This window comes from Nocardioides coralli (assembly GCF_019880385.1).
Classification (GTDB): domain Bacteria; phylum Actinomycetota; class Actinomycetes; order Propionibacteriales; family Nocardioidaceae; genus Nocardioides; species Nocardioides coralli.
Genome location: NZ_CP082273.1, coordinates 1178742 through 1290706, shown reverse-complemented (window position 1 = coordinate 1290706; position 111965 = coordinate 1178742). Strand labels below are relative to the sequence as shown.

111 protein-coding genes and 1 tRNA gene (2 of these 112 cut by a window edge) are annotated in these 111965 nt (G+C 71.8%); 39 read left to right on the top strand and 73 right to left on the bottom strand.

Going from position 1 to position 111965, the window contains the following annotated elements:
• Positions 1-118, bottom strand: partial view of a hypothetical protein gene (locus K6T13_RS06330; RefSeq protein WP_222897667.1) — the start only. It extends 392 nt beyond the left edge of the window; the window shows 118 of its 510 coding nt (coding positions 1-118); its start codon is at positions 116-118; its stop codon lies beyond the left edge, outside the window.
• An 84-nt stretch (positions 119-202) separates the two neighbouring features.
• Here K6T13_RS06330 and K6T13_RS06325 point away from each other — a divergent pair, with 84 nt between their 5' ends.
• The 5 genes from K6T13_RS06325 to K6T13_RS06305 are packed head-to-tail and all read left to right on the top strand — an operon-like array spanning position 203 to position 4192.
• Entirely contained in the window at positions 203-793 is a 591-nt protein-coding gene (locus tag K6T13_RS06325) for a TetR/AcrR family transcriptional regulator (protein WP_222897666.1), read from the top strand.
• Positions 793-2025 carry a glycosyltransferase gene (locus tag K6T13_RS06320; RefSeq protein WP_222897665.1) on the top strand — a complete coding sequence of 411 codons (1233 nt, stop codon included), beginning with the start codon at positions 793-795 and terminating at the stop codon, positions 2023-2025. Before K6T13_RS06325 ends, K6T13_RS06320 begins: the two co-directional genes overlap by 1 nt.
• 29 nt (positions 2026-2054) lie before the next feature.
• Positions 2055-2540 carry a flavodoxin family protein gene (locus tag K6T13_RS06315; RefSeq protein WP_222897664.1) on the top strand — a complete coding sequence of 162 codons (486 nt, stop codon included), beginning with the start codon at positions 2055-2057 and terminating at the stop codon, positions 2538-2540.
• Positions 2541-2555: 15 nt separating this feature from the next.
• Positions 2556-3359 (top strand): septum formation family protein, encoded by an 804-nt coding sequence (locus K6T13_RS06310; RefSeq protein WP_222897663.1) that lies wholly within the window; start codon positions 2556-2558, stop codon positions 3357-3359.
• Positions 3356-4192, top strand: coding sequence for a septum formation family protein (locus tag K6T13_RS06305; protein WP_222897662.1), 837 nt, complete (start codon positions 3356-3358; stop codon positions 4190-4192). The genes K6T13_RS06310 and K6T13_RS06305 overlap by 4 nt, the downstream gene beginning before the upstream one ends.
• 19 nt (positions 4193-4211) lie before the next feature.
• On the opposite strand, the gene era is transcribed toward K6T13_RS06305, so the two are convergent.
• Genes era through K6T13_RS06285 form a run of 4 tightly spaced genes read right to left on the bottom strand, consistent with a single transcriptional unit; the run spans position 4212 to position 8565 of the window.
• Positions 4212-5168 (bottom strand): GTPase Era, encoded by a 957-nt coding sequence (gene era, locus K6T13_RS06300; RefSeq protein WP_249423963.1) that lies wholly within the window; start codon positions 5166-5168, stop codon positions 4212-4214.
• Positions 5158-5928, bottom strand: coding sequence for a siderophore-interacting protein (locus K6T13_RS06295; RefSeq protein WP_222897661.1), 771 nt, complete (start codon positions 5926-5928; stop codon positions 5158-5160). Before K6T13_RS06295 ends, era begins: the two co-directional genes overlap by 11 nt.
• A 13-nt stretch (positions 5929-5941) precedes the next feature.
• Positions 5942-7216: a class I SAM-dependent methyltransferase gene (locus tag K6T13_RS06290; protein WP_222897660.1), complete on the bottom strand. Its 1275-nt coding sequence runs from the start codon at positions 7214-7216 to the stop codon at positions 5942-5944.
• Complete coding sequence (locus tag K6T13_RS06285) at positions 7213-8565, bottom strand: FAD-binding oxidoreductase (RefSeq protein ID WP_249423962.1); 1353 nt, start codon at positions 8563-8565, stop codon at positions 7213-7215. Before K6T13_RS06285 ends, K6T13_RS06290 begins: the two co-directional genes overlap by 4 nt.
• A gap of 400 nt (positions 8566-8965) precedes the next feature.
• Here K6T13_RS06285 and K6T13_RS17580 point away from each other — a divergent pair, with 400 nt between their 5' ends.
• The 3 genes from K6T13_RS17580 (at position 8966) to K6T13_RS17570 (ending at position 9738) form a co-directional block, all read left to right on the top strand.
• Positions 8966-9100, top strand: coding sequence for a hypothetical protein (locus tag K6T13_RS17580; RefSeq protein WP_283247949.1), 135 nt, complete (start codon positions 8966-8968; stop codon positions 9098-9100).
• Between the two features lie 78 nt (positions 9101-9178).
• Entirely contained in the window at positions 9179-9313 is a 135-nt protein-coding gene (locus K6T13_RS17575; RefSeq protein ID WP_283247949.1) for a hypothetical protein, read from the top strand.
• A 290-nt stretch (positions 9314-9603) separates the two neighbouring features.
• A complete protein-coding gene (locus K6T13_RS17570; protein ID WP_283247948.1) occupies positions 9604-9738 on the top strand; it encodes a hypothetical protein in 135 nt (44 codons plus the stop codon).
• A gap of 103 nt (positions 9739-9841) precedes the next feature.
• On the opposite strand, the gene K6T13_RS06280 is transcribed toward K6T13_RS17570, so the two are convergent.
• The 8 genes from K6T13_RS06280 to K6T13_RS06245 all read right to left on the bottom strand — a co-directional run bounded on the left by K6T13_RS06280 (position 9842) and on the right by K6T13_RS06245 (position 18103).
• Positions 9842-11209 (bottom strand): helix-turn-helix domain-containing protein, encoded by a 1368-nt coding sequence (locus K6T13_RS06280; protein WP_222897659.1) that lies wholly within the window; start codon positions 11207-11209, stop codon positions 9842-9844.
• Positions 11210-11282: 73 nt separating this feature from the next.
• The gene (locus K6T13_RS06275; protein WP_222897658.1) at positions 11283-11624 is read right to left on the bottom strand and encodes a cytidine/deoxycytidylate deaminase family protein; all 342 of its coding nucleotides are present in this window, start codon (positions 11622-11624) and stop codon (positions 11283-11285) included.
• On the bottom strand, positions 11617-12927 hold the full coding sequence (locus K6T13_RS06270; RefSeq protein WP_222897657.1) for a hemolysin family protein: 1311 nt from the start codon (positions 12925-12927) through the stop codon (positions 11617-11619). The genes K6T13_RS06275 and K6T13_RS06270 overlap by 8 nt, the downstream gene beginning before the upstream one ends.
• Positions 12924-13388 (bottom strand): rRNA maturation RNase YbeY, encoded by a 465-nt coding sequence (ybeY, locus tag K6T13_RS06265; RefSeq protein WP_222897656.1) that lies wholly within the window; start codon positions 13386-13388, stop codon positions 12924-12926. Before ybeY ends, K6T13_RS06270 begins: the two co-directional genes overlap by 4 nt.
• Positions 13385-14419 carry a PhoH family protein gene (locus tag K6T13_RS06260; RefSeq protein WP_222897655.1) on the bottom strand — a complete coding sequence of 345 codons (1035 nt, stop codon included), beginning with the start codon at positions 14417-14419 and terminating at the stop codon, positions 13385-13387. Before K6T13_RS06260 ends, ybeY begins: the two co-directional genes overlap by 4 nt.
• A 43-nt stretch (positions 14420-14462) precedes the next feature.
• Positions 14463-15653 carry a hypothetical protein gene (locus K6T13_RS06255; protein ID WP_222897654.1) on the bottom strand — a complete coding sequence of 397 codons (1191 nt, stop codon included), beginning with the start codon at positions 15651-15653 and terminating at the stop codon, positions 14463-14465.
• Between the two features lie 5 nt (positions 15654-15658).
• Positions 15659-16006, bottom strand: a complete 348-nt coding sequence (locus K6T13_RS06250; RefSeq protein ID WP_222897653.1) for a histidine triad nucleotide-binding protein — start codon at positions 16004-16006, stop codon at positions 15659-15661.
• Between the two features lie 9 nt (positions 16007-16015).
• Positions 16016-18103: an ATP-binding protein gene (locus K6T13_RS06245; protein ID WP_222897652.1), complete on the bottom strand. Its 2088-nt coding sequence runs from the start codon at positions 18101-18103 to the stop codon at positions 16016-16018.
• A 174-nt stretch (positions 18104-18277) separates the two neighbouring features.
• Between K6T13_RS06245 and K6T13_RS06240 the strand changes: the two genes are divergently transcribed.
• The 3 genes from K6T13_RS06240 to K6T13_RS06230 are packed head-to-tail and all read left to right on the top strand — an operon-like array spanning position 18278 to position 20765.
• Positions 18278-18808 carry a SigE family RNA polymerase sigma factor gene (locus K6T13_RS06240; protein ID WP_222897651.1) on the top strand — a complete coding sequence of 177 codons (531 nt, stop codon included), beginning with the start codon at positions 18278-18280 and terminating at the stop codon, positions 18806-18808.
• Positions 18805-19854, top strand: a complete 1050-nt coding sequence (locus tag K6T13_RS06235; RefSeq protein ID WP_222897650.1) for a Gmad2 immunoglobulin-like domain-containing protein — start codon at positions 18805-18807, stop codon at positions 19852-19854. Before K6T13_RS06240 ends, K6T13_RS06235 begins: the two co-directional genes overlap by 4 nt.
• Before the next feature lie 20 nt (positions 19855-19874).
• A complete protein-coding gene (locus K6T13_RS06230; protein WP_222897649.1) occupies positions 19875-20765 on the top strand; it encodes a Gmad2 immunoglobulin-like domain-containing protein in 891 nt (296 codons plus the stop codon).
• A 9-nt stretch (positions 20766-20774) separates the two neighbouring features.
• On the opposite strand, the gene K6T13_RS06225 is transcribed toward K6T13_RS06230, so the two are convergent.
• Genes K6T13_RS06225 through hrcA form a run of 3 tightly spaced genes read right to left on the bottom strand, consistent with a single transcriptional unit; the run spans position 20775 to position 23725 of the window.
• The gene (locus K6T13_RS06225; RefSeq protein ID WP_222897648.1) at positions 20775-21515 is read right to left on the bottom strand and encodes a 16S rRNA (uracil(1498)-N(3))-methyltransferase; all 741 of its coding nucleotides are present in this window, start codon (positions 21513-21515) and stop codon (positions 20775-20777) included.
• Positions 21516-21517: 2 nt separating this feature from the next.
• On the bottom strand, positions 21518-22687 hold the full coding sequence (gene dnaJ / locus K6T13_RS06220; RefSeq protein WP_222897647.1) for a molecular chaperone DnaJ: 1170 nt from the start codon (positions 22685-22687) through the stop codon (positions 21518-21520).
• Between the two features lie 33 nt (positions 22688-22720).
• Entirely contained in the window at positions 22721-23725 is a 1005-nt protein-coding gene (hrcA, locus tag K6T13_RS06215) for a heat-inducible transcriptional repressor HrcA (RefSeq protein WP_222897646.1), read from the bottom strand.
• Positions 23726-23811: 86 nt separating this feature from the next.
• Between hrcA and K6T13_RS06210 the strand changes: the two genes are divergently transcribed.
• The 4 genes from K6T13_RS06210 to K6T13_RS06195 are packed head-to-tail and all read left to right on the top strand — an operon-like array spanning position 23812 to position 26233.
• Entirely contained in the window at positions 23812-24660 is an 849-nt protein-coding gene (locus K6T13_RS06210) for an MBL fold metallo-hydrolase (RefSeq protein WP_222897645.1), read from the top strand.
• A 33-nt stretch (positions 24661-24693) separates the two neighbouring features.
• Positions 24694-24942: a hypothetical protein gene (locus tag K6T13_RS06205; RefSeq protein ID WP_222897644.1), complete on the top strand. Its 249-nt coding sequence runs from the start codon at positions 24694-24696 to the stop codon at positions 24940-24942.
• Positions 24943-24956: 14 nt separating this feature from the next.
• Positions 24957-25814, top strand: a complete 858-nt coding sequence (locus K6T13_RS06200) for a DUF3097 domain-containing protein (RefSeq protein WP_222897643.1) — start codon at positions 24957-24959, stop codon at positions 25812-25814.
• Positions 25811-26233, top strand: a complete 423-nt coding sequence (locus K6T13_RS06195; RefSeq protein ID WP_222897642.1) for a DUF4870 domain-containing protein — start codon at positions 25811-25813, stop codon at positions 26231-26233. Before K6T13_RS06200 ends, K6T13_RS06195 begins: the two co-directional genes overlap by 4 nt.
• Positions 26234-26238: 5 nt before the next feature.
• Here K6T13_RS06195 and hemW read toward each other — a convergent pair whose 3' ends face one another.
• The 3 genes from hemW to K6T13_RS06180 all read right to left on the bottom strand — a co-directional run bounded on the left by hemW (position 26239) and on the right by K6T13_RS06180 (position 30079).
• Positions 26239-27450 carry a radical SAM family heme chaperone HemW gene (hemW, locus tag K6T13_RS06190; RefSeq protein ID WP_222897641.1) on the bottom strand — a complete coding sequence of 404 codons (1212 nt, stop codon included), beginning with the start codon at positions 27448-27450 and terminating at the stop codon, positions 26239-26241.
• A gap of 60 nt (positions 27451-27510) precedes the next feature.
• Positions 27511-29328, bottom strand: coding sequence for an AMP-dependent synthetase/ligase (locus tag K6T13_RS06185; RefSeq protein WP_346729102.1), 1818 nt, complete (start codon positions 29326-29328; stop codon positions 27511-27513).
• A gap of 106 nt (positions 29329-29434) precedes the next feature.
• Entirely contained in the window at positions 29435-30079 is a 645-nt protein-coding gene (locus tag K6T13_RS06180; protein ID WP_222897640.1) for an MOSC domain-containing protein, read from the bottom strand.
• A gap of 267 nt (positions 30080-30346) precedes the next feature.
• Between K6T13_RS06180 and K6T13_RS06175 the strand changes: the two genes are divergently transcribed.
• Complete coding sequence (locus K6T13_RS06175) at positions 30347-31765, top strand: 13E12 repeat family protein (RefSeq protein ID WP_222897639.1); 1419 nt, start codon at positions 30347-30349, stop codon at positions 31763-31765.
• A 351-nt stretch (positions 31766-32116) separates the two neighbouring features.
• On the opposite strand, the gene K6T13_RS06170 is transcribed toward K6T13_RS06175, so the two are convergent.
• Positions 32117-33034 (bottom strand): aminoglycoside phosphotransferase family protein, encoded by a 918-nt coding sequence (locus K6T13_RS06170; protein ID WP_249423961.1) that lies wholly within the window; start codon positions 33032-33034, stop codon positions 32117-32119.
• 3 nt (positions 33035-33037) lie between these two features.
• The gene (lepA, locus tag K6T13_RS06165) at positions 33038-34912 is read right to left on the bottom strand and encodes a translation elongation factor 4 (protein ID WP_222897638.1); all 1875 of its coding nucleotides are present in this window, start codon (positions 34910-34912) and stop codon (positions 33038-33040) included.
• Positions 34913-35234: 322 nt separating this feature from the next.
• Here lepA and K6T13_RS06160 point away from each other — a divergent pair, with 322 nt between their 5' ends.
• On the top strand, positions 35235-36173 hold the full coding sequence (locus K6T13_RS06160; protein ID WP_222897637.1) for a hypothetical protein: 939 nt from the start codon (positions 35235-35237) through the stop codon (positions 36171-36173).
• A gap of 132 nt (positions 36174-36305) precedes the next feature.
• Positions 36306-36566 carry a 30S ribosomal protein S20 gene (rpsT, locus tag K6T13_RS06155; protein WP_222897636.1) on the top strand — a complete coding sequence of 87 codons (261 nt, stop codon included), beginning with the start codon at positions 36306-36308 and terminating at the stop codon, positions 36564-36566.
• Between the two features lie 55 nt (positions 36567-36621).
• Here rpsT and holA read toward each other — a convergent pair whose 3' ends face one another.
• The 6 genes from holA to leuS all read right to left on the bottom strand — a co-directional run bounded on the left by holA (position 36622) and on the right by leuS (position 44895).
• Complete coding sequence (gene holA / locus K6T13_RS06150; RefSeq protein ID WP_222897635.1) at positions 36622-37605, bottom strand: DNA polymerase III subunit delta; 984 nt, start codon at positions 37603-37605, stop codon at positions 36622-36624.
• Positions 37606-37615: 10 nt separating this feature from the next.
• The gene (locus tag K6T13_RS06145; RefSeq protein ID WP_283247947.1) at positions 37616-39802 is read right to left on the bottom strand and encodes a ComEC/Rec2 family competence protein; all 2187 of its coding nucleotides are present in this window, start codon (positions 39800-39802) and stop codon (positions 37616-37618) included.
• Between the two features lie 4 nt (positions 39803-39806).
• Positions 39807-40688: a ComEA family DNA-binding protein gene (locus K6T13_RS06140; protein ID WP_222897634.1), complete on the bottom strand. Its 882-nt coding sequence runs from the start codon at positions 40686-40688 to the stop codon at positions 39807-39809.
• Between the two features lie 110 nt (positions 40689-40798).
• The gene (locus K6T13_RS06135; RefSeq protein WP_222897633.1) at positions 40799-41656 is read right to left on the bottom strand and encodes a DegV family protein; all 858 of its coding nucleotides are present in this window, start codon (positions 41654-41656) and stop codon (positions 40799-40801) included.
• A gap of 9 nt (positions 41657-41665) precedes the next feature.
• Positions 41666-42406 carry an SDR family NAD(P)-dependent oxidoreductase gene (locus K6T13_RS06130; protein ID WP_222897632.1) on the bottom strand — a complete coding sequence of 247 codons (741 nt, stop codon included), beginning with the start codon at positions 42404-42406 and terminating at the stop codon, positions 41666-41668.
• Complete coding sequence (gene leuS, locus K6T13_RS06125; RefSeq protein WP_222897631.1) at positions 42403-44895, bottom strand: leucine--tRNA ligase; 2493 nt, start codon at positions 44893-44895, stop codon at positions 42403-42405. The genes K6T13_RS06130 and leuS overlap by 4 nt, the downstream gene beginning before the upstream one ends.
• 187 nt (positions 44896-45082) lie before the next feature.
• Here leuS and K6T13_RS06120 point away from each other — a divergent pair, with 187 nt between their 5' ends.
• Both K6T13_RS06120 and K6T13_RS06115 read left to right on the top strand, forming a co-directional pair.
• Positions 45083-45847, top strand: coding sequence for an SDR family NAD(P)-dependent oxidoreductase (locus K6T13_RS06120; RefSeq protein WP_222897630.1), 765 nt, complete (start codon positions 45083-45085; stop codon positions 45845-45847).
• A 78-nt stretch (positions 45848-45925) separates the two neighbouring features.
• The gene (locus K6T13_RS06115) at positions 45926-46771 is read left to right on the top strand and encodes a sensor histidine kinase (protein WP_222897629.1); all 846 of its coding nucleotides are present in this window, start codon (positions 45926-45928) and stop codon (positions 46769-46771) included.
• Here K6T13_RS06115 and K6T13_RS06110 read toward each other — a convergent pair.
• From K6T13_RS06110 to K6T13_RS06075, 8 genes are all read right to left on the bottom strand, one after another.
• The gene (locus tag K6T13_RS06110; RefSeq protein WP_222897628.1) at positions 46696-47085 is read right to left on the bottom strand and encodes a hypothetical protein; all 390 of its coding nucleotides are present in this window, start codon (positions 47083-47085) and stop codon (positions 46696-46698) included. The genes K6T13_RS06115 and K6T13_RS06110 overlap by 76 nt on opposite strands.
• Positions 47082-47453 (bottom strand): hypothetical protein, encoded by a 372-nt coding sequence (locus K6T13_RS06105; protein WP_222897627.1) that lies wholly within the window; start codon positions 47451-47453, stop codon positions 47082-47084. The genes K6T13_RS06110 and K6T13_RS06105 overlap by 4 nt, the downstream gene beginning before the upstream one ends.
• A 299-nt stretch (positions 47454-47752) precedes the next feature.
• Positions 47753-47828 (bottom strand) — tRNA-Ala (locus tag K6T13_RS06100).
• A gap of 97 nt (positions 47829-47925) precedes the next feature.
• A complete protein-coding gene (locus tag K6T13_RS06095; RefSeq protein WP_222897626.1) occupies positions 47926-48549 on the bottom strand; it encodes a histidine phosphatase family protein in 624 nt (207 codons plus the stop codon).
• Positions 48539-48916, bottom strand: coding sequence for a ribosome silencing factor (rsfS, locus tag K6T13_RS06090; RefSeq protein WP_222897625.1), 378 nt, complete (start codon positions 48914-48916; stop codon positions 48539-48541). Before rsfS ends, K6T13_RS06095 begins: the two co-directional genes overlap by 11 nt.
• Positions 48913-49545 carry a nicotinate-nucleotide adenylyltransferase gene (gene nadD, locus K6T13_RS06085; protein ID WP_283247955.1) on the bottom strand — a complete coding sequence of 211 codons (633 nt, stop codon included), beginning with the start codon at positions 49543-49545 and terminating at the stop codon, positions 48913-48915. The genes rsfS and nadD overlap by 4 nt, the downstream gene beginning before the upstream one ends.
• Positions 49542-49688, bottom strand: a complete 147-nt coding sequence (locus K6T13_RS06080; RefSeq protein WP_222898366.1) for a hypothetical protein — start codon at positions 49686-49688, stop codon at positions 49542-49544. The genes nadD and K6T13_RS06080 overlap by 4 nt, the downstream gene beginning before the upstream one ends.
• Before the next feature lie 20 nt (positions 49689-49708).
• A complete protein-coding gene (locus K6T13_RS06075; RefSeq protein WP_222897623.1) occupies positions 49709-50968 on the bottom strand; it encodes a glutamate-5-semialdehyde dehydrogenase in 1260 nt (419 codons plus the stop codon).
• A 125-nt stretch (positions 50969-51093) separates the two neighbouring features.
• Here K6T13_RS06075 and K6T13_RS06070 point away from each other — a divergent pair, with 125 nt between their 5' ends.
• Entirely contained in the window at positions 51094-52566 is a 1473-nt protein-coding gene (locus K6T13_RS06070) for a lysyl oxidase family protein (protein ID WP_222897622.1), read from the top strand.
• 66 nt (positions 52567-52632) lie between these two features.
• Here K6T13_RS06070 and K6T13_RS06065 read toward each other — a convergent pair whose 3' ends face one another.
• The 4 genes from K6T13_RS06065 to K6T13_RS06050 all read right to left on the bottom strand — a co-directional run bounded on the left by K6T13_RS06065 (position 52633) and on the right by K6T13_RS06050 (position 55677).
• On the bottom strand, positions 52633-53586 hold the full coding sequence (locus K6T13_RS06065) for an electron transfer flavoprotein subunit alpha/FixB family protein (RefSeq protein ID WP_222897621.1): 954 nt from the start codon (positions 53584-53586) through the stop codon (positions 52633-52635).
• An 11-nt stretch (positions 53587-53597) separates the two neighbouring features.
• Complete coding sequence (locus K6T13_RS06060) at positions 53598-54374, bottom strand: electron transfer flavoprotein subunit beta/FixA family protein (RefSeq protein WP_430228074.1); 777 nt, start codon at positions 54372-54374, stop codon at positions 53598-53600.
• Between the two features lie 147 nt (positions 54375-54521).
• Positions 54522-54863 carry a hypothetical protein gene (locus K6T13_RS06055; RefSeq protein WP_222897619.1) on the bottom strand — a complete coding sequence of 114 codons (342 nt, stop codon included), beginning with the start codon at positions 54861-54863 and terminating at the stop codon, positions 54522-54524.
• A gap of 34 nt (positions 54864-54897) precedes the next feature.
• Entirely contained in the window at positions 54898-55677 is a 780-nt protein-coding gene (locus K6T13_RS06050; RefSeq protein ID WP_222897618.1) for an enoyl-CoA hydratase/isomerase family protein, read from the bottom strand.
• A gap of 90 nt (positions 55678-55767) precedes the next feature.
• Here K6T13_RS06050 and glgX point away from each other — a divergent pair, with 90 nt between their 5' ends.
• Positions 55768-57909: a glycogen debranching protein GlgX gene (glgX, locus tag K6T13_RS06045; protein WP_249423960.1), complete on the top strand. Its 2142-nt coding sequence runs from the start codon at positions 55768-55770 to the stop codon at positions 57907-57909.
• 41 nt (positions 57910-57950) lie between these two features.
• Here the strand turns inward: glgX and glgP are convergent, their stop codons facing one another.
• Positions 57951-60527 carry an alpha-glucan family phosphorylase gene (gene glgP / locus K6T13_RS06040; protein WP_222897616.1) on the bottom strand — a complete coding sequence of 859 codons (2577 nt, stop codon included), beginning with the start codon at positions 60525-60527 and terminating at the stop codon, positions 57951-57953.
• 98 nt (positions 60528-60625) lie between these two features.
• Between glgP and K6T13_RS06035 the strand changes: the two genes are divergently transcribed.
• The 6 genes from K6T13_RS06035 to ppdK all read left to right on the top strand — a co-directional run bounded on the left by K6T13_RS06035 (position 60626) and on the right by ppdK (position 71712).
• Positions 60626-62599 carry an alpha-1,4-glucan--maltose-1-phosphate maltosyltransferase gene (locus tag K6T13_RS06035; RefSeq protein WP_222897615.1) on the top strand — a complete coding sequence of 658 codons (1974 nt, stop codon included), beginning with the start codon at positions 60626-60628 and terminating at the stop codon, positions 62597-62599.
• Positions 62596-64335 (top strand): maltose alpha-D-glucosyltransferase, encoded by a 1740-nt coding sequence (gene treS / locus K6T13_RS06030; protein WP_222897614.1) that lies wholly within the window; start codon positions 62596-62598, stop codon positions 64333-64335. Before K6T13_RS06035 ends, treS begins: the two co-directional genes overlap by 4 nt.
• The gene (locus tag K6T13_RS06025; RefSeq protein WP_222897613.1) at positions 64332-65714 is read left to right on the top strand and encodes a maltokinase N-terminal cap-like domain-containing protein; all 1383 of its coding nucleotides are present in this window, start codon (positions 64332-64334) and stop codon (positions 65712-65714) included. Before treS ends, K6T13_RS06025 begins: the two co-directional genes overlap by 4 nt.
• On the top strand, positions 65711-67903 hold the full coding sequence (glgB, locus tag K6T13_RS06020) for a 1,4-alpha-glucan branching protein GlgB (RefSeq protein ID WP_222897612.1): 2193 nt from the start codon (positions 65711-65713) through the stop codon (positions 67901-67903). Before K6T13_RS06025 ends, glgB begins: the two co-directional genes overlap by 4 nt.
• A gap of 65 nt (positions 67904-67968) precedes the next feature.
• On the top strand, positions 67969-68994 hold the full coding sequence (locus K6T13_RS06015) for an NUDIX hydrolase (protein WP_222897611.1): 1026 nt from the start codon (positions 67969-67971) through the stop codon (positions 68992-68994).
• 54 nt (positions 68995-69048) lie between these two features.
• Positions 69049-71712, top strand: a complete 2664-nt coding sequence (gene ppdK / locus K6T13_RS06010) for a pyruvate, phosphate dikinase (protein ID WP_222897610.1) — start codon at positions 69049-69051, stop codon at positions 71710-71712.
• A gap of 30 nt (positions 71713-71742) precedes the next feature.
• Here the strand turns inward: ppdK and K6T13_RS06005 are convergent, their stop codons facing one another.
• A complete protein-coding gene (locus tag K6T13_RS06005) occupies positions 71743-72693 on the bottom strand; it encodes a co-chaperone YbbN (protein WP_222897609.1) in 951 nt (316 codons plus the stop codon).
• Between the two features lie 90 nt (positions 72694-72783).
• Here K6T13_RS06005 and K6T13_RS06000 point away from each other — a divergent pair, with 90 nt between their 5' ends.
• Complete coding sequence (locus tag K6T13_RS06000) at positions 72784-73554, top strand: sulfotransferase family protein (RefSeq protein ID WP_222897608.1); 771 nt, start codon at positions 72784-72786, stop codon at positions 73552-73554.
• Positions 73555-73563: 9 nt separating this feature from the next.
• Here the strand turns inward: K6T13_RS06000 and icmA are convergent, their stop codons facing one another.
• The 7 genes from icmA to K6T13_RS05965 all read right to left on the bottom strand — a co-directional run bounded on the left by icmA (position 73564) and on the right by K6T13_RS05965 (position 79981).
• A complete protein-coding gene (icmA, locus tag K6T13_RS05995) occupies positions 73564-75252 on the bottom strand; it encodes a coenzyme B12-dependent isobutyryl-CoA mutase large subunit (protein WP_222897607.1) in 1689 nt (562 codons plus the stop codon).
• 59 nt (positions 75253-75311) lie between these two features.
• Entirely contained in the window at positions 75312-75803 is a 492-nt protein-coding gene (locus tag K6T13_RS05990; RefSeq protein WP_222897606.1) for a MarR family winged helix-turn-helix transcriptional regulator, read from the bottom strand.
• A gap of 10 nt (positions 75804-75813) precedes the next feature.
• On the bottom strand, positions 75814-76338 hold the full coding sequence (locus tag K6T13_RS05985; protein WP_222897603.1) for a PH domain-containing protein: 525 nt from the start codon (positions 76336-76338) through the stop codon (positions 75814-75816).
• Positions 76339-76348: 10 nt separating this feature from the next.
• Entirely contained in the window at positions 76349-76519 is a 171-nt protein-coding gene (locus K6T13_RS05980; protein WP_222897602.1) for a hypothetical protein, read from the bottom strand.
• 101 nt (positions 76520-76620) lie between these two features.
• Positions 76621-77736, bottom strand: a complete 1116-nt coding sequence (locus K6T13_RS05975) for a glycosyltransferase family 4 protein (protein ID WP_222897601.1) — start codon at positions 77734-77736, stop codon at positions 76621-76623.
• A gap of 70 nt (positions 77737-77806) precedes the next feature.
• Positions 77807-78772, bottom strand: a complete 966-nt coding sequence (gene meaB / locus K6T13_RS05970; protein ID WP_222897600.1) for a methylmalonyl Co-A mutase-associated GTPase MeaB — start codon at positions 78770-78772, stop codon at positions 77807-77809.
• Positions 78773-79981, bottom strand: a complete 1209-nt coding sequence (locus K6T13_RS05965) for an acetyl-CoA C-acetyltransferase (RefSeq protein ID WP_222897599.1) — start codon at positions 79979-79981, stop codon at positions 78773-78775. It lies immediately after the preceding gene.
• A gap of 135 nt (positions 79982-80116) precedes the next feature.
• On the opposite strand from K6T13_RS05965, the gene mce reads away from it, so the two are divergent.
• From mce to K6T13_RS05945, 4 genes are all read left to right on the top strand, one after another.
• On the top strand, positions 80117-80566 hold the full coding sequence (mce, locus tag K6T13_RS05960; RefSeq protein WP_222897598.1) for a methylmalonyl-CoA epimerase: 450 nt from the start codon (positions 80117-80119) through the stop codon (positions 80564-80566).
• A gap of 71 nt (positions 80567-80637) precedes the next feature.
• Positions 80638-81978, top strand: a complete 1341-nt coding sequence (gene ccrA, locus K6T13_RS05955) for a crotonyl-CoA carboxylase/reductase (RefSeq protein ID WP_222897597.1) — start codon at positions 80638-80640, stop codon at positions 81976-81978.
• Between the two features lie 113 nt (positions 81979-82091).
• On the top strand, positions 82092-83348 hold the full coding sequence (locus tag K6T13_RS05950; protein ID WP_222897596.1) for a coiled-coil domain-containing protein: 1257 nt from the start codon (positions 82092-82094) through the stop codon (positions 83346-83348).
• A gap of 161 nt (positions 83349-83509) precedes the next feature.
• On the top strand, positions 83510-84538 hold the full coding sequence (locus K6T13_RS05945; protein ID WP_249423959.1) for an AI-2E family transporter: 1029 nt from the start codon (positions 83510-83512) through the stop codon (positions 84536-84538).
• A 15-nt stretch (positions 84539-84553) separates the two neighbouring features.
• On the opposite strand, the gene K6T13_RS05940 is transcribed toward K6T13_RS05945, so the two are convergent.
• Complete coding sequence (locus K6T13_RS05940) at positions 84554-85501, bottom strand: EamA family transporter (protein ID WP_249423958.1); 948 nt, start codon at positions 85499-85501, stop codon at positions 84554-84556.
• 39 nt (positions 85502-85540) lie between these two features.
• Here K6T13_RS05940 and K6T13_RS05935 point away from each other — a divergent pair, with 39 nt between their 5' ends.
• Entirely contained in the window at positions 85541-86074 is a 534-nt protein-coding gene (locus K6T13_RS05935) for a CGNR zinc finger domain-containing protein (protein WP_222897595.1), read from the top strand.
• Position 86075: 1 nt separating this feature from the next.
• On the opposite strand, the gene K6T13_RS05930 is transcribed toward K6T13_RS05935, so the two are convergent.
• Positions 86076-86855, bottom strand: coding sequence for an alpha/beta fold hydrolase (locus tag K6T13_RS05930; RefSeq protein ID WP_222897594.1), 780 nt, complete (start codon positions 86853-86855; stop codon positions 86076-86078).
• Positions 86856-86900: 45 nt separating this feature from the next.
• A complete protein-coding gene (locus K6T13_RS05925; RefSeq protein ID WP_222897593.1) occupies positions 86901-87653 on the bottom strand; it encodes a hypothetical protein in 753 nt (250 codons plus the stop codon).
• Between the two features lie 199 nt (positions 87654-87852).
• Between K6T13_RS05925 and K6T13_RS05920 the strand changes: the two genes are divergently transcribed.
• Positions 87853-90282, top strand: coding sequence for a LuxR C-terminal-related transcriptional regulator (locus K6T13_RS05920; protein WP_222897592.1), 2430 nt, complete (start codon positions 87853-87855; stop codon positions 90280-90282).
• 30 nt (positions 90283-90312) lie between these two features.
• On the opposite strand, the gene K6T13_RS05915 is transcribed toward K6T13_RS05920, so the two are convergent.
• Both K6T13_RS05915 and K6T13_RS05910 read right to left on the bottom strand, forming a co-directional pair.
• Entirely contained in the window at positions 90313-91851 is a 1539-nt protein-coding gene (locus K6T13_RS05915) for a sensor histidine kinase (RefSeq protein WP_222897591.1), read from the bottom strand.
• 115 nt (positions 91852-91966) lie between these two features.
• Positions 91967-93748, bottom strand: a complete 1782-nt coding sequence (locus tag K6T13_RS05910; protein ID WP_222897590.1) for a 3-hydroxyacyl-CoA dehydrogenase family protein — start codon at positions 93746-93748, stop codon at positions 91967-91969.
• A 67-nt stretch (positions 93749-93815) separates the two neighbouring features.
• On the opposite strand from K6T13_RS05910, the gene nucS reads away from it, so the two are divergent.
• Complete coding sequence (gene nucS, locus K6T13_RS05905; protein WP_222897589.1) at positions 93816-94490, top strand: endonuclease NucS; 675 nt, start codon at positions 93816-93818, stop codon at positions 94488-94490.
• A gap of 3 nt (positions 94491-94493) precedes the next feature.
• Here nucS and K6T13_RS05900 read toward each other — a convergent pair whose 3' ends face one another.
• The 5 genes from K6T13_RS05900 to K6T13_RS05880 form a co-directional block, all read right to left on the bottom strand.
• Positions 94494-95546: a PAS domain-containing sensor histidine kinase gene (locus K6T13_RS05900; RefSeq protein WP_222897588.1), complete on the bottom strand. Its 1053-nt coding sequence runs from the start codon at positions 95544-95546 to the stop codon at positions 94494-94496.
• 74 nt (positions 95547-95620) lie between these two features.
• Positions 95621-96547 (bottom strand): FAD-dependent oxidoreductase, encoded by a 927-nt coding sequence (locus K6T13_RS05895; RefSeq protein WP_222897587.1) that lies wholly within the window; start codon positions 96545-96547, stop codon positions 95621-95623.
• 29 nt (positions 96548-96576) lie between these two features.
• Positions 96577-97101 carry a ferritin gene (locus K6T13_RS05890; RefSeq protein WP_222897586.1) on the bottom strand — a complete coding sequence of 175 codons (525 nt, stop codon included), beginning with the start codon at positions 97099-97101 and terminating at the stop codon, positions 96577-96579.
• A gap of 70 nt (positions 97102-97171) precedes the next feature.
• Positions 97172-97432, bottom strand: coding sequence for a hypothetical protein (locus K6T13_RS05885; protein WP_249423957.1), 261 nt, complete (start codon positions 97430-97432; stop codon positions 97172-97174).
• 37 nt (positions 97433-97469) lie between these two features.
• Positions 97470-97745 carry a hypothetical protein gene (locus K6T13_RS05880; protein ID WP_222897585.1) on the bottom strand — a complete coding sequence of 92 codons (276 nt, stop codon included), beginning with the start codon at positions 97743-97745 and terminating at the stop codon, positions 97470-97472.
• A 36-nt stretch (positions 97746-97781) separates the two neighbouring features.
• Between K6T13_RS05880 and K6T13_RS05875 the strand changes: the two genes are divergently transcribed.
• Complete coding sequence (locus K6T13_RS05875; protein WP_222897584.1) at positions 97782-98279, top strand: DUF427 domain-containing protein; 498 nt, start codon at positions 97782-97784, stop codon at positions 98277-98279.
• Positions 98280-98282: 3 nt separating this feature from the next.
• On the opposite strand, the gene K6T13_RS05870 is transcribed toward K6T13_RS05875, so the two are convergent.
• Positions 98283-100289: a protein meaA gene (locus K6T13_RS05870; RefSeq protein ID WP_222897583.1), complete on the bottom strand. Its 2007-nt coding sequence runs from the start codon at positions 100287-100289 to the stop codon at positions 98283-98285.
• An 86-nt stretch (positions 100290-100375) separates the two neighbouring features.
• The gene (locus tag K6T13_RS05865) at positions 100376-100678 is read right to left on the bottom strand and encodes an STAS domain-containing protein (protein ID WP_222897582.1); all 303 of its coding nucleotides are present in this window, start codon (positions 100676-100678) and stop codon (positions 100376-100378) included.
• Positions 100679-100827: 149 nt separating this feature from the next.
• Between K6T13_RS05865 and K6T13_RS05860 the strand changes: the two genes are divergently transcribed.
• On the top strand, positions 100828-101406 hold the full coding sequence (locus K6T13_RS05860) for a cob(I)yrinic acid a,c-diamide adenosyltransferase (protein ID WP_222897581.1): 579 nt from the start codon (positions 100828-100830) through the stop codon (positions 101404-101406).
• Positions 101407-101475: 69 nt separating this feature from the next.
• Positions 101476-101916: an HIT family protein gene (locus K6T13_RS05855; RefSeq protein ID WP_222897580.1), complete on the top strand. Its 441-nt coding sequence runs from the start codon at positions 101476-101478 to the stop codon at positions 101914-101916.
• A gap of 70 nt (positions 101917-101986) precedes the next feature.
• Here K6T13_RS05855 and K6T13_RS05850 read toward each other — a convergent pair whose 3' ends face one another.
• From K6T13_RS05850 to K6T13_RS05790, 13 genes are all read right to left on the bottom strand, one after another.
• Positions 101987-103180, bottom strand: coding sequence for an MFS transporter (locus K6T13_RS05850; RefSeq protein WP_249423956.1), 1194 nt, complete (start codon positions 103178-103180; stop codon positions 101987-101989).
• Positions 103138-103578, bottom strand: coding sequence for a DUF2550 domain-containing protein (locus K6T13_RS05845; RefSeq protein ID WP_222897579.1), 441 nt, complete (start codon positions 103576-103578; stop codon positions 103138-103140). The genes K6T13_RS05850 and K6T13_RS05845 overlap by 43 nt, the downstream gene beginning before the upstream one ends.
• Positions 103579-103651: 73 nt before the next feature.
• Positions 103652-104053, bottom strand: a complete 402-nt coding sequence (locus tag K6T13_RS05840) for a F0F1 ATP synthase subunit epsilon (protein WP_222897578.1) — start codon at positions 104051-104053, stop codon at positions 103652-103654.
• Positions 104053-105513 carry a F0F1 ATP synthase subunit beta gene (gene atpD, locus K6T13_RS05835; RefSeq protein WP_222897577.1) on the bottom strand — a complete coding sequence of 487 codons (1461 nt, stop codon included), beginning with the start codon at positions 105511-105513 and terminating at the stop codon, positions 104053-104055. Before atpD ends, K6T13_RS05840 begins: the two co-directional genes overlap by 1 nt.
• Positions 105514-105545: 32 nt before the next feature.
• Positions 105546-106460 carry a F0F1 ATP synthase subunit gamma gene (locus K6T13_RS05830; protein ID WP_222897576.1) on the bottom strand — a complete coding sequence of 305 codons (915 nt, stop codon included), beginning with the start codon at positions 106458-106460 and terminating at the stop codon, positions 105546-105548.
• A 2-nt stretch (positions 106461-106462) separates the two neighbouring features.
• Complete coding sequence (atpA, locus tag K6T13_RS05825; protein ID WP_222897574.1) at positions 106463-108100, bottom strand: F0F1 ATP synthase subunit alpha; 1638 nt, start codon at positions 108098-108100, stop codon at positions 106463-106465.
• Positions 108101-108159: 59 nt separating this feature from the next.
• Positions 108160-108975: a F0F1 ATP synthase subunit delta gene (locus K6T13_RS05820; RefSeq protein WP_222897573.1), complete on the bottom strand. Its 816-nt coding sequence runs from the start codon at positions 108973-108975 to the stop codon at positions 108160-108162.
• Positions 108975-109532, bottom strand: a complete 558-nt coding sequence (locus K6T13_RS05815; protein ID WP_222897572.1) for a F0F1 ATP synthase subunit B — start codon at positions 109530-109532, stop codon at positions 108975-108977. The genes K6T13_RS05820 and K6T13_RS05815 overlap by 1 nt, the downstream gene beginning before the upstream one ends.
• 25 nt (positions 109533-109557) lie before the next feature.
• Positions 109558-109761: an ATP synthase F0 subunit C gene (atpE, locus tag K6T13_RS05810; protein ID WP_269800883.1), complete on the bottom strand. Its 204-nt coding sequence runs from the start codon at positions 109759-109761 to the stop codon at positions 109558-109560.
• An 83-nt stretch (positions 109762-109844) separates the two neighbouring features.
• Complete coding sequence (gene atpB / locus K6T13_RS05805) at positions 109845-110669, bottom strand: F0F1 ATP synthase subunit A (RefSeq protein WP_430228053.1); 825 nt, start codon at positions 110667-110669, stop codon at positions 109845-109847.
• Between the two features lie 28 nt (positions 110670-110697).
• The gene (locus K6T13_RS05800; RefSeq protein ID WP_222897571.1) at positions 110698-110913 is read right to left on the bottom strand and encodes a hypothetical protein; all 216 of its coding nucleotides are present in this window, start codon (positions 110911-110913) and stop codon (positions 110698-110700) included.
• A gap of 27 nt (positions 110914-110940) precedes the next feature.
• Positions 110941-111447 carry a hypothetical protein gene (locus K6T13_RS05795; RefSeq protein WP_222897570.1) on the bottom strand — a complete coding sequence of 169 codons (507 nt, stop codon included), beginning with the start codon at positions 111445-111447 and terminating at the stop codon, positions 110941-110943.
• 92 nt (positions 111448-111539) lie between these two features.
• A protein-coding gene (locus K6T13_RS05790; protein ID WP_222897569.1) for a glycosyltransferase family 4 protein crosses the window boundary here: on the bottom strand, positions 111540-111965 show its final stretch. The gene runs 714 nt beyond the window's last position; only the last 426 of its 1140 coding nucleotides appear in the window; its start codon lies beyond the right edge, outside the window — the gene reads right to left on this strand; its stop codon occupies positions 111540-111542.

Genomic DNA, 111965 nt, shown 5'->3' with positions numbered 1-111965 from the left:
CGTTGCTCGCGAGCAGCGAGGTGGCGAGCGCTTCCCGGGCCTGGCCCTCCTCGTCACTTCCGCACCCCGACAGGCCCAGCACGAGAACAGCTGTCACGGCAGCGGCGGCGATGCGCATGGAGACCTCCCCGGTCGACGCGGCTCACGGTATCGGTCCGGACCAGCGTGGTCGAGGACCGCTATTGGTGTTAATTTGATTAACATGAAAAAGCCGCGGGGCTACGTGATGACCGCACGTGCCCGTTCCATCGAGGAGACCGGGACCCGGATCCTCGACGCCGCCACCGAGCTCTTCGCCGAGCTCCCCTACTCCCGCCTGACCCTCGCCGGTGTGGCCGAGCGCGCCGGCGTCACCGTGCAGACCGTCATCCGGCGGTACGGCGACAAGGAAGGTCTGATCGCCGCCGCCGCCGACCGCGTGGGTGAGCAGGTCGCGAGGCAGCGGCTGTCCGCACCGGCGGGCGACCTCCCCGGGATCGTCGAGAACCTCCTCGACCACTACGACGAGCACGGCCTCACGGCCCTGCGGCTGCTCGCCGAGGAGGAGACGGTGGCTCCGATCGCCGCCATGACGGCGTCCGGGCGAGCCCTGCACCGGCGGTGGTGCGCCGCGGTGTTCGCCCCCTGGCTCTCGGGCACGACCGGCGTCGAGCGTTCGCGACGCCTGGCCCAGTACGTCGCCGTGTGCGACGTCTACACCTGGAAGCTGCTGCGGCTCGATGCCGGCCTGAGCCGGCGGCAGACCGCGCTCGCGCTCACCGAGCTGCTCGAACCACTCACCCGGAGGTCCTGATGTCGACCGTCCTCGCCTACACCAGCCCCGCCATCGGCCACCTGTTCCCCATGACGCCGCTCCTGCTCGAGCTCCGCTCGCGGGGGCACGAGGTGCACCTGCGCACGCTGTCGTCCCGGGTGGCGACGATGCGCTCGCTGGGCCTGCACGCGGAACCGATCGACCCGGCGATCGAGGCGGTGCCCATGGATGACTGGAGGGCGCGGGGTGCCGTCGGCGCACTGAAGTCCTCCGTCGCGACCTTCGTGGCCCGGGCGGCCCACGACGCACCGGACCTCCTCAGCGCCGTCGACGCCGTCGCGCCCGACCTGCTCCTCGTCGACATCAACGCGTGGGGCGCCTCGGTCGCCGCCGAGGCGTGGGGCGGCCCGTGGGCGCGCTTCAGCCCCTACACCCCGGCACTCTCCTCTCCGGGCACCCCGCCCTACGGACCCGGCCTCCGACCCCTGGGCGGCCTGGCGGGCCGGCTGCGCGACGGGATCGCCCGCCCCGTGTTCCTCGGTGCTGCCGAACGGGCAGTCCGGCCGCGCCTCAACCAGCTGCGCGCCGACCACGACCTCGCCCCCGTGCGTGGGGCCGACGAGTTCTTCCGGAGCGCACCCCTGATGCTGGTCGCGACGGCCGAGCCCCTCGAGTACCCCCACCCGGACTGGGCTCCGGGCGTCCAGATGATCGGGGCCCTCGCCTGGGAACCGGCGGCCGAGGCGCCTGACTGGCTCACGGACGTCGACGGCGACCTGGTGCTGGTCGCGACGTCCTCGGAGTACCAGCGCGACGAGGCCCTCGTGCGCGCGGCCGTCACCGGGCTCGCCGATGGTCCGTGGACCGTCGTCGCGACGATGCCGGCCGGCCTCACCGACCTCGGGCCGCTGCCTGGCAACGTCCGCGTCCACGAGTTCGTGCCGCACGGCATCCTGCTGGAACGGGCGGCTGTGGCGGTGACCCACGGGGGGATGGGCGTGACCCAGAAGGCCCTCGCGCACGGCGTGCCCGTCTGCGTCGTGCCCTTCGGTCGCGACCAGCTCGAGGTCGCCGCGCGGGTCGTGCACGCCGGAGCCGGCGCGCGCGTCAGGTCCGCCCGCCTCACCGGGTCGACCCTGCGTACCGGCGTGGAGCAGGCCCTCGGCTGTCGTGCAGGTGCCGCCCGCGTCGCCGCCGGGTTCGACGCCGCGGGTGGCGCGGCCCGCGGTGCCGAGCTGCTCGAGTCGCTGCTGCCCTCGACGGTGACCTGACCGCCGACGGCCACGCCTACCCTGACGGCATGGCCCGCCTGCTCGTCGTCCACCACTCCCCCACCCGGACGCTGCGGGCGCTCACGGACAACGTCGTGGCCGGCGCCCACGACGACCAGGTGTCGGGGGTCGAGGTGACCGTGCGGGCTGCGCTCGAGGCCTCGGCCGCGGACGCCGAAGCGGCCGATGGCTTCCTGCTCGGCACCAGCGCCAACTTCGGCTACATGAGCGGCGCCCTGAAGCACTTCTTCGACACCACCTTCCTGCGGCTCGGGGGCGCCCTGGGCGACGACGGGTCCGGGACGCCGGTCACCGGAGGCCGCAAGCCGTTCGGGCTCTGGGTGCACGGTCGCTACGACACCACCGGAGCGGTGCGGTCGGTGCTGAGCATCACCGGGGCACTTCCCTGGCGCCAGGCGGCCGAGGTCCTCACCGTCATGGGTGACCCACGGGAGGAGGACCTCGCGGCGGCGTACGAGCTGGGCGGTACCATCGCGGCTCTGTTGAGCGAGTGAGGGAGCACACCGAGCATGACCGCCGTCCGCACGCGGCTGCTGGCCGGCCTCGCGGGGGTCGTGCTGCTGGCGAGCTGCTCCGGTGACGACCAGGGGACCAACGTCGACCCCGCCCAGGTCGACGCCGTGGAGACCCCTGAGCTCGGTGCCTGCCGGGTGCTCACCCCCCAGGACGTGGCCCAGCCGAGCAACGCCACCCGGACGGTGCCGTGCAGCGAGCCGCACACCGCCGAGACCTACGCGGTCGGGCAGCTGCCCGCGGAGCTCGACGACGTCGCCTACGACGACGAGGCGCTCGGCCGGTTCGCCTACAGCACCTGCAGCGAGAAGTTCGAGAAGTTCGTCGGCGGCGACGAGAGCCTGGTGATGCGCAGCGTCGTGAGCTGGGCGTGGTTCCGGCCCTCCGAGACGGCCTGGGACGACGGCGCCCGGTGGTACCGGTGCGACATCGTCGGGGGCGGCGACAACAGCGCCGAGTACGTCGACCTCCCACCCACCAGCAAGGGGTTGCTCCAGGGAAAGGTGGACGACAAGTGGCTGGTGTGCGCCGACGGTGCGACCGTGTCGGCGGCGGCGCGGGTGCCGTGCTCCGAGCCCCACAGCTGGCGCGCCGTGACCACGATCAAGCTGGGCGAGCCGGAGGACGACTACCCCGGCGACCGGGTCGTGGAGGTGCGGACACGTGACTTCTGCGACTCCTCCGTCGGCGCCGTGCTCGGCTATCCCGTGAAGTACGACTTCGCCTACACGTGGTTCCACGAGGCCGAGTGGGAGGTCGGCAACCGTCGCTCGGTCTGCTGGGCGAAGACCGACCGATGATCCGCCGGTTGGCAGCCCTCGCCGCGGTCGTCGCGCTGACGGGCTGCTCCGGCGAGGCGGCCGACCCGGGCAGGCAGCCCGCCGCACCGGCCTCGTCCGCCGTCGTGTCCCCCACCCCGAGCCCTCCCCCCACGGCGTCGCCGGCACCGCGCCCCCGGGTGGGCAGCTGCCGCCGCCTGTCGTACGCCGCCGCCGTCTCTCCCTCGGCCGGCAGGAACGAGGTCCCGTGCCGGCGCGAGCACACGGCCGAGACCTTCCGCGTCGGCGATCTCGACTCCGTGGTCGGGGGTCATCTGCTCGCCGTCGACTCTGCGCGGATCGAGCGGCAGGTGTCGATGGCCTGTCCGCGGCTGCTGGCCCGGTTCGTGGGTGGGACCGAGGAGCAACGGCGCCTCAGCATGCTGCGCGCGGTCTGGTTCACCCCGACGGTGCGCCAGTCGGACGCCGGCGCCGCGTGGTTCCGGTGCGACGCGGTCGTGCTGGCCGGCGCGCGCGACCTGCTGGCCACGACCGGGTCGCTGCGCGGAGCGCTCGACACCGCGACAGGACGTGACCGGTACGGCGTGTGCGGCACGGCGGAGCCCGGAACCCGGGGCTTCCAGCGCGTCGTGTGCGACCGGGACCACACGTGGCGGGCGATCCGCACCGTGGGTCTGGGGTCCGGCGACTACCCGGGCGTCGCTCGGGCGCGATCGGCCGGTGAGGACCCGTGCCGTGCCGCCGGCGAGGCGGCGGCGGACGACCCGCTCGACTTCCAATGGGGCTACGAGTGGCCGACCGCCGACCAGTGGCGGGCCGGCCAGACGTGGGGCCTGTGCTGGATCCCGGACTGACCGGCCCGGTCGGCCGTCCTCAGAACCCCAGCCTGCGGAGCTGCCGGGGGTCGCGCTGCCAGTCCTTGGCGACCTTGACGTGGAGGTCGAGGTAGACCGGGGTGCCGAGCAGGGCCTCGATCTGCCCACGCGCCCGACTGCCGACCTCGCGCAGCCGTGCCCCGCGGTGGCCGATCACGATCCCCTTCTGGGACGAGCGCTCCACGAACAGGTTGGCGTGCACGTCGAGCAACGGCTTGTCGTCGGGGCGGTCCTCGCGCAGGCCCATCTCCTCGACCACGACAGCGATCGAGTGGGGGAGCTCGTCGCGGACCCCTTCCAGGGCCACTTCGCGGATCAGCTCGGCCACCAGCTGCTCCTCCGGCGTGTCGGTGAGGTCCCCGTCCGGGTAGAGCGGCGGCCCTTCCGGCATCCGGCCGACCAGGAGGTCGGCGAGCAGACCGACCTGGTCGCCCGCGACGGCCGAGACCGGGACGATCTCGGCCCACTCGGTGCCGGTCTCCCGCCCGAGCTCGGCGATGTCGAGGAGGTGGTCAGCGATCCGGTCGGGCGCGGCGAGGTCGGTCTTGGTGGCGATCGCGACCTTGGTCGTACGCCGCACCTTGGCGAGCTCCGCGACCAGGAACCGGTCTCCGGGTCCGATCTTCTGGTCGGCCGGGAAGCACACGCCCACCACGTCGACCTCGCTCCAGGTGGTGCGGACGAGGTCGTTGAGCCGCTCACCGAGGAGGGTCCGCGGCCGGTGGAGGCCGGGGGTGTCCACGAGCACGAGCTGTGCGTCGGGCCGCTGGACGATGCCCCGCACCACCGTCCGGGTGGTCTGCGGCTTGTCCGAGGTGATGACGACCTTCTGGCCGACCAGCGCGTTGGTCAACGTCGACTTCCCTGCGTTGGGGCGGCCCACGAAGCAGGCGAAGCCGCTGCGGAACCCGGCGTACTGGCTCATCGGGTCCTCGCCGATCTCGTCACTGCCCATCTCGTGCCCTGTCGTAGTCGGCCCAGATCTCCTCGTCGGTCTTGCCCGCCGCCTTGCCGGCCCGCCAGACGGGTCCCGGGTCGACGGCCCTGGGACGACGCTCCTTCACGCCGCGCCAGTAGCCCATCACGTCGTACGCCGAGGACGGCAGCTGTCGCTCGCGCATGAGGAACCTGCGGATCGCGCGCATCTGGGCGGACTCCCCCGCCATCCAGAAGTACCCCTGACCGGCCGGCCAGTCGATCTCCTCGACCACCTCGGCGAGTCGGCTGCTGCCCGGGGCGGGCGGCTCGAGCCAGGTGACGTCGGGACCCGCGGGCAGGTAGCCGTCGAGGTCGTCGGCGACCTCGGCCCAGACCCGCGTCGGCAGGTCCGGCAGGGCCTCCGTGATGCGCGCCATCGCCGGCAGCGCCGTCAGGTCCCCGACGAGGAGCAGCCACTCGGCGTCCGGCGGGAGGGCGAAGGACCCCTTGGGGTCGCTGACCGTGACCGTGTCGCCGACGCAGTCCCGGGACGCCCACTCCGTCACCAGGCCGACCTCGTGCACGACGACGTCGACGACGAGCTGTCCGTCGCGCCAGTCACGCACGGTGTAGTAGCGCGACTGGAACTGCCCCGGAACGACGAGTCCGACCCACTCGTCGGGCACGCCCGTGCTCACGAAGTCCTGGAGCCCGGACAGCGTGAGGCGCAGCAGGTGGGGGGAGAGCTGCTCCCGGGCCGCGACGGTGGCGTCGTGGAACCGGGCGCGCGTGCTCACGTCGCAAGGCTAGTCACCACCGCGGTCGGAGCGGGAACCCGTCCTCCCCGACATCGCTGGTGCGGGTGGCCAGCACGTGGTGGAGCTGGATCTGGTTGCGCTCGAAGGCCAGCCGCGACCCCGCCATGTAGAGGCCCCAGACCCGGGCGGTGCCCTCGCCCACCTCCGCGACGCACTCGTCCCAGTGGTCGCGCAGGTTCCGGTTCCAGCCCGCCAGGGTGAGCGCGTAGTGGAGGCGGAAGTTCTCCTCGTGCATGACCTCCAGCCCGACGTCCTGCGCCTCGGTGATGATCCGTCCCGAACCGGTCAGCTCACCGTCGGGAAAGACGTAGCGGTCGAGGAAGGAACCGATCATCTGGCGCCGGTTGTGGGGGCGGGTGATGCAGTGGTTGAGCAGCCGGCCCTGCGGTCGGAGCCGGTCACGCAGGTGCGAGAAGTACGCCGGGTAGTTGCGCACGCCGATGTGCTCGGTGAGGCCGATGGAGCTGACGGCGTCGAAGCCGGTCTCGACGACGTCGCGGTAGTCCAGGTGGCGCACCTCGGCGAGGTCGCTCAACCCTTCGCGGTCGATGGCCTCCTTGGCCCAGGATGCCTGCTGGACCGACAAGGTGACCCCGAGCGCCCTGACGCCGTACTCCCGGGCGGCGTGCCGCACCATGCCGCCCCAGCCGCACCCCACGTCGAGGAGCCGCTGGCCGGCCTGCAGGTTCAGCTTGCGGCAGATCAGGTCGTACTTCTCGGTCTGCGCCTCCTCCAGCGTCGCCTCGCGCGTGGGGAACACGGCGCAGGTGTAGGTCATCGAGGGACCCAGCACCATCTCGTAGAACCGGTTGGAGACGTCGTAGTGGTGCGAGATGACCTCGGCGTCACGACCCTTGGAGTGCCGCAGTCCCTCGACCGCGCGCCGCCACCGCGGCAGCGACTCCTGGGGCGGCGGGGATGGCGGGCGGAGGGTGCCCAGGCCGAGCCCCTTGACGATCGTCACGGCCTCCCGGGCGCTGGGCGTGCGGAACCGGAGGTGGTTCATCAGCACGACCAGCGCGGGATAAGGGTCGCCCGGGTGGACGCCGTGGACGACCAGGTCGCCGGAGACGTAGGCCCGGGCCATGCCGAGGTCGCCGGGCGCCGTCAGGAGGTAGGACAGGCCGCGCTCGTTGAGCAGCTCGAGACCGATGCCGGCGTCACGGGGCCCGGCCGTGCTGCCGTCGTAGGCCTCGAACCGGACTGGCATGCCGTCGCGCAGGAGGGAGGTCACCGCCTCGGCGATCGTCATCCGTGCCGTGGTCATCGTCGCAGCACCGCCTTGTCGTAGAGCGTGGGCAGCCGGTCGTCGGGGTCGTGGCGGCGCTTGACGGCGGCGAGGTGGTCGCCGCCGTAGAGCCGGTCGAAGGTCTCCCGGTCGTAGAAGGCGTCAGAGTAGAGGCTCTTGTGGCCGCCGAGCTCGAGGACCTTCGTCTCGACGGCACGGTTGCGGGGCGCCTCCGGGGCGGTCGGTCCGACGTGGACGGTGCCCCAGAACCCGACGTTGACGTAGCAGCGTCCGGGCTCCAGGGGGTAGGTGGGCCAGTCCCGGCTGGTCACGAGCGGGCACAGCCAGACCGGTCGCATGCCGACCTCGGCGTCGAACCAGGTGAGGAACTCCGGGAGCCCCTCGAGCGGCACCTCGACGTCCTGGATGACCCGTTCGCGCTGTGGCCGGCCGGCCCGACGGTCGAGCCGGTCGGCGACCTGGAAGCGCCGGTCGAGGGCCAGCAGCCGCATGTAGACGTCGGAGCGGCGCCACCGGCGCGGCCACAGCCGACGCAGCACCGGGTGCTGGGCGCCGAAGGCGCGCGAGCACCAGAACCAGTCGGTGTCCCAGCGCCACAGGTAGTCGTGCATGGTCAGCAGGTCGCGGTCGCGCTCCGCCACCGACCGGTAGTAGACCTGCTGCCCGGTGTAGTCGCTGGTGGGACCCGCCTCGTCGCTCCAGGTGGCGAGGGTCAGCCGGTGCCGGTCCGGCGCGAACGAGACCCCGTCGAGCCCGTCGACCCGAACGCCGTCGTGCTCGCCCGTCTCGACCACGAGGCCGATGGTCTTCGCCAGCAGACCGGGGTCGTCCACGTCGAGGTGCCGGAGGGAGACCCGGCCCGGGACCCGCTCGAGCAGGAGCCGCAGCCGGGTCGCGTAGCCGAGGGATCCGTAGGAGTTGGGGAAGGTGTCGAAGAGCTCCTCGCCCGGACGGGTGGTCACCACCTCACCAGCCCCGGTGAACACGTCCATCTCGAGCACCGTCTCGTGGGGCAGCCCGCGCCGAAAGCTCGTGGACTCGATCCCGAGCCCGCTGACGGCACCCCCGACCGTGATCGTGCGCAGCTGCGGAACGACGCACGGGACCAGCCCGTGGGGCAGGGTCGCGGCGACCAGGTCCTCGTAGGTGCACATGCCCTGGACGTCGACCGTCGCGGCCTCGATGTCGAGGGAGACGACCCCGCGGAGGCCCGACACGTCTAGACCACCGGCCAGATTTTGCCGTTGCCGGAACAGGTTCGTCGTGCCCTTGGCGAGTCGTACCTGCTCACCCTGCGGCAGCGCGGCGTAGGAGCGCCGCAGCCGCGACACCGCGAGGTCGTGGAGGTGGGGACCGACCAGGGTCACGGGCACCACGCTACTCCGAAGCGGCGGCCGGAACGGGTGGAAGTCCGGGAACGAGAGAGGCTCCCCGTACCGAGTGCGGGGAGCCTCCGTGCCTGTTGGGCGGCACCGTTGCTCGGCGGGGTTCCGGGGGTGGGTGGCACTCCCGCCAATCAGGCCGGCGTGGGCAAAAGGGGGATTTGCCACCTGCCTGTGACCCCAGTTTACACACCGCCCCGGATTCCGCACCCACTTCCCGGAGATGGTCTATGCCGGGCTCGACCCTCGATTCTGAGCGTGAATCACGCCGGTCGGCGCCCCTGTGACAGGGAAAATCCTGCGCGTGCCCTCTTCCCAATTTGCCTCCGAGTCCCCATCCTGAGCACATCAGGCGCATACCCACCACCAGCACCAGGAGATCGACATGACTCGTCAGGCCAAGCTCGTCATCGCCGCCCTCGTCACCACCCTCGCGGCCACCCTCGGCACCGCCGGCATCGCCACCACCGCCGAGGCCGGCAAGTCCTCCATCACCCGTGGCAACAACTGGTGCTGCTGACCTGACACGCAGGTTCGTCCTCTCTCGGGGCCCGGTTCACCACACGCACGACACCCACCACAGCACCAGGAGATCGACATGACCCGTCAGGCCAAGCTCGTCATCGCCGCCCTCGTCACCACCCTCGCGGCCACCCTCGGCACCGCCGGCATCGCCACCACCGCCGAGGCCGGCAAGTCCTCCATCACCCGTGGCAACAACTGGTGCTGCTAGGACCCGGGTGGCAACGGCTCGGCCGGAGCCGCCTCACGGGGAACAGAAATCACCAGTTTTCCCACGAGCACCACGGCAGCGGACCTAGCATGGCTGGGAGGCAGGGCATCTGATGAGCGCCCTCGCCACGCCGCCACTCTCGGGTGCGCCGGCGTCGCCAGGCCGACGCCGGCAGGACACGACCATCCGCGAGAAGGACACCCACCGGTGCTGCTGACCAGCCGCTGAAGACGGAGCTCTGTCTCGGGTGTCCGTCGGCCACAACCCACCCACACCCTCAGGAGACCGTCATGAACCGCAAGGTCAAGCTCGTCATCGCCGCCCTCGTCACCACCCTGGCGGCCACCCTCGGCACCGCCGGCGTGGCCACCACCGCCGAGGCCGGCAAGTCGTCGAACACCAGGACCAACAACTGGTGCTGCTGACCAGCTGCAGGGCTGTCGACCCACGCAGCCCCTGAGCACACAAGCGGGGCCGGAGGAAGACCTCCGGCCCCGCTTCGTGCGTCCGCAAGGAGGACGCGCGCTCTCAGATCTCCTGCCGCGACTCCACGTCGAGGCGCACCACCGGCCGGCTGCGCAGTCCGGCGGAGGCAGCGGCGCTGCGGTAGGCGGAGCGGGCGGACTCCATGTCGCCGACTCCCTCGAGCAGGCCGGCCAGCTCGAACCACAGCTCGGCCGCCTCGCGGTCGGATCCCACGCCGGTCAGCACCAGCACTGCCTGGCGGTAGGCGTTGCCGGCCTCGGCGAAGTTGCCGCCTCCGCCCCAGGCCTGACCCACCACCGCGAGAGCGTCCGCGGCCAGCATGGGCGCACGTGAACCGACGGCCTCGTTGATCTCCGCGGCGAGCTGGCGCGCCTCGTCGTACTTTCCCTCGAGCAGCAGGGCCCGGGCACGCGAGAGGCTGTGACGCGCGAAGTCGATGGCGCCGCCGCTGGAGGTGTGGAGCTCCACCGCCGCCTTGGCCAGCTGCTCGTGGGCCGCCTCCACGTTGGGGGGGTCGAGCCGCAGCTGCATGTCGGCGAGCTCGGTCCGCAGCCGGGCGAGGTTGCGCCCGTCGCGACCCTCCGACAGGAGGGCGAGCGCGCGCTCGGCGAGGGGGACGGCCTCGCGGATCCGGCCCTGCTTGGTCTCCAGGATGCAGGCGTTCCAGTAGGCGGAGGCCCGGGCCTTGGGTGACTGCAGCGTCTCGGCCTTGTCGATGGCCCGGCGGCAGGTGCGCACCGCCTGGCCCACGTCGCCCCGCTCCGAGTAGGCGGCGGCCAGGGTGACGGCGAGCTGCACGGACTCGTCGGCGCTGTCGAGCGGCGTCCCCGACAGCTTCTCGAGCACCCGCTCCCCGGTCTCGATCGCCAGCCCGAGGTCGCCGGACTCGCGGTAGCAGCGGCTCAGCGCGATGGCGGCCTGGATCTTGAGGATGCCGCCCTCGGGGGCGGTGACCAGCGGCTCGAGCTGCAGGATCGCCTCGTCGATGGCGCCCTGCTGCTCCAGCGTCCGGGCGACCAGGAAGCGCCCGCGCTCCACGAGGTCGTGGAGGGACGCCGACGTCGCGCGGTCGATGGCGTGGCGTGCGCGCGACTCGGCCTCGATGGCCTCGCCGTTCTCGAACGCGAACTCCGCCAGGTCGAGCTCCAGCCGGATCTCGTCGTGCTCGCGCGCGCTGGCGCCGCGCAGCAGCTGGTCGACGGGCAGCCCGAGCCGGGCAGCCAGCCCGGAGAGCACCTCGGCGTTGGGCCGGCGCTGGCCGGACTCGAGGCGTGACACGTAGCCGACGGAGACGAGATCGCCCGCCAGGTCGGTCTGGGTCCAGCCCTTGGCAACACGCGCAGCACGGATACGACCGCCCAGCTCAGCGGGGTCGATCTCCCGGAGAATCGCAGCTTCGACAACGTCCATGGACAGATTGTGACCGAGCGCGGTCGATTTCGGTCAAGGTATCCGTCAACCCGTCGAAGTCTTTACCCGAGGCTCAGGTCCGGAAGGACTCCAGCACCGTGCCCCGGGGCTCGCCGCGGTGCACCGTGACCCCGGCGCCACCGAGCTCGGCGAGCACAGCCCGATCGGCCCGTGGCACCTCATCCTGCTCGGTCAGCACCACCACGGCCTCCACGCCGCGGACACCAGCCGCCACCGCCATGGCGACGCAGGCCCCCACCGCCGAGACGTGCAGCGAGGGCAGGTCGACCGTCGCGCCGGCGTAGGTGCGACCGTCGGCGTCCCGGAGCGCGGCGCCCTCCGCGGCCCCGGCCCGGGTCCGGGTGGCGCGGGCCAGCGTCACCAGCTTCGCGTCCTCGGCGGAAAGGTCACTCATCGAGGTCTCCCTCCCCCGCCTCCGGCACCACCGGCGCGAGTCGTCGGATCAGCACGGTGCCGACCTTGTTGCGTCGACCAGCCGTCTCCTCGGCCTCGAACACCAGGCCGTGGGCCTCGACCGAGGAGCCGGGGATGGGCACCCGCCCGAGGTGCTTGGCCATCAGGCCGCCCACGCTGTCGACGTCCTCCTCGTCGACCTGGAAGCCGAAGAGCTCGTCGAGGTCGTCGACCGGGTATCGGGACGAGACACGGGCGGCCACGCCCTCGTCGAGCACCTCGACGTCGATCTCCTCCTCGTCGTACTCGTCGGTGATCTCGCCCACGATCTCCTCGAGCACGTCCTCGATCGTCACCAGGCCTGCGGTTCCGCCGTACTCGTCGACGACGACGGCGATGTGCTGCCGCATCGACTGCATCTCCGACAGCAGCGCGTCCACGGGCTTGGAGTCCGGCACGTAGATCGCCGGCCGCATCACCTCCTCCACGCGCTGGGTGAACTCGACGTCAGGCGCCTCGAAGTCGCGGCGCACGAGATCCTTGAGGTAGGCGAAGCCCAGGATGTCGTCGAGGTTCTCCCCGGTCACGGGGATCCGGGAGAAGCCGCTGCGCAGGAACAGCGACATGGTCTGCCGCAGGTTCTTGTAGCGCTCGATGTAGACGATGTCGTTGCGCGGGACCATCACCTCGCGGGCGATGGTGTCGCCGAGCTCGAAGACCGAGTGGATCATCTTGCGCTCGCCGGACTCGATGACCGCCGAGGCCTCGGCGAGGTCGACGAGCTCGCGGAGCTCGGTCTCGGTCGCGAACGGTCCCTCCCGGAAGCCCTGCCCGGGAGTCAGCGCGTTGCCGACCATGATCAGCACCCGTGACACGGGGCCCAGCACCCGGGTGGCGGTGGCGAGGGGCGCGGCCGACCAGAGGGCGACCCGTTCCGCGTGCTGGCGGCCCAGGGTGCGTGGCCCGACGCCGATCACGACGAACGACACCACCAGCATGAGCGCGATCGACGAGAGGGCCGCCTTCCAGAAGTCGCCGTCCCACAGGTCCCGCACGAGCTGGGTGACCAGGACCGTCGCCGAGATCTCGCAGAGCAGCCGGAGCAGCAGTGCTGTGTTGAGGTGACGCGTGGCGTCGTCGAGCAGCGCCACGAGCCGGCGGGCACCGGCCCGTCCCTCGGCGGCGAGCTCCTCGGCGCGGGCGCGGGAGTACGACGCCAGCGCGGCGTCGGCGGCGGAGAACACGCCCGCGAGGACCACCAGGGCTGCGGCCGCGCCGAGCAGCCACAGGTCGGAGCCGGTCACCGCTGGTCGCTGCCGCGGGTGCGCCAGCCGGCGAGCAGCTGGTCCTGGAGCCCGAACATCTCGCGGTGCTCCTCGGGCTCGGCGTGGTCGTAGCCGAGCAGGTGGAGGATCCCGTGCACGGTCAGCAGCTCGATCTCGGCCTCGGTGCCGTGCCCGGCCTGCTCACCCTGCCGCTCGGCCACGGCCGGGCAGAGCACCAGGTCGCCGAGCACGCCCTCCTCCGGCTCCGCGTCGACCAGCCCGGGCCGCAGCTCGTCGATCGGGAACGCCAGCACGTCGGTGGGACCCTCCTTCTCCATCCACTGCCCGTTGAGCTGGGCGATGGTCGGCTCGTCGACGGCCTTGATGCAGAGCTCCGCCTGCGGGTGGACCCGCATCTGGTCCATCACGAAGCGCGACAGACCGGCGAGGCGGCGTACGTCGAGACCGTGGCCGGACTCGTCGATGATCTCGATGCTCACCGGCCGCGCCCGTCCCGACCCGCATCGCCCCGGGCGCCGTCGCCGCGGGCGTCGAACTCGTCGTAGGCCGCGACGATCCGGCCGACGAGCTTGTGGCGGACGACGTCGTGGCTGGTCAGCCGGTTGAACACCACGTCCTCCACGCCGGTGAGGATGTCCTCGACGACGCGGAGCCCCGAGCGGGTGCCGCCCGGGAGGTCGATCTGGGTCACGTCACCGGTGACCACGATCTTGGAGCCGAAGCCGAGCCGGGTGAGGAACATCTTCATCTGCTCGGGCGTGGTGTTCTGGGCCTCGTCGAGGATCACGAACGCGTCGTTGAGGGTGCGGCCCCTCATGTAGGCCAGCGGCGCCACCTCGATCGTCCCCGCCGCGAGCAGCTTGGGGATCGAGTCGGGGTCGATCATGTCGTGGAGGGCGTCGTAGAGCGGCCGCAGGTAGGGGTCGATCTTCTCGCTGAGCGTGCCCGGCAGGAAGCCCAGCCGCTCCCCCGCCTCGACCGCGGGGCGGGTCAGGATGATCCGGTTGACGTCCTTGCCCTGGAGCGCCTGCACCGCCTTGGCCATCGCCAGGTAGGTCTTGCCGGTGCCGGCCGGGCCGATGCCGAAGGTGATCGTGTGCTTGTCGATGGAGTCGACGTAGCGCTTCTGGTTGAGCGTCTTGGGCCGGATGGAGCGCCCGCGGTTGGACAGGATGTTGAGCGAGAGCACGTCGGCGGGCCGCTCGGTGGTCTCGGCGCGCAGCATCGCGAGCACCCGCTCGACCGTCTCGGTGCTGAGGCCCTGGCCGGTGCGGATGATGGTCACGAGCTCGTCGAGGAGCCGCTCGGCGAGGGCGACCTCACCGGGCTCGCCGTGCAGCGTGATGCGGTTGCCGCGCACGTGGACCTCGGCGTCGAAGGCGCGCTCGAGCAGCGCGAGGTGCTCGTCGCCGGGCCCGAGCAGGCTGACCATGTCGATGCTGTTGGGGACGACCACGGTGTGGTGGGTGCTGGTGGCGCCACGTCCGGGCGTGTTCTGGGTGTCAGTCATGGGGCTTCCATGCTACGCACGCGGGCGGGGTGGATCCCACTCGTCACGGGCGGGTGACCTGCAGGATGCCGAGACACATCTCGTCGGTGGTCCCCTCGCCCCACAGCACGTAGCGCTCGTCCTGCCCCTCGAAGGCCGGCAACCGGTCGCGCAGCCACTGGACGTGACGGCAGGTGACCGTGACCTGGTCGAAGGCGGAGAGCCTCACCGGCTCGGTCGGACGAGCACCCTGGTCGTCGAAGTCCCAGACGGGGATGTCGAGCAGGGTCCGGGCCCGGTCGGTGCCGGCGTTCGTCTCGATGGTGATGCTGCGTCCGAGCAGGTGCATGTGGCCCGCCACCCCGTGGACGGTCATCGGCTCCGACAGCGTGCGGGTGCAGGACTGGGTGTTGCCGGGGCGCGGCTTCGAGCCGCACAGGAGGTGGAGCAGGTTGGCGGTCGCCCCCGCCCGGGGGCCGAAACGCTCCTGGACGTCGGCGAGGGCCGCGTCGCGGTCACAGAGCGGCGAGCCACGGTGGCCCTTCCGGCAGGGCAGCTCGACGGGGCCGGGCAGGAGCATGGTGCCCAGGCCGGTGATGTCCGCGTCGCCCGGTGCCAGCCGGAGCTGGGTCGCCGAGGCGTCGGGTTCGTCGCCGGCCAGCAGGTTGTAGTGCACCTGCATCACGATCTGGCTGCCGGCCTCGAGCGGTACGCCGAGCCCGCGGCGGTGCACCGACTCCTCACCACCCGGTGCCCACGCGCCCAGCCAGCCGGCGTCGTCGACGTCGGTGACGTCGTCGACCCCGGTGCCGCCGAAGCAGGTCCAGCCCGGCCCGTCGTCGAGGTCGTCACGCGTCCGGGCCCGCTCGACCTGCTCGGGCGGGACCCGGAACAGGATCACGTGGTGGACCACCTCGCGGTTGCCCGGGATGACGTGGGTGCCGGTCAGGTAGCTGTCCTGGCGCAGGCGGGGGTCGAGCAGGAAGCAGCGGTAGTCGTCGGACCCCGCCCCGTGGGGGGCGCTCGGGGTGTAGGCGGCAGGCATCCGGAGGGTGAGCCGGCGCTCGCCCTCGCGCAGCGGGCGCGAGTCACCCTCCGGGATGTCGGCGTGGTGGACCTCGGGGGGCTCGGCCTCCGCGGTCGCGGGCGGGGTGGGCTCGTCCTGGGAGGCCCGCGGCGCGGGCCCCTCGGCCGCGCAGCCGGTCAGGAGCAGCGCACCCAGCGCGGTCGCCACCAGCAGCCTGCGGGTCCCCACGATCCTCACCCGGGCGGCCAGCTGAAGGCGCGACCCCCGAGGACGTGCAAGTGGGTGTGGAAGACGCTCTGGCCCGCCTCGGCGCCGGTGTTGAGCACGAGGCGGTAGTCGCTGACCCCCTCCTGACGGGCCACCTCGGCGCCGGCCGAGACCAGTGCGCCCAGAAGGGCCGGGTCGTCAGCCGCGGTGGCGGCGGCATCGGGAGCGTGGGCCCGCGGCACCACCAGGACGTGGGTGGGCGCCACGGGTTGGAGGTCGCGGAAGGCGACGACCTCGTCGGTCGAGAGGACGACGTCACCGGGGATCTCCCCCGACACGATCTTGCAGAAGACGCAGTCCTCGTCGCCGGTCATGCCACCAGCCTAGGAGACGAGCGGAGCACCCTGCTCCCATGCCGGTTCGCGAGCCGCGTCGTCGAGCCGGCACGGCAGCTCGACGGCAAAGGTGGAGCCGCGCCCGACCGCGCTGTCGACGGTGATCGAGCCGCCGTGCACCGCGACGATCGCCTGCACGATCGTGAGGCCGAGTCCAGACCCCTGGATCTGGCGTGTCTCCGCCTCGAAGGTCCGGAAGAAGCGGCTGAACAGGCGCTCCTGGTCGGTCTCGGAGATGCCCAGACCGTTGTCGCTCACCACGAAGCGGCTGGTGGTGCCGTTGGAGCGGAGCGAGATCATGATCCGCCCGCCGTCGGGGGTGAACTTGACCGCGTTGCTCATGAGGTTGGTGATGACCTGCTCGATCATGCGCGGGTCGCACTCGGTGGTCACCGGGGAGGGTGGCACCCGCAGCGAGACGTCGAGGCGACGGTCGCCGAGGCGGGTGCGGAGGTCGTCGTAGGCACCGGTGACCAGGTCGCGGAGGTCGACGACCTCGGGGACCAGCTCGAGGTCGTGCGACTCGACCCGCGACAGGGTCAGCAGGTCCTGGATCAGCACGAGCATCCGGTTGCCGTTGCGGTCGATCCGGTCGAGGAAGTCGAGCAGCGCCCGGGCGTTCGGGTGGTCGGCGAGGGCGTCCTGCAGCATCTCGGTGTAGCCGATGATGCTCGCCATCGGGGTCCGCAGCTCGTGGCTCACGGTCGCGACGAACTGGTCCTTGACCCCGTCGACGGCCTTGAGCCGCTCGACCGCCTCCTGCTCGTGGGCCAGCGCCGTCTGCAGCGCCTGCTCGGCCTGCACGCGCTCGGTGACGTCCCGCGCCGCACACAGGTAGCCGGTGATCGTCCCGTGCTCGGTCTGGATCGGCGAGATCGTCATCGACAGCAGTCGCCGCTCGCCGTCCTTGCGCAGGTAGGTCCAGTCCATCGGCTCGGACTTCCCGGACCAGATCAGGGCCCGGCAGACCTGGCCGAAGTCGGCCTCCGTGCGGAGGGCGAGCGCCCAGTTGGCCAGCTCCTGGGGATCGAGGAAGACCGCCGGCGACTTCCCGACGACCTCGTCCTCGTCGTAGCCGAGGATGGTCTTGGCGCCCGTGTTGAACAGGGTGATCCTGCCCTGCGGGTCGGTGGCGATGATGACGGTCGAGCCGGCCGACTCCAGGACGTCGTTGAGCATGGAGCGCTGGGCGGAGAAGGCCTGCTGCTCGGCGTACTGGTCGGCCATCATCACGCTCAGCGGCAGCGCGCAGAGCGCGCACGCGGTGACGAACCCGAAGCCGACCGTCAGGGCACGCTCGGGGCTGAACCCGGAGTCGGTGACCAGCGCGTGGATCGGGCCGTAGCCGTAGGCCGTCGCGGAGATCGCGACGGTGGCGACCACGGCGTTGTGGACGACCGTCTCCCACATCGCGCTCCGGAAGGCCAGCCAGGCCAGCAGGGTGATCACCCCGAACATCAGCTCCGGGCGGCCACCGGGCAGGAACACCAGCAGCACCGCCGTCGGCAGGCCGATCCAGTAGGCCACGGCCTCGGGGACCGACGCCGCCCGGGGGCGCGTGGCGAGCCTGAGGAAGGGCGGCAGCCCCGCGAGAGCTCCCGCGATCCCGGCGCCGGCGACCACGAACAGCTGTCGCGCGTCCAGGGGCTCACCGAAGAAGGCGACGAAGAGACCGAGGGCGGCGAGCCGCCACACGTTGGCGGCCAGGACGCCGCCCATGACCAGGATCGCCTCCGGGAAGGAGCGCAGGCCCGCCGGCTCGTCGCGCCCGCGCGAGGCGATCCGGGCGAGGAGCCACGCCTCGCCCGTGGCGGCGAGCGCGAGGCCCGTGGCCCAGACCCACCCCTGGTCGGCCCACAGCCCGACCCCGAGGACCAGCGCACCGACGGCGAGGGCGCCCCAGTCGCGGTCACGGGCGACACCGGTGGCCAGCAGGATGCCGGCACCCAGCACGCCCGTCGGGAACACCAGGGCGACGTCGAGGTCGAGGCGCGTCCCCTCGGCGAGCGAGAAGGCGTAGAAGACCCCGAGGAGCGCGAGCGCTGGCAGCAGGAGCAGCCGCCGTCGTTGCCGCATGCGTCTTCTCCTCTCCGGCGGGTGTCTCCGGGAGCCGAGTGGTGGTGGGCCAACGGTAGGCCGCCGAGCCTCCCCGTGTACGGCGAATCGCCCAGCGCGCCGTGTCAACCCCGCCGCCTGCTCGCGCGTGCCACTAGCGTGCTGACGCATGCAGACCCAGCCCCCTGGCGGGCCGTGACCGGCGAGACGGCGTGGGACGCCGACACCGCCCTGGAGCAGCTGTACGCCGCTCACTGGCGGTCGCTGGTCCGGCTCGCGGTGCTGCTGGTGCATGACGTCGGCCTGGCCGAGGAGATCGTGCAGGACGCGTTCGTGGCCGTGCACTCCCGGTGGCGGCGGCTGCGGGACCCCGACCGTGGCCTCGCCTACCTGCGCCAGACGGTCGTCAACCGCTCCCGCTCCGCCCTGCGACACCGGGCCGTCGTCGCCCGCCACGCCGCCGCCCAGCGCGGGGTCACCGACCCCGTGCCGGGCGCCGACGACTCGGCCCTCGTCCGCGATCGTCGCGAGGCCGTGCTGGCGGCCCTGCGCTCGCTCCCCGGTCGGCAGCGCGAGGTGATGGCCCTGCGCTACTACGCCGAGCTGTCCGAGGCCGAGATCGCCGACGCGCTCGGCATCAGCCGCGGCGCGGTCAAGAGCCATGCGTCCCGCGGGGCGGCGGCCCTGCGCGAACGCCTCTCCGACTACCTGGAGGACCGGCCATGAGCCCCCACGACGACCGCTGGTCCGACCCCGGGATCGACCGGGAGCTCTCCCGCCTGATCTCCGAGGCCGTCGACGACGTCGAGCCCACCGACCGGTTCGAGGAGCTGCGGGCCCTCACCGCGCCGACGCCACGGCGTCCGTGGCTGCTGGCCACCGGTGGCGCGATGGTCGCCGCCGCTGCTGTGGTGACGGCGATCGCCCTCGTGAGCGGCGACCGGTTGACGAGCGAGGAGCCCGGGCCGGCCGGATCGCCCTCCGGCGAGGTGTCGGCGACCGAGGACTCCGGCGCTCCCGACCCCACCGACCCCGCAGGCACCGCCGTCGGCGTCTACTACCTCGGCGACACCCCGACCGGGGTCCGCCTCTACCGGGAGTTCCGGCAGGGCCTCGGCGACCCGCTCACGGCAGCCGTGGAGCTGCTGTCGACGGTTCCCCAGGACCCCGACTACCGCACGGCGTGGCGGGCCGACCAGCTGCGCTCGGCGGCCTACGACGGCAGCGGTGCCGACGGCGAGATCACCGTCGAGGTCGACCCCGCGGTGAGTGACCTCCCCGAGGGCCTCGACGAGACCGAGGCCCGGCTCGCCGTGGACCAGGTCGTCCGCACGCTGCAGGGCGCCGTGCAGGCCCGCGCCCCCGTCCGCTTCGTGGCCGACGGCGAGCCGGTCGACCGGGTGCTCGGCGTACCGACGTCGGAGCCGGTGACCGCCGGACCCGCGCTCGAGACGCTGGCCCTGGTCAACCTGACCACGCCCGCCGAGGGCGTCACCGTCAGCGGCGACGTCCTGCCGGTCGAGGGAGTGGCGAACTCGTTCGAGGCGAACGTCCTCTGGGCTGTCGAGTCCGCGGACGGACGGGCCCTCGAGCCCGGCTTCTTCACGGCCGAGGGCTGGATGGGCGACCGGCTCTTCCCGTTCTCCGGGGAGATCGACATCTCCTCACTCACCCCCGGCACCTACACGCTGACCGTCCAGACCGACGACCCGACCGGAGGTGCGGAGGGGCCCGGCGCCTACTCCGACACCCGGACCGTCGTCATCGAGTGAAAGGCACCACCATGACCGCCATGACACTGCGCACCACCGTCGCCGCCGCCCTGCTCGTGCTGCTGGCCGGCTGCGCCGAGGACCCCACGCCCGTCGCCGAGGACCCGGCCGACCGGACCCCGGCCGGGCAGGAGCCCGACGACTCACCCGTCGCCGACCCCTCCGGGTCGGAGGACGCGGCCCCGGAGGAGCGGACCGCCGCGGTCTACTACATCGGCGACACCGAGCGCGCCGGTCCGCGCCTCTACCGCGAGTTCCAGCGGGCGGCCGGCGAGCCGCTCGAGGCCGCCGTCACGCTGCTGCAGAGCACCCCGCTGGACCCCGACTACCGCACCGCGTGGCAGGAGGCAGAGCTCCGGTCCGCCTCCTACGACGGCGAGGTCGTGTCGGTCGTCGTGGACCCGACGGCGCGCAACCGCCCCGAGGGGATGTCGCAGGCCGAGGCCCGCGCCGCCGTCGAGCAGGTCATCTACACCGTGCAGGCGGCCGTGCAGGAGCGGGCCCCGGTGCAGTTCCGCACCACCGACAACCCGATCGACCAGGTGTTCGGCGTACCCACCTCCGAGCCCCTCGCGCAGGGCTCGATGCTCCGGGTGCTCTCCCACGTCAGCATCACCACCCCCGAGCAGGGTGCGGTGGTCGACGGCGGGACGCTCGAGGTGACTGGCGTCGGCAACAGCTTCGAGGCCAACCTCGGGTGGGAGGTGCGCCGCGGTGACGCGGTCGTCAAGGAGGGCTTCGCCACCATGGCGGGCTGGATGGGCGACCGGCTGTTCCCGTTCGAGGTCGAGGTGGACGTCAGCGACCTCGCTCCCGGGGACTACACGATCTGGGTCACCACGGACGACCCCACCGGTGGCACCGAGGGCGTCGGCGCCATGACCGACGACAAGAAGTTCCGCGTCGGCTGAGTCGTGGGCTCAGGCCCAGCGGGCGGTCCGCGAGAGCAACGCCGCCGCCGCGGCCACCCCGGCCGTCGAGGTCCGCAGCACCTCGGTGCCCAACCGCACCGGACGGGCCCCGGCGGCCGCGAGGCTCGCCACCTCCTCGTCGGTCAGCCCGCCCTCCGGGCCGACCACCAGCACGATCCGGCCCCGCTCGGGCACCGCTCGCCCCGCCAGCGGCTCGGTGGCCGCCTCGTGCAGCACGTACGCCGCTGCGGCGCCCTCCACCAGCGAGACCACCTCGGGGGTGCGGGCCAGCGGGTCGACCTCGGCCGACCACACCCGACGGGCCTGCTTGCCGGCCTCCCGCGCGGTCGCCCGCCACCGGCCCAGGGACTTCTCGGCCCGCTCGCCCTTCCAGACCGCCACGCAGCGCGCCGCGGCCCAGGGCACGATCCGGGCGACGCCGACCTCGGTGAGCACCTCGACGGCGAGCTCGCCGCGGTCACCCTTGGGGAGCGCCTGGACCACCACGAGCTCCGGTTCGGGCGCCTGCTCCCGGCGTACGTCGGCCACCCGGACCGAGAACGCCCGCTTGCCGACCTCCTCGACCGCCCCGGTCACCGCGGTGCCACGGCCGTCGGTCAGCACCACCTGCTCCCCCACGCGCAACCGGCGCACGGCGACGGCGTGGTGGGCCTCGTCGCCGGTCACCTCGACCACCGACCCGGCTGCGACCCCGTCGGGCAGGGGCGCGAGGTGCACGGGCAGCGACATCGTCAGTGGGTGTTGAAGGCGTCGCGCAGCCGGCCGAAGACCGACTTCTGCGAGGGCCGCACCTGCCCGCTCGGCTGCTCCTCGCCGCGGATCGCTGCCAGCTCGCGCAGCAGCTCCTCCTGGCGCGGGTCGAGCCGGGTCGGGGTCTCCACGACCAGGTGGACCACCAGGTCGCCCCGCCCCCCGCGCAGCCCGGGGACGCCGCGGCCGCGCAGCACCTGCTCGGAGCCGGACTGGGTGCCGGCCCGCACCTCGAGCTCGAACTCCGTCTCGACCTCGGTGTCGTCGGGGTCGGCGACCAGGTCGGCCTCGAGCGTCGGCAGCGTCAGGGTGGTCCCGAGCGCAGCCGCGGTCATCGGCACCGTGACGGTGCAGTGCAGGTCGTCGCCCTGCCGGGTGAAGGTCTCGTGCGGGGCCACCCCGATTTCGACGTAGAGGTCGCCGGGCGGGCCTCCGCCCGGGCCGACCTCGCCCTGCTCGGTGAGCTGCACCCGGGTGCCGGTGTCCACCCCGGCGGGGATCTTGACGGTGAGGGTGCGACGTGAGCGCACCCGGCCGTCGCCGGAGCACTCCCGGCAGGGGTCGGGGATGACCGTGCCGAAGCCGCGGCAGGCCGCGCAGGGCCGCAGCGTGCGGACCTCACCGAGGAAGGACCGCTGCACGTGGGCGACCTCGCCGGCACCCCGGCACGTCTCACAGGTCACGGGCTTGCTGCCCGGAGCGGCCCCCTCGCCGTGGCAGGTGCCGCAGACGACGGCCGTGTCGACCTTGAGCTCGCGGGTCACGCCGAAGGCCGCCTCCGCGAGGTCGACCTCGATCCGGATCAGCGCGTCCTGCCCACGACGCACCCGCGACCGGGGCCCGCGACCCTGGGTCGGGCCCGCACCGCCGCCGAAGAAGGCGTCCATGATGTCGGTGAAGGAGAAGCCCGCGCCCTGGCCGAAGCCGCCGACCCCGCCGAAGGGGTCGCCGCCCCGGTCGTACGCCGCCCGCTTCTGCGGGTCCGACAACACCTCGTAGGCGCGCGAGATCTCCTTGAAGCGCTCCTGCGACGCCGGGTCGGGATTGACGTCGGGGTGGTACTGGCGCGCGAGCTTGCGGTAGGCCTTCTTGATGGCGTCGCCGTCGGCGTCGCGGTCGACACCCAGGAGGTCGTAGGGGTCCTGGCTCAAGAACTGCTTCCTTCTGGTCGGAGGTGGTGGCCCTCAGGCCTCGTCGAGGATCCGGGACACGTAGCGGGCCACGGCCCGGACCGCGGCCATCGTGCCGGGGTAGTCCATGCGGGTGGGGCCCACGATCCCGAGGGTCGCGAGCGCCTCGTCGCCGGGCCCGTAGCCGGTGGCGACGACCGACGTCGTCGACAGCTCCTGGTAGGGGCCCTCGTGACCGATCCGGACGGTCACGGTGTCGCCGGTGACCTCGCCGAGCAGCTTGAGCAGGACGACGTGCTCCTCGAGCGCCTCGAGGAGCGGGCGGACGTCGGACTCGAAGCTGGTCCCGAAGCGGGCCAGGTTGGCGGCGCCGCCGACGACGATCCGCTCGTCGGAGCGGTGGTCGGTCATGGCCTCGGCGAGCGCCTCGGCCAGGGACGCGGTCGTCGGCTGCTCGACCGCGAGCTGGCCGAGGGAGGTGACGGCCTCGGCGATCACGGCGCCGGCGGCCGCCCGGTTGACGGCGTTGCGCAGGTCGGCGAGCGAGTCGTCGGTGAGCGGGGCGCTCACCTCGACGATGCGCTGCTCGACCCGCCCGGTGCTGAGGATGAGCACGGCCAGGACCCGCGTGGGGGCCAGGGCCACGAGCTCGACGTGGCGGACCGTGCTGCGGCTCAGGGTGGGGTACTGGACGACGGCGACCTGCCGGGTGAGCTGCGCGAGCAGCCGCACCGAGCGGTTGACGACGTCGTCGAGGTCGACCGCGCCGTCGAGGATGGTGGCGATCGCGCGGCGCTCGGCCGGGGTCATCGGCTTGATCGCGGTGAGCCGGTCGACGAAGAGCCGGTAGCCCTTGTCGGTCGGCACCCGGCCGGCGCTGGTGTGGGGCTGCGTGATGTAGCCCTCCTCCTCGAGCGCGGCCATGTCGTTGCGGACCGTCGCCGGGGAGACACCGAGCCGGTGGCGCTCCACCAGTGCCTTCGAGCCGACTGGCTCCTCGGTGGCCACGTAGTCCTCGACGATCGCGCGGAGGACGGCGAGACGACGATCGTCCTGCACGCCGACACCTCCTCACGCTCTCGACCGGCAGCCCACGATTCTGGCACTCGCTCGATCTGAGTGCCAAGCCTACTAGGGTCGGGGGCGTGGCTGACTTCGACGAGGTCGCGGACCGGGTGTGGGTCGCGCGGCACGAGTGGTTCGACCTCAACGTGACCGTCGTGGGGGGTGACCGGGGGCTGCTGGTCGTCGACACCCACGGGTCCGCCGCCGCGGCGGGTGAGGTCGCCGCCGACGTACGCCGCCTGGCCGCCGGGTCCGTGATCGGGATCGTCAACACGCACTGGCACCACGACCACACCTTCGGCAACGGACGGCTGCGCCAGGAGTTCGGCGCGGTGCCGGTCACCGCGCACGAGGAGGCAGCCGCCGAGCTCGCCGCGGGCGCCGAGGGGGTCCGGCGGCGCTATGCCGAGTCCGACGACCCGCACCGCGACGAGGTGCTCGCGACGGAGGTCGTGCTGCCCGACGACACCTTCTCCTCCGTCCGGGTCATCGACCTCGGCGACCGGGTCGTGGAGCTGCTCCATCCCGGACGCGGACACACGGCGGGCGACCTGGTGGTGCAGGTCCCCGACGCCGACGTGCTCCTCGCGGGTGACCTCGTCGAGGAGTCGGCGCCGCCGTCCCTGGGTCCGGACTCCTTCCCGATGGACTGGCCGCTGACCCTCGACCTGGTGATCGGACTCCTGAAGCCCACCAGCGTCGTGGTGCCGGGTCACGGCGCCCTCGTCGACCGCGCCTTCGTCGAGCGCCAGCACGACGAGCTGGGCGTCGTGGCCGAGACCATCCGCGACCTCGCCGGACGCGGCGTCCCGCTCGCCGACGCACTGACCGAGGCCACGTGGCCGTGGGATCCGTCGCTGCTCGAGCACGCCGTGGCGCGCGGCTACGAACAGCTGCCACGCAGCCAGAAACGGCTGCCGCTGGTCTGACGCGGTCCGCTGCCGACCCGCTAGTTTGCGGCCATGAGCGAATCCGAGAGTGAGCCCGGCGGCATCCGTGACGAGGACCTCCCCGAGGACCTCCAGCCCGGGGAGGACAACCCCCTGGCCGAGCCGCTGGCGGACGACGTCGACCCGGACGAGCTCGACCTCGAGGGCGGCAAGACCGCCGAGGAGTCCGAGGACGAGGCGGACGACGCGGGCGACTCGGGCGACACCGGGTCGGACTCCCACGACGACGGCGCGTCCGCAGCGGGCGGGACCGACGACTGACCTACCGTGTCGCGGTGACCTCCCCGCGCGACCGCTACGGCACCGACGTCCTCGCCACCGACTGGCGCGCTCCCGCCCGCGGTCGCGCCGTCGAGGCACCGGCGGAGAAGGGCGAGGTGGTCGAGGAGGTCACCACCGACTTCTGCGGCGAGATCGTCGCCGTTGACCGCGACCTGCACACCGTCACCCTCGAGGACCGGCGCGGCTCGCGGCGTACCTTCCCCCTGGGAGCGGGGTTCCTGCTCGAGGGGCGACCCGTCATCCTCACCGCGCCCGCCCGCAACCCGGCACCGGCACGGCCGACCCGGACCGCCTCCGGCTCGGTCGCCGTCCACGGGGCCCAGGCGCGGGTGGCCAGGCAGAGCCGGATCTACGTCGAGGGCCGCCACGACGCCGAGCTCGTCGAGAAGGTGTGGGGTGACGACCTCCGACTGGAGGGCGTCGTCGTCGAGTACCTCGGGGGCGTCGACGATCTGGCCGCGCACCTGCGCGACTTCCGCCCCGGCCCGGGACGTCGGGTCGGCGTCCTCGTCGACCACCTCGTCACCGGGTCGAAGGAGAAGCGGATCGCCGATGCGATCGCGCGGTCCGACATCGGGCCGCACGTGCTCATCACGGGTCACCCGTTCATCGACATCTGGCAGGCGGTGAAGCCGGAGCGGCTGGGCATCGGCGCCTGGCCGGCGGTGCCGAAACGCGAGGACTGGAAGCGCGGTACCTGCCAGCGGCTGGGGTGGCCCCACCGGGACCAGGCCGACATCGCCCGGGCCTGGCGCCACGTCCTGGGCGGGGTGCGCGGCTTCCAGGACCTCGAGCCGGCGCTCCTCGGACGCGTCGAGGAGCTCATCGACTTCGTTACGCTGGAACCATGAGCGATCCCCACGGGCAGCCGCCGTACGGCGACCCGGCCCACGGCCCCGGCGACGCCGTCACCCAGGAGGCGAAGAACTGGGCCCTGGTGTCCCACATCGGCACCCTCGTCTCGGCCTACATCGCCTTGGGCTTCCTCGCCCCGCTGCTGGTGATGCTCATCAAGGGCGAGTCCCCCTTCGTGCGCCGGCACGCGGTCGAGTCGCTCAACTTCCAGATCTCCGTGCTCATCTACGCCATCGCCGGGACGATCGTCTCCGTGCTCCTCGTGGTGCTCACCTTCGGGATCCTGGCGTTCGTGATCGTGCCGATCGCCGTGGTCCTGGCGCTGGTCGTCCTCGGGCTCATCATCCTGGCGACGGTCCGGGCCGCCAACGGCGAGGACTACCGCTACCCGCTGACGCTGCGCCTGGTGAAGTAGCCGGCTCAGGGCAGCAGGTCGCGCACCACCGCGTCGGCCAGCAGCCGGCCGGTCGTCGTCAGCACCAGCCGGTCGGCGTCGGCGACCACCAGCCCCCGTGAGGTCAGCCCGGGGACCGCAGCACGCCCGCCGTCGTCGAGCAAGGCGACGTCCAGTCCCGCTCGCAACCGGGTCTCCAGCAGCACCCGCTCCACGCGCCGGGTCTCGCCGTCCAGGAGCTCGCGGGCGTGTGCGGGGCTGGCTCCGGCGGCCAGCCGGTCGGCGTACGCCGCGGGATGCTTGACGTTCCACCACCGCACTCCACCGACGTGGGAGTGGGCCCCCGGGCCGATCCCCCACCAGTCGGCGCCGGTCCAGTAGAGCTCGTTGTGGCGGCAGCGGGCGACCGCGTCCCTCGCCCAGTTGGACACCTCGTACCACCCGAGACCGGCTGCCGTGAGCCGCTCGTCGGCGACCAGGTACTTGTCGGCGAGGTCGTCGTCGTCGGTCATCGGCAGCTCGCCGCGCCGGATCCGCCGGGCCAGGGCGGTGCCCTCCTCCACGATGAGGGCGTACGCCGACACGTGGTCGGGCTCGCAGGCCAGGGCCTCGTCGAGCGAGCTGCTCCAGTCGGCGAGGGACTCCCCCGGCGTGCCGTAGATGAGGTCGAGGCTGACCTGGTCGAAGCCCGCCTCTCGGGCCCACCGCACGGCGGCCGGCACCCGGAGCGGGTCGTGCGTGCGGTCGAGCGTCGCCAGCACGTGCGGCACGGCGGACTGCATGCCGAAGGAGATCCGGGTCAGTCCCACCTCGCGCAGCTGCGCGAGGTCCCAGGCGGTCACGGAGTCCGGATTGGCCTCGGTCGTCGCCTCGACGCCGTCGGCGAAGCCGAACTCGGCGCCGATCGCGGCCAGGACCGCTCCGAGGTCGGCGGGCGGCAGCAGCGTCGGGGTGCCACCGCCGAGGAAGACCGTCGACACCGGCAGGTCGGTGTCACCGAGCACCCGCCTGGCCTGGCGGACCTCGGCGATCGCCCACTCGGCGTACGACCCGCGGTTGACGCCCGAGCCGAGCTCCTCGGCGGTGTAGGTGTTGAAGTCGCAGTAGCCGCACCGCACGGTGCAGAAGGGGACGTGCACGTAGATCCCGAACGGGCGCTGACCGAGCTCGTCGAGCGCGCTGTCGGGGAGCCGTCCGTCGGCCGGGGCGGGCTCCCCCGTGGGCAGGGCCGAGGGCACCTCGCCATCGTGCCACGCCCGGCCCCGGGCCACCGGATCGGCGGCCCGGGGTGGCCGGGCTCAGGCGTAGAAGGAGTCGATGAGCTCCTTGTGGTTGTCCTGCACGACGTTGCGCTTGACCTTCATCGACGGCGTCAGCTCGCCCGACTCGACCGTCAGGTCGTGGTCGAGCAGCTCCCACTTCTTGATGGTCTCCCAGCGGTTGAGGCGGCTGTTGAGCTCCTCGACGTAGCCCGCGACCATCTCGCGGCACTGGTCGGACTTCACGATCGCCGCGTAGTCGCCGCTGACACCGTTCTCCTCGGCCCACCCGGCGATCGCGTCCGGGTCGAGCGTGATCAGCGCGACGCAGAACTGCCGCTCGTCACCGAAGACCATGAACTGGCTGGCGTAGGGACAGATCGCCTTGAACTTCGACTCGATCGCCGGGGGCGCGACGTACTTGCCGCCGGAGGTCTTGAACAGCTCCTTGATCCGGCCGGTGATCGTCAGGTAGCCGTCGCTGTCGAGCGAGCCCTTGTCGCCGGTACGCAGCCACCCGTCGTCGGTCAGCGTCGCCGCCGTCTCCTCGGGCCGGTTGTGGTAGCCGTCCATGACGCCCGGGCCCTTGACCATGATCTCGTCGTTGTCGCCGAGCTTGACCTGGGTACCGGGGACGGCGGGGCCGACGGTGCCGAAGCGGTAGTCCTCGGGGTGGTTGACGAAGGAGCCGGCGGAGGTCTCGGTGAGCCCGTAGCCCTCCAGGATCAGGATCCCCGCGGCGTGGAACCACTCCGCGATGTCGCGGTTGAGGGCCGCGGCGCCGGAGATGAAGAAGCGGACCCGGCCGCCGAAGCGGTCGCGCACCTTGCTGAAGACCAGCTTGTCGAACAGGCCGTGCTGCAGCTTGAGCGGCAGCGGGATCGACTTGCCCTCGCGCTTGAGGCGATCGACCTCGAGCCCCACCTTGAACGCCTGCTTGAAGATCTTCTCCTTGGCCCCACCCTCGGCGGCGGTCATGGTGACGATCCGTCCGTGCGCCTTCTCGAAGATCCGGGGGGCCGCACCCATGAACGTCGGCTTCACCACCCCGAGGTTGTCGACGATCTTCTCCACGCGACCGTCGATCGCGGTCGCGAAGCCGCACGCCATCTGGGTCGACAGCAGCACCTTGCCGAACGAGTGCGCCATCGGCAGCCACAGGAACTGCAGGTCGTCCTCGTGCAGGATGTTCTGCGCCTTGATCGCCTCGCCCTCGTAGACCCAGGACTTGTGCTGGAGCCGGACACCCTTCGGGCGGCCGGTGGTCCCCGAGGTGTAGATGAGGGTCGCGAGCTGGTCCGGCGCGATCGACGCGGCCTTCTCCTTGATCACGTCGGGGTGCTCGGCGAGGTAGGCCGATCCGAGCTCGGCCAGGTCGTCCATCGAGATGATCCAGTCGCCGTCGGTGGTGCCCTCGAAGGTCACGACCTTCGACACGTGGGGCAGCTCGTTGCGGTGCTCCTTGATCTTGGCGACCTGGGTGTCGTCCTCGGCGAAGACCACCCGGCACTCCGCGTCCCCGAGGATGTAGGAGGTGTCCTCGCTGTTGGTGGTCGGGTAGACCGTCGTGGTGGCGCCGCCCGCGCACATGATGGCGAGGTCAGCGAGGATCCACTCGTAGCGCGTGCCCGAGGCGATCCCGACCCGCTGCTCGTTCTCCAGGCCGAGCGACAGCAGTCCGGCCGCCAGCGCGGAGACCTTCTCGCCGGCCTGCCGCCAGGTCACCGACTCCCAGGACTCGCCCACGGGGTAGCGGAACGCCTCCAGGTCCGCGGACTGCTCGACCCGGTCGTGGAACTGGATCGCGACGTTCGCCGGCATCGTCTCGAGGAAGCTGGTGTCGTGGGTAAGGGGCACGGGGAACTCCTGGCGTCACTCGGGGTGCTGTTTCCGATTAACCTAGAACACCCTGTTACGCAGCGGTAGCACATCCACGAAGTGGTGCGGGATCGTCACCGACGACTCACCCCGCGACGTAGCGCTCTGCCCTGAGTCGCGCCTCGGTCACGAGGTCGGGCACCTCGAGCAGCCGCGGCAGGAGGGCGGGCTCCGTGGTGAGGGCCCGGAACATCAGCGACACCGTGACGCCGTGACCGGGTCGCGCGACGACCTCGGCCCGGTCACCGCTGGAGACCTCGCCGTCCTCCAGGACGCGGAGGTAGGGACCAGGCCTTCCCGTCGCGGCGAAGCGCTTGACCCAGCCGGCGCTGTCGAGGCCGCACTCGCCGAGCCAGCCCTTGAAGTCGTTGCAGGGGATCCGGACCGAGGCGACCTCGAGCAGCGCGCTGCCCACCCGCCACCGCTCGCCGACCTCCGCGCCGTTGACGTCGTACCCGCTGGTCGTGAGGTTCTCGCCGAACAACCCGTCACGCAGGTGGGTGTCGAGCTCGAGGCCCCACAGGTCGAGGTCCTCGCGCGCGAAGGCGTAGACCGCCTGGTCGACGCCGCCGTGGTGCCGGGTGTCGGACACCTGGTCACCGGCGAGGCCGAGGCGGTGCACCTCCACGGGGCCGGGAACCGTGTGCTTCTCGATCGAGGTCCGTCCGATCTTCGCCCACGCCCACTGGCGCGGCTGACCGACGTTCACCGACCGCACCACGAACTCCACCCGCCCATCCCACCACGGGACCCCACCCCGGGCACGGTGACCCACCCCTCCACGTTCGATCACCTGGTCTCGAAGCCGCCGGTGGTTGAGGTGCGAGCGGGACGCCGCCGGTGGTTGAGGTGCGAGCGCCAGCGAGCCTCGAAACCCCCGGCCCTCCTCCGCCAACCCGACCCCACGGAGGTCGAGCTTGTCGAGACCCCCCTCCGGGGTGTGGAGAACCGCTCAACCACGGGGGTTGCTGTCAGTGGTGAGTGCTTGGGTGGACTCATGGCGATCACCGCACCCGAGCAGCCCGGCACCCTGCCGGATGACGCTGCGGGGGTGCTGGCGGCGGCGCGGGCCGAGACCGCCGCCGCGGACCGCGCCGAGGCCCGCAAGCTCCAGCTCGCGGTGCAGTGGGCGATCATCCACCCCGCCGAGAGCGTGGAGGACGCCGAGACCTACACCTTCCGCTCCGGCCTGGAAGGCGTGATCCCGATCGCCGGCCCCGGCGCCCCCCTGGTGGCAGAGTTCAGCGTCGCCGAGTACGCCGCCGCCCTCGGCCTCTCCACCGAGGCCGGCAAGCACTACCTCGGCCAGGCCGTCGAGCTCCGCTACCGACTCCCCCGCCTGTGGGCACGGGTGGTGGCCGGGGACCTGCCGGCCTGGAAGGCCCGCCGGGTCGCCGACGCCACCATCGGCGCCGACCTCACCCCCGAAGCCGCCACGTTCGTCGACCAACACGTCGCCCCGGTGGCCCACAAGATCCGCCCCACGGCCCTGGACCGGCTGGTCGAGGAGGCCATCGGCCGGTTCATGCCCGACCAGGCCGAACAACGCCGCCGCGACGGCCTCGACCGGCGGCACTTCACCGTCGACCGCAACCACGTCTCCTTCGACGGCACCGCCTACGTCACCGGCGAGCTCGACCTGGCCGACGCGATCAGCCTCGACGACGCCGTGCGTGGGCTGGCCACCCAGCTGGCCGACCTCGGCTCCGAGGCGACCCTGGACCAGCGCCGCGCCCTCGCGGTCGGCGAGCTCGCCCGCCGCCAGCTCACCCTCGACCTCACCCCGCCGGAGGCTGGGGGCTCGAGGTCGGAGGTTGAGGTGCGAGCGCAGCGAGCCACGAAACCCCCGGCCCCCACCCGCACACCGGTCCGGAAGACCGTGCTCTACCTCCACCTCAGCACCGACGCCCTCACCGGCACCGGGGGCGGGATCGGGCGGTGTGAGACCACCCGCGCCCCGGTCACCGCCACCCAGATCCGCGACTGGTGCGGCCACCCCGACACCCACCTGGTGGTCCAGCCCGTCATCGACCTCAACCAGCACGTCCACGTCGACCAGTACGAGATCCCCCACCGCATCACCGAGCGCGTGACCCTGCGCGACCTCACCTGCGTCTTCCCCCACTGCACCCGGCCCGCCCGCCGCCTCCACCCCGACCACCACGGCTGCGACCACGACCACACCACTCCCTATCGCGACCACCCGGAGACCTCCACGACCGGCATCGCCCCGCTGTGCCGACGCCACCACCGCCACAAGACCCACGGCCACTGGCACTACGAAACCCCCGAACCCGGCACCTACCGGTGGACCTCACCCCACGGCCACCACTACCTCCGCGACCACACCGGCACCACCGCCATCGACCCCACCGGCGACGCCCGGCCCGAGCCCGACCCACCCCACCGAGATTGACCCCGCCCCACACCCCGCCCACCACAGGGCGGGGCCCCAGGCACGTTCCCGCACGACCGAGCTCAGTCGAGCGTGAGATCGCCTTCCACGATCAGCAGGACGCTGGCTGTGCTCGACCGTGTCTGGTGCACCTCACCGCTCTCCCACGCGACAGCCTGACCTGCCGCGACCACCATGGGGAGCCGTCAGCCCGGCTGGCCTCGACCGACCCCGACAGCACGACGAGCAGCTGGGGGAGGCGCGAGATGCCGCCCGATCCGCCCACCCCCGGCCAGGGTGACGATGGTGACGGCGCCCAGCCCAGCCAACCACGATCCGCACCAGGCGAACGTGCCACCACGTCGACAACGCTCAGTCCTGGACGGCCTTCACCAGCGCGACGCACTGCGTGATCCGGTCCCGTTCCGGGTTCGTCATGGCGCGATCCGCACGCCGGGCGTCGTGGACCGTCCACGAGGCATCGATCACCATGCGCACGATGACCCAGTCCCGGGCCCGGTGCTCGTCCAGGCCGCCCGCGTCGACGAGGGTGTGGAATCGGCGCCTGATCCCGTCGCGCAGGTCGCCCGCCAGCTCCTCCCACCGGTTCCACAGCATCGGCGCGGGCTCCCAGTGGGCATCCCCGCTCATCGGCTTGGGGTCGATGACCAGCCACGGTTCCCGGTCGCCGGCCAGCACGTTCTCGTAGTGCAGGTCGCCGTGGATCATCACGCCGGTGCTCGCGTCATCCGTCGTCAGTCCCCGACCGAGGTGGATCGCCTGCTCCACCATCCGCCGCGGGACGGGGATCTCACGGCCGAGGGCCTCCAGGTCGTCGAGCCACCGGTCGACGTACGCCGTGAGCGGCCGCAGCTGTGGCAGCGCGGGTCGGTGGAGCCGCTCGTAGAACCCGGCGACGATCTCGCACGCCTCGAGGTCCCAGCTCTCCGTGAGGTCCTGGGGGTGCAGCCGCTCCAGGAGCAGGGCCCGGTGCCGGGGATCGGCGCGCAGCAGCCCGACGGTGCCGTTGCCGGCCCAGTGCTGGAGGGCCAACCCCTCGTGCAGGCTCTCGTCGTCGCCGTCGAAGCTCACCTTCAACGCAGCCGGCACCCCGCGGGGGTCACGAACCGGGACGACCAGCGAGCAGAACCCGTGCATCGGGGGTCCGTCGACGGTGAGCTCCCACTCCTCCACCAGCTCGTCGCGCAGCCTCGGCAAGCGATCGAGCCAGGAGATCCAGTCCTCCCCGAGCAGCCGCCGCTCCTGCAGCGCAGGCGGGATGTCCGCCACCGGCTACTTCTTGCCCGGCTTCTCGGCAGGCTGGGTGGTGGACAGAGCGGCGATGAAGGCTTCCTGGGGCACCTCGACGCGGCCCACCATCTTCATCCGCTTCTTGCCCTCCTTCTGCTTCTCCAGCAGCTTCCGCTTCCGGGTGATGTCACCGCCGTAGCACTTGGCGAGCACGTCCTTGCGGATGGCGCGGATGGTCTCGCGCGCGATCACCCGCGAACCGATCGCGGCCTGGATCGGGACCTCGAACTGCTGCCGCGGGATCAGGTCCTTCAGCTTCCCGGCCAGCATCACGCCGTAGGAGTACGCCGCGTCGCGGTGGACGATCGCGGAGAAGGCGTCGACGGGCTCGCCCTGGAGCAGGATGTCGACCTTCACGAGCTCGGCGGACTGGTCGCCGGTGGGCTCGTAGTCGAGCGAGGCGTAGCCCTTGGTGCGGGACTTCAGCTGGTCGAAAAAGTCGAAGACGATCTCGGCGAGCGGCAGCGTGTAGCGCATCTCCACCCGGTCCTGGGACAGGTAGTCCATGCCCAGGAGAGACCCGCGCTTGTCCTGGCAGAGCTCCATGATCGTGCCGATGTAGTCGGACGGGCTCAGGATGGTCGCGCGGACGACGGGCTCCCGCACCTCGGCGATCTTGCCCTCGGGGTACTCGCTGGGGTTGGTGACCTCGTGACCGGTGCCGTCCTCCATCGTCACCTCGTAGACGACGTTGGGCGCGGTGGAGATCAGGTCGAGCCCGAACTCGCGCTCGAGCCGGTCGCGGGTGATCTCCATGTGGAGCAGCCCCAGGAAGCCGCAGCGGAACCCGAACCCGAGCGCGCCCGAGGTCTCCGGCTCGTAGGTCAGGGCGGCGTCGTTGAGCTGCAGCTTGTCCAGCGCCTCCCGCAGGTCGGGGTACTGGTCCCCGTCGATCGGGTAGAGGCCCGCGAACACCATGGGGTTGGGGTGCTTGTAGCCGCCCAGCGCCTGCTCCGCGCCATGGTGCTGGGTGGTGACCGTGTCGCCGACCCGGGACTGCCGCACGTCCTTCACGCCCGTGATCAGGTAGCCGACCTCGCCGACCCCGATCTCGTCGGCCTTCACCGGCTCCGGGCTGATGACACCGATCTCGAGCAGCTCGTGGGTCGCGCCGGTCGACATCATCTTGATCCGGTCGCGGTGCCGCAGGCTGCCGTCCACGACGCGCACGTAGGTCACGACCCCGCGATAGGTGTCGTAGACGGAGTCGAAGATCAGTGCCCTGGCCGCGGTCTCGGCCTCGCCGACCGGCGGAGGGGTCTGCTTGACGATCTCGTTGAGCACGGCCTCGACCCCCTCGCCGGTCTTCGCGCTGACCCGGAGCACGTCGGAGGGGTCGCACCCGATGATGTGCGCGAGCTCGGCGGCGTACTTCTCCGGGTCCGCCGAGGGCAGATCGATCTTGTTGAGCACCGGGATGATGTGGAGGTCGGCGCCCAGCGCCAGGTAGAGGTTGGCGAGCGTCTGCGCCTCGATCCCCTGGGCCGCATCCACGAGCAGGATCGCCGCCTCGCACGCCGCCAGGCTGCGCGACACCTCGTAGGTGAAGTCGACGTGGCCGGGTGTGTCGATCATGTTGAGCACATAGGTGCCCGGCTCGGCACCCTCGGCGTTCCCGTCCGGGACCGTCCACGGCATCCGCACCGCCTGGCTCTTGATCGTGATGCCGCGCTCGCGCTCGATGTCCATCCGGTCGAGGTACTGCGCCCGGGCCGAGCGCTCGTCGACGACGCCGGTCAGCTGCAGCATCCGGTCGGCCAGGGTCGACTTGCCGTGGTCGATGTGGGCGATGATGCAGAAGTTCCGGATGATCGCCGGGTCGGTGGTGCCGGGCAACGGCTGCGTCTGGGCGGGCACGGACTGCTTTCGTCGGTCGCGGATGCGGGCGGGAGGCCGATTCTTCCACGGGGGACGTCGCGAACCAGAACTGCCGGCGGAGGCCGTGACCTTCGGCCCCCCGGTGCGTTGATGGGGTAAGGCTGCCGGGGGGTGGCGTCACACGGACCGGTTGACACCGGGGGGTTCCCGGTCCGTGACAGAACGGAGAAGGTCCACCTGCGTCCGGGCGCGGGTGGGGGCACCTGCTCGGACTTCGCTCGGCGCGCCGCCCTCCGCGCAGCCCCTCCCCTCCCGGGGCGTCGGCCCCGCCATCCCGCCGCTGCGATGTGAGGATGCCGGCATGCAGCTCGCTCCCCCGCTCACGTCCGAGACCGCTCGGAGACTGGAGTGGCGATTCCTGCCCCCGCCGCTGCGCACGATGATCGAGCGCCGCTGCGGCTCCCCCGTCGTCGAGGCCCAGAGCCAGAACCGTGGTTTCACCCCCGGCTTCGCCTCGGTGCTCATCTGCGAGGACGGCAGTCGTCACTTCGTCAAGGCAGCCTCGGCCCGGGCACAGCCGGTCTTCGCCGACGCCTACCGCGAGGAGGCCCGCAAGCTGGCCGCGCTCCCCGCGGCCGCGCCGGCTCCGGCCCTGCTCTGGGTCGAGGACGACGACTGGGTCGTGCTGGGGATCGAGCACGTCGAGGCCGACCAGCCGGCTCGCCCGTGGCAGCTCGGAGACCTCGACCGCTGCCTGGACACCCTGGAGGCCGCAGCCGAGGTGCTGACGCCGGCGCCGGAGGCCCTGGCGCTGGAGACCTTCGAGGCGGAGCTGGCCTCCTTCGTCGGCCACTGGGAGTCGGTGCTGGCCCGGCGCCCCGACCTTGCCCACGGCGAGGAGGCTGCGGCCCTGGCGGCCGGCTTCGCCGAGGTCACCCGCGGGGACACCGTCGTCCACACCGACCTGCGCGACGACAACGTGCTGCTGGCCCGCGACGGCCGCACCCTCTTCTGCGACTGGAACTGGCCTGTGGTCGGCGCCCCGTGGCTCGACTCGCTGCTGCTGCTCGTCGGCCCGCGTGGTGACGGGATCGACGTCGACGCCGTGATCCGCGCCCGACCGCTGCTCCACGACGTACCCGCCGAGGCGGTCGACGCGGTGCTGGCGCTGGTGACGGGCTACTTCCTCAAGTCCGCCGGCGACCCGGTGCCCTCGACCTCCCCCTACCTGCGCGACCACCAGCGCTGGCAGGGCGAGGTGTGCTGGGAATGGCTCGCCGAACGGCGCGGTTGGGCCTGACGCGGGTCGCCGACCGGCCCCTCTCGTGATTTGGGTGCGCCGACGGCGCGCTGCTAACCTTGCACGTCGCGCGCGGCAGACCGCGCCGACCACAGCATCAGCACCTCATCCACCGACTCGAAGGCTTCATCAGTGGCGAACATCAAGTCCCAGATCAAGCGGAACAAGCAGAACCAGAAGCGTCACGAGCGCAACAAGGCCGTCAAGACCGGCCTGAAGACCGCCGTGCGCAAGTTCCGCGAGGCCGCTGACGCCGGAGACAAGGACACCGCCGTCGCGGCGAGCCGCGAGGCCGCTCGCAAGCTCGACAAGGCGGTCTCCAAGGGTGTCATCCACAAGAACCAGGCCGCCAACCGCAAGTCGGCCATCATGAAGCGCGCGTCGTCCCTCTGACGCACCGCTCCTGCGAGAACCCGCCCTCGTGGCGGGTTCTCTTGCATTTCGGCCCCTACCGCTGGTCGCGGAAGCCGGTCACGCTCAGCACGAGCCGCTCGAGGGTGTAGGAGGCGTCGCTGGCGGCACCCTTGATGTCGGCGTCGGCCTGGGCGACCGCCCGGATCACCCGGGCGATGCCACTCTCCGTCCAGGCGCGGGACTGGTCGCGCACCGTCCGCACCTTCCAGGGGGGTACGCCGAGCTCGCGGGCCAGGTCTCCGTCGCGCATGCCGCGCGGCGCCGCGAGGTAGCGGGCGACGCTGCGGGCACTGCCGGCGAAGGCCGAGGTGACCAGGACGGGTGGGGTGCCGGTGTCGAGGGCCCACCGCAGCTCCTCCAGCGCCGCGGCGCGCCGTCCCCAGAACGCCGCGTCGGCGACCGCGAAGGACTTGGCCTCGGCCCGACCCCCGAAGTACTTCCGGACCTCGTCGACGCCGAGCGTGCTGTCGGGGAAGTCGGCGACCAGCTGTGAGGCGGCCGCGGCGAGCGAGCGGAGGTCCTGGCCCACGGCCTGCACCAGGGCCGCTGCCGCCTCCTGCTCGATCCGGCCGCCGGCGGCGCGCACCTCGGCGGCCACGAAGCCGGGGAACTCGGAGGCCTTCAGCTCCGCCGACTTCACCTCCGTGACCGATCCGAGCTTGCGGAGCTTCGTGAGGACACCCGAGCCCTTCTGGCCCCCACCGTGGACGAGGACCAGCGCCACCTCGTCGACCGGCGAGGCGGCGTAGGCCAGCAACCCCTCGACCGACTCCTCGGGCAGGTCCTCCAGGCCCCGGACGACCACGCAGCGGGTGGCGGAGAAGAGGGACGGGGCGGCGAGCTCGCCCAGGGACGCGGGAGCGAGGTCGACGCCGCGGGTCTCGGAGAGCTCCGCCTCGTCGTCGTGGGCCATCACGGCCGCGCGCACCTCGGCGACGGACCGCTCCCCCAGGAACTCCTCCTTGCCGGTCACGAGGGTGACCCGGCCGAGGACGTCTGCTGCTCGCGGGCCGGCCATGGCCCGGACCCTATCGGGCCGTGGCGACACCCAGCTCGCCGTCCTCGACGGTCACCGCGACGTCGCCGTGGAGGTCGGTGCGGAGCAGCTCGAGTCCGGCGGCCTGCAGCGGTCGTACCGTGTCGGGCGAGGGGTGACCGTAGTCGTTGTCGACCCCCGCCGAGACGACGGCGACCCGGGCGCCGAGCCCGAGCAGCCAGCCGAGGTCCTGGTAGCGGCTGCCGTGGTGGGGCACCTTGAGGACGTCGACGGCCAGGTCCGGCCAGGTCCGGGCGAGCACCGCCTGACCCGGAGGCTCGAGGTCACCGGTGAGCAGGAGCCGGACGCCGCGCACCTCCACCAGGAGCACCACGCTGGTGTCGTTGGGGTTCTCCGACTCGAGATCGGGCGGGGGCCACAGCACCTGCAGGGTCGCCTCGCCCACGACCCGCGTCGCTCCGTAGGGCGAGGTGTCGCTGGTCTCGACCTCCCCGAGCGTGCGGTCGTCGTCGACCCCGCTCGCCCCGTCGACGTGGTCGGCGTGGTCGTGGGTGAGCACCATCAGGGGCACCTGCTCGACCCGCAGCCGGTCGAGGCAGCGGTCGACGGCACCCGGATCGGGTCCGGCGTCGACGACCACCGCCGCGCCGGCTCCGACCCGGACGGCGAGGGCGTCGCCCTGCCCGACGTCACAGGCGACCAGCACCCATCCCCTGGGCGGCCACCCGGGGGTCGGGAGCGGCACGGCCACCAGCAGCACCAGCAGACAGGCAGAGGACAGCCCGGGGACCGGAGCTCGCAGCAGGCGGGGCAGGGCCAGCGAGGTGACGACGGTCAGGACGGTGAGCCCGGCGATCGCGAGCACGCCCGTGCCCCACCCCACGGCCGCGGTGGGCAGGTCGGCGCCTCGTTCTGCGACGAGCACCAGCCAGGCGACGCACCAGCTCGCCAGCGTGCCGAGGAGCCGCCCGACCGGCGCCCACACCAGGCCGACGAGCCCGCCGGCCAGCCCCAGCACGGTGGCGGGCCCGATCACCGGCGCGACGAGCAGGTTGGCCCCGACCGCGACGAGGCTGACCTGGCCCGAGATGCCCGCGACCAGCGGCGTGCAGGCGAGCTGGGCGGCGAGCGGCACCGCGATCGCGCCGGCCAGCCACCGCGGCAGCCAGCGGGCGAGGGCGTCGCGGAAGCCGGGAGCGAGGAGCAGGATGCCGGCCGTGGCCACCGCCGACAGCGCGAAGCCCACCGAGACGGCGAGCTCGGGATCGACCAGCAGCAGGCCCACCACGGCGACACCCAGGGCGCGCGGGCCGCGCCGGCGGCCGTCGACGCCCATGCCGACCAGCGCGACGGTCCCCATCGCCGCAGCCCGGACCACGCTCGGCTCGGTCCGGGCGATCAGCACGAACCCGACGATCGCGAGCGCGCCGACCAGGTAGTGGCCGCGGCCGCGCACGCCGCACCAGCGCCCGGCCAGCAGCAGGAAGCCGACCACCAGCGTCAGGTTGGTGCCGGAGACCGCCAGCAGGTGGGTGAGGCCGGTGGCCCGGAACTGCTCGGCCAGTCCCTCGTCGAGCCCGGTGTCGTCGCCCACCACCAGCGCCGGGACGAGGGCACGCTGTGCCGCGGGCCGCTCCTCGACCGACGCGCGCAGCGAGGACCGGACCACCGCGGCGCCGCGCCACCAGACGTCCGGGGCCGCCACGACGTCCGGTGGACCGACGGTCGAGGCCACGGCGGCGAGGTCGCCGGAGCGGGGGCTCGCGAGCCGGGCGGTGAACCTGACGCGAGCGCCGAGCGGTGCCGTCGACCAGGCGGGGTCGGCGAGCAGCAGCACCGGCGAGCGCAGGTGGTACGTCGCCCCGCGGCCGGTCACGCTCCGCACCGACGCCCGGACGACCACTCCCTCGCCGAAGCCCGACCGCGTCGGCCGCGGGTCGGACGTCAGCACCGCCTCGGCCCTCACCACGGCTCCCTCCCGCGCGAGCTGCGCCACGGGGTCGCCCGAGACCTGCTCGGCACGCAGCAACGAGGTCGCGCCCACGGCTGCGAGCACGAGGACCGCCACCGCCAGGGTGCGACTGCCCCGTAGCCGGGCCAGCCCCAGGCCACCGAGGACCAGCACCAGGACGGCGACCGCGCCCACCAGGGCCGCCGCGAGGCCGCCGAGCCAGGCCGCGAGCGCGAGCGCCGGCATCCGCAGGTCGGGCCGCTCCACCTCGTCAGACCGTCACGAAGGGAGCCATCGCCTCCAGCGTCGCCTCACCGATGCCGTCGACCTCGAGCAGCTCCTCGGTGGCGGTGAACCCGCCGTTCTCCTCGCGCCAGCTGACGATAGCCTGAGCGGTGACCGGGCCGACCTCGGGCAAGGTCTCCAGCTCGGTGAGCGAGGCGGTGTTGATGTTGACGAGCGACCCTGCGGGCGGTCCCGGACCGGTGGGCAGCGCCGCGGTCGGGGCGAGGACCGGGAGCCCGACCAGGATCTGCTCACCGTCGACCAGCACCCGGGCCAGGTTGAGACCGGTGAGGTCGACACCGCGTCGGGCCCCTCCCGCCGCCTCCAGGGCGTCGACCACCCGCGCTCCGGCGTCGAGGACGACGATGCCGGGCCGGTGCACCTTGCCCGCGACGTCGACGGTCACCGTGGCGGCGGCGTCCGACGCGGTCGCGGGTGCGGTGGCCGGGCCGGCGGGGCTGCTGACGAGAGGTGAGCTGGTGGCCGCGGGGTCGGCCGGGGAGGTCGGGGTCACCGGGACGACCTCGGACGCCCCCGACCGCACCACCCACCAGGTGGTCACGGCCAGTCCCACCGCCACCAGCACCGCCACCACGGCCACCGGTCCCGGTCCGAGGCCCACCCGTCCACGGAGCGGCTCCGGCAGCCACGCGGCGTGGCGTCGCGGCCGACGGGAGGCGTGGCGGCCGGGAACCGGAAGCGGCGCCGGTTCGGGTACCGGCGCCGCCTCCGGTGGCGAGTCCCGGACCCCCGCAGGTGCCGGTGACGACGGGGTCGCGCTGCCGGCGGCAGCCAGCTCGGCGGCGAGCTGACCCAGCCGGCGGGAGACCGCGGCGTCGTGCTCGGCACGGGTGGGTCGGCTCGCCATGGCGCCGACGCTAGGAACCCGGACCGGGCCGCGGTAGCCCCGAACGGAAGCCTGTGGAGAACCGGCACGCGCAGGCGGCGTCCGGTGGCCGTGACGTGCGCTCCCGCGCCTCAGCCGAGCCGGGCGACGCAGACCGCGAGCATCCCCGGGCCCACGTGTGCCCCGAGCACCGCCCCCACCTCGCCGCAGCGGACCGCCCGTCCGTCGAGGTTGTCGACCAGCCGCGTGCCGAGCTGGTCGGCCAGGTGGTCGGCGCGATCGGGGTTGGCGAGATGGGCGACACCGATCTCGACGGGGCCGTCTCCTGCCGCCTCGACCGCGAGCTCGGCCAGCCGTGCCAGCGCGCGACCGGAGGTGCGGACCTTCTCCAGGGTCGCGACCCGCCCGTCCTCGATGGTCAGCAGCGGCTTGACGGCGAGCGCCCCACCGAGGAGGGCGGAGGCGGCGCCGATCCGGCCGCCGCGTCGCAGGTAGTCGAGCGTGTCGACGTAGAACAACGAGGTGGTGCCCTCCGCGCGGTCCCGGGCGGCCGCCGCGGCCTCGGCCGCCGAACCACCGCCGAGGACGACGTCCGAGGCGGCCAGCACCGCCAGCCCGGTGGCGATCCCCACCTGGCGGCTGTCGACGGCGTGGACCGGCACGGACGTGTCGCGAGCTGCGAGCTGCGCTGACTCGAAGGTGCCGCTCATGTCACCGGAGAGGTGCACCGACACGATCTCGGTGGCGCCGTCGGCGGCGGCACGCTCGTAGACCTCGCGCATCACCGCGGGCGAGGGCCGCGAGGTGCTGACCGGGCGGTAGTCACGCAGCGCTTCGGCGACCATCTCGGGGGTGGCACCGTCGGCGCCCTCGTCGTACGACGTCGCGCCGATCACGACCTGCAGGGGCACCACGACGATGCCGCGCTCCTCGGCCTCGGCCGGGGGCAGCGAGGCCGTGGAGTCGGTGACGACCACGGTCCGAGACATGGCGTGACCCTATCCGCCCAGCAGCTCGACCACCTCGCCAGCCGAGCCGTGGGAGAACAGTCGCAGCACCTCGCGGCACACCGCCGCAGGAGGAACGAGTGCGGGCAGGTGCTCGCGCTCCTCAGCGGGCAACGCCGCCCATTCCGCCTGTGCCCGGTCGAGCCCGATCCACCCGGGCACGACGGCCATGACCCGCGCGCCGCCCGTCGCGCCCGGATCAGACAACGAGGTGGTGAAGCGCACCAGGCCTGCCTTGGCCGCGGCGTACTCGGGTGACCGGTAGGCATCAGCTCCGAGGCCGGCGCTGGAGGAGATGTTGACGACGGCTGGGCTGCCGTCGTCCCGGCCACGCCTCCCAGCCAGGCCGTCGAGGAACAGCTGCGTGAGCCGCATCGGTGCTCTCAGGTTGACGTCCAGGGTTCGCCCCCAGTCCGTAGCCAGCGCGGCAGGCCACTGCTCCCCCACTGTCCACGCGCCCGCGTTGTTGACGAGCAGGTCAAGGCCGCCGAGGTCCCGTCCCCGCGCGGCGATGGCGACCAAGTCGGCGTCCTCGCCCACGTCGGCCCGCAACGGCCACGCGGGGACTCGAGACCTGCGAACGGCGGCGGCGGTCGCCTCCGCCGTGCCCGGGTCGCGGTCGACGACGAGCACGCTCGCGCCCGCGCGACCGAGGGCGAGCGCCAGCTCATGGCCGAGGCCGCCACCGGCACCCGTCACAGCCGCGAGCCGGTAGCGCAGGTCCACGATCACACCACGACGTTGACCAGCTTGGGCGCGCGCACGATCACCTTGCGCACCGGCGCCCCGTCGATCGCCCGCTGCACGGCAGGATCCGCCAGCGCCGCGGCCTCCAGGTCGGCGTCCGTGACGTCGGGGCTGACCTCCAGTCGCGCGCGCACCTTGCCCTTGACCTGCACGACGCAGGTCACGGACTCCTCCACCAGCAGCGCCTCGTCCACCGTCGGCCAGCCGGCGTCGGCGACCGTCGGGCGGTGGCCCAGCAGCTCCCACATCTCCTCGGCCGTGTACGGCGCCACCAGGCTCAGCACGATGGCCACCGCCTCGGCGGCCTCCCGGACGGCGGGGTCGGCCGGTCCGGCTCCCGAGTCGATCGCCTTCCGGGTGGCGTTCACCAGCTCCATGACCCGGGCCACCATGACGTTGAACCGGTAGCCCTCGACCAGGTCCGCCGCCTCCTGCAGCGTCCGGTGGGTGACGCGCCGCAGCTCGTCGTCCCCGGAGGCGGGGTCCGTGCCGGGCTCGGAGGTGACGTCACCGGCCAGCCGCCGCGCCCGCTGCAGGAACCGCAGGGAACCGGCCGGCGACATGTCGGCCCAGTCGATGTCGTCCTCGGGCGGCCCCGCGAAGACCAGCGTCAGGCGCACCGCGTCGACGCCGTACTCGCGCAGCTGCTCCCCCAGGCTGACGCCGTTGCCCAGCGACTTGCTCATCTTCTTGCCCTGGTTGATGACGATGCCCTGGTTCAGCTGCGCGGCGAACGGCTCGCGGAAGTCGACCATCCCCATGTCGGCCAGCGCCTTGGTGAAGAACCGCGCGTACAACAGGTGCAGCACGGCGTGCTCGACGCCGCCGACGTAGATGTCGCACGGCATCCAGGCGTTGACCAGCGCGGGGTCGAAGGCCTGCGTGTCGTCGTTCGGCGAGCAGAACCGGAACATGTACCAGGACGAGTCCACAAAGGTGTCCATGGTGTCGGAGTCACGCCGAGCGGCGCCGCCACACTGGGGGCAGTCGACGCTCACCCAGTCCTCGGCGGCGGCCAGGGGCGAGACCCCCTTCGGCTTCAGGTCGGCGCCGCGCAGCTCGGGCAGCTCGACCGGCAGCTCGTCCTCGGGGACCGGCACCTCGCCGCACCGGTCGCAGTGGATGATCGGGATCGGGACGCCCCAGTAGCGCTGCCGGCTCAGCAGCCAGTCACGCAGCCGGAAGTTGACCGTTCCCGTGCCGCGACCCTTGTCCTCCAGCCACGCGATGATCCGGGTCTTGGCCTCCTCGACCTCCAGCCCGTCCAGCGAGATCTCGTCGTTGGCCGAGTTGATGGCCGGGCCCTCGCCGACGTAGGCCTCGCCCTCCCAGCCCTCCGGCGGCTGCACGGTCCGGACGATCGGCAGCCCGAACTTCGTGGCGAAGTCCCAGTCGCGCTGGTCCTGCCCGGGGACCGCCATGATCGCCCCGGTGCCGTAGTCGGCCAGCACGTAGTCGGCGGCCCACACCGGGATCGACTCCCCGGTCAGCGGGTTGACCGCCGTGACCCCCAGGTCGACCCCGGTCTTGGGCCGGTCGGTCGACTGGCGTTCGATCTCGCTGGCCTTGCGGACCTCCTCGCGGTAGGCCTCGAACGCCGGCCGCTGCTCGTCGGTGACCAGCCGGTCGGCCAGGGCGGCGTCGGCGGCGACGACCATGAACGTCGCACCGAAGACCGTGTCAGGACGCGTGGTGTAGACGGTCAGCACCTCGTCGGTGCCCTCGATGGGGAACTCCACGTGAGCGCCCTCGGAACGACCGATCCAGTTCCGCTGGGCGGTGATGACGCGCTCGGGCCAGGTCGGGGCCAGCACGTCCAGCTGGTCGTGCAGCTCCTGGGCGTACTCGGTGATCCTGAAGTACCACTGGGTCAGCTCGCGCTTGGTGACCTCGGCCCCGCAGCGCTCGCAGTGGCCGTCGACCACCTGCTCGTTGGCCAGCACCGTCTGGTCCTGGGGGCACCAGTTGACCGGGCTGTTCTTGCGGTAGGCCAGGCCACGCTCCCGGAACTTCAGGAACAGCCACTGGGTCCAGCGGTAGTAGCTGGGGTCGCTGGTGTTGAAGCGACGGGTCCAGTCGAAGCTGATCCCGTAGTTCTGGAAGGACTCCAGCTGGGTGTCGATGTTGGCGTAGGTGTAGGTCGCCGGGTGCTCGTCGTTCTTGATGGCGGCGTTCTCCGCGGGCAGCCCGAAGGAGTCCCACCCCATCGGGTTCATGACCTCGTAGCCCCGCTGGCGCCAGTAGCGGGCGACCACGTCGTGCAGCGCGGTGACCTCGGCATGACCCATGTGCAGGTCGCCGCTGGGGTAGGGGAACATCGTCAGCGCGTAGCGCTTCTCGCGCGCCCCGCTCAGGACGACCTCGTCGTCGGCGGTGAAGGGCTGCATCTCCCGCCACACCCGCTGCCACTTCGTCTCGGCCGCGTGGACGTCGTACGCCGCGTCGCGCTCGGTCTGCTCGGTCTGCTCGCTCATCGTCTCTCTCGTCTCGTCGCTGCTCGTCGGTCGGGGCACGAAAAAGCCCCTCGCGCACGAGGGGCAGCCGCGTCGGGTGGTGCGTGACCGACGCGGCTAGGCAAGAAGCAGCGACCTGCGCATGGCCCCATGGTAGCCGAGGTGCCGCCGGCAGGGCACGGCTGCGGCCGCCCACTAGGGTCGGCCCATGAGCGGCGTCCTCGACCTGTTCCGGCTCGACGGCAAGGTGGCGGTCGTGACCGGCGCGTCCAGCGGACTGGGGGTCGCCTTCGCCCGGGCCCTGGCCGAGGCGGGCGCCGACCTGGTGCTGGGCGCGCGACGGGTCGACCGGCTCGAGGAGACCGCGCAGCTGGTGCGGGCCGCCGGTCGGCGCGTCGTCACGGTCGCCACCGACGTTGCCGACCCCGCGCAGTGCCAGGCCCTGGTCGATGCGGCGACGGACGCCTTCGGGCGGGTCGACGTGCTGGTCAACAACGCCGGCGTCGGCACCGCGGTGCCGGCGACCCGGGAGACACCGGAACAGTTCCGGAACGTCGTCGAGGTCAACCTCAGCGGCTGCTACTGGATGGCCCAGGCGTGTGGCCGGGTGATGGGGCCGGGCTCGAGCATCGTCAACGTCTCGAGCGTCCTCGCGCTCACCACCGCCGGGCTCCCCCAGGCGGCCTACGCCGCCTCCAAGGCGGGTCTGAACGGGCTGACCCGCGATCTCGCGCAGCAGTGGACCGGACGCAAGGGAATCCGGGTCAATGCGATAGCTCCGGGCTTCTTCGCCTCCGAGATGACCGACCAGTACCCCGAGGACTACCTCCGGTCGCAGCTGCCGCGGATCCCCGCCGGCCGGCACGGCGACCCCACCGAGCTCGCGGCGACCGTGGTCTGGCTCGCGTCCCCCGCTTCCGGCTACGTCACCGGCCAGGTCGTGCCGGTGGACGGCGGGCTCACGATCGCCTGACACGCCACCTCGTCGTTCTCCTGACGGCGGGGGGTCCTCAACCTAGACTCGTCTGACGACGACGAGAGCGTGGAGGTCATGAACGGGACTGGGACCGACGTCTCGGAGCTGACGAAGGAAGAGCTCGTCGCGGAGCTGTCAGCCACCCTCGAGGAGCTGAGCCGGACCCGCGACGAGCGCGACCTTGCCCGCAACCGGCTCGTCGCCAACGTGTCGCAGGACCTGCGGACGCCGCTGGCGAGCATTCAGGGCTACGTCGAGCTGCTCGAGGACGGCGAGCTCGGACGCCTCTCCCCCACGACCCTGAGCGCGGTCCGGACCATCGGTCGCAACGCCGAGCGGCTCGCGAGCCTGCTCGACGACCTGCTCCGGCCGCCGTCGGACAAGGGCCCCGCGGTCCCGTCGGAGCTGGCGGCCCTCGACCTGGTCGATCTCGACCTCGGTGAGCTGGTGCGGCAGAGCCAGAGCGCCCTGGAGTCGGTCGCGCGGCTGCGCGAGCTCGACCTGACCGTGTCGGTGGCCCCGCACCTGCGCCGGGTCAAGGCAGACCGCGAACGCATCGAGCAGGTGATCCTGGTCCTGGTCGGGAACGCCCTCAAGTACACCCCCAGCGGGGGTCGCATCTCCGTGACGGCCCAGGCCGCGCCCGAGGGGGTGGCGCTGACCGTCGTCGACAACGGGATCGGCATCTCCGCGGAGGACCTGCGCGCGCTGTTCGCCCCCGAGGTGCGCTCGTCCCTCGTCACGGCCAAGGAGATCGTCGACCGTCACGACGGCCGGCTGGTCGTCGACTCGACCGAGGGCGCCGGGACGACCGTGCGCGTGACCCTGCCGGCCCACCCCGGGGATCAGGGCGGGTTCGCTGCGTGGCGACGCAGCCACCCGAGCCCGAGGAACGGCAGCACCAACGGCACGAACCCGTAGCCGATGCCGTAGCCCGACCACACCGTCTGGTCGGGGAACATGTCCGCGCGGACCAGCGACAGCGTGCCGACCACGAGCACGCCGCACGCCTCGAACGCGCACGCGGCCACCGCCACCCGGTGGGCCCGCGCCGACGTACGTCGCAGGGCGACGGCGGCCACGAGGTAGACGGCCGCAGCGGCTGCCGAGAGCACGTACGCGAGTGGGGCCTCGTCGAAGGACGTCGTGATCTGGACCAGGGACCGGGCTCCGGCGGCCAGGGCGAAGACCGCGTAGACGGCGACGAGCACCTGACGGCCCGTCGAGGTCCTCACCGGGTCTGCACCAGGCGCAGGACGCACACCGCGACCGCGACGAGGGCGATCGCGACGACCCACAGCGACGCCTGGTCGGTGTCCGGGTCGTCCTCGGCCTGGGCGGGAGCGCGCCACACCAGGGCAGGCAGGAGGCCGGCTGCGGCCACGGCGTACCCGACGTGGGTCACCATGCTCTCGGGCCGGTCCGCGGCGTCGGCGCGGAGAAGCAGGCCGATGTCGGCGACCACGATGAACGCGACCAGGGCCTCGGCGGCCACGAGCGCACTGCGGACCGGGCGTTCGAGCCGGGTCACTCGCGTGGCGACGGCGGCGAGGACGGCGAGCACGAGCAGGAGACCTGCGGCGGTCCAGGCGAGGATCGTCACGGCGGGCAAGATTACGCGACCCCACCGCCCAGCCCGCGCCTCACCCTTCCGGGGGAGGCGCGCGCCGCTCCGGCAGGCTTCCATGAAAGGCGCCGGTGACCTCCGGTCGGGGATCGCCAGAGCCTCGGGGTCGTCATCACCCACGGAGGTCGCCGGACCAGCAGGAATCGCTTGGCGGCGACGGCGGGGTCGATCACGGGGGGATCCGGCCCCGTCGTTTCCTGCTCCTGCTCCGAAATGCCACAGAGCCGCTACCAGCTGCGCCGGCGCGGCCCTGAATGACTCTTCCTCGATCTCTCTGGTGGAGCTGAGGGGACTCGAACCCCTGACCCTCTGCATGCCATGCAGATGCGCTACCAGCTGCGCCACAGCCCCAGATCGTCACCCTTCCGGGCAACGAGCAGGAATACTAACGGGCCATCCCGAGCCACGCGAAATCGGGTTGGCCGACCGGGTCGCCGAGGGGCCGGGGTCAGGGCTGGTCGGGCCCGACGTTCCAGGAGCGCAGGCGCGCAGCGCCACCGGCGGGCACGTCGAGCACCGCCATCGCGCAGTTGTCGAGGACGCCCAGGGAACGGCCGTGCTCCACGGGCCAGCCGAGCAGCGCAGCCGTCGCCACCCGGAGGGCGGCGCCATGGGTGACGGCGACAGCGGTGGCACCAGGCGCGACCGTGGCCACCAGCTCACGGCAGGCCGGCACGATCCGCGCCAGCACGTCCGCGGTGCCCTCCGCGCCCCGGACGGCGTCGTAGCTGCCCCCGAGCCACGCGGCGTGCTCCTCGGGGTGGGCCGCGGCGAACTCCGCGACCGTCAGGCCGGTCCGCTCCCCCACGTCGTACTCACGCAGCCGTGGGTCCAGCCGTGCCACGAGGCCGGTCTCCTTCTCGACGTACGCCGCGGTCTGCCGTGCCCGCGCGAGGTCGGAGCTCCAGAGCGCTTCGGGCTCGAGTCGCGCCACGTACGGCGCCACGGTGGCGGCCTGCGTGTGGCCCACGTCGTCGAGCTCGACGTCAGCGTGGCCCTGCGCCCGGTGCTCGGCGTTCCACGCGGTGCGGCCGTGCCGGAGCAGCACCAGCCGCCTCGCGTCAGCGGCCACCGGTGGCCACGTCGGCCGGCAGCTCGATGGTGGGGCAGTCACGCCACAGCCGCTCGAGGGCGTAGAACTGCCGCTCCTCCTCGTGCTGCACGTGCACCACGATCTCGCCGTAGTCGATGAGCACCCAGCGCCCGTCGCGCTCCCCTTCCCGACGGATCGGCTTGGCGCCGATCTCGCGCAGCTTGTCCTCGACCTCGTCGACGATCGCCTTCACCTGGCGGTCGTTGCTGCCGGAGGCCAGGAGGAAGGCGTCGGTGATGGCGAGCTGGTCGCTGACGTCGTAGGCGAGGAGATCGGTGGCGAGCTTGTCGGCGGCCGCACGGGCGGCGGTGTGGACGAGCTCCACGGCGTGGTCGGTGGCGGTCATGCTGCTCCGGTCTCGGTGTAGAGGTGGTGCTTGGCGATGTACTGGACGACCCCGTCGGGGACGAGGTACCAGACCGGCTCACCCTTGGCTGCCCGCTCACGGCAGTCCGTGGACGAGATCGCCAGGGCCGGGATCTCGACCAGGGTGACCCGGTCGTCGGGGATGTCGGCAAGCATCGACGGGTCCATGCTGTAGCCCGGTCGGGTGCAGCCCACGAAGTGCGCCAGCTCGAAGAGCCGGCCGGCGTCGCGCCAGGTGAAGATGTCGGCGAGCGCGTCGGCGCCGGTGATGAAGTAGAGCTCGGTGTCGGGGAGCTCGCGATGGAGGTCCTGGAGCGTGTCGATGGTGTAGGTCGGACCCGCCCGGTCGATGTCGACGCGCGACACCCGGAACCGCGGGTTGGCCGCCGTCGCGATGACCGCCATCAGGTAGCGGTCCTCGGCGGCGGACACGTCGCGGTCGGACTTCTGCCAGGGGTCGCCGGTGGGGACGAAGACGACCTCGTCGAGGCCGAACCAGGCCTGGACCTCGGACGCCGCGACGAGGTGGCCGTGGTGGATCGGGTCGAAGGTGCCACCCATGACCCCGACCCGGCGGGTCGGGGTGGTGGACGTGGTCGTGTCGCTCAGCTGTGCTCGCGTCCTCCGCCGAAGGCGACGAGCCCACCGAGCAGACCGAGCAGGATCACGAGCGAGACGACGCCGATCCCCCAGCTGAGGGCGTGGTCGACCTCGTGGTGGGACTCGGTGGCCATGGTGACGATCATCGACATGGGCGTCATGGTATCGGTCGTCACCGGACGTGGCCCGCTCCGGTGACCACGTACTTGGTCGAGGTCATCTCGGGCAGCCCCATGGGCCCCCGGGCGTGGAGCTTCTGGGTGCTGATGCCGATCTCGGCCCCGAAGCCGAACTCCGCACCGTCGGTGAACCGGGTGGAGGCGTTGACCAGGACGGCGGCGGAGTCGACGGCGGCCACGAAGTGCCGGGCGGCTCCCTGGTCCTCGGTCACGATCGCGTCGGAGTGGTGGCTGGAGTGGCGATGGATGTGCTCGATCGCCTCCGCCAGGTCGGGCACGACCCGGGCCGAGATGTCCAGCGAGAGGTACTCGGCGGCCCAGTCGTCGTCGGTGGCGGGCACCACGCCGTCGTACGCCGCGAACGTCTCGTCGCCGTGGATGGTGACCCCGGCGCCCTGCAGCGCCTCGACCACCCGCGGGAGGAACTGCTGAGCCACCGCCTGGTGGACCAGCAGCGACTCGGCAGCGTTGCACACGCTCGTGCGGTGGGTCTTGGCGTTGAGGACGATCGCCAGGGCCCGGTCGAGGTCGGCTCCGGCGTCCACGTAGACGTGACAGTTGCCCACGCCGGTCTCGATGACGGGCACCGTCGACTCCTCCACCACCGAGCGGATCAGTCCCGCGCCGCCGCGAGGGATCAGCACGTCCACCAGGCCGCGGGCCCGCATCAGCTCCTTGACGCTGTCGTGGGTGTCGCCGGGCACCAGCTGCACGACGTCGGGGTCGAGCCCGGTCCGCTCGGCGGCCCCACGCAGCAGCTCGACCACCGCGGCGTTGGAGGACCGGGCGCTGGAGGACCCCCGCAGCAGGACGGCGTTGCCGGACTTGAGGCAGATCCCCGCCGCGTCGGCCGTGACGTTGGGTCGAGCCTCGTAGACGATGCCGACCACACCGAAGGGCACCCGGACCTGCCGCAGCTCCAGGCCGTTGGCGAGCACGCTCCCGCGCACCACCTCCCCGACCGGGTCGGGCAGTGCGGCGACGTCGCGCAGGCCCTCGGCCATGGCCGCCACCCGGTCGGGCGAGAGGCGCAGCCGGTCGAGGATGTTGGCGGGCGTGCCACCCGCCTCGGCCCGTTCGAGGTCCGCGGCGTTGGCGGCCAGGACCCGGTCGCCGCCGGCGGCGAGGTCGTCGGCCATCGCGTGCAGGGCGGCGTCCTTCTCCGCTCGTGTCGCGAGCGCCAGGCGCCGTGCCGCGGCCCGGGCACGCTCGGCCACGGCCCGGAATCCGCTGCCGGCGTCGGTGGCTGCCATGTCCCGAGCGTAGTCCCGGGCCGACATCCACCCCGAATCTCGGCGTCCGGGCAACCGATGGGACAAGATGTGCGTCATCACTGTGCACGGGGGCATCGGGTCCCCCTGTCCGAAAGAGGAAACCCATGTCTCGTCGCACCCTCGCCACCGGGATCGCCGCTGCCGTCGCAGCGGGCTCTCTGGCACTCACCACGCCTGCCGCGAGCGGCGACGAGCCGGCCCCGCTGCCGTCGTCCCCACTCAGCCTGCAGGGCCCGGAGCGGATGGTCACCGAGAGCTGGCGCGGCCAGGTCTGGACCGACTTCGGGCTGCGGCTGGTCGCCGGCGACGAGCCGGTCGCCATCTGGTCGACCCGCCCGTCCTACGACGACCCGATCACCAGCGTCTGGCGGACCTCCGGTGGCGACGTGCCCCTCCCCGCCGACGCGATGCCCACGTTCTCGGGGCTGTCGTCCTTCGCGCAGGTCTCGGTCGCCAACCGGGACGGCAAGGTGATCCGACGCTTCGACGCCCCCGCGTGCCTCAACGGCTACGACGTCCAGCGGGTCCACCCCTCCGCCCCGGCCGAGTCGCCCTATCCCCACGGCTGCCCCTGGAACCCCTACACGCTGGGCTCGGTGATGGGGATCCAGACCGGCTGGTCGAGCCCCCTGCTCAACGAGTGGAGCATGTCGATGCGGCTCAAGCCGGGCCGCTACGACGTCACCGGCACGATCCTCCCCGCCTGGGTCGACTTCTTCGGGATCGCGCCCGAGGAGGCGACCTCCACGACCCGGCTGGTGGTCCGCCGCGCCAAGGACGGCCGGCAGGCACGGCCGGAGCGCCCCGCCGCCCGTAGCGGTCCGGTCGCGCGACCTGCCGCCCACGAGCCGGAGTCGAGGAGCGCCGGCACCGTGGTGCCGGCCACGGCACCCAACCTCAAGTCGTTGCCGGCCTTCCACATCGGGCTGAACCGCAAGGGGACCCAGCTCCGCTTCGGCGCCAACGTGTGGAACGGCGGCGGCGGACCGCTCGTCGTCGACGGCTTCCGGCCTGCCGACGGTCACGGGCACGACCACCACATGGTGGCCTACCAGTACTTCTTCGACGGTGAGGGCAACCAGACCGGCTACGAGCAGATCGGCCGGTTCCACTGGCACGGGGCCAACCACCAGCACTGGCACTTCGAGGACTTCGCGGGCTACCGCCTCCTGGACAGCGACATGAACCTGGCGGTCCGCTCCCGCAAGGCGTCGTTCTGCCTGGCCAACACCGATGCCGTCGACTACACGATCCCCGACGCCGACTGGCAGCCCGGCAACACCGACCTGGGCAGCGCCTGTGGCGGCCGCGACGCGCTCTCGCTGCGGCAGGTCCTGTCCAACGGCTCGGGAGACACCTACCACCAGTACCGCGCCGGCCAGGCCTTCGGGATCAAGAACCTGCCGGACGGGGTCTACTACATCGAGGTCGTCGCCAACCCCAACGGGATCATCGTCGAGTCCGACGAGACCGACAACGTCTCGCTGCGCAAGGTGCGGATCGGCACCGGGCGCAAGGGCAAGCGCTTCGTGCGGGTCCCCCGGGTGGGCGTCATCGACGAGCACTCCGGCTGGTAGCCGCCACACGACGAGGCCCCCGTCACCCGGTCCGGGTGGCGGGGGCCTCGTACGTCGGGGCCGGGATCAGCCCTTGCGCTCGGTCACCTTCTCGGCCGCAGCCGGGAAGACGCTGTGCAGGTCGCCGACGACGCCGAAGTCGACGAGCTCGAAGATCGGCGCCTCCTCGTCCTTGTTGACGGCCACGATCGTCTTGGAGGTCTGCATGCCGGCCCGGTGCTGGATGGCCCCGGAGATGCCGCCGGCGATGTAGAGCTGCGGCGAGACGGTCTTGCCGGTCTGGCCGATCTGGAAGGAGTGGGCGATCCAGCCGCTGTCGACGGCCGCGCGGGAGGCGCCCACGGCCGCACCCAGCGAGTCTGCGAGCTTCTCGACCGGCGCGAAGTCGCCCCCGGTGCCGCGCCCGCCGGCGACCACGATCGCCGCCTCGGTCAGCTCGGGTCGGCCGGAGGCCTTGCGGGGCTGCGAGGCCACGATCTGCGCCTTCTTCGCGCTGTCGGACACCGTGGCCGCGAACTCCTCGACCGCGGCGGCGCCGGCGGCCTCCTCCGGGGTGGCGGAGTTGGGCTTGACGGTGATGACCGGCACCCCGGTGGTGACCTTGGCGGTCACCGTGTAGTTGCCGGCGAAGACGGACTGGGTGGTCGTCCCGTCCTCGGCCACGTCGACGGCGTCGGTGATGAGGCCGGAACCGATCTTGATCGCGAGCCGGGCCGCGATCTCCTTGCCCTCGAACGTTGAGGGGATCAGGACCGCGGCGGGGCTGGTCTTGTCGACCAGCTGCTGCAGGGCCTCGGCCTTGGGGGCCACCAGGTAGCCCTTGATGTCGGCGTCGTCGACGACGTAGACCTTCTCGGCGCCGTAGGCCTTGACCTTGTCGGCCGCCGCGGCGCCCTGGTCGCCGGCTCCGATGAAGACCGCGGAGGGCTCGCCCAGCCGGCGGGCGATCGTGAGGAGCTCGTAGGTGGGCTTCTTGACCTCGCCGTCGGCGTGGTCGACGAGTACCAGGACTTCAGACATCAGCAGCCTCCTCAGATGAACTTCTTGGACGCGAGGAAGTCGGCCAGCGCGCCCGCGCCCGAGCCGTCCTCGTCGGTGACGATCTCGCCCTGGGTACGGGGCGGCCGCTCGGTGGTCTCGACGACCTCGGACCAGGCGACGGAGAGCCCCACGTCGCCGGCGTCGACGCCGAGGTCGGCCAGGCCCCAGGTCTCCAGCGGCTTCTTCTTGGCCGCCATGATGCCCTTGAACGAGGGGTAGCGCGCTTCGCCGCTCTGGTCGGTCACCGACAGCACGAGCGGCATCGTGGCGCCCACGACCTCGGTGGCCGTGTCGCCGTCACGCTTGATCCGGACCTGGTCGCCCTGGGTCTCGATGACCGAGGCCAGCGTCACCTGCGGGAGGTCGAGCCGCTCGGCCAGCATCGCCGGCACGACGCTCATGGCGCCGTCGGTCGAGGCCATGCCGCACATGACGAGGTCCACCGAACCGATCTTCTCCACGGCCTTGGCGAGCACCAGCGAGGTCGCGATCGCGTCGGACCCGGCGATGGCGTCGTCGACGACGTGGACGCCCTCGTCAGCACCCATCTGCAGGGCCTTGCGGACCGCGTCGACACCACCCTCGGGTGCGACCGTCAGCGCGGTGACCTTCACCTCGTCGGGGTTGCCGGACTTCTCCTTGATCTGGAGCGCCTGCTCGACGGCGTACTCGTCGAGCTCGGACAGCAGGCCGTCGACGCCGTCGCGGTCCACGGTCAGGTCCTGCTCGAAGTGCCGGTCGGCGGTCGCATCGGGCACGTACTTCACACAGACGACAATGTTCATGGGTGGTTGCGGCCGGTCAGGCCCCTCCTGTGCTCTCGGGTTGCGGTCGAGGTTACTAGCGAGTCACCTGGCTTTGAACCTCACGGCCGGTGGAGTGGCTCACACCGGCCGTGGGCCCGGGTCCGGGGCTCAGGGACGCACCACACGGTCGATGATCCGACCGACGACGAGGTAGGCCACTGCCCCCAGGCCCCAGTTGACCAGGGCGTTCTTGACGTCGGCGTTGCTGCCGGCGAACTCCTTGATGCCGTTCCTGCGCGAGAAGATCCCGAGGTCCACCGCGTCGGCGCCGCTGGTGACGAAGTCGACCAGCGCGTTCTTCTCGTTCGCGTCGAGAGCGACGAGCAGCGCGCCCACCGCGAGGAAGAGCGCGCAGACCACGAAGACCAACCAGACGGCCTGGGCCACCCGGGTGCGGGCCTTGGTGACGGTGCCCGCCGACTGCTCGGGCTTCAGCTTGCGTTCGGCCATGGCGCGGATCCTATTGCCGGAGGCGCCGTCCTCGTCAGCGGCCCCGGAACTGGGCCTTGCCCGGGCCGTGCTCGACGAAGGACTGCATGCCGACGGTGCGGTCCTCGGTGGCGAACAGGGCGGCGAACTGCTGCCGCTCGATCTCCAACCCGGTGTCGAGGTCCACCTCGAGCCCCCGGTCGACGGCCTCCTTCGCCGCGCGCAGCGCGTACGACGCGGCACCGGCGAACTGCCCGGCCCACGCCAGCGCCTCCTCGTAGACCTGCTCGGCCGGGAGCACGCGGTCGACCAGCCCGAGGGCCAGCGCCTCGTCCGCCTTGACGAAGCGACCGGTGAAGATCAGCTCCTTGGCCCGGCTCGGGCCGACCAGGCGCGTGAGCCGCTGCGTCCCACCTGCACCCGGGATGATCCCGAGCTGGATCTCCGGCTGCCCCAGGACGGCGTCCTCGGCCGCGAACCGCACGTCGGCGCACAGCGCGAGCTCGCACCCACCCCCCAGCGCATAGCCGTTCACCGCCGCGACGACGGGCTTCGGGATCCGCGCCACCGCGCTGAAGGCCGTCTGCAGCCTTCCGGAGCGGACGACCATGTCGGTGTAGGAGAGGTCGGCCATCTCCTTGATGTCGGCGCCGGCGGCGAAGACCCGCTCGCCGCCCCAGATGACGACGGCCTTCACGTCGTCGCGGTCGCCCGCCTCCGTGGCCGCGGCCCGGATCTCCTCCTGGACCTGCGCGTTGAGCGCGTTCATCTTCGGCCGGTCGAGGCGGATCGTGCCGACTCCGTCGGCGACCTCGAGGCGCACGAACTCCGACATGCTGGTGACTCCTCCGTCGAGTGCGGGTGGTGGCGCGAGCCTACGAGGCCGCGTCGGCGTGTCGGCAGCCCCATGGGCTTGAATGGGTCGGTGAGCCACAACACCTGGCGCTGGCGCCATCGTGACGAGACCGCCCCGGTGTGGCCCGGCTTCCACCAGCTGCTCGGGGCGACGTGGGCCGCCGAGGCCACCAACTTCGCGGTGTGGTCACCGGAGTCGACGGCGATGTGGGTCTGCCTGTTCGACGACGACGGCGCGGAGGTCCGGCACCGCCTCACGGAGCACACCCTCGGGGTCTGGCACGGGGCGATCCCCGGCGTCCAGGTGGGGCAGCGCTACGGGTACCGGGCCGACGGTCCCTGGGACCCCGCCCACGGGCGCCGCTTCAACCCCGAGAAGCTGCTCCTCGACCCCTACGCGCGCGCGGTCAGCGGCGGGGTGACCCCCGGCCCGGCCACACTCCCCCACGACACCGCCCACCCCTCGCGGCGCAGCACCCTCGACTCGGCGCCCGCCGTCCCCCGCTCGGTCGTCGTGCACGACGACTTCGACTGGGGTGAGGACCTCCCGCTCCGCACCCGGTGGCGCGACACCGTCATCTACGAGCTCCACGTGAAGGGCTTCACCGCCCTGCACAACGAGATCCCACCGGAGCTGCGCGGGACCTATGCGGGGCTGGGCTCCCACACCGTCACCCGCTACCTCAACGACCTCGGGGTGACGGCGGTGGAGCTGCTGCCGGTGCACCAGTTCGCGACGGAGCCCGCCGTCGCCGAGCGCGGCCTGGTCAACTACTGGGGCTACAACTCCCTCGGCTTCTTCGCCCCGCACGCGGCGTACTCCTCGACCGGCGACCGGGGCCAGCAGGTGACCGAGTTCAAGCAGATGGTGCGCAACTTCCACACCGCCGGCATCGAGGTCATCCTCGACGTCGTCTACAACCACACCGCCGAGGGCGGTCCCGACGGGCCGAGCTACAGCTTCCGCGGACTCGACGACTTCGGCTACTACAAGCGGTCCGGCACCGGGGGCGACGCCTACTGGGACGTCACGGGCTGCGGCAACACCGTCGACACGACCAACACCGGCGCCCTGCGGCTGATCCTCGACTCCCTGCGCTACTGGGTGACCGAGATGCACGTCGACGGCTTCCGGTTCGACCTCGCGTCCGCGCTCGCGCGGACCGGGCACGACGTCGACATGGCGGGGGCGTTCCTCACCACCATCGGGCAGGACCCGGTGCTGCGGCACGTCAAGCTGATCGCCGAGCCGTGGGACGCCTCCATGGACGGCTACCAGGTCGGCTCGTTCCCCCCACCGTGGGTGGAGTGGAACGACCGCTACCGGGACACCGTGCGGGACTTCTGGCGGGGCGCGTCCCACGGCGTCCGCGAGCTGGCGAGCCGGATGGCGGGGTCCTCGGACCTCTACGCGGACGACGGCCGCTCGCCCTACACGTCGGTCAACTTCGTCACGGCCCACGACGGGTTCACGATCCGCGACGCCGTCTCCTACGAGCACAAGCACAACGAGGACAACGGCGAGGGCAACCGCGACGGGTCCCCCGACAACCGCTCGTGCAACCACGGGGTCGAGGGAGAGACCGACGACGAGTCCGTGCAGCGGCTGCGGCGTCGTCAGGCGATGAACATGATGGTCACGCTGTGCCTGTCCTCGGGTTCACCGATGATCACCGCGGGGGACGAGCGCGGCCGCACCCAGCGCGGCAACAACAACGCCTACTGCCAGGACAACGAGATCTCCTGGGTCGACTGGCGGCCCGACGACGCCTGGCTCGACGTCTACGAGGTGGTGAAGGCGGCGCTGCGGCTGCGGCGCGAGCACCCGGCCCTGCGGCAGCGGCACCACTTCGTCGGCGCCCCGACCATCGACGGTGGCCCGAAGGACCTGGCGTGGCTGCACCCGGAGGGCCGGGAGATGCGCCAGCACGACTGGTACGACGACACCCTGCAGGTGCTCGGCATGTTCGTGTCCGGCGACCCGTTGCGCTCCCCGGGCAGGCGTGGGGAGCAGCAGCGGGACGCCTCCTTCGTGACCTGGTGCAACGCCGGCGCGGAGCCCGTCACGGCGCTGCTCCCCGAGAACGCGTGGGTGCGCACCGGAGAGGTCGTGCTGAGCACCGACCCCGCCATCACGGTCGGCAGCCCTGTCGAGGTCGGGCAGGCGCTCGACCTCGACGCCCGGTCCGTCGTGGTGCTGCGCCAGACCTGACCCGCCAGACCGGATCCACCGGGTCGGTCAGGCGGGTCCGGTCAGGCTGGCAGCGCGACGACGCCGAGCTCGGCGGCACTGGCGAGCAGGTCGTGGCGGGGCACCACCCGGACCGTGTAGCCGAAGGCACCGCTGCGTGCCAGGGTGACCGACCCGTCGAACCGGTGCCGCCCACCCTGGTAGCTCTCGGCGAGGGTGAGCGCCTCGCTCTGGCTGGACACCAGCTGGTCCTCGCTGTCGGTCACGCCGTGCACCAGCTGGACCTCGACGTCCTCTGGCGAGAGGTCACCCAGCGACACGAAGGCGCGCACCGAGAGCAGGGTCCCGATCTCAGGAGCGTCGCCGACGCCGCTGCTCTCCACGTGCTCGACGCGGACGCCGGACCAGCCCTCCCGGACCCGGTGCTTCCACTGCGAGAGCTGGGCGGCGCCCTTGTAGTCCGCGTTGAGCTTGCGACCGGTCACGGCAGCCGGGGTGTAGAGCTGACGGACGTAGTCACGGACCATCCGGGTCGCGAGCACCCTGGGACCGAGGGACTTCAGCGTGTGGCGGACCATCTCCAGCCAGCGTCCGGGGGCGCCGTCCTCCCCGACGTCGTAGAAGCGGGTCGCCACCTCGTTCTCGATGAGGTCGTAGAGCGCCGTCGCCTCGAGGTCGTCCCGGCGGTCGGGGTCCTCGAGGCCGTCGGCGGACGGGATGGCCCAGCCGTTGCTGCCGTCGAACCACTCGTCCCACCAGCCGTCGAGGATCGACAGGTTCAGGCCACCGTTGAGGGCCGCCTTCATGCCGGAGGTGCCGCACGCCTCGTAGGGACGCAGCGGGTTGTTGAGCCACACGTCGCAGCCGGGGTAGAGCGGCTGTGCCATGCCGATGTCGTAGTTGGGCAGGAAGACGATGCGGTGCCGCACCTCCGGGTCGTCGGCGAAGCGGACGATCTCCTGGATCAGCTTCTTGCCGCCGTCATCGGCGGGGTGCGCCTTGCCGGCGATGACGAGCTGCACCGGACGCTCCGGGTGGAGCAGCAGCGACTTGAGCCGCTCCGGGTCGGAGAGCATCAGGGTGAGCCGCTTGTAGGACGGCACGCGTCGCGCGAAGCCGATGGTCAGCACGTCGGGGTCGAGGACGGAGTCGATCCAGCCGAGCTCGGCGGGCGAGGCGCCCCGCCGGGTCCACGAGTCGGTGAGCCGCCGACGGGCGTCCTCGATGAGGCGTTGCCGCAGCACCCGCTTGGTCGCCCAGATCTCGGGGCCGGGGATCTTGTCCACCGTGGCCCAGAACGAGTCGGCGTCGTCGGCCCCGCCGTCGGCGCCGTGTGCCTCCGCGAGCTCGAAGACCTCCCGGCCCACCCACGTCGGCCCGTGCACGCCGTTGGTGATCGAGGTGATCGGGACCTCGGCCTCGTCGAACGCGGGCCACAGGCCGTTGAACATCTCCCGCGACACGTGTCCGTGGAGCTGGGAGACGCCGTTGGCGCGCTGTGCGAGCCGGAAGCCCATCACGGCCATGTTGAAGACGCCGGGGTCACCGCCCTCGTAGTCCTCGGTGCCGAGGGCCAGCACCCGGTCGACGGGGACGCCGGGCACCGGTGAGGCGCCGGCGAAGTACTGCTCCACGAGCTCGCGCGGGAACCGGTCGATCCCCGCCGGCACGGGCGTGTGGGTGGTGAACACGGTCGAGCCTCGACTCACCTCCAGGGCGGTGTCGAAGTCGAGCTCCGGGCCCGAGCCGGCCACGGAGAGCTCGCGGATCCGCTCGATGCCGAGGAAGCCGGCGTGCCCCTCGTTGGTGTGGAAGACCTCCGGCTCCGGTGCCCCGGTGATCCGGGACCAGGCCCGGAGCGCCCGAACGCCGCCGATGCCGAGCAGCAGCTCCTGACGCAGCCGGTGCTCGCTGTTGCCGCCGTACAGGCGGTCGGTGACGGCCCGGAAGTGGTCGGGGTTCTGCTCGACGTCCGTGTCGAGGAGCAGCAGCGGGACCCGGCCCACGTGGGCGACCCAGATCCGGGCCACCAGCTCCTCCCCGCCGGCGAGGGTCAGGGTGACGAGCGCCCGCGAGCCGTCCTCCTCGTGGAGGAGGGACAGCGGCAGCTCGTCGGGGTCGAGCACCGGGTAGGTCTCCTGCTGCCAGCCCTCGCGGGAGAGGGACTGGGTGAAGTAGCCGTGCTTGTAGAGCAGGCCGACGCCCACCAGCGGCACGCCGAGGTCGGAGGCTGCCTTGAGGTGGTCACCCGCGAGGATCCCGAGGCCGCCGGAGTACTGCGGCAGCACCGCGGTGATGCCGAACTCCGGGGAGAAGTAGGCGATCGACCGTGGCGCCTCGGCCTGCTTCTGGAACCAGCTGTCGCCGTTCAGGTAGCGCTCGAGGTCGGCAGCGGCCCCGCCGAGCAGGTCCAGGAAGGCCTGGTCAGCGGCCAGGGCCTCCAACCGGGCGGGGTCGACGGCACCCAGCAGCCGGACCGGGTCGCGGCCGGTGGACTCCCACAGCTCGGAGTCCACGGCGGCGAAGACGTCCTGGGTGGGCGGGTGCCAGCACCAGCGGAGGTTGCCCGCGAGCGTCCCGAGGGCGGCCAGGGCCGGCGGCAGGACGGGGCGGACGGTGAATCGACGAATTGCACGCACCGGACGACGGTAGCGCCAACGACTTGAACGATCCAACATCTGGGCGGATCGGGGGGATCCGGCTTGCGCGGCCCCCCGGAGTTCGCAAGTGTGGATCCATGGTCGGACGCATCCCCGTCATGAACGTCATGCCCGTCGTCGACCTCGGACGACAGCCGGCGAAGGCCACGGTGGGCGAACCCTTCCCTGTCACCGCGACCGTCTTCCGGGAGGGGCACGACAAGCTGGGGGCCGAGGTCGTGCTCACCGGCCCCGACGGCGTGCGCCGCCCTCCGGTGCGGCTGCACCGGGAGGGCGACCAGCCCGACCACTACCTGGCCTGGGTCACCCCCGACGCCGAGGGCGCCTGGACCTTCGAGATCCAGGCGTGGTCGGACCCGATCGCCACCTGGCAGCACGACGCGGGCATCAAGATCCCGGCGGGGGTCGACGTCGACCTGATGTTCCTGGAGGGCCGCCTGCTGCTCGAGCGGGTGCTGGCCGACCTCGGCAAGGGCGAGAAGAAGGCGGCCGCCGTGGTCCGCAGCGGCGTCGAGGCCGCCACCGACACCACCCGGCCGGTCGAGGCGAGGCTGGCCGCGCTGCAGGCGCCCGAGCTCGCTGCCGTCCTCCTCGAGCACCCGCTGCGCGACCTGGTCACGGTCGAGGGCCCCTTCCCGGCCTACGCCGACCGCAGCCGGGCCCTCTTCGGCAGCTGGTACGAGTTCTTCCCACGCTCGGAGGGCGCGACCCTCAACGAGAAGACCGGCAAGGTCACCAGCGGCACGTTCCGCACGGCCGCCAAGCGACTCGACGCGGTGGCGGCCATGGGCTTCGACGTGATCTACCTGCCGCCCATCCACCCCATCGGCGAGGTCAACCGCAAGGGACCCAACAACACCCTCGAGCCCGGCCCCGACGACACGGGGTCCCCGTGGGCGATCGGGAGCAAGGACGGGGGCCACGACGCCATCCACCCCGACCTCGGGACGATGGAGGACTTCGACGCCTTCGTCGCCCGGGCCAACTCCCTGGGGCTGGAGGTGGCGCTCGACTACGCGCTCCAGGCGGCGCCCGACCACCCCTGGGTGGACAGCCACCCCGAGTGGTTCACGACCCGCGCCGACGGCACGATCGCGCACGCCGAGAACCCACCCAAGAAGTACCAGGACATCTATCCCCTCAACTTCGACAACGACCCGAGCGGGATCTCCGCGGAGATGCTGCGGATCGTCCGGTTCTGGATGGACCGCGGGGTGCGGATCTTCCGCGTCGACAACCCCCACACCAAGCCGGTGGCGTTCTGGGAGTGGCTGCTGCGCGAGGTGCGCACCACCGACCCCGACGTGATCTTCCTGTCCGAGGCGTTCACCCGGCCGGCGATGATGCGCGGCCTCGGCGCAGTGGGTTTCCACCAGTCCTACACCTACTTCACCTGGCGCACGGCCCGCGGCGAGATCGAGGACTACCTGCGCGAGCTGTCCCGCGAGACCGACCACCTGATGCGGCCGAACTTCTTCGTCAACACCCCGGACATCCTCCACGCCTTCCTCCAGTACGGCGGGCCGGCGGCGTTCAAGATCCGGGCCGTGCTGGCGGCCACCTCCTCCCCCAGCTGGGGCGTCTACGCCGGCTACGAGCTGTTCGAGCACGTGGCCGTGCGACCCGGCAGCGAGGAGTACCTCGACTCGGAGAAGTACCAGATCCGGATCCGCGACTGGGAGACCGCCGAGGCGGAGGGCCGGTCGCTGGCGCCGTACCTGACGCGACTCAACGAGGTGCGTCGCGCCCACCCCGCGCTGCAGCTCCTGCGCAACCTGGTCGTCCACCGCACCGACGACGACCACGTCATCGCCTACAGCAAGCACCACGGTGACGACCTCGTCGTCGTGGTCGTCAACCTCGACCCGCACGCGACCCGCGAGACGACCGTCCACCTCGACATGCCGGCCATCGGGCGCGACTGGCACGACACGATGCTGGTCCACGACGAGCTGACCGGTGAGACCTGGTCGTGGGGCGAGCACAACTACGTCCGCCTCGACCCCGGCCACGAGCCGGCCCACGTGCTGACGGTCAGGAGCGGCCGATGACCGAGGTGGTGGCCGACGAGCCGATCGACCCCGCGCGGCTCCAGCCGCTCGGCGACACCCCCGAGTGGTTCAAGACAGCCGTCTTCTACGAGGTGCTGGTCCGGTCCTTCCGCGACTCCGACGGCGACGGCACCGGCGACTTCCGCGGTCTCATCGAGAAGCTCGACTACCTCGAGTGGCTCGGCGTGGACTGCCTCTGGGTGCCGCCGTTCTTCACCTCACCGCTGCGCGACGGCGGCTACGACGTCGCGGACTACACCGACATCCTCCCGGAGTGCGGGACGGTCGACGACTTCAAGCTGTTCATCGACGAGGCCCACCAGCGGGGCATCCGCGTGATCATCGACTTCGTCATGAACCACACCAGCGACGCCCATCCGTGGTTCCAGGAGTCACGCCGCGACCCCGACGGCCCCTACGGCGACTTCTACGTGTGGTCCGACACCGACGAGCTCTACGCCGACGCCCGGATCATCTTCGTCGACACCGAGCCGTCCAACTGGACCTTCGACCAGCAGCGCGGCCAGTACTTCTGGCACCGCTTCTTCCACCACCAGCCCGACCTCAACTTCGACAACCCGAAGGTCCACGAGGCGATGCTGGACGCGATGGACTTCTGGCTCGCGATGGGCCTCGACGGGTTCCGTCTCGACGCCGTCCCCTATCTCTACGAGCGACCGGGCACCAACGGGGAGAACCTGCCGGAGACCCACGAGTTCCTCAAGAAGGTCCGCACGTTCGTGGACGAGAAGTACCCCGGCACCGTGCTGCTCTGCGAGGCCAACCAGTGGCCTGACGACGTCGTGGAGTACTTCGGCGACCCGGCCGTCGGCGGGGACGAGTGCCACATGGCCTTCCACTTCCCCGTGATGCCGCGCATCTTCATGGCGGTCCGCCGTGAGTCGCGCTACCCCATCAGCGAGATCATGGCCCAGACCCCCGCCATCCCGGACGGGTGCCAATGGGGCATCTTCCTGCGCAACCACGACGAGCTGACGCTCGAGATGGTCACCGACGAGGACCGCGACTACATGTGGGCCGAGTACGCCAAGGACCCGCGGATGAAGGCCAACATCGGGATCCGCCGCCGTCTCGCTCCGCTGCTCGAGCACGACATCAACCGGATGGAGCTGTTCACGGCGCTGCTGCTCTCCCTGCCCGGGTCACCCGTCCTGTACTACGGCGACGAGATCGGGATGGGCGACAACATCTGGCTCGGTGACCGCGACGGCGTACGCACCCCCATGCAGTGGACGCCCGACCGGAACGCCGGCTTCTCGGCCGCGACGCCGGGCAAGCTCCACCTGCCGCTGATCCAGGACCCGGTCACCGGCTACCAGAGCGTCAACGTGGAGGCCCAGCTGGAGAACTCCTCGTCCCTGCTGCACTGGACCCGGCGCATCATCCACGCACGTCGCGACCACCCCGCCTTCGGGCTCGGCAGCTTCAGCGACCTCGGCGGCTCCAACCCCAGCGTGCTGTCCTACGCGCGCGAGCACACCGTCGAGGCCACCGGGCGCCAGGACATGATCCTGTGCGTCAACAACCTCTCCCGCTTCCCGCAGCCGGTCGAGCTCGACCTGCGTCGGTGGGAGGGCATGGTCCCGGTGGAGCTGCTCGGCGGGGTGCCGTTCCCTCCCATCGGCGAGCTGCCGTATCTCCTGACGCTGGGTGGGTACGGCTTCTACTGGTTCCGCCTGACCCGACCCGCCACCGACGAAGGGACCACGGGGTGACCCTGCCACTCGACGAGTTCGTCGCCGGCGCGCGCTGGTTCGGCGGCAAGGGCCGGCCGTTCCGGCTCGAGGGCGTCCGCCGCCTCGGGGTGCTCGGCTCCCTCGCGGACGGCGGGCCCGGCCTCGTGGTCGACCTGGTGACCGTCGCCTACGACGACGCGGAGGGCGGCAAGGAGTACTACCAGCTCCCGCTCTCCTGCTACGCCAAGCCGCAGGAGGCCCTCGACCACGCGAGGGTGGGCGAGGCCGACGACCCCGACCTCGGGCCGTGCGTCGTCTACGACGCGGTCCACGACCGGGCGGCGATGGCTCACCTGCTGACGGCCTTCGACGCCCCGCCGGCGGAGGGTCCGCTCCGCTTCGAGCGGCTGCCGGGCCACGACCTCGACCTGGAGACGCACTCCACGCTCTTCTCCGGTGAGCAGTCCAACTCCTCCGTCGCCTTCGGCGACGACTCGCTCCTCAAGCTCTTCCGCAAGATCACGCCCGGCCGCAACCCCGACATCAGCGTCCACGAGGTGCTGACCCGTGCCGGTTCCGACCACGTCGCGGCCCTCTACGGCTGGCTCGAGACCGACTCCCTCGTCGAGGGAGAGGTGCTGCAGCTCGGGATGCTCCAGCAGTTCCTCCGCACGGCCAGCGACGGCTGGGAGCTCGCGCTCGCGAGCGTCCGCAACCTCTTCGCCGAGGGCGACCTGCACGCCGAGGAGGTCGGAGGTGACTTCGCCGCCGAGGCGTCCCGGCTGGGCGTCGCGCTGCGCGAGACCCACGAGACCCTCGCCGAGCACTTCCCGACCCGGCGGCGCACCACCGGCGAGCAGGCCGAGCTGACCGCCGCAATGCACGCGCGCCTCGACGCGGCACTCGGCGTGGTCCCCGAGCTCGAGGACTACGCCGACCGGCTGCGCCGGGTCTTCGACGCCGTCGCCGACCTGTCCGACGTGGAGATCCAGCAGGTCCACGGCGACCTCCACCTCGGGCAGACGCTGCGCACCGTCAAGGGGTGGAAGATCGTCGACTTCGAGGGCGAGCCGGCGAAGCCGCTGGCCGAGCGGGTGCTCCCGGACTCCCCGTGGCGCGACGTCGCCGGCATGCTCCGGTCCTTCGACTACGCCCCCCAGGTCGTCGAGCGCACCTACTCCGACGCTGACGCCCTCGGTGTCGAGCAGCGTGCCTACCGGGCAGCCGAGTGGTCGCGCCGCAACCGCACGGCGTTCCTGGACGCCTACGCCCAGCACGACCTGACCGACGAGGAGGATGCGTTGCTGTCGGCGTACGTCGCGGACAAAGCGGTCTACGAGACCGTCTACGAGGCCCGGAACCGACCGACCTGGGTGGCCATCCCCCTGGCCGCCATCGCCCGAGTGAGGACGTCATGAGCACCAGCACCCCGATCCCCGTCCCGACCCACGAGCTGGAGCTGCTCGTGCGCGGCGAGCACGGCCACCCGCACGCCGTGCTCGGACCGCACGAGCACGACGGTGCGGTGACGGTCCGTGCGCTCAAGCCGCTCGCGTCCTCGGTGGTGGTCCGCTACGGCGACACCCGGGTGCCGCTGGAGCACGAGCACGGCGGTGTCTGGGTCGGCGTGCTGCCCGACAGCGAGGTGCCCGACTACAGGCTGGAGGTCACCTACGACGGCGCCCCGACGACGCTGGACGACCCCTACCGCTTCCTGCCGACCCTGGGTGAGACCGACCTTCACCTCATCAACGAGGGCCGCCACGAGAACCTGTGGGAGGTGCTTGGCACCCACGTCCACCGCTACGAGGGCCCCCTCGGCGACGTCGTCACCGGGACCGCGTTCGCGGTCTGGGCGCCCTCGGCCAAGGGGGTGCGGGTCAAGGGGTCCTTCAACCACTGGGACGGCCGTGAGCACCCGATGCGCCAGCTCGGCACCTCGGGCGTCTGGGAGCTGTTCGTCCCCGACATCGGCAGCGGCACGGGCTACAAGTTCCTGATCCTCGGCGCCGACGGCCAGTGGCGGGAGAAGGCCGACCCGATGGCCTTCCACACCGAGGTGCCGCCGGCCACCTCCTCGGTCGTGTTCGAGTCGACCTACGCCTGGGGTGACGACGAGTGGATGGCGGCGCGTGCCTCGCGGCAGGCGCTCGTGGAGCCGATGTCGACCTACGAGGTCCACCTCGGCTCGTGGCGCCGCCGGCACGGCACGCCGTTGTCGTACGCCGAGCTGGCCGACGAGCTGGTGCCCTACCTCACCGACCTCGGCTTCACCCACGTGGAGTTCCTGCCTGTGATGGAGCACCCCTTCGGGGGGTCGTGGGGCTACCAGGTCACCTCCTACTACGCACCGACCTCGCGCTTCGGCGACCCCGACGGGTTCCGGCACCTCGTGGACCGGCTCCACCAGGCGGGCATCGGCGTCATCGTCGACTGGGTGCCGGCCCACTTCCCCAAGGACGACTTCGCCCTGGCCCGGTTCGACGGCACGCCGCTCTACGAGGACCCGAACCCGTCACGCGGGGAGCATCCCGACTGGGGGACCTACATCTTCGACTTCGGTCGCCGGGAGGTGCGCAACTTCCTGGTGGCCAACGCCCTCTACTGGCTGGAGGAGTTCCACATCGACGGGCTCCGCGTCGACGCGGTCGCCTCCATGCTCTACCTGGACTACTCGCGCGAGCCCGACCAGTGGAGCCCGAACGTGCACGGCGGGCGCGAGAACCTCGAGGCCGTGCAGTTCCTCCAGGAGATGAACGGCACCGTCGGCAAGCGGGTGCCCGGCGCGCTCACGATCGCGGAGGAGTCGACCTCGTGGCCCGGCGTGACCCGGCCGACCTCGGCCGACGGGCTCGGCTTCCACCTCAAGTGGAACATGGGGTGGATGCACGACTCCCTGGGCTACCTCGAGCGTGACCCGGTCCACCGGGCCTGGCACCACGGGGAGATGACGTTCTCGATCGTGTACGCGTGGTCCGAGCACTACGTGCTGCCGCTGAGCCACGACGAGGTCGTCCACGGCAAGGGTTCGCTGCTTCGCAAGATGCCCGGCGACCGGTGGCAGCAGCTGGCCAACCTGCGCGCCTACCTCGCCTACATGTGGGCCCACCCGGGCAAGCAGCTGGTGTTCATGGGCGCGGAGATCGGCCAGGAGTCGGAGTGGGCCGAGGCCCGCGAGCTCGACTGGTGGCTGCTCGACCACCCCGAGCACCGCGGCGTGCAGTCGCTGGTGCGCGACCTCAACCGGGTCTACCGGGAGACCCCGACGCTCTGGACCTCCGACCAGGACCCGGAGGGATTCGCCTGGCTCGACGCCGACGACGCCAGCCGCAACGTGTTCTCGTTCCTCCGTCGCTCCGCCGACGGCGAACCGCTGGTGTGCGTGTCCAACTTCTCCCCCAGCCCGCACGGCGACTACCGGCTCCCGCTGCCCGCGGCCGGCACCTGGGCGGAGGTCCTCAACACCGACAGCGACACCTACACCGGATCCGGTGTCGGCAACCTGGGGTCGGTGACGGGGGTCGAGGGCGAGCACCACGGCCAGCCGGCGTACGCCGACATCACGGTGCCGCCGCTCGCCACGGTGTGGTTGCGACGCACCAGCTGAGCACGCGAGCCGGCCGGCCGTCGGAGCAGCGAGGAGGGGTCTCGGGCGGTGGCTAGGGTGACCGCGTGAGCGACCAGCCGACCCTGACCGACGGCACAGTGACGCTCCGTCCCTGGACCGACGCCGACGTGGCCGCCGGCGTCGCGGGCCACGACGAGGAGATCGCCCAGTGGTTCGGCTCCGAGCACGCCTCCCCCACCGAGGCCGAGCAGCGGGACGCCATCCGCCGGTGGCGGCAGGGGTGGGAGGACGGCACTACCGTCAACTTCCTGGTCGAGGCGGAGGGTGCGGTGGTGGGCAACGTCGAGGTGCGGGTCAAGGACGACCACATCGGCGAGCTCTCCTGGACCCTGTACGCCGGTCATCGGGGACGCGGCTACGGCGTGCGGGCGGTGCGGATGCTGGTGGACTGGGCGGTCGACCAGCTGGGCCTGGTCCGGATCGAGGCCTACGTCAACACCGCCAACGAGCGCTCGAAGCGGCTCGCCACCCGCGCCGGGCTGCAACGCGAGGGCGTGATGCGCGGGCGTGAGGTCCTCCGCGGCGACCGCCACGACACCGTGCTGTTCGCCCGGCTGGCGTCCGACCCGCCGATCACCGAGCCCGGTGGCTTCCGGGCGCTCCTGAACTCCTTCCTGCCGCGCAAGCGCGGCATCAGCCAGCTGCTGGTCCGTGACCCGGCCGACCGCGTGCTGCTCTGCCAGCTGACCTACAAGCGTGACTGGGACCTGCCCGGCGGTGTCGTGGAGGTCGGCGAGTCCCCCCAGCGGGCCGTGAGCCGGGAGGTGGCCGAGGAACTCGCCCTCGACCTCCCGGCCGGCCGGCTGCTGCTGACGGACTGGCTGCCCCCCTGGGGCGGCTGGGACGACGCCCTGTGCCTGGTGTTCGACGGCGGCGTCCACGATCCCTCGCTGCTCGACGCGGTCGTGAAGGAGACGCGCGAGATCCGTGCCGCCGAGTTCTGCACCATGGAGCAGGTCGTCGAGCGCTGCGCCGACTTCACGGCCCGGCGGGTCGCGGCAGCACTCGCCAACGTGCACGACGGCGGTCCGGCGTACGCCGAGAGCGGCCGCTCCCCCGACACACCCTGACGCCGCCCCGCGGCGGCACTCGCCAAACGCGGCGCGAGGGAGTTGGATCGGCGCATGGCTCTCGTCTTCGACTTCCACCAGGGCAACAAGGACCAGAAGGACCTCCTCGGCGGCAAGGGCGCCAACCTCGCGGAGATGACCAACCTCGGCCTGCCCGTCCCACCGGGCTTCACGATCTCGACGGAGGCGTGTCGCGGCTACCTCGCCGGCGATGGGATGCCCGAGGGGCTGGCCGAGGAGGTCGACGTCCACCTCGCGCGGCTCGAGGAGGCGATGGGACGCCGGCTGGGGGCGGCCGAGGACCCGCTGCTGGTCAGCGTCCGGTCCGGCGCGAAGTTCTCGATGCCCGGGATGATGGAGACCGTCCTCAACATCGGGCTCAACGACGAGTCTGTCGCGGGCCTGGCGCGTCAGTCCGGCAACGAGAGGTTCGCCCAGGACTCCTACCGGCGGCTGCTGCAGATGTTCGGCGCCACCGTCCTCCACGTCGGCGGGGAGCACTTCTCGGCGGCCCTCGACGAGGCGAAGCGGGCCAAGGGCTCCGACGACGACCTCGACCTCGACGCCGACGACCTGCGGCAGGTCGTGACAGTGTTCCAGGAGATCATCGAGAAGCAGGCCGGCCGGCCCTTCCCCCAGGACCCCCGCGAGCAGATGGAGCTGGCGATCCGGGCGGTCTTCGACTCCTGGAACACCGATCGCGCCCGCCTCTACCGGCGCCAGGAGCGCATTCCCGAGGACCTCGGCACGGCCGTCAACGTGCAGGCGATGGTCTTCGGCAACTTCGGGATGGACTCCGGGTCAGGGGTGGCCTTCACGCGCGACCCGGCCAGCGGCAACCAGGGGGTCTACGGCGACTACCTGCAGAACGCGCAGGGCGAGGACGTCGTCGCCGGCATCCGCAACACGGTCTCGCTGGCCGACTTCGAGGACATCGACCCGACGTCGTACGCCGACCTGCTGGCGATCATGGCGCGGCTGGAACGGCACTACCGCGACATGTGCGACATCGAGTTCACGGTGGAGCGGGGCAAGCTCTGGATGCTGCAGACCCGGGTGGGCAAGCGCACCCCGGAGGCGGCGTTCAGGATCGCCATCCACATGGTCGACGAGGGGCTCATCGAGATGGACGAGGCCGTGCGGCGGGTCACCGGTGACCAGCTCGCCCAGCTGATGTTCCCGCGCTTCGACGAGCGCGCCGAGCGCACCCTGCTCGCCACCGGCATGAACGCCTCCCCCGGGGCGGCGGTGGGGAAGGCCGTCTTCGACTCCGACACCGCCGTGGAGTGGGCCGAGCGCGGGGAGGACGTCATCCTCGTCCGCAAGGAGACCAACCCCGACGACCTGCGTGGCATGGTCGCGGCACGCGGCATCCTCACGAGCCGCGGGGGCAAGACCTCCCACGCGGCGGTGGTCGCCCGCGGGATGGGCCGCACCTGCGTCTGCGGCGCCGAGGCCCTCGACGTGGACGCGGGCGCGCGCGAGTTCCGCGTCCGCGACGGCGAGACCGTCCGCGAGGGTGACGTCATCAGCATCGACGGCACGACCGGCGAGGTCTTCGCGGGCGAGGTGCCCGTCTCGGACGCGCTCGTGGTGCGCCACTTCGAGGGCGAGAAGGTCGACGACGACCTGGTCGATGCCGTGGGGCGGGTCATGGCGCACGCCGACGGCGCGCGGCGGTTGCGCGTCCGGGCCAACGCCGACACCCCGGACGACGCCGCCCGCGCCCGGCGCTTCGGCGCCCAGGGCATCGGGCTCTGCCGCACCGAGCACATGTTCCTCGGCGAGCGCAGGGCACTGGTCGAGCAGCTCATCGTCGCCGAGGACGAGGAGAGCCAGCACGCCGCACTCGACGAGCTGCTGCCGCTGCAGCGGCAGGACTTCACGGAAATCCTGGAGGCGATGGACGGGCTGCCGGTCACCATCCGGCTCATCGACCCGCCCCTCCACGAGTTCCTGCCCGACTACACCGAGCTGTCGGTGAAGGTCGCCCTCGCCGAGCAGGACGGCGGCGCCGACCAGCGCGACATCCGCTTGCTCGAGCACGTCCGTCGGCTCCACGAGCAGAACCCGATGCTGGGGATGCGAGGGGTGCGGCTCGGCATCCAGATCCCCGGCCTGTTCGCCATGCAGGCCCGGGCGATCCTGGAGGCGTCGGCCGACCGGCTGGAGGCCGGAGGGCGCCCGTTGCCCGAGATCATGATCCCGCTGGTGGCCAGCGTGCGGGAGCTCGACGTGGTCAAGCACGACATCCTCGGCGTGGCCGAGGAGGTGGAGGAGCAGCGCGGCGTCCGCCCGGAGTTCACCGTCGGCACCATGATCGAGCTCCCGCGCGCGGCGTTCCTGGCCGACCGGATCGCCGGCTCGGCGGAGTTCTTCTCCTTCGGCACCAACGACCTGACGCAGATGGCGTGGGGCTTCTCCCGCGACGACGTGGAGGCCGCGTTCTTCTCGCGCTACTTCGACCACGGCATCTTCGACGTCTCTCCCTTCGAGTCGCTGGACCAGCTGGGGGTGGGAGGCATGGTGGAGATGGGCACGGAGAAGGGACGGCACACCCGACCCGACCTCAAGGTCGGCATCTGCGGCGAGCACGGTGGCGACCCGCGTTCCATCCACTTCTTCGACCGCGTCGGCCTCGACTACGTCTCGTGCTCGCCCTTCCGGGTGCCCGTGGCGCGACTCGAGGCGGGTCGCTCGGTGCTCGCCCGGCGCTAGCCGCAGGAACCACGCCGCTGGAACTGGCCGCTAGAACAGGGCGGAGGCCAGCTGCTGCCGGGCCCGCAGGACCCTCACGTCGTCGTTCCCCACGGCACCGAAGAGGCCGAGCAGGTGCTCGCGGGCGCTGTCGCGCTCCTTGCCCGACGTCCTCCGCACGAGGTCGACGAGCCGCTGGAAGGCGTCGTCGACGTGGCCGCCGAGCAGGTCGAGGTCGGCGACCAGGGTCTGGGCGTCGACGTCGTCGGGGTTCGCCGCCGCGGCCTCGCGCGCCGCCTGCAGGTCCACACCGCGGGTGCGCTGGAGCACCTTCGCCATGGCGAGGCCCGCGGCAGCCTCGGCGTCGGCAGGGTTGGCGTCGACCAGCTTCTGGTACTCGGCCACGGCGCCGTCGGCGTCGTCGGCCGCGAGGGCGGCCTGGGCGGCGGCGTAGCGCGGGTCGGCGGCGGGACCCTCGTCAGCCTCCTCGCCCTCGGCCGGCTGGGAGCCCCGCGGCTGGTGGCGGCCGGCGACCCCCTGCGCGGTGAGCTGCTGCATCACCTGTGTCAGCGCCTGCCGCAGCTCCTCGATCGGGACCACGTCCTGCAGCAGGGGCATGGGTCGCCCGTCGACGATCGCCACCACGAGGGGCACCGAGGGGATCTGCATGGCCTGGGCGATCGAGGGCACCGCGTCGATGTCGACGAGACCGGCGAGGAACCGGCCCTCGAACTCGCCGGACAGCGCGGCGAGGTCGTCGGCCAGCTGACCGCTCTCGGGCATCCGGGAGCGTGAGTAGAACACCATGAGCACGGGCGCCGTCATCGACGCCTCGATCGTGGTCTGGAAGTTCTGCTCGCTGATCTGCACGGCGTACGCCGACCCGCCTGCCGGCGCCCCGCCCTCGGCACCGGCGCCGGCCCCGCCGGTGGGGGCACCTGCTGGACGTTGCAGGGCAGAGAGGTCGACGGCTCCGGGACGGCTGAACGGCTGCTGCGTCATGCCGCCATCCTAGGGAGCCCGGCCGCCCGGTCCTCGCCCCCGGGTGACGTAGGGTGATCCTCCTCGTCACCGCGACCCGGAAGGACCTCGATGCCGCTGCCCACGTTCGTGATCGCGGGCGCCCAGAAGTGCGGCACCACCTCGCTCAGCGAGGCTCTCCGGAAGCACCGGGAGATCCACATCTCCCGCCCCAAGGAGCTCCACTTCTTCGACCGGCGGTACCGCCGCGGGCTGGAGTGGTACGAGTCGCAGTTCACGCCCCGCCCGCACCACCGGCAGGTCGGCGAGGCCACCCCCGCCTACATGTACGACCCGGTCGCCCGCGAGCGGCTCGGCGCGACCCTGCCCGAGGCACGCATCCTGGTGATCCTGCGCAACCCGGTCGACCGTGCCTACTCCCACTACTGGCACAAACGGCGCCTGGGCGACGAGACGCTCGAGACCTTCGAGGAAGCCATCGAGGCCGAGCCCGAGCGGCGGGCTCGGGACCAGGTGAAGAAGCGGATCGGGTTCGCCTACGTCGACCGCGGCCACTACGCCTCCCAGGTCGAGGCGCTGTTCGCCAACCACGGTCGGGAGCGGGTGCACGTGCTGCTCCTCGACGACGTGTCCCGCGACCAGGTGGGCACGATGCGGGCGGTGCTGGAGTTCCTCGGCGTCGACCCGCAGCCGGCCGAGCACCTGGAGTTCCCGCGCAGCAACAAGTACCGGGTCGTCGACGAGTCGGGAGCCCAGGCCGCCGCGGCCTACACGCCGATGTCGCCGGAGACGCGGGCCCGGCTGACCGAGCACTACACCGAGTCGAACGAGCGGTTGGCGGAGCTGATCGGCCGGGACCTCAGCTCCTGGCTGAAGCCCTGACCGGGCGGGTCAGAAGCGCGCCGGCTCCCGGTACTCGCCCCACTCGGCCCGCAGGGCGTCGCAGATCTCGCCCAGCGTGGCCTCGGCGCGGCAGGCATCGAGCATCGCCTCGATCATGTTGTCCTCGGTGCGGCCGACCTCGACCATGCGCTGGATGGCCGCGCTGACCGCGGCCTCGTCCCGGCCGGCCTTGCGCTCGCTGAGTGCCCGTACCTGCTCCACCTCGACCTCGTGGCTGACGCGCAGGATCTCCAGGTCGTGGGTGACGGAGTGCTCGTGGCAGTTGACGCCGACGATCTTCTTGTCCTTCTTCTCCAGGGCGACCTGGTACTGGAAGGCCGCCTCCGCGATCTCGGACATGAACCAGCCGTCCTCGATGCCTTGCAGCAGGCCGCGGGTGACGGGGTTCTCCCCGTTGCGGGTGGCCGTGGCCAGGCCCTCGGTGTCGGCGTGGGTCAGGGTGCTCCCGCCGAGGGCCAGGATCCGGTCGAAGATCGCGTTGGCCTCGGCCTCGATCTGGTCGGTCAGCGCCTCGACGTACCAGCTGCCGCCGAGCGGGTCCGCGACGTTGACGACACCGGTCTCCTCCATGATCACCTGCTGGGTGCGCAGCGCGATCTCGGCAGCCTGCTCGCTGGGCAGCGCCAGGGTCTCGTCGAGGGCGTTGGTGTGGAGGCTGTTGGTGCCACCGAGCACCGCGGCCAGCGCCTCGATGCCCGTGCGGACGACGTTGTTGTAGGGCTGCTGGGCGGTCAGGGAGACGCCCGCGGTCTGCGTGTGGAACCGCAGCCACTGCGCCTTGTCGGTCTGGGCGCCGTAGACGTCGCGCAGCCAGCGCGCCCAGATCCGCCGGGCGGCGCGGAACTTGGCGATCTCCTCGAAGAAGTCGACGTGGGCGTCGAAGAAGAAGGACAGGCCGGGGGCGAAGCGGTCGACGTCGAGCCCGCGGGACAGGCCCAGCTCGACGTAGCCGAACCCGTCGGCCAGGGTGAAGGCCAGCTCCTGCGCCGCGGTCGATCCGGCCTCGCGGATGTGGTAGCCGGACACCGACAGCGGCTTGTACGCCGGGATCTTCTCGGCGCAGTACTCCATGAGGTCGCCGACCAGCCGCAGGTGCGGCTCGGGCCCGAAGAGCCACTCCTTCTGGGCGATGTACTCCTTGAAGATGTCGGTCTGCAGCGTGCCGTTGAGGCTGCCGGTGTCGACCCCGGCGCGCTCGGCGGCCACGAGCATCATGCAGAAGACGGGCACGGCCGGGCCACTGATGGTCATCGAGGTGGTGACGTCGCCGAGGTCGATGCCGCGGAACAGCGTCTCCATGTCGGCGACCGAGTCGACGGCCACGCCGCAGTGTCCGACCTCCCCCAGGCTCTGGGGGTCGTCGGAGTCGCGCCCCATCAGCGTCGGCATGTCGAAGGCGACCGACAGTCCGCCACCCCCGCGCTGCAAGATCATGTGGTAGCGCTCGTTGGTCTGCTCGGCGTTGCCGAACCCCGCGAACTGACGGATCGTCCAGGTGCGGCCGCGGTAGCCGGTGGCGTAGAGCCCGCGCGTGAAGGGGAACTCGCCGGGCCACTCGGACTCCTCGGTGCCGTACGCCGGCTCGACCTCCATCCCCGACAGCGTCGTGAAGTCGGCGTCCCGGACCCGGGACTGCTCGTAGCGTTCCTGCCAGCGGGTGCGAACGGAGTCGGCCATGCCGCAAATAGTAGGACGCCCAACTAAATTCGGCCATTCCCGGCGGGGTCGGCTCCTGCTCAGAAGTCGCCTGCCGCCCGGCGGACCGGCCGCAGCAGCTCCGAGAGCTCGCGGAGCCCGTCGTCGTCGAGCACGCCCAGCCCGAAGTCGGCGCCGACGAGGTCGGCCGTGGCGACCTCCACGAGCGCACGCCCCGCTGGGGTGATCTCGGCCAGCACCGCCCGGCCGTCGTCCGGGTGCGGGTAGCGGCGGACATGTCCGTCGGCCTCGAGCTTGCGCACGATCGAGGTCACCGAGGTGGGGTGGACCTGCAGCCGCTCCCCCATCTTGCCCAGCGGCAGCGAGCCCCGGGAGGAGAACGTGAGCAGCACCAGGGCCTCGTAGCGGGCGAAGGTCAGCCCGTGGGGCCTGAGGATCGCGTCGAGCCGCCCGATCACCAGCTGCTGCACCCGCATCAGCGAGGTGACGGCGTGCATGGCCGGCACGCCCGTCCAGTGGTCGGCCCACTGACGGGCTGCCTCGTCGATCGGGTCGAAGGGCAGTCGCGCCACGGCGGTGACCCTAGTTGACCACGCGGGGACCGCGGAGCCCGGAGCGCTGCACCACGCGCTGGATCGCGAGGTCCCGGTCGTCGGGCCGGCCCACGTGGCGGATGTCGCGGAGCCCCTGCTCCTGGGCTGCGGACTCGAACACGAAGTGCCCGTAGCCCAGCAAGCGGCCGACCAGCGGCTTGGCCACCGTGATGTCGAGGATCCGCGAGAGCGGCATCGTCGCCAGCTGTCGGCTCAGCACCCCGTGGACCCGGAAGACCCGCATGTTGGTGATCACGAAGCGGTCGACCCGTGCCTGCAGCGCGCGCCACCCCGCGTGGAGCAGCAGCCCCAGCGCCAGCAGCATCGGCAGCCAGGCCAGGTCGAGGTGGAGGAAGGGAACCGCCACGACCAGCGCCAGCGCCAGGAGCGACTCGACGGCCGACCGGACGTAGGCCACCCAGTGCTTGCGGACCTCGTCGACGATGACCTCGCCCTCGTCACGCAGCAGGTGCCGACGGATGTCGGGATCGGTGACGCCGCCCAGCAGACCCATGGGAGCCGCGTCAGACCAGGGCGCCGAAGAACCGGATGACCGCCCGGAACAGCTGTTCGGCGAGGGACCAGGTCTGGCCGGCTCCCGACGTGGCGGCCTCGGCGAGGCCGCTGGGGTCGGTGAACATCCAGAACCCGAGAAAGACCACCACGACGGCGAGCAACGCCTTCTTGGCGCTCATAACGGACACACTCCGATCAGGTGAGGGCGAGGGCAACGTCCATGCCTATCAGCCGTGCGGCCGAGTCCCGGCGAGGCGCGCCCGGGTTCCTCGCCCGCGCCTCAGGCGATCGCACGCGGGCGGTGCGCCACGACCCGGTAGTGCTCGTCGACGAGCTCCTCGACGACGGCATGCCAGGAGCGGGAGGCCACCGCCTCGCGACCGGCGCAGGCCAGCCGCGCCCGCAGCTCGGCGTCCCGGGCGAGCGCGACCACGCTCCGCCAGAGGGAGTGCTCGTCGCGCGGCTCGAAGAGCAGACCGGTTCGGCCGTGGTCGACCAGGTCCAGTGGTCCGCCGGCGGCCGCGGCGACGACCGGCACCCCGCTGGCCTGCGCCTCCTGCACGGTCTGGCAGAAGGTCTCCGAGGTGCCCGGGTGGACGAAGACGTCGAGCGTCGCGAACGCGGTCGCGAGGTGGTCACCCTGCAGCTGCCCGGTGAAGTGGGCACCCGGGAGGTGGTCGCCGAGCCAGCGCCGCTCGGGCCCGTCGCCGACGACGACGAGACGCACCCCGGGGATCCGGCAGATCTCGGCAAGACGACGCACCTGCTTCTCCGGCGCGAGCCGTCCGACGTAGCCGACGAGCACGTCACGCCCGCCGCGGGACAGCGTCGCGTGCCGCGCAGCGTCGCGGCGAGAGGGGTCGAAGAGGTCCAGGGAGACGCCGCGCCGCCACAGGTGCAGGTCGTCGACGCCGAGGGCGTTCAGCTGGTCGAACGACGCTGTCGAGGGCACCAGGGTCCGGTCCACCCGCCGGTGGAGGCGGGCGACCCACCGGTCGACGAGCAGGTCCGCACGCACGCCGTACTGGCGGGCGAACCCGGCGACGTCGGTCTGGTAGATCGCCACCGTCGGGACACCCAGCCGACGCGCGGCGCGCAGGCCTGCGGCACCGATGACGAAGGGAGAGGCGAGGTGGACGACGTCCGGGCGGAACTCGACGAGGGCGCTCTCGACGGCCCGGTCCGGCAGGGCTACCGGGAAGTCCCGGTAGCGGGGCAGGCCCAGGGAACGGACACGCACCACGGGGACCCCCCGGTGGTGGTCGGGTCCCGGCCCCGGCGTCACCACGAGCGGCTCGTGGCCGAGCGCGACGAGCTGCTCGACGACGTGCCGCACGGAGTTCGCGACGCCGTTGACGGACGGGAAGAAGGACTCACTGACGATCGCCACACGCACGCGGTCACCGTCGCGACGCCACGTGACCCGGAGGTGACGAGCGGGTGCGTGTCGCGCCAACGGCACGCGGTCAGTCGGCGAAGGACTCCAGCAGCGCGTCGGCCGCGGTGTAGGGGTCCGACTCCCCCGCCGCCACTCCTGCGGCCAGGTCGTCGAGCTCGCTCCGGCCGTGCACGTCTCCCCACCTCTCGCGCAGGGCGGTGACGGCGATCGCCTCGATCTCGTCGCGAGCCCGGCGAGTACGACGACCCTGCAGCTCCCCGGACTCGGAGAGCCACGCGAAGTGCTTGTCCATCTCGGCCACGACCTCGTCGAGGCCCTCCCCCTTCGCCGCGACGGTCTTCACGATCGGCGGACGCCACGCGCCCTCGGGCCGGTCGGCGAGCGCCAGCATCGAGCGCAGCTCGCGGCGCACCTGGTCCGCGCCGTCGCGGTCGGCCTTGTTGACGACGTAGAGGTCACCGATCTCGAGGATGCCCGCCTTCGCCGCCTGGATGCCGTCACCCATGCCCGGCGCGAGCAGCACCATGGTCGTGTCGGCCAGCCCGGCGATCTCCACCTCGCTCTGCCCCACCCCGACCGTCTCGACCAGCACCACGTCGCAGCCGGCGGCGTCGAGCACGCGCAGCGCCTGGGGGGTCGTCCACGACAGCCCGCCGAGGTGGCCACGGGAGGCCATCGAGCGGATGTAGACCTCGCGGTCCAGGGCGTGGTCCTGCATCCGCACGCGGTCACCCAGCAGGGCGCCACCGGAGAACGGCGAGGACGGGTCGACCGCCAGCACGCCCACCCGCTTGCCGGCGCTGCGCAGCTCCGAGACCAACGCGCTCGTCGAGGTGGACTTGCCCACCCCCGGCGCGCCGGTGATGCCCACGACCTGCGCGTTGCCGGTGTAGGGGGCCAGCCCGGCCATCACCTCGCGCAGCAGCGGCGAGGCGTCCTCCACGAGGGAGATGAGCCGCGCCACGGCTCGCGGGTCGCCCTCGCGAGCGCGCTCGACCAGCTCCGGGACGTTGCCGGAGGACCGCCGACCCATTCAGGCGGGGACGGAGATGATCAGGGCGTCGCCCTGACCGCCGCCGCCGCAGAGTGCCGCGGCGCCGGTGCCGCCGCCGCGGCGCTTGAGCTCGAGGGCCAGGTGGAGCACGATCCGGGCGCCGGACATGCCGACCGGGTGGCCCAGCGCGATGGCGCCGCCGTTGACGTTCACCTTCTCCTCGGACGCGCCCAGCTGCCGGGCGGACTCGATGCCGACGGCGGCGAAGGCCTCGTTGAGCTCGAACAGGTCGATGTCGGACACCGGGATGCCCTGCTTGTCCGCCGCCTTCTCGATGGCGCGGGCCGGCTGCAGCTGGAGCGTCGAGTCGGGGCCGGCGACCTGACCGTGGGCACCGATCTCGGCGAGCCAGGTGAGCCCGAGCTCCTCGGCCTTCGCCTTGCTCATCACGACCACGGCGCACGCGCCGTCGGAGATCTGGGAGGCCGACCCCGCGGTGATCGTGCCCTCCTTGTTGACCGGCCGGAGCCCCGCGAGGGTCTCGACGGTCGTGTCGCCGCGGACTCCCTCGTCCTCGGAGACCACGACGTCGCCCTTGCGGGTGCTGATGGTCACCGGGACGACCTCGTCCTCGAAGATGCCGTTCTTCCAGGCCAGGGCGGCCCGCTGGTGGGACTGGGCGGCGAAGGCGTCCTGCTCCTCACGGCTCAGGCCGGCACCCGCGGCGTTGCAGCCGTCGGTGAGGCTGATCATGGCCTGGTCCGTGGCCTGGTCGTGGAGGGCGTCGTAGGCCATCGAGTCCACCAGCGGCGTGTTGCCGTACTTGATGCCCTCCCGCGACTTCGGCAGCAGGTGGGGCGCCTGGGTCATGGACTCCATGCCACCGGCGACGACGATCTCGTGCTCGCCGGCGCGGATCATCTGGTCGGCCATCGCGATGGCGTTGATGCCCGACAGGCACACCTTGTTGATGGTGATGGAGGGCATGCTCATCGGCAGCCCGGCCGCGATGCCGGCGCTGCGGGCGGGGTTCTGCCCGGCGCCCGCGAGGATCACCTGGCCCATGATCAGGTAGTCGACCTGCTCCGGGGTCACCCCCGACTTCTCCAGCGCGCCCTTGATGGCGACCCCGCCGAGCTCGGCGGCCGAGAGGTCCTTGAGGCCGCCCAGCAGGCGGCCGATCGGAGTGCGAGCCCCCGCGACGATCACACTGCTGGTGCGTGCGGAGTCGGACGCGGAGTCGGACATGGTGGTGCCTCCATCAGACGGGTGCGTGTGATCTCGACGATACCCATGCCGTGGCGCCCACCGGGAGTGGGGAGGGCGTGAGGAACTCCTCACACACGCTCGCCTCCGCCACGGTCCACGGACCACGATGTGCCCATGACGTCAGCGCCGCTCGACCTGCCCGACCACCTCTTCACGGCGATCGACCACGTCGGCATCGCTGTGGCCGACCTGGACGAGGCCACCGCCTTCTACCGCGACACCTACGGCATGGAGGTGCTGCACGAGGAGACCAACGAGGAGCAGGGCGTCCGCGAGGCCATGGTCGGCGTCGGCGACTCCGGCTCCTGCATCCAGCTGCTCGCACCGCTCTCCCCGGACTCCACCATCGCCAAGTTCCTCGACCGGAACGGTCCCGGCATCCAGCAGCTCGCGTTCCGGGTCACCGACGTGGAGCAGGCGGCGGCGATCCTGCGCGACCGCGGACTCCGCCTGCTCTACGACGCCCCGCGCCGCGGGACGTCGAACAGCCGCGTGAACTTCATCCACCCCAAGGACGCGGGCGGCGTGCTCGTCGAGCTCGTCGAGCCCGCGTCCACGACCTGACCCCGCACCACCCCAGCGTTACCCGCCAGTAGATTCAGCACTCCAGCCGACCGCACCGAGGAGCTCACCCCGTGGACCACATTCTCGACGCCATCTCCTCCGACAGCGCCACCGCGGAGGACTTCGCCGCGCTGTCGCTGCCCGAGTCCTACCGGGCCGCCCTCGTCCGCAAGGACGACGTCGACATGTTCGAGGGACTGCCGTCCCGGGAGAAGGACCCTCGCAAGAGCCTCCACGTGGACGAGGTGGCCCTGCCCGAGCTCGGGCCGGGTGAGGCGTTCGTCGCCGTGATGGCCTCTGCCATCAACTACAACACCGTGTGGACCTCGATCTTCGAGCCGGTCTCCACCTTCGGCTTCCTCGAGCGCTACGGGCGCCTGTCGGAGCTGACCCGGCGCCACGACCTGCCCTACCACGTGGTCGGCTCGGACCTGGCGGGCGTGGTGCTCAAGACCGGTCCCGGGGTCACGAAGTGGACGCCCGGCGACCGGGTCGTGGCCCACTGCCTGTCCGTCGAGCTGGAGTCCCCGGACGGCCACAACGACACGATGCTCGACAACGAGCAGCGGATCTGGGGGTTCGAGACCAACTTCGGCGGCCTGGCCGACATCGCGCTGGTCAAGGCCAACCAGCTGATGCCCAAGCCCGAGCACCTGACGTGGGAGGAGGCGGCGTCGCCCGGGCTGGTCAACTGCACCGCCTACCGGCAGCTGGTGAGCCGCAACGGCGGCGACATGAAGCAGGGCGACAACGTCCTGATCTGGGGCGCCTCCGGAGGTCTCGGCGGCTTCGCCACCCAGTACGCCCTCAACGGCGGCGCGACCCCGGTGTGCGTGGTCTCCAACGACGAGAAGGCCGAGATCTGCCGCAGCATGGGCGCGGAGCTGATCATCAACCGCTCCGAGGAGGACTATCGGTTCTGGAACGAGGAGGGGACCGAGCAGAACCCGCGGGAGTGGAAGCGACTCGGGGCCAAGATCCGTGAGCTGACCGGCGGCGAGGACATCGACATCGTCTTCGAGCACCCCGGCCGGGAGACCTTCGGCGCCTCGGTCTACGTCACCCGCAAGGGCGGGACGATCACGACCTGTGCCTCGACCAGCGGCTACATGCACGAGTACGACAACCGGTACCTCTGGATGAACCTCAAGCGGATCATCAGCTCGCACTTCGCCAACTACCGCGAGTCCTGGGAGGCAAACCGGTTGATCGCCAAGGGCGCCATCCACCCGACCCTGTCGCGCAGCTACCCGCTGGAGGAGGTGGGCCAGGCGGCACTCGACGTGCACCACAACCTCCATCAGGGCAAGGTCGGCGTCCTCTGCCTGGCGCCCGAGGAGGGCCTCGGCGTGCGGGACCACGAGATGCGGGAGCGCCACCTGCCGGCGATCAACCGCTTCCGGGGGGTCTGAGCAGGGGGTGGCTCCCAAATGCCACCCTCCGGCCTGCGAGCCGACGTCGGAGGGGCTGGCAGCATCAGGGACACTGGTGCCAGCAACCACGATCGGGAAGAGGTAGCGCCCCCATGAGCGACAGCGGTCTGTCCATCTTCGACGACGACGAGCCCGACACCGCCGACGACAGGAGCGCGGACGCCGCCACCCGGAGCGACGACGACACCGAGGCCACGCAGGTCCTGCCGGCGGTCGGGTCGGCCGGCGCCAAGGGCCCAGGCGCCCAGCCCCGGAGCACACCCCAGGCGGCGGCGCCGGCCCCGCAGCGGTCCGCTCCGCTGCCCCCGCCGCCGGCCGCCGCGCGCCCGGCCTCGACGTCGGCCCCCGCCGCGACGGCGGTGTCCTTCCCCGCCGTGCGCCGTGGCGGCTACGACCGTGCGGCGGTCGACGCGCGCGTGTCCCAGCTGGTCTCGGAGAAGTCCGGGCTGTCGACCTCGCTGACGAAGTCCGAGGAGCGGGTGATGGAGCTCGAGGCCGAGCTCGAGCAGGCCCGCCAGCAGGTCCTGGAGAACCAGAACCCGTCGTACGCCGGGCTGGGCGGTCGCGCCTCGGCGATGCTCCGGCTCGCCGAGGAGGAAGCGGCCGAGATCCGCAACGCGGCGCAGCGTGACGCCGACGACATCAAGACACGGGCCGACCGCGACGCGGCGGCGATCCGCTCCGAGGCCCAGCGCGAGGCCGAGGACATGCGCCTGGTCCAGCTCAAGGAGCTTGACGAGACCCGGGGGCGGCTGCTGGCGGAGGCCGAGCAGGAGCGCAAGCTCGCCGAGACCGAGGCTGCCGACCTGCTGGCCTCGGCCAGGCGGGAGGCCGACCAGCTCCGCCTCGCCGCCCAGCAGGAGACCAACGAGCTGCGCACCAGCGCCAAGCGCGAGGCCGAGCAGGCGCGCGCGGCCGCAGACCGGGAGGTGCAGGAGGCGCGCCGGACGCTGGCCGTCGAGAAGGAACGGCTGACCAAGGAGGCCGCCGAGCACCACGCCGGGGCGACCGCCGAGACCCAGCGGCTCGTGCAGGAGGCGGAGGAGCGCGCGGCAGCCGCGGAGGAGCGGGCGCGTGAGGCCACCAAGCAGGCGACGGCCCACCGGCAGCAGGCCCAGACCGAGGCCGAGGCCACGCTCAACCGGGCTCGCCGCGAGGCGGAGCAGATCGTCGCCTCTGCCCAGACCCAGGCCGAGTCCATGACCAGCAACAGCGCGGCCGAAGCCGAGCGTGAGGTGGCCGCGGTGCGCGCCGAGGTGGACCGCCTGGTCAAGCGACGGGACGCGATCACCGCCCAGCTGGCCTCGCTGCGCGACGTCGTCGCCGGGTTCGGGGAGAACGACTCCTGAACGGCGAGGAGCGGGGGGCGGCCGCCGACGACGCCCCCGCCGACGACGGAGCCGCGGCGGGCGGGGGGCCGGCCACCACGGGGGCGACGCCGAGCGCGCCGCAGGCAGGGCCCACCGACCCCCAGGGGGACGTCGCGGACTCGCCCCACGAGAGCAAGCCGTTGTGGCGGCACTCGCCGTTCGCCTTCGGCTTCTTCGCCGCGCTCGGCGCCCTGCTGGCGTGGTTCCTCTTCGAGGCCGCCCTCTCGGTGCGCTCCTACGTGATCCTCATCGTGGTGGCGATGTTCCTGGCCGCCGGCCTCGACCCTGCCGTGGAGTTCTTCATCAGGCGCGGTCTCAAGCGCGCCTGGGCCGTGCTCGTGGTGATCAGCGCGGTCCTCGTCGGGCTGGGCCTGTTCGTGGTCGCCATCGTCCCCGTCATCAGCGACCAGGTCACCGCGATCACCGAGAGCGCCCCTGGGTGGCTCGACCAGCTCCAGCAGAACCAGCGGGTGCAGGAGCTGGACGCGAAGTACGACGTGATCGACCGGGTCCGCGACTACGTCGCGAAGGGCGACTTCGCCTCCGGGCTGTTCGGCGGCGTGCTCGGCGTCGGGCTCGCGGTGCTGTCGGCCCTCGCCAACACCTTCATCATCGTGGTGCTCACCCTCTACTTCCTCTCCTCGCTCCACCCCACCAAGCACGCGCTCTACCAGCTGGCTCCCGCCAGCCGTCGCGGCCGGGTGAGGGAGCTCGGCGACCGGGTGATCCGCAGCGTCGGGGGCTACGTGTCCGGCGCCTTCATCGTGGCGCTCTTCGCCGGCGGCAGCTCCCTGGTCTTCCTCTTCGTCGCCGGCCTGGGCGAGTACGCCGTGGCGCTGGCCTTCGTGGTGGCGATCCTCGACGTGATCCCGATGATCGGCGCGACCCTGGGAGCGGTCATCGTCACGGCGATCGGCTTCGCGACGGACCCGACGATCGGCATCGCGTGCGTGATCTTCTACGTCGTCTACCAGCAGATCGAGAACTACATCATCTACCCGCGGATCATGTCGCGTGCGGTGGAGATCCCCGGCTCGGTGACGGTGATTGCCGCACTGATCGGCGCCGGCCTGCTCGGGGTGGTGGGCGCCCTGCTGGCGATCCCGACGGCCGCGGCGATCCTCATGCTCACCCGCGAGATCGTCATCGCCCGCCAGGACGCCCGCTGACCCGGCCCCTCGGCGTCAGGTGGTGCGAGGCTCCCCCAGCTTGACCAGGACCACGCCGGTCAGCACCAGCAGGCCGCCGAGCACCTGCACGGGCTGGGGCTGCTCCCCCAGCACGAGCCACGCGTAGAGCATCGCGAAGAGCACCTCGAGCAGCGCGACGAACGAGGCGAGCCGCGAGCCGAGACGACGGGTGGCGGCGATGCCGGTCGTGTAGGCGATCGCCGCTGCGACCACGCCGAGGGCGAGCACGGCCCACCACCAGGGCACCTCGGTGCCGGCGTAGACCGCGGGGTCGGTGTTCCAGCGCATCTCCAGCAGCCCGAAGGCACCCAGCGTCAGCAGCGCGACCGAGCCCACGACCATGCCACCGGCGGCGAGCACGATCGGCGGCAGCCCGCTGCCCTCCTGTGCGGAGAGGATGAAGTAGACCGCGGCGCCCGCCATGGCGAGCGATGCCCAGAGCATGCCGCCGAGGTGCAGGTCGGCGCCCGACAGCAGGTCGAGCACGAGCGCCAGGCCGACGAGCGTGACCACCGTGCCCGCCCGGGTCAGCGACCCCGGCCGCTGGCCGTAGCGGAACCACAGGTAGCCGATCACGACCACCGGCGCGGCGTACTCGATGAGGAGGGCCACACCGACCTGGAGGTGCTGGATCGCCACGAAGTAGGCGAACTGGCACCCCGCGACCGCCACGACGCCGTAGGCGACGACGAGCTTGAGGTTGCGCCGCAGCAGGCCCCAGCGCCCGTCGAGCGCGATCAGCCCCGGCACGGCCAGGACGAGCGCGGCCACCAGGATGCGCGCCGTCACCGCGGCGGCGGGGCTCCACCCGGAGGCCAGCAGGCCCTTGGCCAACGTCCCCGACGACGCGAAGGACATCGCGGACAGCAGGGCGAAGACCAGCCCGGGAACGAGGCGGGAGCTCGGCGTCACCGCCCGGATGTCATGAGTCATCGTCGTCATGGCGCATGACACTACGGCACGGTGATGTAAGGTGTCAAAATGGTATTCGCCTATGACAGCGAGGTTGCCCTGCAGGCGGCGGTCGAGCTCGTCAACAGTGCCGAGGACGACCCCGACTCCCTCGCCACGGTGGCCGATCTCGACGCCTTCTTCGTGCGGTGGGGCTACACCGGCCGGCATGAACGCACGCGCGCGGAGCTCGAGGCGGTGCGGGCGCTCCGCCCCCGGATCCGGGAGGTGCTGACGGCCGAGCGCGACGCGGCCGTCGGCCTGGTCAACGAGATGCTGACCGGTGTCACGCTGCGGCCCCAGCTCGTGCGCCACGACGAGTACGACTGGCACCTCCACGCCGTCGACTACGACGACTCGCTGCCCGACCGCATCGTCATCGAGACCGCCATGGCGATGATCGACGTGATCCGCGCCGACGAGAACTCCCGGTTCTCGGTGTGCGCGGACCAGGGGTGTGAGGGAGTGGTCCTCGACCTCTCACGCAACCGGTCCAAGCGCTACTGCTCCACGACGTGCGGCAACCGCAACGCGGTGGCCGCCTACCGCGCCCGCCAGGGCTGACTCAGCCCAGGAACCGCCGCAGCACCTCGAGGAACACCGCCGGCTGCTCGGCGTGCACCCAGTGCCCGGCGTCCTTGACGGTGACCCGCCGGTTGCGCGGGAAGAGCGCGTCCATCACGGCCGCGTGGTCGTCCACGACGTACGCCGAGCGAGAGCCGCCGATCCACAGGACCGGCCCCTCGTAGGCCCTCTCGTCGCCGAGCTGCTCGGCCGGCCAGTCACCGATCGCCGGAAGGTCGCGGCCCAGCAGCTCCAGGTTCGGCTGCCAGGACCAGCGCCCCTGCTCCTGCCGCAGGTTCTGCAGCAGGAACGCCCGCACCCCGGCGTCGGGCACCGCCTCGCTCAGGGCCTCCTCCGCGTCCGAGCGACGCTCGAGGGACGCCAGGTCGAGGCCCAGCATCGCGTCGACGTACCGACGGAACTCCTCGGTGTTGTCGTAGCGGACCGGAGCCACGTCGACGACGGCGAGCTGCCGCACCCGCTCGGGGTGTCGCAGGGCCACCAGCATCGCGATCTTGCCGCCCATGGAGTGGCCGACCAGGGAGACGGGGTCCCCGGACGAGAAGAGGCCGGCGACCCGGTCGGCGGCCGCGAGGTAGTCGAAGGAGTCGCTCCACCCCGAGCGACCGTGGTCGGGCATGTCCACCAGCAGGGTGCGGTGGTCACCGGCCAGCTGCTTGGCGATCTGGGTCCAGTTGCGTCCCTGGCCGAAGAGCCCGTGGCAGAAGGCGACCAGTGGCCCGTCCTCGCCGTACGCCGTGGTGTGGAGGGTGTTCGACACCCGGCCGAGGCTAGCGGCCGGGCACGTCCGGGCAGCCGGCCGGGTTCAGAAGTCGAAGCCGTCGAACATGTCGCCGAGCCCCTCGCCGATCGACCCGAGGCCCTCGCCGATTCCCTCGGCCAACCCGCCCAGCGCCTCGAAGCCGCCACTGAAGAGCATGCCCATGAACATCCACTCCATGGGGCCGAAGGCACCGAAGTAGCCCATCGCGTAGGGCTGGTAGGCGCGACCACCCTGCCAGTAGGGCACCCGGCGCGAGCCGACCATCACCTGACGGACGTCGGGCTCGGCGCCGACCTTCACCCGCTCCGCGTCGAGCGCGCAGGCCGGGACGTCACGGCGCGCACCGCCCGGCGGGGTCCAGGGGACGTCCTCCACGGACAGGCCGTGGCGCGGGTCGAAGAAGCAGGGGGGACGCCGGGTCGGCAGCTGCTCCCCCGCGACCCGGGCCCGCACGCACGCGATCGCGTAGCGCCCGTCCTCGAGGATCTCGGTGACGTGCTTGATGTGCTCGGGCTCGGCGATCGCGTCACCGGCCGTCTTCGCGGCCTCGTAGGCGTCGAGGGCCCGCTGGTAGTCGGCGTTCATGCCCGGGTCCAGCTCGTGGCCCGCCAGCTCGAGGTCGAGCTCCTGGAGCTCCACACCGAGGGCGGTGATGTCCTCGAAGGCCAGCTTCTTCACCGGCTCGAGCTCGGCCGCCTGCCGCTCGAGCTCGCGTGCCCGCCGCGTCCGGGAGGCCACTCCCACCACGCCCAGCAGGATCGCCAGCATCGCCAGCACGCCCAGCAGTTCTGCCATGGTCCGATGCTACGTCCGCACGAAAGCCGGGGCGGCCCCGTTGGCTCGCGTCCATCGGTTCCGCCCCGGCTGCCTGGCGTGTGGGCCATCCCCCGATTGGTCCACACGGGCTGTGACGGGTCCCAGCCTGCCGCCCTCCGGCGCTCCGCGGCATCGGTAGACCTACCTATTTCGGCGTCCCCGGCCCTAGGTTCGGAGCGTGTTGACGCCTTGTCTCGGACGCGAGGCTCTCCAGGCCCAGCTGGGCGCCGCCCTCACGGAGGCCCGCTGGGTCACGATCATGGGTCCGCCGGGCTGCGGCAAGACCCTGCTCGCCCGGCACGCCGTGGCCCCCTTCGCCCGCACGACCTGGGTGGCGGCCCGGGGCCTGGAGTCCCTCGACGCGGTCCTGGACGCGTGCCTGGTCGCGCTGGGGACCGAGCGGACGCCCGGGGACAGCCGCAGTGGCACGGTGCGGCGAGCGCTCGACGGGACCGACTCGGTGCTGGTGCTGGACGGTCTCGACGTCGACCTGTCAGAGCTGGGCGGCACCTGCCAGCACCTGGTGGAGTCGACGACCGACACCCGGCTGGTGCTCACGGCGCCCACCATGGCCGGCCAGCCCGCGGAGCGCGTGGTTCGCGTGGGCGCGATGCCGCTGCCCGGCCCCCGGGACCCGCTGGGCGGTCCCACGGTCGAGCTCCTCCTCAGCCGGGTCGCCCAGGCGGGGGGTCACCCCGTCGATCTCGCCCGTGACGAGCAGCCCGTACGCCGCCTCCTCCAGGCGACCGGTGGCTTGCCGCTGCTCATCGAGCAGGTCGCGGTCCAGGTCGCGCTCGTCGGACTGACCAACGTCACCCCCACCCCCACCCTCGCCGGCACCGTCCGGGCGTCCTACGCCCTGCTCAGCGATGCCCAGCAGCGGTGCTTCCGCCGGGTGGCCCACCTGACCAGCCCGGCCGGCATCGACGTGGTGGCCGAGGTGGCCGAGGTGCCCCGGGAGGCGGCGGCCGGGCTGGCGGAGGCCCTGGTGCGGCGCAGCCTGCTCGAGCTGCTGCCCGACGGACGCTTCGACATGCTCACGCCGATCCGGACGGCCGGACGGAAGCTGGAAGGGCCCGACGACGAGACCGAGCACGTCCGCCGCGGGCTGATGCGGTGGGCCGACCGGGTGGTGCCGCACGACTTCAACCTCGGTGCCGCGGACGCGCCCTGGTTGCGCGACCTGCCGGTGATGCGCGCGACGGTGAGGGCCGCGTGCGAGGACGACGACAGCCGGGACTTCGGCTACCAGCTCGCCAACCGGATCTTCTCCTCGCTCTACACCTCCATGCGGGCCCGGGACGCCGTGGAGATCCTCGAGACGGTGCTGGCGAGCGGGGACGGACCGCCGGAGATCGGTGCCCAGGTCGCACGCCGGGCGGGTATCGCGGCCTCCGAGGTCCGCGGCACCTACGAAGGCCTCTGGCTGCTCGACCGGGCCGACGAGTTCGCCGCCGACGCTCCCGACCCGGCGGCGCAGCTGGCCCGCACCGCCGCCATCCGGGCCGAGATGCATCTCGACGCAGGAGACCTGCTCGAGGCCGAGCGGGAGGCCACACGGGCCATCGCCCACGAGGGACCCGACGGCTACATCGTGCGGCAGGCCACCCGCACGATCGCCGACTGCTACGTGTCACGGGGGATGTTTCGCGAGGCCGCGCAGGCGGCCGCCTCCATCCTGGCGGGCTCCGAGGCCAACGACGAGCGGTGGATCTCCCTGTCGGCGCGGACCCAGCTGGCCCGGATCGCCGTGGAGCAGGGTCGGCGCGCCGAGGCGACGGCGACCTGCCACGCCGTCGTGAGCGAGGGGCGCGAGATCGCCGAGGACCGCGTCGCGTTGCTCGCCGAGACCATGCTGCGGTGCCTCGACCCGGGCTACGGGGCCTGGTCGGTCGACCGGGACAGCCTGCCGTGGGCGGTACGGCTCCCCGTGCTCGCCCAGGACGCCCGTGACCTCTTCGTGGCCGGTGACCTCGCCCGGGCTGCGGGACTGGCCGCCGACGTGGTCGCCCTCGCCGACAGCGTGCGGCTGGGTCGCGACGCCGTGGAGGCCCGGCTCCTCCTCGGGCACTGCCTGATGCGGCGGGCCGACACCGACCAGGCCGCGACCTGCTTCCTCGCCGCACTCGAGGGGGCCTGGGCGATGCCGATGCCGCTGCGCACCGCCGACGCCCTCGACGCCCTGGCTCAGGTCGCCCACGCGCGGGAGTGGTCCCGGGAGTCCGGACAGCTGGCGGCCGTGGCCACGGCCCTGCGCGCCCCGCGCCGTGCCGTGCGGTGGGGCAACGCCGCCCTCGACCCGGTCCCGGAGGCGGCAGCTCCCGCGGGATGGGTCTCCCGCGGCGAGCTGACCGCGGAGGGCCGCGCATCGGTCACCCGGATGTTCACCGATCCCGACCCCACGGACCCCTCTCCGCTCGACGCGCTCACGGGGGCGGAGCGGCAGGTGGCCGACCGGGTGGCCGACGGACTCACGAGCCGCCAGATCGCCGAGGAGCTCTTCGTGTCTCCCCGGACCGTGGACGCCCACCTCACCCACATCTACCGGAAGCTGGACATCAACACCCGCGCCCGGCTCGCCGCCATGGTCGTGGCCGAGCGGCACTGACCGGCTGCCGTCCAGCCGGCCGCAGTCCAGTCAGGCGGGCTCGGCACCCTCGCGGTCGTGGTCGTGCGGGATGGTGACCGTGACGTGGGTCCCGCTGCCGAGCCGGCTGACGATGGCGATGCTGCCACCGTGGGCCTCGACGACGTCGCGAGCGAAGGTCAGCCCGATGCCGAGGCCCGGCACCGCCGCGTCGCGGGTCGCGTCCGATCGCCAGAACAGGTCGAAGGCCTGCTGGGTGTCGTCGGTGCTCATGCCGACTCCGTCATCCCGGACGACCACCGTGACGGTGTCGTCGGCCGCCGACACCGACAGTGCGACCCGGCCTCCCTGCGGGGTGTGCTTGAGTGCGTTGGTGACCAGGTTCTCCACGACCTGCTCCATCCGGCGAGCGTCCACCATCGCCCACAGGGCCGCTTCCGCGTCCACCGTCAGCATGACGCCGCCCGTCCGCGCCTGCTCGCTGCACGTGGCCGCGACGCGGCGGACCAGCCCGGAGACGTCGGCCGGGCGGGTCTCCAGCAGGCGTCGTCGGTCACCGATGTCGAGGAGCTCACCGATCCGGCTCTGCAGGTTGCGGGCATTGCGACCGATGACCTCCAGCGCGTCGGTGACCGGTCCGGTCTCCCCTGCAAGCTCGTCGAGCACGACCTCGAGGTAGCCGATGATCGACGTGAGCGGCGTCCGCAGCTCGTGGGAGACCGTCGCGATGAAGTCGTCCTTGACGCGCAGTGCCCGGGCGAGGTCGGAGACGTCGTGGGCGACCACGAGGGTGCCCCACGGAGTCCCCTCCGGACCCAGCATCGGGCGTGAGGTACCGATCATCGCCCGCTGGCGACCGCGCGGACCCAGCCACTGCATCGAGGTCCTGCCGTGCTCACCCCGGAGCGCACGCGGCACCAGCTGGTCCTCGTGGGGCACGGTCGTCCGGTTGTCCGCGGCACGGACCTCGTCGCCGGCGTACGGCGGCAGCGACAGCGAGTAACCCGCGGCCTCGGCCGCCTCCAGCGCGGGCTCGTTGGCCAGGAGCAGCCGCCCCTCGAGGTCGTAGAGGGCCACGGCCACGTCGCAGGCGGCGAAGACCTCGCGGGTCAGGTTCTCCCCGGCCGATGCGGCCTGCTGAGCGTGCTGCAGCTCCGCCGAGCAGGCGTGGGCGAGGTCGGTGAGCACCTCGAGGTCCTCGGTGGTCCACTCCCGGGGTCGGTTGTCGATCGCGCACAGGGAGCCCACGGCCCGCCCCCCGTCCAGGACGACCGGAATGCCGGCGTAGGAGATGACGTCGAGCTCCGACACCGCGGGGTTCTCACGCACCCGATCGTCGGACCGAGAGTCGACCACCACCAGTGGCCGCCCGCTCCGGACGACGTGCTGGCAGAACGAGTGCGAGATCGGGGTCTCCCGCGTGGTCGCGTAGGGCTCCCCCAGTCCGGATGCACCCATGAAGACCTGGCGCCGCGGCTCCACGATCGACACGACCGAGGTCGGCACCTGGAGGATGCGACGGACCAGGCGCGCGTAGTGGTCGAACGACGCGTCGCCCTCGCACACGACGAAACCCTCGAGAACCCGCATGTCCGACCCCCGTCGTACTCGGAGGACGCCGCGCAGGAGCGTCCTCGCCACATGGTGGCACGGAACGGGGTGAGCGGCAGGGATTCCTGCCAGGCGGGCGGGCGCCCCGCAGCGGCTAGCGCGCGCTGTAGTCGCGGAACCCGCGGCCGGTCTTGCGCCCGAGGTAGCCCGCGGTCACGAGGTGCTCCAGCAGCGGCGCCGGGTGGAAGCCGGGCTCCCGGAACTCCAGGTAGAGCTCGCGCTGGATGGCCAGGGAGACATCGTTGCCGACGACGTCGAGGAGCTCGAAGGGCCCCATCGGGAGGGCGCACCCCTGCTTCATCGCCGTGTCGATGTCGTCGGCGGTCGCGTAGTGCGCCTCGAGCATCTTGACCGCGTCGTTGAGGTAGGGGAAGAGCAGCGCGTTGACGATGAACCCGGCCCGGTCGCCGCAGGAGACGGCCACCTTGCCGACCTCGGCGCTGAGCGCCCGGACGGTCTCCGAGACCTCCTCGGCCGTGGCGACGGTGCTGACGACCTCGACGAGCTTCATCACGCTGGCGGGGTTGAAGAAGTGCATGCCGACGACGTCCTGCGGGCGGGAGGTCGCCCGCGCCAGGGCGATGATCGGCAGGCTGGAGGTCGTCGTCGCGAGGATCGCGCCCGGCCGACAGATCTCGTCGAGGTTCTCGAACAGGGTGGTCTTGATCGCCAGGTCCTCGGCGATGGCTTCCACCACGAGGTCGACGCCGCTGAGGTCGTCGAGAGCCGTCGAGCCGGTGATCCGATCGAGGGTCCCCGACCTCTCCTCCTCGGTGGCGCGACCGCGCTGGATCTGCTTGTCCAGGTTGCGGGTGATCGTCGCGACCACGCCGTCGGTCTTGTCGGCGCTGCGTCCCACCACCAGCACGTCGTAGCCGGCCCGGGCCATCACCTCGACGATGCCGGTAGCCATGGTGCCGGTGCCGACGACCCCGATCCGGCCCACGTCGCGACGCAGCTGGGGGGCGTCGGCCGCCGAGGGGGTCTGGGCGTCGGGGACGACGACGTGGCTGTCGGCCTCCTCGTAGGTGTAGAAGCCGCGGCCGGACTTCCGACCGAGCAGACCCGCCGTGACGTACTGCTTGAGGATCGGGGCGGGGGCGTGCAGCCGGTCGCGGCCCTGCTTGTACATCGTGTCGAGGATCTCGTACGCCGTGTCGAGGCCGATCAGGTCGAGCAGTGCCAGCGGGCCCATGGGATAGCCGCAGCCGAACCGCATCGCGGCGTCGATGTCCTCGCGGGTGGCGTAGCGGTTCTCGTACATCGACACGGCGTGGTTGAGGTAGCCGAACAGCAGCGTGTTGGCGATGAACCCGGCCTTGTCGCCGCACACCACGGGGTTCTTGCCGAGCGTCACCATCAGCTGCTGCACGTCGGCGAGCACGTCGGGCTCGGTGACGACGGTGCGGATGATCTCGACGAGGTTCTGCACCGGTGCCGGGTTGAAGAAGTGGACGCCGATGACGCGGCCCGGGCGCGCGTTGGCGGTCGAGATCTCGGTGACGCTGAGCGAGGAGGTGTTGGTGGCGAGGACGGCCTCGGGCGAGACGATGCCGTCCAGCTGCCGGAAGATCTGCTTCTTCACCTCCAGCGACTCCACGACGGCCTCCACCACGAGGTCGGCGTCGGCCAGGTCCTTCAGCTCGGTGGTGAGGGTGATCCGCCCCAGCAGCGTGGCCTGGTCGGCCTCGCTCATCTTGCCGCGCTGCACGGCCCGACCGGTCGAGTGCTCGAGGTGCTGGCGTCCGCGCGCGACTCCGTCCTCGTCACGCTCCGCCCCGATGACGGAGTAGCCGTTGCGGGCGAAGACCTCGGCGATCCCCGCCCCCATCGTGCCCAGACCGATGACGCCGACAGTCGTGAACTCGCGTGCCATGGCGGGCATCCTTCCATGCCGGTCCCGGCACCCGCGTGTGTGTCCTGTCACGGTAGATTCACCGCTCGTGCGACTCGTGGTGGCCCGGTGCCAGGTGGACTACGCAGGCCGGCTGACGGCCCACCTCCCCATGGCCACCCGGGTGCTGATGGTCAAGGCGGACGGGTCGGTGCTGGTCCACTCCGACGGCGGCTCCTACAAGCCGTTGAACTGGATGTCGCCGCCCTGCACCCTCCGCGAGGGAACCACCGAGGACGGCACCGTCGAGTGGACCGTGACCAGCAGGACCGACGACACCCTGCGCATCCTCATCGAGGAGATCCACCACGACTCCAGCCACCATCTGGGGGTCGACCCCGGCCTCCAGAAGGACGGGGTGGAGAAGCACCTCCAGGAGCTGCTGGCCGAGCACCCCTCGACCCTGTCGGACGGACTGACGCTCGTCCGCCGGGAGTTCCCGACGGCGATCGGACCCGTCGACCTGATGTGCCGCGACGCCGAAGGCGCCAGCGTGGCCGTCGAGATCAAGCGCCGGGGCGAGATCGACGGGGTCGAGCAGCTCACCCGCTACCTCGAGCTCCTCAACCGCGACCCGCTGCTGGCGCCCGTGCGCGGCATCTTCGCCGCCCAGGAGATCAAGCCGCAGGCCCGGGTCCTCGCCGGCGACCGCGGCATCGCGTGCGCGGTCGTCGACTACGACGCCCTGCGCGGGCTCGAGAGCTCCGAGGACCGGCTGTTCTGAGGGTCAGACCGCCATCTCGGCGCTGACCAGCGGCAACCTCACCTGCACCGTCGTGCCCAGGCCAGGGCTGCTGTCCACCGCGATGTCACCGTGCAGCGCTTCCACGATGCCCTTCGCCACCGGCAGACCCAGCCCCGCACCCGGGACGTGGGCCTTCACCACGTCCGGGGCCCGGTGGAGCCGGTCGAAGACCCGCGGGACCTCCTCCGGGGCGACGCCCACGCCCTGGTCCTCCACCTCGAGCAGCGCGTGGCCGTCGTCGCCACGCAGCCGTACCTCGACCCGGCCGCCCGGCGGGGTGAACTTCACGGCGTTCCCGACCAGGTTGGCCAGGACCTGCACCAGCCGATCGGCGTCGCCGAGCACCCAGACCGGTGCGAGCCCGCTCGTGTCCAGCACGACCCCGTGCCTGGTGGCGGCCACGGCATGGTCGGCGCACACCGACCGGGCCAGCTGCCCGAGATCGAGCGGCTGAGGGTCGATCTCCAGCGTGGAGGACCCGAGCTGGGCGAGCACCAGCATGTCCTCCACCAGCCTCAGCTCCCGACGGGCGTTGCGGCGTACGGCGTCGAGCAGCCGGGTGGCGTGCGCACCGAGTCGCTCGTCCCCCATCTCCACGAGGAGCTCGGTGTAGCCGAGGATCGAGGTCAACGGGGTGCGCAGCTCGTGGGAGATCGTGGCCAGCAGCTCGTCACGCACCCGTTCGGACACCTCGTGCACGGACGGCCGGTCGGCGGCGTCACGGACGGTGATCCCCAGGAGGCCCTCGCAGCCCGGCAGCGGTGAGCACCACACCTGGACCGGGACCTCTCCCCCATCGGGTCGGAGGACGCGCAGCTCGACCGCCGCCTCCGCGCGGGTGGGGCAGCACCCGGGGAGCACGTCGCGGAGGGACGAACCGACCAGCTCGTCAGCGTCGCGGCCGAAGAGCCCCGCCGCGTGCGCGTTCGCCAGACGGATCTCACCGGTGGTGGCGTCGACGGCGACCATCGCATCGGGGGCGACGTCGAGCATGTCGCGGTAGACGTCCGAGGGGGGTGCTGCGGGCGGGGGCACGGCGGGAAGCCTAGGTCCGGCCGTCGTCCCGCGCGTCACATCCGTCACGGCGTCACCACGGCGTGGGTGCTCTGTTACCCGCCCGTGGTCGACCCCGGGACCGCTCCGACCAGGCTGGTGACCTCGTCGGCGGTGCCCCAGCTGAGCGTCACACCGGCCCCGCCGTGCCCGTAGCAGTGCACCGTGCGCCCGACCCGCTCGAGCCGCAGGGACGGTCGCGCCGGACGCAGGCCGACGGCGCTGCGCAGGACCCGGGCGCCGGCGAGCGCCGGGACCAGACGCGACGCACGAGCCAGGATCTCCTCCGCGGTCGCCGCCGACGGGGTGCGGCTCCACTCCCCCTCCTCGCCGGTGCCGCCGACCACGACGTCACGGGCCCGGGGCACGACGTACGTCGGCCCGGCGGCGTCCAGCCACCACCGGTCGAGCCCGAACTGCTCCACCAGCACGACCTGACCCCGCACCGGCGTCACCGCAGGGTCCCCGGCGAGCAGCCTGGAGCCGATGCCGGAGCAGTTGACCACCACGTCTCCACCCTCGGGGAGCGCGGCGAGCGCCATCCGGGTCACGCTGCCCCCGAGCGCCTCGACCCGGGCCAGCAGCCACTCCAGGTAGACGGGCATCTCGACGACGGGCGCGACGAACGTCCAGCCGTCCACGTACGGCGGCGGCAGGCGCCCCTCGCGTGTCAGCGACGGGACGGCCGACACCCACCACGGGTCCGGCTGCGGGCTGCCGAACACCTCCGTGCCCGGGCGCATGACCACCCCGGTGGCGGGATCGTCGGCGAGCTCCGCGAACGTGGCGTAGGTGGAGCGTGCCCACGCCGTCACCCGGTCCTGCGGGAACGCGCGGTAGGGGTACCAGAGTGCGGCCGCCACGGCCGAGGTGGTCTCGCGCGGCAGGTCGCGGGCGAGGACGGCCACGTCGTGACCGGCCTCCAGCAGGCGGACCGCGCAGGTGAGCCCGACGACGCCGGCTCCCACGACGGTGATGCGCACGGTCTCCTCGTCCCGGCGGGCGGCGGGCGCTAGGCCCCGGCGACGCGCGGCGCGGTCGGGTCGTCCTCGGGACCGACCTGCTCCCGCGCGACGTACTCCTCGATGTCCTCGAAATCGTCACGGCACCGGGACACCACGGCCAGCAGGTCGGTCATGGTGGCGACCTCCTCGACCTGCTCCTTGACGAACCACTGCAGGAACTGCTCGGAGGCGAAGTCGGACTCCTCACGGGCCACGCGGAGCAACGCGTTGATCTGCTCGGTGACGCGGCGCTCCTGGGCGAGGGCCAGCTCGACCGGTGCCACCACGTCGGCGAAGGCCGACTCGGGGGCGGGTACGCCGGGGACGACCACCTCGCTGTCGGTGTCGACGAGGTACTGCACCATCATCATCGCGTGGTCGCGCTCCTCGAGCGCCTGACCGTAGAAGAAGGCAGCCATCCGCGGCATCGTCAGGGCGTCGTAGTAGACGGCGCAGGCGAGGTACTGGTTGTGGGCGGCCAGCTCGTTGCCGATCTGGGCGTTGAGCTGGTCGACGAACCTCTCGGCGGGCACGGGACCTCCTCGGGGGCGGCGGTGGGGCACGAGCATGACAGGTGGCGGCGCGGGGCGCACCGCCACCGGGTCACGCGGCCTTGCCGGCCTTCCTGGTCTTCTTGAGCTGCTTGGCGGCCTTGATGGCCGCAGCCTTCTCGACGGTGACCAGCTTGCGCTTGTGCACGGTGTAACCGGAGGGCATCGTCCCCTCCTTGAGCATGCGGAGGGGGCAGCGGTTGCAGCGGCTCTTCGACTCGCAGCACTTCTTCTTGGGCAGCTTGGCGACGCCGGCCGGCTGCGCCTGCTTCGAGGCGGCCGCCTTCGCGCCCTTCTTCTTGCCCTTGCCCATGACCGGCAGGGTACCAGATCCTTAGGGTTGCCTTACCTCACTGATCGGGCACCGTCAGGGGCACGACCCGCTCGCCGTCCGCGTCCACCTCCACGAGCGCCAGGTCCGGCCGGTGAGGATGCTCCCCCACGACGACGACCGCCTCGCCCCGGTGGCGGTCGGCGAGGTCGGCCAGGTCGGCCCCGTCCGACGACGCGACCCGGTGGTACGTCGCCGTCACTCGCTCGACTGCGACCAACCGCTCCAGCACCGCCTCGCTGCCCGGTCCCGGCCGGAGCAGGAAGATCCGTGCCGGGCAGTGCAGGTCGGTCATGGACCGAGGTTAGCCACGTCTGCCTATCGTGGCGGCATGCCCCGCGTGACGCCCGAACCCGCCGGACCCGGGCAGGAGTCGGTCTGGGACTATCCCCGGCCACCCCGCGTCGAGCCCAGCAACGAGACGGTCGAGGTGCTGTTGGGCGGAGTCGTCGTGGCTCGGTCGCAGGCGACGTACCGCGTGCTGGAGACCAGCCACCCGCCCACCTACTACCTCCCGCGCACCGCCTTCCGGGAGGGCTCGCTGCGCGCGGTACCCGGTGCCACGTGGTGTGAGTGGAAGGGCCAGGCGGCCTACTACGACCTCGTCGTCGACGGCCGGGTCGCGGAGCGCGCGGCGTGGACCTACCCGGCGCCGACCCCGGGCTTCGAGGTGCTCCTCGACCACCTGGCGGTGATGCCCGCCCTCGTCGACGAGTGCACGGTCGACGGCGAGCGGGTGCTGCCGCAGGCGGGCGGCTTCTACGGCGGCTGGATCACCTCACGGGTCGTCGGCCCGTTCAAGGGCGAGGCCGGCACCCGCGGCTGGTAGCGCTCAGTCCAGTCCGTGGGCGCGCCGGACCTGGTCGACGATGCCGGCCATGATCTCCGTCAGCCCGAAGTCCTTGGGGGTGTAGACGGCCGCGACCCCCATCTCCACGAGCCGGCGGCCGTCTGAGTCGGGGATGATCCCGCCCACGATCACCGGCACGTCCTCGACGCCGGCTCGTCGCAGCCCCTCGAGCACGTCAGGCACGAGCTCCATGTGCGAGCCGGAGAGGATCGACAGCCCGACGCAGTGCACGTCCTCGGCGACAGCAGCGCTCACGATCTGGTCGGGTGTCAGCCGGATGCCCTGGTAGATCACCTCGAAGCCCGCGTCGCGCGCCCGTACGGCGACCTGCTCGGCGCCGTTGGAGTGACCGTCGAGCCCCGGCTTGCCGACCAGCAGCCGCAGTCGCGTGCCGAGCTCCTCCCCCGTCTGCCGCACGCGCTCGCGGACGGCGGTCAGCCCCTCGCCCGCCTCGGCCACGCCGACCGCGCCCGTGACGCCCGTCGGTGCCCGGTACTCGCCGAACACCTCACGCAGGGTGCCGGCCCACTCCCCCGTCGTCGCGCCCGCGCGGGCCGCGGCGAGGGTGGCCGGCATGAGGTTCTCCTCGGTCTTGGCCGCCGACGCCAGGCGCGCCAGGGCCTCCTCGACCGCAGACTGGTCGCGCTGCGCCTTCCACTCCTGCACCGACCGGACCGCAGCCTCCTCCGCCTGCGGGTCGGCGGTCTGGATGGCCGTGTCGAGGTCGGCGGTCAGCGGCGAGGGCTCGGTGGTCTCGAACCGGTTGACGCCGACGATGACCTCCTCACCGGACTCGATCCGGGCACGGCGGGCGGCGTGGGAGGAGACGAGGGACTGCTTCATGTACTCGACGGCCTCGATGGCACCACCCATGGCCTGCACCCGGTCCATCTCCTCCCGAGCGCCGCGGACGAGCTCGGCGACCTTGGCCTCGATGACGTGGGAGCCGTCGAAGATGTCCTCGTGCTCGAGCAGGTCGGACTCGAAGGCCAGCACCTGCTGCAGGCGCAGCGACCACTGCTGGTCCCAGGGACGCGGAAGCCCCAGCGCCTCGTTCCAGGCCGGGAGCTGGACGGCGCGCGCCCGGGCCCGCTTGCTGAGCGTGACCCCGAGCATCTCCAGGACGATGCGCTGGACGTTGTTCTCCGGCTGGGCCTCGGTCAGGCCGAGCGAGTTCACCTGCACGCCGTACCGGAACCGGCGCATCTTGGGGTCGGTGACGCCGTACCGCTCCTGGGTGATCTCGTCCCAGAGCTGGACGAAGGCCCGCATCTTGCAGGTCTCCTCGACGAACCGGACACCCGCGTTGACGAAGAAGGAGATGCGGCCGACGACGGTGCCGAACTCCTCCTCGGAGACCTGGCCCGAGGCCTTCACCCGGTCGAGGACCGCGATCGCGGTGCAGAGGGCGTAGGCAAGCTCCTGGGTGGGCGTGGCACCGGCTTCCTGCAGGTGGTAGCTGCAGATGTTGATCGGGTTCCACCGCGGGACCCGGTGCACCGTGTAGGCGATCATGTCGGCGGTCAGCCGCATCGAGGCCTCGGGCGGGAAGGCGTAGGTACCCCGCGAGAGGTACTCCTTGATGATGTCGTTCTGGGTGGTGCCGGCGAGCTGGCCGGCCACGTCCTCCGGCGAGAGCTCGGGGTTCTGCTCCTCCGCCACCACCTGGTAGAGCGCCAGCATCCACATCGCCACCGCGTTGATGGTCATCGACGTGTTCATCCCCGTCAGGGGGATGTCGTCGAAGAGCCGGCGCATCTCGCCGAGGTGCGGGATCGGCACGCCGACCTTGCCGACCTCTCCCCGGCTCAGGACGTGGTCGGGGTCGTAGCCGGTCTGGGTCGGGAGGTCGAACGCGACCGACAGGCCGGTCTGCCCCTTGGCCAGGTTGGTGCGGTAGAGGGCGTTGGACGCCGCCGCCGTGGAGTGCCCGGCGTAGGTCCGCATCACCCAGGGCCGGTCCTTCTCGGGGCGGTCGCTCTCGCTCATGCTGCGAAGCGTAGGCCCGGTTGCTACCGGCGGGTACCCGTCTCGGTGTGGGGTTGTCCACAGCCGCACGGCCGGCGTCGGGCTGCTCAGGCGGCGCTGGGCTCCAGTTCCACGAACCGCCGCAGCCGGGTCAGGTGCAGCATCCGGCGCACGGTCGGGCCGGCGCCGCGGAGCCGCACAGAGTGCCCCGTGCGGGCCGCCTCGTGGCTCGCGAAGGCCAGCACCCGCAGCGCCGACACGTCGACCGCCTCCACCGCGCTCAGGTCGACGACGATCTCGTGCTCCGGTGCGGCGAGCCGTTCGTGCAGCTCCTGCCGGACGCGCGCCGTGCTGCGGCCGTCGAAGTCACCGCTCAGCACCAGTGTCGGCCCCTCGGTCGTCATCTCCATGGTGCTCCCCTGCCCCCCGGACCTCGGACGGGCCCGGCCCTCGTCGACACCAGTGTCCGCTCCTGGGAGGACGCGCGCCACCCCTGTGGTTGCGCCCGATCCCGACCTCGGTGGCGGGGCCCCACCCCCACCCCTCCTAGAGTGCGATCATGGTCAACCTCACCCGCATCTACACGCGCACCGGCGACGGCGGCCGCACCCGGCTCGGCGACATGAGCGAGACGTCGAAGACCGACCTGCGCCTCGCGGCGTACGCCGACGTGGACGAGGCCAACGCCTGCATCGGTGTCGCCCTCGCCACGGGTGACCTCGAGGACGACGTCGTCGCCGTCCTCACCCGGATCCAGAACGACCTGTTCGACGTCGGCGCGGACCTGTGCACCCCGGTGGTCCCGGACCCGGAGTTCCCGCCGCTGCGCGTGCTGCAGGAGTACGTCGACCAGCTCGAGCAGTGGTGCGACAGCTACAACGAGGACCTGCCCAAGCTGCGCTCGTTCATCCTCAACGGTGGCACGCCGGGCGCCGCCCACCTGCACGTCGCCCGCACGGTGGCTCGCCGGGCCGAGCGTTCGGCCTGGGCCGCATGGGCCGAGCACGGCGAGACCATGAACAAGCTCGCGCTGACCTACCTCAACCGGCTCAGCGACCTGCTGTTCATCCTGGCCCGCCACGCGAACCGGGAGCAGGGCGACGTGCTGTGGGTGCCCGGCGGTGAGCGGGCGCAGTGAGGTCGGCGCAGTGAGGGACGAACGGAGCCCGGCAGGCGCCCATCCTGCGCGCGGCGAATGCGAGGCCGGGTGAGCGACTGCTATGCGTGCGGCCAGCTGGCCCTCGCCGAGCCGCCGCCGCGCGAGGACGTGCTGCGGACGGATCACTGGCGCGTGGCCCACGCGTTCAACATCACGCTCCCCGGGTGGCTGGTGGTGCTGCCGACCCGACACATCACGGCCTTCACCGACCTCCACCCCGAGGCCGCGGCGGAGCTCGGGACGCTGGTCCACCGCCTGAGTCGGGCCCTCGAGGCGGTCACGGGCTGCGTGAAGACGTACCTGATGCAGTTCTCGGAGGCCGAGGGCTACTCCCACCTCCACCTGCACCTGGTCCCCCGCGCGGTGGACCACCCGGACGAGGCGCGTGGCCCCCGCGTCTTCTCGTTCCTGTCCGACGACGAGGACGACTGGCTGCCCGAGGCGGAGCGCGACGAGATCGCCCTGGCGGTCCGCCGCGCCCTCGACTGACCGCTCGGCCGCTGTGCCGAGGATTCCCGTCACCAGGTGACCGAGATCCTCGGCACACCACCAGCGGGAGTCAGACCGGGGCGCGCTCCGGCTGCCGGGCCACCGAGACCAGCAGCGTGGTCGGCACCAGGACCGCGGCCACCAGCCACAGTGACTCGAGCGTGCCCACGGCGTCGCCCAGGAAGCCGAGCAGCGGCGGGCCGGCCAGGAAGGCGCCGTACCCGATGGTGGAGACGACGCTGACCCTCGCCGCCGCGTGGGCGGGGTCGTCTGCACCCGCGCTCATCCCGACGGGGAAGCCCAGCGAGGCGCCCAGCCCCCACAGCACCACCCCGAGCGCCACCAGCACCGGGTGCGGGCCCAGCAGGAGCAGCAGCAGGCCGAGGAGGGCGAGGACGGCGGTCGCTCGGAGGACGGGCACCCGCCCCCAGCGGTCGAGCACCGCCGTGCCGAGCAGACGCCCGCCCGTCATCGCCACGACGAACGCCGCGAAGCCGGCGACCCCGAGCCACCGCGGCGCGTCGTAGCCGTCGATGAGAGCCAGCGCCAGCCAGTCGTTGGCCGCGCCCTCGGTGAGTGCGAAGGCGAGCACCATCAGCCCGACCAACAGCGTCCGCGGCTCACGCCAGGCGCCGGCGGCCGAACCCGCCGCGTGCTGCTCGGGCTCGACCGGGAGGAACGACCGGGTCATGGGGACCATCGCGAGCGCGCTCAGCGCCGCCAGGCCCAGGTGCCCGGTCAGCGGGACGTCGACGGCGACCATCAGCACCCCGAGGCCGGCACCGGCCACCGTCCCGATGCTGAAGAAGGCGTGGAAGCGTGGCATGACCGAGCGACGCAGCCGGTGCTCCACGGCCGCCCCCTCGACGTTCATGGCCACGTCCCAGGAGCCGGTGCCGATGCCGTAGGCGAAGAGCCCGACGGCCACGGCCGCCGCCTGACCGAGGAAGTCGGCGGCGAGGGCCACCACCACCACACCGGCCGCGACCGTCATGGCGCCGGCTCGCACCACCGCCGCCGCACTCGTGCGACGGATCAGGGCTCCGGCCGAGGGCAGCGCCAGCATCGAACCCCCGGCGGCGGCGAGCAGCAGCAGCCCCAGGGAGGAGTTGTCGAGGCCCAGCGACGCCCGCAGGTCGGGGAGCCGGGAGAAGAGGGTGGCGAAGCACAGTCCGTTGGCCACGAAGGCCACGGTCACTGCCAGCGCAGCCCGGGTGGCGGTCACACCGTCGTGGTGGTGCCGGGTGGTGCTGCCTCGAGCCATGCCTGGAATCCCATCAGCGAGCTCGGGGCCATCGCCAGCTCGAAGGGACCCTCGACGGCCTGGCAGTGCACGACCACGTGGTCGGGGTAGAGCGACATCCGCTCGGATCCCTCCGGGTCACGCCGACCGGCGTAGGAGAGGCTGGTGCGCCGCCAGACGTGCTTGGGCCGCGGTGACAGCGAGAAGATCCGGAACCACTCGAGGGACTCGCCGGAGTACCTGCCGAGCCCGAGAAGCCAACCGCGCCCGGCCCTCTCGGACCGGACGCGGTAGCTGAGCTCGAAGGTGCCGCCGTGGCGCGAGAGCAGCCGACGGCGTACGACCAGGGAGATGGCGTAGAGCAGGACGAGGACGAGCAAGGCACCGGCTGCGTCGAGCAGCAGCTGCCAGAGCGGCATCCGTCCTCCTGTCGTCGCCACGCCCGGGGCACGGGCGTGGCGACACCCTAGCGGGCGGCCACGGGTGGCCTGATCAGGAGGCCCTCTCCACGGCCCGGATGCGGGCCTCGGCGTGACGGACGCGCTGCTGCGCGTCATCGTCGTCCTCACCGGCGGACCGGGCACGCTCCAGGTCGGCACGGGCCTGCTCGAGGTCGATGTCGTGGGACATCTCCGCCGACTCGGCCAGGATCGAGACCCGGTTGTTGGCGACCGAGAAGAACCCCGCGCTGACCGCCGCCACCCACGTCTCGCCATCGACGGTACGGACGTCGACGACGCCGTCCACCATCACCGACAGGGTCGGCTCGTGACCGGGCAGCACGCCGAGGTCGCCCTCGGTGGTGCGGGCGATGACCATCGAGGCCTCGCCCGACCACACCAGCCGGTCGGCGGCGACCAGCTCGACCTGGAGGTGGTTCGTCGCGTCGGCCATCAGAGGTTCTTCTGGATCTCGGCCCACTTCTGCTCGACGTCGTCCAGACCGCCGCACATGAAGAAGGCCTGCTCGGCCACGTGGTCGTACTCGCCGTCCGCGATCTTGTTGAATGCCTCGATCGTGTCCGCCACCGGGACCGTCGAGCCCTCGATGCCGGTGAACTGCTTGGCGACGTAGGTGTTCTGCGAGAGGAACCGCTGGATGCGGCGGGCCCGCGAGACGATGACCTTGTCCTCCTCGGACAGCTCGTCGACACCGAGGATCGCGATGATGTCCTGGAGCTCCTTGTTGCGCTGCAGGATCTGCTTGACCCGGATCGCGCAGTCGTAGTGCTCCTTGCCGATGTACTGGGCGTCGAGGATCCGCGACGTCGAGGTCAGCGGGTCCACGGCCGGGTAGATGCCGAGCGAGGCGATCTCACGCGACAGCTCGGTGGTCGCGTCGAGGTGGGCGAACGTCGTCGCCGGCGCCGGGTCGGTGTAGTCGTCGGCCGGGACGTAGATCGCCTGCATCGAGGTGATCGAGTGACCACGGGTCGAGGTGATCCGCTCCTGCAGCACGCCCATCTCGTCGGCCAGGTTGGGCTGGTAACCCACGGCGGAGGGCATGCGGCCCAGCAGCGTGGAGACCTCCGAACCGGCCTGCGTGAACCGGAAGATGTTGTCGATGAACAGCAGCACGTCCTGCTTCTGGACGTCGCGGAAGTACTCGGCCATGGTCAGCGCCGACAGGGCGACCCGCAGCCGCGTGCCCGGCGGCTCGTCCATCTGACCGAAGACCAGCGCGGTCTGGCCGATGACGCCGGCTTCCTCCATCTCGGCGATGAGGTCGTTGCCCTCACGGGTCCGCTCACCGACGCCCGCGAAAACCGACACACCACCGTGGTCCTTGGCGACGCGCGCGATCATCTCCTGGATCAGCACGGTCTTGCCGACGCCGGCGCCGCCGAACAGGCCGATCTTGCCGCCCTGCACGTACGGCGTGAGCAGGTCGATGACCTTGATGCCGGTCTCGAACATCTGGGTCTTCGACTCGAGCTGGTCGAAGGCCGGGGCCTTGCGGTGGATCGCCCAGCGCTCCTCGACGTCGAGCTCCTCACCCTCCTCGAGGTTGAGGCAGTCGCCCAGCGCGTTGAACACGTGACCCTTGGTGACGTCGCCCACCGGGACCGTGATCGGCTCGCCGGTGTCGGACACCTGGGCGCCGCGCACCAGGCCGTCGGTCGGCTGCAGCGAGATGGCGCGGACCATGCCCTCACCGATGTGCTGCGCGACCTCGAGCGAGAGCACCTTGGTGTCGCCGCCGAGGGTGAGCTCGCACTGGAGCTTGTTGTAGATGTCCGGCATCGAGTCCACGGGGAACTCGACGTCGACCACCGGGCCGATGACGCGGGCGATGCGGCCGACGCCGGGGGCGGAGCCGGAGCCGCTCTTCTTCTCTTCAACAGTGGCAGTCATGTCTCTCACTCACTCTGGTCCGTGCGGGCGGGTCAGTCGCTGGCGGCGCTGGCGTCGGCCAGCGCGTTCACGCCACCGACGATCTCGCTGATTTCCTGGGTGATGCCCGCCTGGCGGGCCTGGTTGGCGATCCGGGTGTACTTCTTGATCAGCTCGTCGGCGTTGTCGGTCGCGGCCTTCATCGCCTTCTGACGAGCAGCGAGCTCGGAAGCCGCCGCCTGCAGCAGGGCGAAGAAGATCCGGCTCTGGACGTAGCGCGGCAGCAGCTCGTCGAGGACGGCCTCCGGGGAGGGCTCGAACTCGTAGAGCGGCAGCGCGTCGTCGGCGCTGGGCTTCTCCTCGCCCTCGACGACCTCCAGCGGGAGCAGCCGCACCGCGGTGGGCTCCTGCACGAGCATCGACCGGAACCGGGTGTAGACGACGTGGACCTCGTCCACGTCGCCCTCCTCACCCTGCTCCTTGAGGAAGGCGTCGATCAGGGTCTGCCCGACCTCCTGCGCCACGGCGTAGGAGGGCTGGTCGGAGAACCCGGTCCACGACTGCACGATCGGGCGCTGACGGAACTTGAAGTACGCCTCGCCCTTGCGGCCGCAGATGTAGGTGTCGACCTCCTTGCCCTCCTCACGGAGCATCTCGACCAGGCGCTCGGACTCCTTGATGACGCTCGAGGAGTAGGCGCCGGCCAGACCGCGGTCGCTGGTGACGACGAGGACGGCGGCCCGCTTGGGGTCCTCCGACTCCGTCGTCATGGGGTGGTCGACGTTGGAGTACGTCGCCACCGCCGACACCGCCCGGGTCAGCTCGCGTGCGTAGGGCGCGGCGGCCTGTGCCCGCTGCTGCGCCTTGATGATGCGGGACGCAGCAATGAGCTCCATGGCGCGCGTGATCTTCTTCATCGACTCCGTCGACTTGATCCGCGCGCGGTACTCACGCAGCGATACGGCCATGCTCAGCCCCGCTTCTGCTTGACGATCTGCTCCTGGTCCTCGTCCTCCAGCGCCTCGGCCGGAGCCTCGGTGCCGACCTTGATCGAGCCGCCCTCGGACGTCTCGAACTGGTCGAGGAAGGAGTCGTAGGCGGCCTCGAGCTCGGAGGCGGCGTCGTCCTCGAACTTCTGCGTCTCGCGGATGCCGTCCAGGATCCCGCCGTGGGAGCGCTTCACGTAGTCGATGAACTCGCTCTCGAAGCGGAGCACGTCCTCGGTCGGGACCTTGTCGAGGCGGCCGGTGGTACCGGTCCACAGCGACACGACCATCTCCTCGAGCGGGTACGGCGAGTAGGCCGGCTGCTTGAGCAGGGCCATCAGCCGCTGGCCGCGGTCGAGCTGCTGCCGCGAGGCTGCGTCGAGGTCGGAGGCGAACATCGCGAACGCCTCCATGGCGCGGAACTGCGCGAGGTCGACCTTCAGCGAGCCGGTGACGGCCTTCATCGCCTTGGTCATCGCCGCGCCACCGACGCGGGACACCGAGATGCCGACGTCGATCGCGGGCCGCTGGTTGGAGGCGAACAGGTCCGACTGCAGGAAGATCTGGCCGTCGGTGATCGAGATGACGTTGGTCGGGATGAACGCCGACACGTCGTTGGCCTTGGTCTCGATGATCGGCAGGCCGGTCATCGAGCCCGCGCCCATCTCGTCGTTGAGCTTCGCGCAACGCTCGAGCAGCCGGCTGTGGAGGTAGAACACGTCACCGGGGAACGCCTCGCGACCGGGCGGGCGGCGCAGCAGCAGCGAGACCGCGCGGTAGGCGTCGGCCTGCTTCGACAGGTCGTCGAAGATGATCAGGACGTGCTTGCCGTCGTACATCCACTGCTGCCCGATGGCCGAACCGGTGTAGGGGGCGAGGTACTTGAAGCCCGCGCTCTCCGAGGCGGGGGCCGCCACGATGGTGGTGTACTCCAGGGCGCCGGCCTCCTCGAGGGCACCTCGCACCGAGGCGATGGTCGAGCCCTTCTGGCCGATGGCGACGTAGATGCAGCGGACCTGCTTGTCCGGGTCGCCGGAGTCCCAGTTCTGCTTCTGGTTGATGATCGTGTCGATGGCGATCGTGGTCTTGCCGGTCGCACGGTCACCGATGATCAGCTGGCGCTGACCCCGACCGATGGGCGTCATGGCGTCGATCGCCTTGATGCCGGTAGCCAGCGGCTCGTGGACCGACTTGCGCTGCACCACGGTGGGGGCCTGCAGCTCGAGGGCGCGGCGGCCGCTCGACTCGATGTCCCCGAGCCCGTCGATCGGCTGGCCCAGCGGGTTGACCACCCGGCCCATGAACGCGTCGCCGACGGGCACCGAGAGGATCTCGCCCGTGCGGCGGACCGTCTGGCCCTCCTCGATCTTCTCGAAGTCACCGAGGATGACGACACCGATCTCGCGGGTGTCGAGGTTCAGGGCGATGCCCAGCGTGCCGTCCTCGAACTCCAGCAGCTCGTTGGCCATGGCCGACGGGAGCCCCGTGACCCGGGCGATGCCGTCGCCGGCCTGCGAGACCGTGCCGACCTCCTCCTTGCTGGCGGCGTCGGGCTGGTACTCGGACACGAAGCGCTGCAGCGCGTCCCGGATCTCCTCCGGACGGATCGAAAGCTCCGTCATCTCTGCCTACTCTCTCTCGAGCTCTGTGCTGGTGGACTCTGAAGTTGGTGGGTGACCGGTCAGCCGGCCAGCTTGCGTCGTGCTTCGTCGAGGCGCGAGACCACGGTGCCGTCGATGACGTCGTCACCGATCTCGACCCGCATGCCGCCCAGGAGCTCGGGCTCGACCACCACGTTGAGGTGGACGTCCCGGCCGTACTGGCGACTCAGCGCCTGCTCCAGGCGCTGGCGGTCGTCGTCGCTCAGCTCCTGGGCCACCCGGACCCGGGCGACCCGCTCGTCGTGCACCGCCGCCGCGATCTTCTGGTACTCGGCGATGGCGACGCCGAAGGTCCGGTAGGAGCCGGCCAGCGCCTGCTCCGCGAGCGCCACGGTCGCCGGCAGGGTCCTGTCGCCGAGGAGGCCCCGGACCAGCTGCCGCCGGTCGGCCACGGAGCGGACGTGGTCGGAGAGCGCGGCCCGCAGGTCCGGGTTCTCCTCCACCAGTCGCCCCACGCCGAACAGCTCGTCGGAGAGCCGTTCGGCGTCCGCGTCGCCCGCCGACCGCACCAGCGCCACGACCCCGAGGTGCTCGAGGGTGTCGGCGAGGTCACGGGTGGCGGTCCAGCGACGACGAACGGCGTCGACGACGAGGTCGAGCGCGACCGGGTCGAGCTTCCCCTCGAAGATCCCCGTCACCAGGGTGGCCTTGGCCTCCCCGGGGGTGGAGATGTCGGTGACGACCCGGCGCAGGCCGGCCTCGGAGCGGATCACCGAAGCGGCCCCGAACAGGTCGGTGCCGACCGACGCGGCGTCGGCGGACCCGAGGGCCCCCGTCAGCCGGTCGAGCAGCTCGGCCTGCGCCTCCGCGGACGCACCACGCATGGCGGACACCATCAGCGACCCTCGGTGCTCGTCGACTCGGAGGCCTCGAGGTCGGCCAAGAACCGGTCGACCACGCGCGTGGCGCGCTGGTCGTCCTCCAGGCTCTCCCCGACGATACGGCCGGCGAGCGAGGTCGCCAGGGACCCGACCTCGGCCCGCAGCGAGGCGACCGCCTGCTGCCGCTCCGCCTCGATCTGGGTCTTGCCGTGCTCGACGATGCGGGCAGCCTCGGCCTGGGCCTGCTCCCGCATCTCCGAGACGATCGCGGCGCCCTGCTCGCGGGCCTCCTCACGGATCCGCGCCGCCTCGTGACGGGCCTCACCGAGGCGCTGCTCGAGCTCCGCGAGCTTCTCGTCGGCCTCGGCCTGCTTGCGCTCGGCCTGCTTCAGACCACCCTCGATCGCGGTGGTCCGCTCGGCGTAGGTCTTCTCGAAGCTGGGGACGACCCACTTCCTGACAGCGAGGAAGAGCAGGCCGAACACCACCAGCGACAGGACGATCTCGACGGGGTGAGGGATGAGCGGGTTGAGCTCACCGCCACCGGCCGCGCGGAGGATCAGGGTCTGCATGGCAGGTCCTTCTACTGGAGTCTGGTCAGAGGACGAACGCGAGGGCGATACCGATGATGGCGAGCGCCTCGGCGAGGGCGAAGCCCAGGATGGCGATCGACTGCAGGCGGCCCTGGGCCTCCGGCTGGCGGGCCACACCGGAGATGTAGGCGGCGAAGATCAGACCGATGCCGACGCCCGGGCCGATCGCGGCGAGGCCGTACCCGATCATGTTGAGGTTGCCGTCCACGGCGTATTCCTTTCGGTTTGTTTCCACTGGTTGTGCAGGTTACTTGCGGTGTTGCGGTGGTGCGCTCCGGGGGAGCCGACGTCTCAGTGCTCGTCGGCGAGGGCCCCGGAGATGTACATGGCGTTCAGCAGGACGAAGACGTAGGCCTGCAGGAACTGGATCAGCAGCTCCAGGAACGAGATGGCGATGAACATCAGCCAGGCCAGGATGCCGACGGGCTTCACCGCCAGCGACGCCTCGAGCAGGAGGTACTCGCCACCGAGGGCGAACAGGATCAGCAGCAGGTGGCCCGCCAGCATGTTGGCGAAGAGACGGAGGGCCAGCGTGACCGGCCGGACCACGATGTTGGAGAGGAACTCCAGCGGGATCAGCAGCGCGAGGATCGGGCCCTTCACACCGGAGGGCACCGACTGCAGCTTGAAGTAGCCGACGAACCCGTGCTTGTGGATGCCGACGCCGTTGTAGATCAGCCAGCTCAGCAGCGCGAGGCTGTAGACGAAGCCGGATCGCGACATCGTGGGGAACTGGATGCCGGGGATGGACCCGAAGAAGTTGTTGACCAGGATGAAGAAGAACAGCGCGAACAGGTACGGCACGAACCGCATGTAGTCGTGGCTGCCGATGATGTCGCGGCCCAGCGAGTTGCGGACGAAGCCGTAGCCGGCCTCGCCGACGTACTGCAGTCGCCCCGGGACCATGGCCTGCTTGCGGGCCGCCATCCAGAAGAAGACGAAGACCAGGACCGCGGCGAGGACCAGCTGCACCATCGGCTTGGTGACGCCGAGGAAGTGGCTCTCGCCCAGGAACTCGAAGGTCTCCTTGCCACCACCGATGGGTGGCAGGTTGAAGTCACCCGGGCCCGGGGGCGTGAACCCCTCGGCGGCCCTGATGACGAGAGTCCCGATCACGTTCACCGCGTCTCCTGCCTGATCTGCGTCACAACTTGTTGAACCGTGCGTAGGTCATGTAGATCCCCAGACCTGCTCCGAACAGGACGCCGAGCGCCACCAGGAACGAGGTGCCGAGCCAACGATCCGCCAGCCAGCCGAGCAGGCCGTAGAGACCGACACCGGACGCGACGTACCCGAACGCGTGCCACGGGTCGCCCTTGGGTTGCTCGTCCCCTGACGGGCGTGCACCCTGCTGACTCATCGCGTCCCGGACAATAGCAGTCGTCGATCACGGCCGGTCACCCCCCTTAGGCCCCTCCGGGGTCGCCCCAGACGGGCTGCCGGACGGGCTGGCCGACGGGTCGTCGGACGTCAGGTCGTAGGCCGGGATGCGGGTCCCGGTCGCCAGTGCGACCTGGGTCCCGAGCCACACCAGGACCCCACCGATGACCGCGCCGCCGACCCAGGTGCGGTCCAGCGTCGTCTCCAGCAGCCCCGACCGCTCGAGCCCCAGCAGGGCGAGCAGGACGAGCAGCAGCTGGAGCGTGTAGGTGAGCAGCGCGACGAGCATCGAGGCGCTCGGGAGCACGCCGGCCACGGCGTTGACCACGAGGGCTCCCCCGGCGGCCACGAGCACGACGAGGGCGGTGCCGCACACCGCGCCCCAGGCAGCGGGAGCACCGACGGTCAGCCCACCGACGACGGCTGCGAGCAGCCCCAGCACCAACGTGACAGCAGCGCCCCTGAGGAGCACGGCCACCCCGCTCTCGCGGGTGGTGCGCAGGGCCAGCAGCATGGCGTCCGTCCTTGCCGGTCGGGTCGGGCGTCGGTGCTCGTGAAAACTATCACAAAGTCCCCGAGGTGCCGCATCGGGGTCCCCGGCAGCGTTCAGGCGTCCTCGCGCTGCCCCAGGTGCGGGGTGTGCACGACGGGCACGACGAAGGTCAGCGTGATCGTCACGGCCGTCGCGACGGCCAGCGCCGCCCACATCAGGTTGCCGGTGTAGAGGCTGACGATCACGGTGCCGAACGCGATGAGCGCCGCCCACATCCACATGATCACGACGGCCCGCCGCTGGCTGTGGCCGATCTCCAGGAGCCGGTGGTGCAGGTGCCGCTTGTCGGGGGCGAACGGCGAGCGCCCCGCCCAGCCGCGTCGCACCACGGCCAGCACCAGGTCGGCGAACGGGACGACGAGGATCGCGACCGGCAGCAGCAGCGGCAGGAAGAAGGCGAAGGGGTTGACGTTGGACCCGGCGCCACCCCGACCGATCTCGGCACCGCTGAACTGGGTGGTCAGCACCAGCGCCGAGGA

Excerpts from the sequence above, each read along its gene's own strand:
- K6T13_RS05885 (WP_249423957.1), bottom strand. The coding sequence starts at position 97,432 with ATGGGCAAGGGCAAGAAGAAGGGCGCGAAGGCGGCCGCCTCGAAGCAG.
- K6T13_RS06260 (WP_222897655.1), bottom strand. The coding sequence starts at position 14,419 with ATGACTGACACCCAGAACACGCCCGGACGTGGCGCCACCAGCACCCAC.
- K6T13_RS05830 (WP_222897576.1), bottom strand. The coding sequence starts at position 106,460 with ATGGCCGTATCGCTGCGTGAGTACCGCGCGCGGATCAAGTCGACGGAG.
- K6T13_RS05815 (WP_222897572.1), bottom strand. The coding sequence starts at position 109,532 with ATGCAGACCCTGATCCTCCGCGCGGCCGGTGGCGGTGAGCTCAACCCG.
- icmA (WP_222897607.1), bottom strand. The coding sequence starts at position 75,252 with ATGGCCGACTCCGTTCGCACCCGCTGGCAGGAACGCTACGAGCAGTCC.
- treS (WP_222897614.1), top strand. The coding sequence starts at position 62,596 with ATGACCGAGGTGGTGGCCGACGAGCCGATCGACCCCGCGCGGCTCCAG.
- K6T13_RS05880 (WP_222897585.1), bottom strand. The coding sequence starts at position 97,745 with ATGACCGACCTGCACTGCCCGGCACGGATCTTCCTGCTCCGGCCGGGA.
- K6T13_RS05935 (WP_222897595.1), top strand. The coding sequence starts at position 85,541 with ATGGTATTCGCCTATGACAGCGAGGTTGCCCTGCAGGCGGCGGTCGAG.
- K6T13_RS06310 (WP_222897663.1), top strand. The coding sequence starts at position 2,556 with ATGACCGCCGTCCGCACGCGGCTGCTGGCCGGCCTCGCGGGGGTCGTG.
- K6T13_RS05850 (WP_249423956.1), bottom strand. The coding sequence starts at position 103,180 with ATGGCTCGAGGCAGCACCACCCGGCACCACCACGACGGTGTGACCGCC.
- K6T13_RS05845 (WP_222897579.1), bottom strand. The coding sequence starts at position 103,578 with ATGCCGCTCTGGCAGCTGCTGCTCGACGCAGCCGGTGCCTTGCTCGTC.
- K6T13_RS05910 (WP_222897590.1), bottom strand. The coding sequence starts at position 93,748 with ATGGCACGCGAGTTCACGACTGTCGGCGTCATCGGTCTGGGCACGATG.
- K6T13_RS06325 (WP_222897666.1), top strand. The coding sequence starts at position 203 with ATGAAAAAGCCGCGGGGCTACGTGATGACCGCACGTGCCCGTTCCATC.
- K6T13_RS06070 (WP_222897622.1), top strand. The coding sequence starts at position 51,094 with ATGTCTCGTCGCACCCTCGCCACCGGGATCGCCGCTGCCGTCGCAGCG.
- K6T13_RS17580 (WP_283247949.1), top strand. The coding sequence starts at position 8,966 with ATGACTCGTCAGGCCAAGCTCGTCATCGCCGCCCTCGTCACCACCCTC.
- K6T13_RS05915 (WP_222897591.1), bottom strand. The coding sequence starts at position 91,851 with ATGCGGGTTCTCGAGGGTTTCGTCGTGTGCGAGGGCGACGCGTCGTTC.
- K6T13_RS06245 (WP_222897652.1), bottom strand. The coding sequence starts at position 18,103 with ATGCGGCAACGACGGCGGCTGCTCCTGCTGCCAGCGCTCGCGCTCCTC.
- K6T13_RS05800 (WP_222897571.1), bottom strand. The coding sequence starts at position 110,913 with ATGAGTCAGCAGGGTGCACGCCCGTCAGGGGACGAGCAACCCAAGGGC.
- K6T13_RS05940 (WP_249423958.1), bottom strand. The coding sequence starts at position 85,501 with ATGACGACGATGACTCATGACATCCGGGCGGTGACGCCGAGCTCCCGC.
- K6T13_RS06135 (WP_222897633.1), bottom strand. The coding sequence starts at position 41,656 with ATGTCTCGGACCGTGGTCGTCACCGACTCCACGGCCTCGCTGCCCCCG.
- K6T13_RS06000 (WP_222897608.1), top strand. The coding sequence starts at position 72,784 with ATGCCGCTGCCCACGTTCGTGATCGCGGGCGCCCAGAAGTGCGGCACC.
- atpA (WP_222897574.1), bottom strand. The coding sequence starts at position 108,100 with ATGACGGAGCTTTCGATCCGTCCGGAGGAGATCCGGGACGCGCTGCAG.
- K6T13_RS06035 (WP_222897615.1), top strand. The coding sequence starts at position 60,626 with ATGGTCGGACGCATCCCCGTCATGAACGTCATGCCCGTCGTCGACCTC.
- holA (WP_222897635.1), bottom strand. The coding sequence starts at position 37,605 with ATGGCCGGCCCGCGAGCAGCAGACGTCCTCGGCCGGGTCACCCTCGTG.
- K6T13_RS05965 (WP_222897599.1), bottom strand. The coding sequence starts at position 79,981 with ATGTCCGACTCCGCGTCCGACTCCGCACGCACCAGCAGTGTGATCGTC.
- K6T13_RS06065 (WP_222897621.1), bottom strand. The coding sequence starts at position 53,586 with ATGTCTGAAGTCCTGGTACTCGTCGACCACGCCGACGGCGAGGTCAAG.
- era (WP_249423963.1), bottom strand. The coding sequence starts at position 5,168 with ATGGGCAGTGACGAGATCGGCGAGGACCCGATGAGCCAGTACGCCGGG.
- leuS (WP_222897631.1), bottom strand. The coding sequence starts at position 44,895 with ATGAGCGAGCAGACCGAGCAGACCGAGCGCGACGCGGCGTACGACGTC.
- K6T13_RS06235 (WP_222897650.1), top strand. The coding sequence starts at position 18,805 with ATGAGCCCCCACGACGACCGCTGGTCCGACCCCGGGATCGACCGGGAG.
- K6T13_RS06225 (WP_222897648.1), bottom strand. The coding sequence starts at position 21,515 with ATGTCGCTGCCCGTGCACCTCGCGCCCCTGCCCGACGGGGTCGCAGCC.
- K6T13_RS06230 (WP_222897649.1), top strand. The coding sequence starts at position 19,875 with ATGACACTGCGCACCACCGTCGCCGCCGCCCTGCTCGTGCTGCTGGCC.
- K6T13_RS06005 (WP_222897609.1), bottom strand. The coding sequence starts at position 72,693 with ATGACGCAGCAGCCGTTCAGCCGTCCCGGAGCCGTCGACCTCTCTGCC.
- K6T13_RS06195 (WP_222897642.1), top strand. The coding sequence starts at position 25,811 with ATGAGCGATCCCCACGGGCAGCCGCCGTACGGCGACCCGGCCCACGGC.
- K6T13_RS17570 (WP_283247948.1), top strand. The coding sequence starts at position 9,604 with ATGAACCGCAAGGTCAAGCTCGTCATCGCCGCCCTCGTCACCACCCTG.
- meaB (WP_222897600.1), bottom strand. The coding sequence starts at position 78,772 with ATGGGTCGGCGGTCCTCCGGCAACGTCCCGGAGCTGGTCGAGCGCGCT.
- K6T13_RS05925 (WP_222897593.1), bottom strand. The coding sequence starts at position 87,653 with ATGGCAGAACTGCTGGGCGTGCTGGCGATGCTGGCGATCCTGCTGGGC.
- K6T13_RS06140 (WP_222897634.1), bottom strand. The coding sequence starts at position 40,688 with ATGGCGAGCCGACCCACCCGTGCCGAGCACGACGCCGCGGTCTCCCGC.
- K6T13_RS05860 (WP_222897581.1), top strand. The coding sequence starts at position 100,828 with ATGGTCAACCTCACCCGCATCTACACGCGCACCGGCGACGGCGGCCGC.
- ppdK (WP_222897610.1), top strand. The coding sequence starts at position 69,049 with ATGGCTCTCGTCTTCGACTTCCACCAGGGCAACAAGGACCAGAAGGAC.
- K6T13_RS06305 (WP_222897662.1), top strand. The coding sequence starts at position 3,356 with ATGATCCGCCGGTTGGCAGCCCTCGCCGCGGTCGTCGCGCTGACGGGC.
- K6T13_RS05875 (WP_222897584.1), top strand. The coding sequence starts at position 97,782 with ATGCCCCGCGTGACGCCCGAACCCGCCGGACCCGGGCAGGAGTCGGTC.
- atpD (WP_222897577.1), bottom strand. The coding sequence starts at position 105,513 with ATGACTGCCACTGTTGAAGAGAAGAAGAGCGGCTCCGGCTCCGCCCCC.
- K6T13_RS05980 (WP_222897602.1), bottom strand. The coding sequence starts at position 76,519 with ATGAGCGCCAAGAAGGCGTTGCTCGCCGTCGTGGTGGTCTTTCTCGGG.
- K6T13_RS06290 (WP_222897660.1), bottom strand. The coding sequence starts at position 7,216 with ATGACCACGGCACGGATGACGATCGCCGAGGCGGTGACCTCCCTCCTG.
- K6T13_RS05865 (WP_222897582.1), bottom strand. The coding sequence starts at position 100,678 with ATGGAGATGACGACCGAGGGGCCGACACTGGTGCTGAGCGGTGACTTC.
- K6T13_RS06275 (WP_222897658.1), bottom strand. The coding sequence starts at position 11,624 with ATGAGTGACCTTTCCGCCGAGGACGCGAAGCTGGTGACGCTGGCCCGC.
- K6T13_RS06075 (WP_222897623.1), bottom strand. The coding sequence starts at position 50,968 with ATGGCAGCCACCGACGCCGGCAGCGGATTCCGGGCCGTGGCCGAGCGT.
- mce (WP_222897598.1), top strand. The coding sequence starts at position 80,117 with ATGACGTCAGCGCCGCTCGACCTGCCCGACCACCTCTTCACGGCGATC.
- K6T13_RS06280 (WP_222897659.1), bottom strand. The coding sequence starts at position 11,209 with ATGGACGTTGTCGAAGCTGCGATTCTCCGGGAGATCGACCCCGCTGAG.
- K6T13_RS06160 (WP_222897637.1), top strand. The coding sequence starts at position 35,235 with ATGCAGCTCGCTCCCCCGCTCACGTCCGAGACCGCTCGGAGACTGGAG.
- K6T13_RS06050 (WP_222897618.1), bottom strand. The coding sequence starts at position 55,677 with ATGTCGGAGTTCGTGCGCCTCGAGGTCGCCGACGGAGTCGGCACGATC.
- K6T13_RS06205 (WP_222897644.1), top strand. The coding sequence starts at position 24,694 with ATGAGCGAATCCGAGAGTGAGCCCGGCGGCATCCGTGACGAGGACCTC.
- K6T13_RS06115 (WP_222897629.1), top strand. The coding sequence starts at position 45,926 with ATGAACGGGACTGGGACCGACGTCTCGGAGCTGACGAAGGAAGAGCTC.
- K6T13_RS06250 (WP_222897653.1), bottom strand. The coding sequence starts at position 16,006 with ATGACCGGCGACGAGGACTGCGTCTTCTGCAAGATCGTGTCGGGGGAG.
- K6T13_RS05795 (WP_222897570.1), bottom strand. The coding sequence starts at position 111,447 with ATGCTGCTGGCCCTGCGCACCACCCGCGAGAGCGGGGTGGCCGTGCTC.
- K6T13_RS05870 (WP_222897583.1), bottom strand. The coding sequence starts at position 100,289 with ATGAGCGAGAGCGACCGCCCCGAGAAGGACCGGCCCTGGGTGATGCGG.
- K6T13_RS06055 (WP_222897619.1), bottom strand. The coding sequence starts at position 54,863 with ATGGCCGAACGCAAGCTGAAGCCCGAGCAGTCGGCGGGCACCGTCACC.
- K6T13_RS05950 (WP_222897596.1), top strand. The coding sequence starts at position 82,092 with ATGAGCGACAGCGGTCTGTCCATCTTCGACGACGACGAGCCCGACACC.
- K6T13_RS06120 (WP_222897630.1), top strand. The coding sequence starts at position 45,083 with ATGAGCGGCGTCCTCGACCTGTTCCGGCTCGACGGCAAGGTGGCGGTC.
- rsfS (WP_222897625.1), bottom strand. The coding sequence starts at position 48,916 with ATGACCGCCACCGACCACGCCGTGGAGCTCGTCCACACCGCCGCCCGT.
- K6T13_RS17575 (WP_283247949.1), top strand. The coding sequence starts at position 9,179 with ATGACCCGTCAGGCCAAGCTCGTCATCGCCGCCCTCGTCACCACCCTC.
- K6T13_RS06175 (WP_222897639.1), top strand. The coding sequence starts at position 30,347 with ATGGCGATCACCGCACCCGAGCAGCCCGGCACCCTGCCGGATGACGCT.
- K6T13_RS06320 (WP_222897665.1), top strand. The coding sequence starts at position 793 with ATGTCGACCGTCCTCGCCTACACCAGCCCCGCCATCGGCCACCTGTTC.
- glgB (WP_222897612.1), top strand. The coding sequence starts at position 65,711 with ATGAGCACCAGCACCCCGATCCCCGTCCCGACCCACGAGCTGGAGCTG.
- K6T13_RS05820 (WP_222897573.1), bottom strand. The coding sequence starts at position 108,975 with ATGGTGTCCGCCATGCGTGGTGCGTCCGCGGAGGCGCAGGCCGAGCTG.
- K6T13_RS05985 (WP_222897603.1), bottom strand. The coding sequence starts at position 76,338 with ATGGGTCTGCTGGGCGGCGTCACCGATCCCGACATCCGTCGGCACCTG.
- K6T13_RS06315 (WP_222897664.1), top strand. The coding sequence starts at position 2,055 with ATGGCCCGCCTGCTCGTCGTCCACCACTCCCCCACCCGGACGCTGCGG.
- K6T13_RS06080 (WP_222898366.1), bottom strand. The coding sequence starts at position 49,688 with ATGTCGATGATCGTCACCATGGCCACCGAGTCCCACCACGAGGTCGAC.
- K6T13_RS05840 (WP_222897578.1), bottom strand. The coding sequence starts at position 104,053 with ATGGCCGACGCGACGAACCACCTCCAGGTCGAGCTGGTCGCCGCCGAC.